The sequence below is a fragment of the Streptosporangium carneum genome, from assembly GCF_027922005.1.
In the GTDB taxonomy this organism is placed as follows: domain Bacteria; phylum Actinomycetota; class Actinomycetes; order Streptosporangiales; family Streptosporangiaceae; genus Streptosporangium; species Streptosporangium carneum.
Window position 1 is genome coordinate 514,348 of the sequence record NZ_BSEV01000002.1, and the last position, 115,343, is coordinate 629,690.

93 protein-coding genes and 1 other RNA gene (2 of these 94 only partly in view) are annotated in these 115,343 nt (G+C 71.3%); 44 read left to right on the plus strand and 50 right to left on the minus strand.

Annotation, left to right across the window (positions count from 1 at the left end):
- From PKF00_RS08190 to PKF00_RS08215, 6 genes are all read left to right on the plus strand, one after another.
- On the plus strand, window positions 1–456 hold the 3' portion of the coding sequence (locus PKF00_RS08190) for a Uma2 family endonuclease (RefSeq protein WP_271216771.1). 195 nt of this gene lie to the left of the window's left edge; the window shows 456 of its 651 coding nt (coding positions 196–651); its start codon lies off the left edge, out of view; its stop codon occupies window positions 454–456.
- A 322-nt stretch (window positions 457–778) separates the two neighbouring features.
- The gene (locus PKF00_RS08195; protein ID WP_271216772.1) at window positions 779–1,414 is read left to right on the plus strand and encodes a DUF3386 family protein; all 636 of its coding nucleotides are present in this window, start codon (window positions 779–781) and stop codon (window positions 1,412–1,414) included.
- Window positions 1,411–2,391 (plus strand): heme/hemin ABC transporter substrate-binding protein, encoded by a 981-nt coding sequence (locus PKF00_RS08200; RefSeq protein ID WP_271216773.1) that lies wholly within the window; start codon window positions 1,411–1,413, stop codon window positions 2,389–2,391. Before PKF00_RS08195 ends, PKF00_RS08200 begins: the two co-directional genes overlap by 4 nt.
- A gap of 2 nt (window positions 2,392–2,393) precedes the next feature.
- Window positions 2,394–3,494, plus strand: a complete 1,101-nt coding sequence (locus PKF00_RS08205) for a FecCD family ABC transporter permease (RefSeq protein ID WP_271216774.1) — start codon at window positions 2,394–2,396, stop codon at window positions 3,492–3,494.
- Entirely contained in the window at window positions 3,491–4,246 is a 756-nt protein-coding gene (locus PKF00_RS08210; RefSeq protein WP_271216775.1) for a heme ABC transporter ATP-binding protein, read from the plus strand. Before PKF00_RS08205 ends, PKF00_RS08210 begins: the two co-directional genes overlap by 4 nt.
- Before the next feature lie 160 nt (window positions 4,247–4,406).
- Window positions 4,407–5,600 carry an SEL1-like repeat protein gene (locus tag PKF00_RS08215; protein ID WP_271216776.1) on the plus strand — a complete coding sequence of 398 codons (1,194 nt, stop codon included), beginning with the start codon at window positions 4,407–4,409 and terminating at the stop codon, window positions 5,598–5,600.
- A gap of 68 nt (window positions 5,601–5,668) precedes the next feature.
- Here the strand turns inward: PKF00_RS08215 and ald are convergent, their stop codons facing one another.
- Window positions 5,669–6,784 carry an alanine dehydrogenase gene (ald, locus tag PKF00_RS08220; protein WP_271216777.1) on the minus strand — a complete coding sequence of 372 codons (1,116 nt, stop codon included), beginning with the start codon at window positions 6,782–6,784 and terminating at the stop codon, window positions 5,669–5,671.
- A 115-nt stretch (window positions 6,785–6,899) separates the two neighbouring features.
- The gene (locus PKF00_RS08225; RefSeq protein ID WP_271216778.1) at window positions 6,900–8,294 is read right to left on the minus strand and encodes an aspartate aminotransferase family protein; all 1,395 of its coding nucleotides are present in this window, start codon (window positions 8,292–8,294) and stop codon (window positions 6,900–6,902) included.
- A gap of 300 nt (window positions 8,295–8,594) precedes the next feature.
- On the opposite strand from PKF00_RS08225, the gene PKF00_RS08230 reads away from it, so the two are divergent.
- From PKF00_RS08230 to PKF00_RS08260, 7 genes are all read left to right on the plus strand, one after another.
- A complete protein-coding gene (locus PKF00_RS08230; protein ID WP_271216779.1) occupies window positions 8,595–9,941 on the plus strand; it encodes a M20/M25/M40 family metallo-hydrolase in 1,347 nt (448 codons plus the stop codon).
- 159 nt (window positions 9,942–10,100) lie between these two features.
- Entirely contained in the window at window positions 10,101–10,817 is a 717-nt protein-coding gene (locus PKF00_RS08235; RefSeq protein ID WP_271216780.1) for an ATP-binding cassette domain-containing protein, read from the plus strand.
- Window positions 10,814–12,949, plus strand: a complete 2,136-nt coding sequence (locus PKF00_RS08240; RefSeq protein ID WP_271216781.1) for a YhgE/Pip domain-containing protein — start codon at window positions 10,814–10,816, stop codon at window positions 12,947–12,949. The genes PKF00_RS08235 and PKF00_RS08240 overlap by 4 nt, the downstream gene beginning before the upstream one ends.
- A 14-nt stretch (window positions 12,950–12,963) precedes the next feature.
- Window positions 12,964–13,599, plus strand: coding sequence for a TetR/AcrR family transcriptional regulator (locus tag PKF00_RS08245; protein WP_271216782.1), 636 nt, complete (start codon window positions 12,964–12,966; stop codon window positions 13,597–13,599).
- 277 nt (window positions 13,600–13,876) lie between these two features.
- Window positions 13,877–15,709 carry a substrate-binding and VWA domain-containing protein gene (locus PKF00_RS08250; RefSeq protein WP_271216783.1) on the plus strand — a complete coding sequence of 611 codons (1,833 nt, stop codon included), beginning with the start codon at window positions 13,877–13,879 and terminating at the stop codon, window positions 15,707–15,709.
- Window positions 15,709–16,461: a hypothetical protein gene (locus PKF00_RS08255; RefSeq protein WP_271216784.1), complete on the plus strand. Its 753-nt coding sequence runs from the start codon at window positions 15,709–15,711 to the stop codon at window positions 16,459–16,461. The genes PKF00_RS08250 and PKF00_RS08255 overlap by 1 nt, the downstream gene beginning before the upstream one ends.
- A gap of 9 nt (window positions 16,462–16,470) precedes the next feature.
- Window positions 16,471–17,217: a PspA/IM30 family protein gene (locus PKF00_RS08260; RefSeq protein WP_271216785.1), complete on the plus strand. Its 747-nt coding sequence runs from the start codon at window positions 16,471–16,473 to the stop codon at window positions 17,215–17,217.
- Between the two features lie 25 nt (window positions 17,218–17,242).
- On the opposite strand, the gene PKF00_RS08265 is transcribed toward PKF00_RS08260, so the two are convergent.
- The gene (locus tag PKF00_RS08265; RefSeq protein WP_271216786.1) at window positions 17,243–17,767 is read right to left on the minus strand and encodes a cysteine dioxygenase family protein; all 525 of its coding nucleotides are present in this window, start codon (window positions 17,765–17,767) and stop codon (window positions 17,243–17,245) included.
- Window positions 17,768–17,842: 75 nt separating this feature from the next.
- Here PKF00_RS08265 and PKF00_RS08270 point away from each other — a divergent pair, with 75 nt between their 5' ends.
- Together PKF00_RS08270 and PKF00_RS08275 are read left to right on the plus strand one after the other, a co-directional pair.
- Window positions 17,843–18,802 (plus strand): LysR family transcriptional regulator, encoded by a 960-nt coding sequence (locus PKF00_RS08270; RefSeq protein WP_271216787.1) that lies wholly within the window; start codon window positions 17,843–17,845, stop codon window positions 18,800–18,802.
- Window positions 18,803–18,837: 35 nt separating this feature from the next.
- A complete protein-coding gene (locus PKF00_RS08275; protein WP_271216788.1) occupies window positions 18,838–19,482 on the plus strand; it encodes a LysE family translocator in 645 nt (214 codons plus the stop codon).
- A gap of 50 nt (window positions 19,483–19,532) precedes the next feature.
- Here the strand turns inward: PKF00_RS08275 and PKF00_RS08280 are convergent, their stop codons facing one another.
- The 4 genes from PKF00_RS08280 to PKF00_RS08295 form a co-directional block, all read right to left on the minus strand.
- Window positions 19,533–19,784, minus strand: coding sequence for a hypothetical protein (locus tag PKF00_RS08280; protein ID WP_271216789.1), 252 nt, complete (start codon window positions 19,782–19,784; stop codon window positions 19,533–19,535).
- A complete protein-coding gene (locus PKF00_RS08285; RefSeq protein WP_271216790.1) occupies window positions 19,777–20,193 on the minus strand; it encodes a DUF1622 domain-containing protein in 417 nt (138 codons plus the stop codon). The genes PKF00_RS08280 and PKF00_RS08285 overlap by 8 nt, the downstream gene beginning before the upstream one ends.
- A 253-nt stretch (window positions 20,194–20,446) precedes the next feature.
- Window positions 20,447–21,997 (minus strand): acyl-CoA synthetase, encoded by a 1,551-nt coding sequence (locus PKF00_RS08290; RefSeq protein WP_271216791.1) that lies wholly within the window; start codon window positions 21,995–21,997, stop codon window positions 20,447–20,449.
- A gap of 257 nt (window positions 21,998–22,254) precedes the next feature.
- Window positions 22,255–23,805 carry an FAD-dependent monooxygenase gene (locus tag PKF00_RS08295; RefSeq protein WP_271216792.1) on the minus strand — a complete coding sequence of 517 codons (1,551 nt, stop codon included), beginning with the start codon at window positions 23,803–23,805 and terminating at the stop codon, window positions 22,255–22,257.
- A gap of 91 nt (window positions 23,806–23,896) precedes the next feature.
- Between PKF00_RS08295 and PKF00_RS08300 the strand changes: the two genes are divergently transcribed.
- Both PKF00_RS08300 and PKF00_RS08305 read left to right on the plus strand, forming a co-directional pair.
- On the plus strand, window positions 23,897–24,541 hold the full coding sequence (locus tag PKF00_RS08300) for a TetR/AcrR family transcriptional regulator C-terminal domain-containing protein (protein ID WP_271216793.1): 645 nt from the start codon (window positions 23,897–23,899) through the stop codon (window positions 24,539–24,541).
- A 526-nt stretch (window positions 24,542–25,067) separates the two neighbouring features.
- The gene (locus tag PKF00_RS08305; RefSeq protein ID WP_271216794.1) at window positions 25,068–26,213 is read left to right on the plus strand and encodes an acyltransferase family protein; all 1,146 of its coding nucleotides are present in this window, start codon (window positions 25,068–25,070) and stop codon (window positions 26,211–26,213) included.
- A 90-nt stretch (window positions 26,214–26,303) separates the two neighbouring features.
- On the opposite strand, the gene PKF00_RS08310 is transcribed toward PKF00_RS08305, so the two are convergent.
- The 6 genes from PKF00_RS08310 to PKF00_RS08335 form a co-directional block, all read right to left on the minus strand.
- The gene (locus tag PKF00_RS08310; RefSeq protein WP_271216795.1) at window positions 26,304–26,654 is read right to left on the minus strand and encodes a YciI family protein; all 351 of its coding nucleotides are present in this window, start codon (window positions 26,652–26,654) and stop codon (window positions 26,304–26,306) included.
- Between the two features lie 189 nt (window positions 26,655–26,843).
- Entirely contained in the window at window positions 26,844–28,442 is a 1,599-nt protein-coding gene (locus PKF00_RS08315) for an MFS transporter (protein ID WP_271216796.1), read from the minus strand.
- A gap of 34 nt (window positions 28,443–28,476) precedes the next feature.
- On the minus strand, window positions 28,477–28,962 hold the full coding sequence (locus tag PKF00_RS08320; protein WP_271216797.1) for an SRPBCC family protein: 486 nt from the start codon (window positions 28,960–28,962) through the stop codon (window positions 28,477–28,479).
- A complete protein-coding gene (locus PKF00_RS08325; RefSeq protein WP_271216798.1) occupies window positions 28,955–29,293 on the minus strand; it encodes an ArsR/SmtB family transcription factor in 339 nt (112 codons plus the stop codon). Before PKF00_RS08325 ends, PKF00_RS08320 begins: the two co-directional genes overlap by 8 nt.
- 62 nt (window positions 29,294–29,355) lie before the next feature.
- On the minus strand, window positions 29,356–29,931 hold the full coding sequence (locus tag PKF00_RS08330) for a dihydrofolate reductase family protein (RefSeq protein WP_271216799.1): 576 nt from the start codon (window positions 29,929–29,931) through the stop codon (window positions 29,356–29,358).
- 175 nt (window positions 29,932–30,106) lie between these two features.
- Window positions 30,107–30,439, minus strand: a complete 333-nt coding sequence (locus tag PKF00_RS08335) for a YciI family protein (protein WP_271216800.1) — start codon at window positions 30,437–30,439, stop codon at window positions 30,107–30,109.
- 401 nt (window positions 30,440–30,840) lie between these two features.
- Between PKF00_RS08335 and PKF00_RS08340 the strand changes: the two genes are divergently transcribed.
- The 3 genes from PKF00_RS08340 (at window position 30,841) to PKF00_RS08350 (ending at window position 35,173) form a co-directional block, all read left to right on the plus strand.
- A complete protein-coding gene (locus PKF00_RS08340; protein ID WP_271216801.1) occupies window positions 30,841–32,400 on the plus strand; it encodes a methyltransferase domain-containing protein in 1,560 nt (519 codons plus the stop codon).
- A 356-nt stretch (window positions 32,401–32,756) separates the two neighbouring features.
- Window positions 32,757–34,073: an aminotransferase family protein gene (locus PKF00_RS08345; RefSeq protein ID WP_271216802.1), complete on the plus strand. Its 1,317-nt coding sequence runs from the start codon at window positions 32,757–32,759 to the stop codon at window positions 34,071–34,073.
- A gap of 287 nt (window positions 34,074–34,360) precedes the next feature.
- On the plus strand, window positions 34,361–35,173 hold the full coding sequence (locus tag PKF00_RS08350; RefSeq protein WP_271216803.1) for a methyltransferase domain-containing protein: 813 nt from the start codon (window positions 34,361–34,363) through the stop codon (window positions 35,171–35,173).
- Window positions 35,174–35,451: 278 nt separating this feature from the next.
- Here PKF00_RS08350 and dprE2 read toward each other — a convergent pair whose 3' ends face one another.
- From dprE2 to PKF00_RS08375, 5 genes are all read right to left on the minus strand, one after another.
- Window positions 35,452–36,195, minus strand: a complete 744-nt coding sequence (dprE2, locus tag PKF00_RS08355) for a decaprenylphospho-beta-D-erythro-pentofuranosid-2-ulose 2-reductase (RefSeq protein WP_271217035.1) — start codon at window positions 36,193–36,195, stop codon at window positions 35,452–35,454.
- Window positions 36,196–36,313: 118 nt separating this feature from the next.
- Window positions 36,314–37,639, minus strand: coding sequence for a decaprenylphosphoryl-beta-D-ribose oxidase (gene dprE1 / locus PKF00_RS08360; RefSeq protein WP_271216804.1), 1,326 nt, complete (start codon window positions 37,637–37,639; stop codon window positions 36,314–36,316).
- On the minus strand, window positions 37,636–38,556 hold the full coding sequence (locus PKF00_RS08365) for a decaprenyl-phosphate phosphoribosyltransferase (protein ID WP_425582270.1): 921 nt from the start codon (window positions 38,554–38,556) through the stop codon (window positions 37,636–37,638). Before PKF00_RS08365 ends, dprE1 begins: the two co-directional genes overlap by 4 nt.
- Window positions 38,557–38,809: 253 nt before the next feature.
- Window positions 38,810–41,047, minus strand: coding sequence for an acyl-CoA dehydrogenase family protein (locus PKF00_RS08370; protein ID WP_271216806.1), 2,238 nt, complete (start codon window positions 41,045–41,047; stop codon window positions 38,810–38,812).
- Window positions 41,048–41,101: 54 nt separating this feature from the next.
- Entirely contained in the window at window positions 41,102–42,400 is a 1,299-nt protein-coding gene (locus PKF00_RS08375) for a hypothetical protein (protein ID WP_271216807.1), read from the minus strand.
- Window positions 42,401–43,034: 634 nt separating this feature from the next.
- On the opposite strand from PKF00_RS08375, the gene PKF00_RS08380 reads away from it, so the two are divergent.
- Window positions 43,035–44,153 carry a S1C family serine protease gene (locus PKF00_RS08380; protein WP_271216808.1) on the plus strand — a complete coding sequence of 373 codons (1,119 nt, stop codon included), beginning with the start codon at window positions 43,035–43,037 and terminating at the stop codon, window positions 44,151–44,153.
- Window positions 44,154–44,398: 245 nt separating this feature from the next.
- On the opposite strand, the gene PKF00_RS08385 is transcribed toward PKF00_RS08380, so the two are convergent.
- From PKF00_RS08385 to ftsE, 6 genes are all read right to left on the minus strand, one after another.
- Window positions 44,399–45,229, minus strand: a complete 831-nt coding sequence (locus tag PKF00_RS08385; RefSeq protein ID WP_271216809.1) for an isocitrate lyase/PEP mutase family protein — start codon at window positions 45,227–45,229, stop codon at window positions 44,399–44,401.
- A 293-nt stretch (window positions 45,230–45,522) separates the two neighbouring features.
- Window positions 45,523–45,907, minus strand: a transfer-messenger RNA (tmRNA) gene (ssrA, locus tag PKF00_RS08390).
- 522 nt (window positions 45,908–46,429) lie between these two features.
- A complete protein-coding gene (locus tag PKF00_RS08395) occupies window positions 46,430–48,313 on the minus strand; it encodes a penicillin-binding transpeptidase domain-containing protein (RefSeq protein ID WP_271216810.1) in 1,884 nt (627 codons plus the stop codon).
- Window positions 48,314–48,315: 2 nt separating this feature from the next.
- Window positions 48,316–48,783, minus strand: coding sequence for an SsrA-binding protein SmpB (gene smpB / locus PKF00_RS08400; protein WP_271216811.1), 468 nt, complete (start codon window positions 48,781–48,783; stop codon window positions 48,316–48,318).
- Window positions 48,784–48,863: 80 nt separating this feature from the next.
- Window positions 48,864–49,772 (minus strand): permease-like cell division protein FtsX, encoded by a 909-nt coding sequence (ftsX, locus tag PKF00_RS08405; protein ID WP_271216812.1) that lies wholly within the window; start codon window positions 49,770–49,772, stop codon window positions 48,864–48,866.
- A 36-nt stretch (window positions 49,773–49,808) separates the two neighbouring features.
- Entirely contained in the window at window positions 49,809–50,498 is a 690-nt protein-coding gene (gene ftsE, locus PKF00_RS08410; protein WP_184538795.1) for a cell division ATP-binding protein FtsE, read from the minus strand.
- 235 nt (window positions 50,499–50,733) lie between these two features.
- Here ftsE and PKF00_RS08415 point away from each other — a divergent pair, with 235 nt between their 5' ends.
- A complete protein-coding gene (locus tag PKF00_RS08415; protein WP_271216813.1) occupies window positions 50,734–50,925 on the plus strand; it encodes a hypothetical protein in 192 nt (63 codons plus the stop codon).
- Window positions 50,926–51,111: 186 nt separating this feature from the next.
- Here the strand turns inward: PKF00_RS08415 and prfB are convergent, their stop codons facing one another.
- Window positions 51,112–52,230: a peptide chain release factor 2 gene (gene prfB, locus PKF00_RS08420; RefSeq protein WP_271216814.1), complete on the minus strand. Its 1,119-nt coding sequence runs from the start codon at window positions 52,228–52,230 to the stop codon at window positions 51,112–51,114.
- Window positions 52,231–52,338: 108 nt separating this feature from the next.
- Here prfB and PKF00_RS08425 point away from each other — a divergent pair, with 108 nt between their 5' ends.
- A complete protein-coding gene (locus PKF00_RS08425; protein WP_271216815.1) occupies window positions 52,339–53,388 on the plus strand; it encodes a DUF8094 domain-containing protein in 1,050 nt (349 codons plus the stop codon).
- A 55-nt stretch (window positions 53,389–53,443) separates the two neighbouring features.
- Here PKF00_RS08425 and PKF00_RS08430 read toward each other — a convergent pair whose 3' ends face one another.
- Window positions 53,444–58,324, minus strand: coding sequence for an NAD-glutamate dehydrogenase (locus tag PKF00_RS08430; protein ID WP_271216816.1), 4,881 nt, complete (start codon window positions 58,322–58,324; stop codon window positions 53,444–53,446).
- A 991-nt stretch (window positions 58,325–59,315) separates the two neighbouring features.
- Between PKF00_RS08430 and PKF00_RS08435 the strand changes: the two genes are divergently transcribed.
- The 3 genes from PKF00_RS08435 (at window position 59,316) to PKF00_RS08445 (ending at window position 63,655) form a co-directional block, all read left to right on the plus strand.
- Complete coding sequence (locus tag PKF00_RS08435; protein WP_271216817.1) at window positions 59,316–60,734, plus strand: FAD-binding oxidoreductase; 1,419 nt, start codon at window positions 59,316–59,318, stop codon at window positions 60,732–60,734.
- Window positions 60,735–60,813: 79 nt separating this feature from the next.
- Window positions 60,814–63,042 carry a sensor histidine kinase gene (locus tag PKF00_RS08440; protein ID WP_271216818.1) on the plus strand — a complete coding sequence of 743 codons (2,229 nt, stop codon included), beginning with the start codon at window positions 60,814–60,816 and terminating at the stop codon, window positions 63,040–63,042.
- Entirely contained in the window at window positions 63,020–63,655 is a 636-nt protein-coding gene (locus tag PKF00_RS08445; protein WP_271216819.1) for a response regulator, read from the plus strand. The genes PKF00_RS08440 and PKF00_RS08445 overlap by 23 nt, the downstream gene beginning before the upstream one ends.
- On the opposite strand, the gene PKF00_RS08450 is transcribed toward PKF00_RS08445, so the two are convergent.
- Window positions 63,627–64,298 (minus strand): hypothetical protein, encoded by a 672-nt coding sequence (locus tag PKF00_RS08450; protein WP_271216820.1) that lies wholly within the window; start codon window positions 64,296–64,298, stop codon window positions 63,627–63,629. The genes PKF00_RS08445 and PKF00_RS08450 overlap by 29 nt on opposite strands.
- Window positions 64,299–64,775: 477 nt before the next feature.
- On the opposite strand from PKF00_RS08450, the gene PKF00_RS08455 reads away from it, so the two are divergent.
- Window positions 64,776–65,417: a GNAT family N-acetyltransferase gene (locus PKF00_RS08455; RefSeq protein WP_271216821.1), complete on the plus strand. Its 642-nt coding sequence runs from the start codon at window positions 64,776–64,778 to the stop codon at window positions 65,415–65,417.
- A 92-nt stretch (window positions 65,418–65,509) separates the two neighbouring features.
- Here the strand turns inward: PKF00_RS08455 and PKF00_RS08460 are convergent, their stop codons facing one another.
- The 3 genes from PKF00_RS08460 to PKF00_RS08470 all read right to left on the minus strand — a co-directional run bounded on the left by PKF00_RS08460 (window position 65,510) and on the right by PKF00_RS08470 (window position 69,651).
- Window positions 65,510–67,621, minus strand: a complete 2,112-nt coding sequence (locus PKF00_RS08460; RefSeq protein WP_271216822.1) for an acetoacetate--CoA ligase — start codon at window positions 67,619–67,621, stop codon at window positions 65,510–65,512.
- Window positions 67,622–67,751: 130 nt separating this feature from the next.
- A complete protein-coding gene (locus PKF00_RS08465) occupies window positions 67,752–68,603 on the minus strand; it encodes a serine hydrolase (protein WP_271216823.1) in 852 nt (283 codons plus the stop codon).
- 127 nt (window positions 68,604–68,730) lie between these two features.
- Window positions 68,731–69,651, minus strand: a complete 921-nt coding sequence (locus PKF00_RS08470; RefSeq protein ID WP_271216824.1) for a LysR family transcriptional regulator — start codon at window positions 69,649–69,651, stop codon at window positions 68,731–68,733.
- Window positions 69,652–69,761: 110 nt separating this feature from the next.
- On the opposite strand from PKF00_RS08470, the gene PKF00_RS08475 reads away from it, so the two are divergent.
- Window positions 69,762–71,291: a penicillin-binding transpeptidase domain-containing protein gene (locus PKF00_RS08475; protein WP_271216825.1), complete on the plus strand. Its 1,530-nt coding sequence runs from the start codon at window positions 69,762–69,764 to the stop codon at window positions 71,289–71,291.
- 117 nt (window positions 71,292–71,408) lie between these two features.
- Here the strand turns inward: PKF00_RS08475 and PKF00_RS08480 are convergent, their stop codons facing one another.
- The 4 genes from PKF00_RS08480 to PKF00_RS08495 all read right to left on the minus strand — a co-directional run bounded on the left by PKF00_RS08480 (window position 71,409) and on the right by PKF00_RS08495 (window position 74,609).
- A complete protein-coding gene (locus PKF00_RS08480) occupies window positions 71,409–72,146 on the minus strand; it encodes an HAD family hydrolase (RefSeq protein WP_271217036.1) in 738 nt (245 codons plus the stop codon).
- Window positions 72,147–72,261: 115 nt separating this feature from the next.
- The gene (locus PKF00_RS08485; RefSeq protein WP_271216826.1) at window positions 72,262–72,894 is read right to left on the minus strand and encodes an HAD family hydrolase; all 633 of its coding nucleotides are present in this window, start codon (window positions 72,892–72,894) and stop codon (window positions 72,262–72,264) included.
- 255 nt (window positions 72,895–73,149) lie between these two features.
- Window positions 73,150–73,656: a DUF6912 family protein gene (locus PKF00_RS08490; RefSeq protein WP_271216827.1), complete on the minus strand. Its 507-nt coding sequence runs from the start codon at window positions 73,654–73,656 to the stop codon at window positions 73,150–73,152.
- A 308-nt stretch (window positions 73,657–73,964) separates the two neighbouring features.
- Window positions 73,965–74,609, minus strand: coding sequence for an HAD family hydrolase (locus PKF00_RS08495; RefSeq protein WP_271216828.1), 645 nt, complete (start codon window positions 74,607–74,609; stop codon window positions 73,965–73,967).
- 82 nt (window positions 74,610–74,691) lie between these two features.
- Here PKF00_RS08495 and PKF00_RS08500 point away from each other — a divergent pair, with 82 nt between their 5' ends.
- The 4 genes from PKF00_RS08500 (at window position 74,692) to PKF00_RS08515 (ending at window position 81,902) form a co-directional block, all read left to right on the plus strand.
- The gene (locus PKF00_RS08500) at window positions 74,692–75,894 is read left to right on the plus strand and encodes an acyl-CoA dehydrogenase family protein (RefSeq protein WP_271216829.1); all 1,203 of its coding nucleotides are present in this window, start codon (window positions 74,692–74,694) and stop codon (window positions 75,892–75,894) included.
- A gap of 366 nt (window positions 75,895–76,260) precedes the next feature.
- Window positions 76,261–77,154: a hypothetical protein gene (locus tag PKF00_RS08505; protein WP_271216830.1), complete on the plus strand. Its 894-nt coding sequence runs from the start codon at window positions 76,261–76,263 to the stop codon at window positions 77,152–77,154.
- 66 nt (window positions 77,155–77,220) lie between these two features.
- Complete coding sequence (locus PKF00_RS08510) at window positions 77,221–81,696, plus strand: cation-translocating P-type ATPase (protein ID WP_271216831.1); 4,476 nt, start codon at window positions 77,221–77,223, stop codon at window positions 81,694–81,696.
- 80 nt (window positions 81,697–81,776) lie between these two features.
- A complete protein-coding gene (locus PKF00_RS08515; protein WP_271216832.1) occupies window positions 81,777–81,902 on the plus strand; it encodes a hypothetical protein in 126 nt (41 codons plus the stop codon).
- A 144-nt stretch (window positions 81,903–82,046) separates the two neighbouring features.
- On the opposite strand, the gene nagZ is transcribed toward PKF00_RS08515, so the two are convergent.
- The 7 genes from nagZ to PKF00_RS08550 form a co-directional block, all read right to left on the minus strand.
- On the minus strand, window positions 82,047–83,402 hold the full coding sequence (gene nagZ / locus PKF00_RS08520) for a beta-N-acetylhexosaminidase (RefSeq protein ID WP_271216833.1): 1,356 nt from the start codon (window positions 83,400–83,402) through the stop codon (window positions 82,047–82,049).
- A 120-nt stretch (window positions 83,403–83,522) separates the two neighbouring features.
- Window positions 83,523–85,205, minus strand: coding sequence for a phosphoenolpyruvate--protein phosphotransferase (gene ptsP / locus PKF00_RS08525; RefSeq protein WP_271216834.1), 1,683 nt, complete (start codon window positions 85,203–85,205; stop codon window positions 83,523–83,525).
- The gene (locus PKF00_RS08530; protein WP_271216835.1) at window positions 85,202–85,459 is read right to left on the minus strand and encodes an HPr family phosphocarrier protein; all 258 of its coding nucleotides are present in this window, start codon (window positions 85,457–85,459) and stop codon (window positions 85,202–85,204) included. Before PKF00_RS08530 ends, ptsP begins: the two co-directional genes overlap by 4 nt.
- A 45-nt stretch (window positions 85,460–85,504) precedes the next feature.
- A complete protein-coding gene (locus tag PKF00_RS08535; protein WP_271216836.1) occupies window positions 85,505–86,143 on the minus strand; it encodes an HAD family hydrolase in 639 nt (212 codons plus the stop codon).
- 79 nt (window positions 86,144–86,222) lie between these two features.
- Entirely contained in the window at window positions 86,223–86,669 is a 447-nt protein-coding gene (locus tag PKF00_RS08540) for a PTS sugar transporter subunit IIA (protein ID WP_271216837.1), read from the minus strand.
- Between the two features lie 57 nt (window positions 86,670–86,726).
- Window positions 86,727–86,963, minus strand: a complete 237-nt coding sequence (locus PKF00_RS08545; RefSeq protein ID WP_184713024.1) for a PTS sugar transporter subunit IIB — start codon at window positions 86,961–86,963, stop codon at window positions 86,727–86,729.
- 52 nt (window positions 86,964–87,015) lie between these two features.
- Window positions 87,016–88,050, minus strand: coding sequence for an SIS domain-containing protein (locus tag PKF00_RS08550; protein WP_271216838.1), 1,035 nt, complete (start codon window positions 88,048–88,050; stop codon window positions 87,016–87,018).
- Window positions 88,051–88,209: 159 nt separating this feature from the next.
- On the opposite strand from PKF00_RS08550, the gene PKF00_RS08555 reads away from it, so the two are divergent.
- From PKF00_RS08555 to PKF00_RS08570, 4 genes are all read left to right on the plus strand, one after another.
- Window positions 88,210–88,950 (plus strand): GntR family transcriptional regulator, encoded by a 741-nt coding sequence (locus tag PKF00_RS08555; protein WP_271216839.1) that lies wholly within the window; start codon window positions 88,210–88,212, stop codon window positions 88,948–88,950.
- A 36-nt stretch (window positions 88,951–88,986) separates the two neighbouring features.
- Window positions 88,987–90,492, plus strand: coding sequence for a PTS transporter subunit EIIC (locus PKF00_RS08560; protein WP_271216840.1), 1,506 nt, complete (start codon window positions 88,987–88,989; stop codon window positions 90,490–90,492).
- Between the two features lie 110 nt (window positions 90,493–90,602).
- A complete protein-coding gene (locus tag PKF00_RS08565; protein ID WP_271216841.1) occupies window positions 90,603–91,919 on the plus strand; it encodes a PTS transporter subunit EIIC in 1,317 nt (438 codons plus the stop codon).
- Window positions 91,920–92,212: 293 nt separating this feature from the next.
- Window positions 92,213–92,716 (plus strand): Rv3235 family protein, encoded by a 504-nt coding sequence (locus PKF00_RS08570; protein ID WP_271216842.1) that lies wholly within the window; start codon window positions 92,213–92,215, stop codon window positions 92,714–92,716.
- A 168-nt stretch (window positions 92,717–92,884) separates the two neighbouring features.
- Here the strand turns inward: PKF00_RS08570 and secA are convergent, their stop codons facing one another.
- A complete protein-coding gene (gene secA / locus PKF00_RS08575) occupies window positions 92,885–95,683 on the minus strand; it encodes a preprotein translocase subunit SecA (protein ID WP_271216843.1) in 2,799 nt (932 codons plus the stop codon).
- Window positions 95,684–95,935: 252 nt separating this feature from the next.
- On the opposite strand from secA, the gene PKF00_RS08580 reads away from it, so the two are divergent.
- Both PKF00_RS08580 and PKF00_RS08585 read left to right on the plus strand, forming a co-directional pair.
- Entirely contained in the window at window positions 95,936–96,391 is a 456-nt protein-coding gene (locus tag PKF00_RS08580) for an HGxxPAAW family protein (protein WP_271216844.1), read from the plus strand.
- A 186-nt stretch (window positions 96,392–96,577) separates the two neighbouring features.
- The gene (locus PKF00_RS08585; protein WP_271216845.1) at window positions 96,578–97,759 is read left to right on the plus strand and encodes a winged helix-turn-helix domain-containing protein; all 1,182 of its coding nucleotides are present in this window, start codon (window positions 96,578–96,580) and stop codon (window positions 97,757–97,759) included.
- Window positions 97,760–97,981: 222 nt separating this feature from the next.
- On the opposite strand, the gene PKF00_RS08590 is transcribed toward PKF00_RS08585, so the two are convergent.
- The 6 genes from PKF00_RS08590 to mtrA all read right to left on the minus strand — a co-directional run bounded on the left by PKF00_RS08590 (window position 97,982) and on the right by mtrA (window position 104,958).
- Window positions 97,982–98,686 carry a response regulator gene (locus tag PKF00_RS08590; protein WP_271216846.1) on the minus strand — a complete coding sequence of 235 codons (705 nt, stop codon included), beginning with the start codon at window positions 98,684–98,686 and terminating at the stop codon, window positions 97,982–97,984.
- A gap of 94 nt (window positions 98,687–98,780) precedes the next feature.
- Window positions 98,781–99,452, minus strand: coding sequence for a ribosome hibernation-promoting factor, HPF/YfiA family (gene hpf, locus PKF00_RS08595; RefSeq protein ID WP_271216847.1), 672 nt, complete (start codon window positions 99,450–99,452; stop codon window positions 98,781–98,783).
- A 520-nt stretch (window positions 99,453–99,972) separates the two neighbouring features.
- On the minus strand, window positions 99,973–100,677 hold the full coding sequence (locus PKF00_RS08600) for a ComF family protein (protein ID WP_271216848.1): 705 nt from the start codon (window positions 100,675–100,677) through the stop codon (window positions 99,973–99,975).
- A gap of 100 nt (window positions 100,678–100,777) precedes the next feature.
- The gene (locus PKF00_RS08605) at window positions 100,778–102,532 is read right to left on the minus strand and encodes an LpqB family beta-propeller domain-containing protein (protein ID WP_271216849.1); all 1,755 of its coding nucleotides are present in this window, start codon (window positions 102,530–102,532) and stop codon (window positions 100,778–100,780) included.
- Window positions 102,522–104,213 (minus strand): MtrAB system histidine kinase MtrB, encoded by a 1,692-nt coding sequence (gene mtrB, locus PKF00_RS08610; RefSeq protein ID WP_271217037.1) that lies wholly within the window; start codon window positions 104,211–104,213, stop codon window positions 102,522–102,524. The genes PKF00_RS08605 and mtrB overlap by 11 nt, the downstream gene beginning before the upstream one ends.
- 67 nt (window positions 104,214–104,280) lie before the next feature.
- Window positions 104,281–104,958 (minus strand): MtrAB system response regulator MtrA, encoded by a 678-nt coding sequence (gene mtrA, locus PKF00_RS08615; protein WP_030907316.1) that lies wholly within the window; start codon window positions 104,956–104,958, stop codon window positions 104,281–104,283.
- A 342-nt stretch (window positions 104,959–105,300) separates the two neighbouring features.
- Between mtrA and PKF00_RS08620 the strand changes: the two genes are divergently transcribed.
- The 5 genes from PKF00_RS08620 (at window position 105,301) to PKF00_RS08640 (ending at window position 111,279) form a co-directional block, all read left to right on the plus strand.
- Window positions 105,301–106,653, plus strand: coding sequence for a glycerophosphoryl diester phosphodiesterase membrane domain-containing protein (locus PKF00_RS08620; RefSeq protein ID WP_271216850.1), 1,353 nt, complete (start codon window positions 105,301–105,303; stop codon window positions 106,651–106,653).
- Entirely contained in the window at window positions 106,638–107,300 is a 663-nt protein-coding gene (locus tag PKF00_RS08625; protein WP_271216851.1) for a DUF4129 domain-containing protein, read from the plus strand. The genes PKF00_RS08620 and PKF00_RS08625 overlap by 16 nt, the downstream gene beginning before the upstream one ends.
- A gap of 124 nt (window positions 107,301–107,424) precedes the next feature.
- Complete coding sequence (locus tag PKF00_RS08630; protein ID WP_271216852.1) at window positions 107,425–108,618, plus strand: DUF4350 domain-containing protein; 1,194 nt, start codon at window positions 107,425–107,427, stop codon at window positions 108,616–108,618.
- A gap of 236 nt (window positions 108,619–108,854) precedes the next feature.
- Complete coding sequence (locus PKF00_RS08635; protein ID WP_271217038.1) at window positions 108,855–109,814, plus strand: AAA family ATPase; 960 nt, start codon at window positions 108,855–108,857, stop codon at window positions 109,812–109,814.
- Window positions 109,815–109,911: 97 nt separating this feature from the next.
- Complete coding sequence (locus PKF00_RS08640) at window positions 109,912–111,279, plus strand: DUF58 domain-containing protein (protein WP_271216853.1); 1,368 nt, start codon at window positions 109,912–109,914, stop codon at window positions 111,277–111,279.
- Window positions 111,280–111,535: 256 nt separating this feature from the next.
- Here PKF00_RS08640 and PKF00_RS08645 read toward each other — a convergent pair whose 3' ends face one another.
- Window positions 111,536–112,531, minus strand: a complete 996-nt coding sequence (locus PKF00_RS08645) for a stage II sporulation protein M (RefSeq protein ID WP_271216854.1) — start codon at window positions 112,529–112,531, stop codon at window positions 111,536–111,538.
- Window positions 112,532–112,940: 409 nt separating this feature from the next.
- On the opposite strand from PKF00_RS08645, the gene PKF00_RS08650 reads away from it, so the two are divergent.
- Complete coding sequence (locus tag PKF00_RS08650; RefSeq protein WP_271216855.1) at window positions 112,941–113,483, plus strand: MOSC domain-containing protein; 543 nt, start codon at window positions 112,941–112,943, stop codon at window positions 113,481–113,483.
- A gap of 5 nt (window positions 113,484–113,488) precedes the next feature.
- Here PKF00_RS08650 and PKF00_RS08655 read toward each other — a convergent pair whose 3' ends face one another.
- A protein-coding gene (locus PKF00_RS08655) for a (2,3-dihydroxybenzoyl)adenylate synthase (RefSeq protein WP_271216856.1) crosses the window boundary here: on the minus strand, window positions 113,489–115,343 show its 3' portion. It continues 92 nt past the right edge of the window; 1,855 of the gene's 1,947 nt are visible here — the last part of the coding sequence; the start codon falls outside the window, past its right edge; it ends in the stop codon at window positions 113,489–113,491.

Consider the following 115,343-nt stretch of genomic DNA (forward strand, 5'->3'; position numbering starts at 1 on the left):
GGCGCGCTCCTTCCCCTCATCGAGGAGAGGGACTTGGACGGATTCAGCGGCAACGTCGACGTCTGTGTCGACGGCCCCCGCGAACCCGTCGAGCCCGACTTCGTACTGGCCCCGGCCGACTGCCCCCGCCGGGGGGAGCGCGAGTTGCTCTCCTCCGGCCTGCTGATGGTGGCCGAGATCGTCTCGCCCGGCAGCGTCGGCGACGACCGCGACAGGAAACCCGGCCTGTACGCCCTCGGACAGGTCCCGGTGGTCGTCATCATCGACCCGGTGGCCACACCCGCCATCGTGACGGTGCTCAGCGACCCGAAGGACGACGTCTACCTGACCTCGACCCGCGTCGCGATCGGCGCGACCGTGCACCTTCCCGACCCGGTCGGCTTCACGCTCGACACCTCGATCTTCGCCGAGGCCCTGGACCGCCCTGACGGTCCGCCCCTGACGGTCCGCCCCTGACGCTCCGCCTCTGCGGACGACGTCCCGGATCCGGCACCGCGCGCCGCCGGGACGCACGAGACAGGCGCCGGAGCACCACGACCAGCCGAGGGCGGGGCCGTCCGCCTCGAACCACCCTCGGCGTCCCACACTCCAGGTGACGCGTTCGCAGCCCACCGCAGAACCGCTCACAGCCCCCCGAACGCTCTAAATTCCCGCCGTTTCCGGCATTTAGCCCTTTCCAGGCAAAACCTCACACTCCCCAAGACTTGACGCACCCAACACGCCGTGTTTAGGTATGCCTTGCCTAATAAAACTTAGGCTTACCTAATTCTGGAGTGCGATGTCCCCGGGAAGCACGTCGCTGGAACGTGCCAAAGCGCTGCTCTACCGTTGGCCCGCCGACTTCACCGGCTTCTCCGCGGACCTGCTGCTGACGGACGCCGCACTCACGTTCCGGGGCACGGTGAGGATCGAGGCCGGTCGGCCCGCCGAGCCGGAGATCACGCTTGAGGGCGCGAGCGACGAGCAGGTCGGCTGGGTGGCACGGCAGCTCACCTCCCTGGTCACGCACCGCAGTGCCCGTCACGAGGACGACGAGGCCGGGCTGACCGTCACCGAGGACTCCACGGACCATCCGCTCGGGGTCCTGGTCACGACGGACGACAGGTTCGGGTCGACCTACCGGATCCGGGGCGACTGGATCACCGAGATCACCCGGCACACGCCGTCGACGACCGTCAGGGTCTACGTGGTCAACCGCGTGACGACCTCTGACGGCAGGTTCCTCCCCTGCCACCTCGCCGCCACGCTCAGCGACCCGGAGACCGGTGCCATCACCGGGCTCGAACTGCTGGACGAGCGGTACGTCGAGGTGGACGGGGTGATGCTTCCGGCCAGGCGGTCGGTTGTCAGCCAGAGCTCGCGCGGGGTCGTCACCCGGGTCGTCGAGCTCGGCGCACATGGAAAGGCAGAATGATGAAGCACGGTTTGACCGTCCTGCTGGCCGCGGGAGCACTCGCCATGGCGGGCTGCGCGGGCACGGCGGAGCCCCCGGCGAAGGCGGCGGAGCAGGCGGCCCCCTCGCCGGCGCAGGCCCAGAGCGCGCCGCAGGCCCAGGGACTCCCGGTCACCGTGCAGTCGGCGGACGGCAAGCAGGTCGAGGTGAAGGACGCCTCGAAGATCATCCCGTTGACGGGAGACGTCGCCGAGATCGTGTTCGCGCTCGGCCTGGCCGACAAGGTCGTGGGCGTCGACCTGTCGGCGACGGGCCTGCCGGAGGCCCGGCAGAAGCCGCAGATCGGCTACCAGCGGGCGCTGGCCGCCGAGGGCATCCTCTCGCTCAGGCCGACCGTGCTCGTCGGCACCGAGGAGGCGGGTCCCCCGCAGGTGATCGACCAGCTCAGGGGCGCGGGCATCCCGGTCGTGACGGTGTCCTCGGGAGCGGGAGGCGTGGACGAGGTCCCCGGCAAGATCGAACTCATCGGCAAGGCCCTCGGCGTAGCGGACAAGGGCGCGGAGCTGGCGGCGAAGACGAAGGCGGAGATCGACGCCGCCAGGGCGAAGGCCACCGGCACGGAGAAGGCGCGGGTCGCCTTCCTCTATCTCCGCGGCCAGTCCAAGACCTACCAGCTCGGCGGCGCGGGCACCAGGGCGGACGCGATGATCGCCGCCGCCGGCGCGGAGGACGCGGGCACCGCCGCCGGGGTCAAGGGCTACAAGCCGATCACGGCGGAGGCCATGGTGAAGGCCGCCCCCGACCACATCCTCGTGATGTCCATGGGCCTGGAGTCGGTCGGCGGCGTCGAAGAACTGCTCAAGCTGCCCGGCGTGGCCGAGACCCCGGCGGGCAAGAACCGGCGGGTCGTCTCGCTGGACGACCTGGAGCTGCTCGGTATGGGCCCGCGCACCGGCCAGGCGATCGACAAGCTCGTCACGGCCTTCCAGCAGCGGTGAGCATGCCGAAGACCGCGGCGCGGGCGTCCCACAGCGCCCCCGCCGCCACCGACGTCCGGACCGGGGAGGCGGCGCACGCGGCCGCGCCCCGGTCCGGGCGCGCGGTGTTCAGGAACGCGCTGATCCCCGCCCTCGCGGTGTTGCTCGCCACGCTTTGCGTCGCGTCCGCGGGGATCGGCGCGGTCGCGGTGCCGTTCGAAGAGGTGGCTGGTTCCCTCTTCGGCGGCACCGGCCCGCACGACGCCGTGCTGTGGCAGATCCGCTTCCCGCGCGTGGCGCTCTCCGTGCTGATCGGCGCGTCGCTCGGCGTCGCGGGAGCCGCCATGCAGGGCGTGTTCGGCAACCCCCTCGCCGAGCCCGGCGTCATCGGCGTCTCCTCAGGGGCGGCCGTCGGCGCGGTCGGCACGATCGTGCTGGGCTTCAGCGCCTTCGGCGAGTGGTCGGTGACCGTGGCCGCCTTCCTGGGCGGGCTGATCGCCACCTTCGTCGTCTACCTGCTGTCCCGCTCGAACGGCAGGACCGAGGTCGTCACCCTGGTGCTCACCGGCATCGCGGTGAACGCCGTCGCGGGAGCGGTCGTCGGCCTGCTGACGTTCCTGGCCGACGACGCCCAGCTGCGTTCCATCTCCTTCTGGAGCCTGGGCAGCCTCGGCGGCGCGACCTGGCCGGTGGTGGCCGGGGTGCTTCCGTTCGCCGTCGCGGGGCTGGTGCTGGTCCCGCTCTTCGCGAGAGCGCTGGACGTGCTCGCGCTGGGCGAGCGGAGCGCCCGGCACCTGGGGGTGGACACCGAGCGGATCCGCCTCGGCGTGATCCTGCTGGCCGCGCTGCTGACCGGCGCGGCCGTCGCGGCGGCCGGGATCATCGGTTTCGTCGGACTGGTCGTGCCGCACCTGGTCCGCCTGGTCGCGGGGCCGGGACACCGGGTGCTGCTGCCCGCCTCCGCCCTGGCGGGAGCCATCGTGCTGCTGGCGGCCGACCTGGTCGCGCGGACCGTCGCGGTCCCCGCGGAGTTGCCGATCGGTGTGCTCACCGCCCTGCTCGGCGGACCGTTCTTCCTGTGGCTGCTTCGCCGTACCCGGGCCGGGCAGGGAGGTTGGGCATGATCGACGCCGACTCCGTCTCGCTCTCCGTCGGCTCGACGCCGCTGTTGTCCGAGGTGTCGATGCGGGTGGCCGCCGGCGAGCTGGTCGCGGTCGTCGGGCCGAACGGCGCGGGCAAGTCCTCGCTGCTGTCCGTGCTGGCCGGAGACGTCGCCCCGTCGTCGGGTTCGGTCACCCTGGACGGCCTCCCGCTGCGGTCGCTGCGCCCCGCCAGGCTGGCGCGCATGCGCGCGGTGCTTCCGCAGCGGGTCACGGTCGCCTTCCCGTTCACGGTCGCCGAGGTGGTCGCGATGGGCCTGTACGGCTCCCGCCTCACCGCCCCGGAAGAGGAGGAGGTCGTCAGCGGGGCCATGGCCGCCACGGACGTCGCCCACCTGGCGGGACGCGCCTATCCGACCCTGTCCGGAGGAGAGCAGGCCCGCGTCTCCCTGGCCAGGGTCCTGGCGCAGCGGGCTCCCGTGCTTCTGCTGGACGAGCCGACGGCGGCGCTGGACATCAGGCACCAGGAGCAGGTCATGGGCGTCGCCCGGGACCGTTCCCTGGCCGAGGACGCCGTCGCGGTCGTCCTGCACGACCTGAACCTCGCCGCGGCGTACGCCGACCGCGTGGTCGTCATGCGTTCGGGCGTCGTCGTCGCCGACGGCGCTCCCGCCGAGGTCCTCGCCTCCGACATGCTGAGCGAGGTGTACGGCTGCGCCGTCGACGTCCACCACGGCGACGGCGGCCTCATGGTCGCCCCTCGCCGCGCCCGCTGACCCGACGCCCGCCGTGCGGCGGGTGCGCCCCGCCCTGACGTTCCCGGAAACACCTCACACGGTGACCTTCCGAAGTCGTAAGGTTACGTACCGCTCCATCCGCTGGTCGGCGCGGCGCCGGTGGGGGGCGGGCGGCGGCCGGAGGCGACCCGGAGGCGGTATGGACAGCGCGTACGACCTCGGTCTCTGGCACGAGGGGCACGGCAGCCTGGAGGACGCCGTCAGGTGGTACGCCCTGGCCGCGGACACCGGTGACGTCGAGGCCGCGCTGAGCCTGGCGACGCTGCTGGAGCGGGAGGGCGACGTTCCCGCCGCCCGCGGGTGGTTCGAGACCGCGGCCCGCGCCGGGTCGCGCGCCGCAGCCCGGCGGCTCGCGCTGATCTGCGAGGCCGCCGGCGAGGCGAAGGCCGCCCGTGAGTGGCATCGCAGAGCCGCGCTGGACGGAGACCTGGACTCCGCCCACGACCTGGGTTTCCTCGCCTACCGGTGCGGCGAGGAGGACGAGACGCTGCGCTGGTGGGGGACGGCGGCCCGAGGAGGCCACGCGGGCGCGGCCTACGACCTCGGCCTGTTCCTCCAGGCCAACCAGGACCCCGAGGGCGCGCAGGCGTTCTACCGGCTGGCCGTGAGAGACGACCACCCGGGGGCCGCGTCGCGGCTCGGCGGGATCGCGCTGTCACACGGCGACCTGCGCGCCGCCCGCGCCTGGTTCGAGCGGGCCGCCCACACGGGCCGCGTCCACGACCAGCGGAGCGCCGGGTTCGTGTGCGTGGAGATGGGCGACTCACCGGCGGCGAGCCACTGGTTCGGCAGGGCCGCGGCGGGGGGAGACCCGGACGCGGCCTTCACCTTCGGCCTCCTGCTCATCGCCGAGCACGACGACCTGCGGGGCGGCCAGCACTGGTTCAGGCAGGCGGCGCAGGCCGGACACCGTCAGGCCGCGGCCGAGCTGGCGTCGCTGCTGTCCGCGACCGGTTTCTCCCACGAGGCCGAGCAGTGGCTGTCGGAGCGGCCGTCTCCCCTCTGGGACCGGGTCGCCGAACCCGAGCTCGTCGCCCGCGCCGAGCTGTGCGCGGCCGACGTCGCCCGGAGGGGTGGCGTCCCCCTGGCGGCGACCGACCTGATCGAGGTCCTCGGCACGTGGGACCTGGTCACCCGGCCGTTGCGCGACCACGCCGACGCCGCGGCGTGGCTGGCCGGACAGAGCGGGCTGCCCCCGGACGCGATCGAGCACCTGGGGTCGGTGCGTGCCGTGCTGCTGCGCCCCTGCGGTTCCCCATGGCCGACCCCCGCCGAGGTCGAGCGCGCTCTCGCCACCGCCCGCGAGCTGCGCGCCCGCCTGGGACCACGATGACCGAACCGCGTCCAGCGGGTCGGCGCCTCGGGCGGCGCTCGACCCGCTGGACGTTCCCGGCTGCGACGCTAGTCGGCGATGACCTCGGAGACCGGCGTGAACGGCAGGTCGAGGGCGAGGGCGACCTGGTCGTTGGTGAGCCGGCCCGCGTGGGTGTTGAGGCCGAGGGCGAGGCCCGCGTCCTGCTGGAGGGCCGACTTCCAGCCCAGCCCGGCGAGCTTGACCGCGTAGGGCAGCGTCGCGTTGGTCAGCGCGTAGGTGGAGGTGTTGGCGACCGAACCCGGCATGTTGGCCACGCAGTAGAAGATCGAGTTGTGGACCTGGTAGGTCGGCTCGGCGTGCGTGGTCGGGCGGGAGTCCTCGAAGCAGCCGCCCTGGTCGATGGCGATGTCGACGAGCACCGAGCCCGGCTTCATGCGGGAGACCAGTTCGTTGGAGACGAGGGTGGGCGCCTTCGCACCGGGGATCAGCACCGCGCCGATGACCAGGTCGGCCTCGAGGACCTCCTTCTCGATCGCGTAGGAGGTCGAGACGAGGGTCTTCAGACGCCCCTGGTAGATGGCGTCGATGAAGCGCAGGCGGTCGACGTTGAGGTCGAGCACCGTGACGTCCGCTCCCATGCCGACCGCGATCTGCGCGGCGTTGAGCCCGGAGACGCCGGCGCCGATGACGACGACCTTGGCCGGGGCCACTCCGGGCACGCCGCCGGGCAGCACGCCGCGGCCGCCGTTGAAGCGCATCAGATTGTAGGCGCCGACCTGCGGGGCCAGGCGGCCGGCGACCTCGGACATCGGGGCGAGCAGCGGCAGGGTGCCGCCGACCTGGACGGTCTCGTACGCGATGCCGGTGACCTGCTGCCCGAGTAAGGCCTCCGTGCACTCACGGCCCGCGGCGAGGTGCAGGTAGGTGAACAGCACCTGCCCCGCGCGCATGCGGTGGTACTCCTCGGCGATCGGCTCCTTGACCTTGAGGATCATGTCCGCCTCGCCCCACACCTCGTCCGCGGTGTCGAGGATCTTGGCTCCGGCGAACAGGTACTCCTCGTCGGGCAGGTGCGAGCCAAGGCCCGCGCCGCGCTGCACGTAGACGTCGTGGCCGTGTCGCACCAGCTCGTGGACGCCCGCCGGAGTAGCGGCGACGCGGTACTCGTGGTTCTTGACCTCGGCAGGCACGCCGATCTTCATAACGGGTCCTTTCGGATTCCAAAGGAGGTCACAGCACGGCTCACCAAACGTGGTGACGTTTCAGCGAATGCCATGACGATTGGGTGAGAACTATTGTGCTGGTGCGACAGGTGCGTCAGAGCCGGTTCCACGCCTCCGTCAAGACGGAGCGAAGAATCGACTCGATCTCGTCGAACTCCCTGGGCCCGCAGATGAGCGGCGGAGCGAGCTGGATGACCGGGTCGCCGCGGTCGTCGGCGCGGCAGTAGAGACCGGCCTCATAGAGGGCCGAGGAGAGGAATCCGCGGATGAGACGCTCGGACTCCTCCAGGCTGAAGGTCTCCTTGGTCGCCCTGTCCTTGACGAGCTCGATGCCCCAGAAGTAGCCGGAGCCGCGCACGTCGCCGACGATCGGCAGGTCGAGCAGGCGCTCGAGGGTAGCGCGGAAGACCGGCTCGTTGCGGGTCACGTGGCCCAGCAGGTCCTCGCGTTCGAACAGGTCGAGGTTGGCCAGGGCCACGGCGGAGGAGACGGGGTGGCCGCCGAAGGTGTAGCCGTGGGCGAACATCTCGGTGCCGTTCTTGAACGGCTCGAAGAGGCGCTCGGAGGCGATCATCGCGCCGATCGGCGAGTAACCGCTGGTCATGCCCTTGGCGCAGGTGATGATGTCGGGGACGTAGTCGAACTTCTGCCCGCCGAACATGGTGCCGAGACGGCCGAAGGCGCAGATGACCTCGTCGGAGACGAGCAGGACGTCGTACTGGTCGCAGATCTCACGCAGGCGCCTGAAGTATCCGGGCGGCGGCGGGAAGCAGCCTCCCGCGTTCTGCACCGGCTCGACGAAGACGGCGGCCACGGTGTCCGGGCCCTCCATCTCGATGGCCCTGGCGACGCGCTCGGCGGCCCAGTAGCCGTACTGCTCCGGAGTCATGCCGGGCACGCCGGTGATCTCGTCGGCGCGGTAGTGGTTGGTGTTCGGCACGCGCACGGAGCCCGGGACCAGCGGCTCGAACATCTGCTTGAAGGCCGGGATGCCGGTGATCGACAGAGCGCCCTGCGGGGTGCCGTGGTAGGCGATCTGGCGGCTGATGACCTTGTGCTTGAGCGGCCTGCCAGTGATCTTGAAGTACTGCTTGGCGAGCTTCCAGGCGGTCTCGACGGCCTCTCCGCCGCCGGTGGTGAAGAAGACCCGGTTGAGGTCGCCCGGGGTCTGCTCGGCCAGGCGACGGGCCAGTTCCGCGGCCTTGGGGTGGGCGTACGACCAGAGCGGGAAGAACGCCAGCTCCTGGGCCTGCTTGGCGGCCGCCTCCGCCAACTCGCTGCGGCCGTGCCCGGCCTGGACCACGAACAGCCCCGCCAGGCCGTCGAGGTAGCGCTTGCCGTGAACGTCGTAGATGTAGGCGCCCTCGCCTCGCACGATCATCGGCACTTCCGCCCCCTCGTGGGCGCTGTGCCGGGTGAAGTGCAGCCACAGGTTGTCCTGTGCCGCCTTCATGACCGAGGCGACGTCAGTGTTTTCAGGGTGGTTCATTGCGATCTTCCCTCGGTGAGCTGAGCTCCCCTCAGTGTGCATGCCCGGAGAACACCTTGCCAAGTGAAAACGTGGCAACAGACTGCAAGAAGTTCGGAATCCGCAAAAGCTCCATGTAACAACAACGAAATCCGCGAACAGAATCCGGGAGTGTCCCGACCTTCCGCCCGCGGGTCCCGCCCCGCGGAATCGCACGGGAGGCACCGTGTGCTGGAATCGGACGCGAACAGCCAAGAGTGGCCGTCCACCAGTTGTGATCCAATAGGACGGAGCAGATATTGAGATGCGAGGGAACACGTCGTGACTCCTGACGAGATCGAAGGCGCCGTCACCGCGGGCCTGCCCCAGGCGGTCCAAGACCTCAAGCGGCTCGTCTCCATACCCTCCGTGGCCTTCCCCGGCCACCCGGAGGAGCCGGTGCTCGCGGCCGCCGCGGTAACCGAGGAGCTGCTGCGCAGCACGGGGCTGCCGCACGTCCAGCAGATCCCGGTCGAGGGGAGCTTCCCCGCCGTCTACGCCGAGGCCCCCGCCCCGCCCGGAGCGCCGACCGTGCTGCTCTACGCGCACTACGACGTGCAGCCCGCGGGCGACCCCGCGCTGTGGCGCACCCCGGCCTTCGAGCCGACCGAGATCAACGGCGCGATCCACGGCCGTGGCGCCGCCGACGACAAGTCCGGCGTCATCTCGCACGTCGCCGCGCTCCGCGCCTTCAGGGGCCGCTTCCCCGTGGGCATCAAGGTGATCATCGAGGGCCAGGAGGAGTACGCCGGGGAGCGCCTCGAGGCCTTCATCGAGCGCAACCCCGAGCTGGTCCGCGCCGACGCGATCATCGTCGCCGACACCGGCAACCCCCGCGTGGGCGACCCCGCGGTCACCACCTCGCTGCGCGGCATGGGCGCCTTCACCGTGGAGGTGCGCTCCCTGAAGGAGTCGCTGCACAGCGGCTTGTTCGGCGGCGCCGCGCCCGACGCCCTCGCGGCGCTGATCAGGATGCTGGCCGCCCTGCACGACGACCACGGCGACATCCGCGTCCCCGGCCTGCCTCGCGGCACCTTCCTCGGCGCGGGCCCGTCGGAGGAGGAGTTCCGGGCCACCGCGGGCGTGCTCGACGGCGTCTCCCTGGTCGGCTCGGGCACGTTGGCCGACCGGCTGTGGTCCTCCTACGCCATCACGGTCACCGGTCTCGACGTGCCGACGGTCTCCGGCGCCATCAACGCGGTCCAGCCGGTCGCGCGGGCCAGGGTGACCGTGCGCGTGCCTCCGGCGGGCGACCCGAAGACGACCGTCGACGCCGTGACCGACTTCCTCAACCAGGCGGCCCCCTGGGGCGTCCGGGTGAGCTACACCGACTACGTGCTGGGCTCGGGTTTCCTCGCCGACACCGGGGGCACGGCGCGCGCCGCGCTGAACCGGGCCATGGAGCGCGCCTTCGGCAGGCCGCCGCGCGACGTCGGGGCGGGCGGCTCGATCCCGCTGGTCTCCACGCTCGTCAAGCAGTTCCCCGCCGCCTCGATCCTGCTCTTCGGCGCGGAGGACGACGACGCCGCGATCCACGCTCCCAACGAGCGCGTCGTCATCGAGGAGCTGCGCCGTACGGCGACGGCGGAGGCGCTCTTCCTTCAGGAGTACGGCTCCGCGGCCGTCTGACCAGGGGCTCCGCGGCCACCTCGGCGATGGGCCGACGGCCGCCCGGGCGAAAGCTCCCCTCAAAACAGACAGAGCTCCAGAAAAGCCCCACCCGGTATCGGGTGGGGCTTTTCTTGGTGATACTTTTTGAACTGACCAGTCAGTTCAAAATCTGGAGGCGTGGTGTTCCACGGGGTCGCGGTGCACGCGAGCGGCCTGTCCCTCAAGGGCGGGCACGGGTGGGTCTACCGCGACGTCACCCTGGAGGCGGGGCCGGGCAGCCTCACCGCCGTCGCCGGGCAGGCGGGCAGCGGACGGACGAGCCTTCTGCTGACCCTGGCGGGACGGATGAAGCCCACGGGCGGCACGCTCGCCGTCGGCGGACACCACGGACCGGGAAGGATCCGGCGGGTGGCCGCGCTCGGCCTGGTCGACGGGGTCAACGACCTGGACGGAGCGCTGTCGGTCAGGGAGCACCTGCGCGAACGGGTCAGGAGCCCGCTGTGGAACAGGCGGCAGGCGGCACGGGCCACGGCCGCGCTGACCGCGGCCGGCCTGGAACGCTCCCCCGGCGACAGGACCCTGATCCGCGCCCTGGACCGGGAGGAGCGCGTACGGCTCGGCGTCGCGCTCGCGCTGCTCGACGAACCCGGGCTGCTGGCCCTCGACGACGTGGACGCGGGCCTCGGCGGCGACAGGCTCGACGGGCTCTGGGCGACGCTGGCGGACCTGGCCGGACAGGGACTGACCGTCGTCGCCTCGTGCACGGAGAGCGGGGCGGCGGCGACGCTGCGTCTGCCGCCGAGGGAGCCGGGAGCCTCCGAGAGCGCCGAGGGGCCGAAGGGCCGGGACGGGGAGTCGGGGCCGTGGGCCGTGCAGGGTGGGGAGGATCGATGAGGTCGCTTCGGCTGGGCGGTCTGGAGCTGCGGCGGTTCACCAGGTCGCGGCTGACCAGGGCGGCGCTCGCGGGGGTGGTGACGCTGCCGCTGCTGTACGCCGGGCTGTACCTGTGGTCGTTCTGGGATCCGCAGGGCAATCTCGGGAACATCCCGGTGGCGCTGGTCGTGGAGGACCGGCCCGCGACCGCCGGCGGCAGGACGGTCGACGCGGGCCGGGAGCTGGCGAGGGAGCTGCGGGAACGCCACGTCTTCGACTGGCACACGGTCGACGCGCGGCAGGCGGAGGACGGCGTGAACGACGGCGGCTTCTACCTGTCGCTGACCGTTCCCGCCGATTTCAGCGCCCGCCTCGTCTCCCCCTCGGGAGACGGCGCGCCGAGGCCCGCCGAGCTCGGGGTACGGGTCGACACGGGACGCAGCTACGTCATGCGCACGATCTCCGACGCGGTGTTCGCCGAGGTCAGGGGCGCGGCGGGCCGTACCGCGCTCAAGGACTACTGGGACGAGGTGTTCGTCTCCTTCGGGGAGCTGCACGACGCCACGGCCAAGGCGGCGGACGGCGCGGACGAGCTCCACGACGGCACGGAGAAGGCGGGCGAGGGCGCGTCCACCCTGAGCAGCGGGCTCGGCCAGGCCAAGAGCGGAACCCACCGGCTCGCCGTGGGCCTGGGCAGCGCGAACACCGCGACCGGCAGGCTGTCCTCGGGGGCGGACAGCCTGGCGGACGGTCTGGGCGAGGCCGGACGCGGGTCGCGCGAGCTGGCCCGCGGGCTGGTCAGGCTCGCGGACGGCGCCAAGCGGGTCGCCGAAGGAAACGCGCGCGTCCACAAGCAGGTCCACGCCCAGGTCTCGACGATCGACGAGGTGGCCGACCAGGTCGTTCCCGTGCTGCGGGACGACGGCGCGCGGCTGCGGTCGCTCGCGCGGGCGATCGAGGAGGGGGCGGACCGGCTCACCGAGTCGACCGGGCGGCTGGGCGAGCCCGCGGCCCCGGTGGGTGAAACGGACGCCCTGGCCCGGCTGCGGCAGAGCGCCAGGCAGATCTCGGAGATCGCGGCCCGCAGCGCGGAGATCGCGCCGACCGCGGGACAGCGTCTCCAGCAGGTGAGAAAGAAGATCGACCAGCTGGACGCGGGACTCGGCGAACTCGCCGACGGCTCGGCCAAGGTCCGGGACGGACTCGGTGACGCGAGTACGGCGGGCGGCAGGCTCACCTCCGGGCTCTCCCGGCTCGGCGACGGCGCCGCCGAGCTCAGCCGGGGACTGACCGAGCTCGACGGCGGGATCGTCAGGCTGAGCGACGGCGCCGCCAAGGTGGACACCGGCGTCGGCAGGCTGCGCGAAGGCGCGGGCGAGCTCAGCACCGGCATCGGCAGACTGGCCGACGGCTCCAGGGAGCTGAGCGACAAGCTCGGACAGGGGGCGACGCGGATCCCCGACTACGGCCGGCAGGAGCGCGCGGAGCGAAGCGACATGATGAGCGAGCCGGTCAGGCTGGCCACCCAGGTCCTCAACCCGGTTCCGAACTACGGCACCGGCTTCGCGCCGTTCTTCGTCCCGCTGGCGCTGTGGGTCGGCGCGATGGTGAGTTACATGGTGCTGCGCCCGCTCAACCCGCGTCTCCTCGCCGGCACGGCTCCCGCGTGGCGGATCGCACTGGCGGGCTGGCTGCCCGGCCTCGTCCTGGGGACGGCGCAGGTGGGCGTGCTGCTGGCGGTGACCAGGTTCGGGCTCGGCATGGAGGCCGAGCACTGGGCGGGGGTGGTCGGCCTCCTGTCGCTCACCGCCGCCGCCTTCCTGGCGATCGTGCAGGCGGTCAACGCCCTGCTCGGCCCGCCGGGGCGGGTCGCGGTGCTGGCGCTGCTGATGCTGCAGCTCACCTCCGCCGCGGGGACCTATCCCATCGAGACGTCGCCGGGCTTCTTCCGGACGATCTCGCCGTGGCTGCCGATGAGCTGGGTGGTCAGCGCACTGCGCAGGCTGATCAGCGGCGGCGACCTCACCGTGGTCTGGCAGGCCTGCGGGGTGCTGGCCCTGTTCACCGCGCTGGGCCTGGCCCTGAGCGTGTACGCGGTGTGCAGGGGCCGCACCTGGTCGATGCGCCGCCTCCATCCCGAGCTGGCGCTGTGACTACGGTTGGCCGCATGACGGAGCGGCGGACCGGGACACGACTCAGGCTGTTCACCGCGGCGGTCGAGGTGATCGCCGAGCAGGGATACACCGCGGCCACGGTCGACGCGATCGCCGAGCGCGCCGGAGTGGCCAAGGGCACGGTGTTCTACAACTTCGGCAGCAAGGAGGCGCTGTTCTCCGCCCTGCTCGAACACGGGATCCGGCGGCTCGCCGACGCGATGGCCAGGGCGGACGGCACGACGGGTGAGACCGGCGTGGCGGATGAGAGGGACGCGGGCGCGGGGGGAGGCGCGCTGGAGGCGCTGGACGCGGTGGTCATGGCGCAGTTGCGGTTCTTCGAGGAGTACGGCGCGTTCGCCCGGGTGCTGCTGACCGAGATGTGGCGTACGGCCTGGCAGGACGCGGTCGCCATGCTGCGCGAGGAGGCGCTGGGCGTCTACGCGGGCGTGCTGCGCAGGGCGGTCTCCGAGGGCGCGGTCCGCGCGGACCTGGACGTGGAGACCGCGGCGACCGCGGTGTTCGGCATGGTGCTGACGACCTCGATCGAACGCCGGGCGCTGCACCCCGACCGCCCGATCGAGCAGCTCCACGCCACCCTCGTCGACCTCCTCCACGGACGGGTGTCCGGCGGACCCTTCACCGGGTGAGGACGAGAAACGGATCACCCCTTGTCCGGCCAAAACAGTTCTTCCTACGATCGTGCCGTGGTCAACTCCCGAGGAGGACCGCGTAGGCGGGTTCTCCCCTGCATCATGGTCGCGGGCATCCGCCGGCGCTTCGGCCGCGACCGGGAAGCCGCCCACGGCTCCTGCCTCGCGGACGCCATCGCCCGGTCCGCACCGGCGTGATCTTCAGCTTCTGAGCACGGTGAACTCTGACAGGGACTCGTTCGTCGGATAGGTACGACACCACCGGGAGGCCTGGTTGTACCAACAGCCGCAACGACGGCGCAGGAACTTCGCCCCGTTCGTCATCGCGATCATTCTCGCCGGAGCCCTGATCGTAGGCCTGCGGCTGTACATCATGAGCAAGGACGCCGATGACGCGAACGGCGCGGGCGACCAGCGGACCACCGGCCAGGCCAAGGCCTGTGACGGGACCGGGGTCACGCTGACCGTGACCGCGTCCCTGGAGAAGTCCGAGCTGTTGCGCGGCATCGCGGCCGACTACAGCGGCAGGAAGGTCGGCGGGCGCTGCGCGACCGTCGCCGTGACCAAGACGAGCGGCAGCGCGCTGCAGGCGCTGGCGAGGGGCTGGGACGAGCGGCGGGACGGTCCGCGCCCCGACGTCTGGTCCCCGGCGAGCAGCGGCTGGCTCACCCTTCTCCGGCAGCGCTCCTCCGGCGCGGACACCGGTTCCCTGGTCTCGGCGGACAACCCGTCGATCGCCAAGACGCCGCTGGTCATCGCGATGCCCAAGCCCATGGCCGAGGCCCTCGGCTGGCCCGGCAAGAAGCTCGGCTGGTCCGACCTGCTCGACCTGTCGAACGGCTCGTGGGCCAAGTACGGCCACCCCGAGTGGGGAAAGTTCCGCCTGGGCAAGACCAACCCCAACTATTCCACGAGCGGCCTGAACGCCACCGTCGGCGCCTACTTCGCGGCCACCGGCCTGTCCGGCGACCTGTCGGAGAAGAACGTGGCCGACCCAAGGGCCAGGGACTTCGTGCGGGGAGTGGAGCGCTCGATCGTGCACTACGGCGACACGACGCTGACGTTCCTGTCGAACCTGCAGCGGGCCGACGACGCGGGAGCCGGCCTGAGCTACATCTCCGCCGTCGCCGTCGAGGAGAAGTCGGTCTGGGACTACAACCAGGGCAACCCGACCGGCGACCCCAAGACGTTGGGCAAGCACGGCAAGCCCAGGGTGCCGCTGGTGGCGATCTACCCCAAGGAGGGCACCCTCTACTCGGACAACCCCTTCGCGGTGCTGACCGCGCCGTGGGTCGACGACGCCAAGCGCGCCGTCGCGGCCGACTTCCTGGCGTACCTGCAGGCCGCTCCGCAGCAGGCGCGCTTCGCCGAGTTCGCCTTCAGGTCGTACGACGGCAAGCCGGGAAAGCTGATCACCGAGGCGAACGGGCTGCTGCCCGCCGAGCCGAAGACGACGCTCAGCCCGCCCGCCCCCAACGTGCTCGACAAGGTGCTGTCCAGCTGGGCCGACCTGCGCAAGCCCGCGAACGTGCTGATGGTGATCGACGTCTCGGGCTCGATGGGCGCCCAGGTGCCGGACACCGGCAGGAGCAAGCTGGACCTGGCCAAGCAGGCGGCGGTCAACGCGCTGCCCCAGTTCGGCCCGCACGACCAGGTCGGCCTGTGGATGTTCTCGACCGCGCGGGACGGTGACAAGGACTATCTGGAGCTGGCGCCGATGGCCGCCGTCGACGAAGCCCAGCGCAAGCAGCTGCGGGCCAGGCTCGAAGGGCTGACCCCCGACGGCGGGACCGGCCTCTACGACACCGCGCTCGCCGCCTACCAGCACGTGCGCGGGCGGCACAGCGGTGACGCGATCAACGCGGTGGTCTTCCTCACCGACGGCAGGAACGAGGACCCCGACAGCCTCTCGCTGGAGAACCTGCTGCCCGACCTGCGCGCCGAGTCCGCCCAGCAGTCGGTGCGGATGTTCACGATCGCCTACGGCCAGGACGCCGACCTCGAGGTGCTCAAGCAGATCTCGGGGGCGACGAACGCCGCCGCCTACGACTCTCGCGAACCGGGGAGCATCGACCAGGTGTTCACCGCGGTGGTGTCCAATTTCTGATGTCCCGCTTCGTTGAGGAACTGCGAGACCCCTGGGGTCTGCTGCTCGGCGCGACCGCCGCGGGCGCCGCGTGGGCCGTCGACGTGCACCCGGCCTCCGCCGCCTTCGTCGGGGTCGCCGTCTGGCTGACCAAGGCGGGCGCCGCCGTCTTCCAGAGGCGAGGCGAGGGCCGTACGGCGCCGGTCGTCGCCTCGGGCAGCCAGGAGGACCGATGGCTGCGGCGGGCGGGCTCCGCGGCGGCGGGCTTCGGCGAGCTGAGCGCCTCGATGGGGCACGGCCCGCTGGCCGAGCGGATCGCGCTGATGGGCCCCCAGGTGGACGACGCGATGGCGACGCTTGAGCGCCTCGCCGCACAGGCGTCGCTGACCGGCGCCGCCCTGGCCAGGCTCGACCTCGACCATCTCAGGCAGGAGCGTCTGCGTCTCACCGGCGCGCGCGAGCAGGCCAGGAAGGAGCTCGTCGACGACATCGACCGCGCCCTCGCCTCGCTCGCCTCCCAGCTGGCCGTGATCGACCGGCTCGCCGAGACCAGGGACCGGGTGCTCGCCCGGATGGAGTCGGGAACGATCAGCATCGAGGAGCTCCTCGCCCGCGTGGTCGAGCTGTCGGCGACCTCGATGACCGGGGTGCTGGAGCCGTCCCGGGTCCTCGACGAGCTGGCGGACAACCTCGAAGGAGTCCGGCGGGGGCTGCACGAGACCGAACAGATCACTCGCGACGCGCTGGACCGGCAGGACGCGCAGGACCGTTAAGGAGCCCCCATGTTCAAGGTCGTCCGCCGAGCCTGGCGCTACCTGGTCTTCGCCCTGTCCGGCAGGCTGGACGAGCTGTCCGATCCCCGGGTCCAGATCGAGCAGGCCGTCCAGGAGGCGAAGGAGCGACACCGGCGCCTGACCCAGCAGGCCGCCTCGGTCCTCGGCAACGAGCACGAGCTGGAGTTGAAGCTGACCCGTTCGCTGGAGGAGGCCGAGAGACTCCAGGCGAACGCCCGCCAGGCCGTCCTGCTGGCCGAGCAGGCCAGGGCCGCGGGCGACGAGCGCAAGGCCCGGTCCTACGAGGACTCCGCCCGCGCCTTCGCCTCCCGTCTCGTCTCGGCGGAGGCCGCGTCGCGTGACACCCGGCTCATGCACGAGCGGGCGAGACAGGCCTCCGAACAGGCACGCGCGGCGGTGGAGACCAACGCCGCGGCCCTGCAGAAGAAGCTCGCCGAGCGGATGCGCCTGCTGTCCCAGCTCGACCAGGCCACGATGCAGGAGCAGCTCAACAAGGCCATGGGCGACCTGTCGGGTCTCGCTCCCGCAGGGGAGACCCCGACCATGGACGAGGTCCGCGAGAAGATCGAGAAGCGCTACGCCCGTGCCCTCGGCGAGGCCGAGCTGACCTCCGGCTCCGTCGAGGCCAGGATGATCGAGGTCGAGCGCGCCGCCCTCGACGTCGAGGGCGCGGCCCGGCTCGAGGCCATCAGAAAAAGCCTGGGGCTCGAAGGGAAGCCCGGGACCGGGAGCTGAGCGGTCCCGCGCGGCCGGGCGGGGCTCAGCGGACGGGCAGGTCGTAGACCCGGCGGACGCTGCTGGGGGCGGCGCCGAGGTCGGCTCCGTAGACGTGCAGGGAGATCGCGGTGGTCTCGCCCGTGTTGCGGACCCGGTGGATGTCTCCGGGCGGGGCGAAGCCGCTGACCTCGCCCGTCTGGTTGGCCGTACGGCCGATCTCGGTCAGGTGGTCGCCCTCGTCGCGGTAGAGCGTTTCGTACTCCACCCCTTGCAGGACGCCGAACACGCACCACGCGATGTGGTCGTGGATCACGGTCTCCTGGCCGGGCCGCCAGACCACGGCGACGACCGAGAAGGCGGACTCGACGTGGAGGGTGTGGACGACGTAGTGGTCGGGGTCTCCGAGGCGTTCCTCGTCGGTGAGGATCTCCGGGGAGGGCAACCGCGCGCGCAGGGCGTCGGCCACGGCGAAGGCCGTCGCGCGGGGGTCGGCGATCCGGCGGGTCAGTTCTCGTGTCTCCGCGACCAGCCCCGCCAGGCCGGGACGGACGAGTGTCATGGTTCCCATACGTCAAGGGTGCGCCGCACCAATACATAACGTCTAATGTCTATCTTTCTGCTCATTCATCGATAATTTTGATACATGCTCGACGTCGTACGGCTCCGCGTGCTGGCCGCTGTCGCGAGACACGGCTCCGTCACCGCCGCCGCCAGGGAACTCCACTACTCCCAGCCCTCGGTCAGCCACCACCTCGCCAAGCTCGAGGCCGAGACCGGCGCGAAACTGATCCAGCGGGTCGGGCGGGGCATCAGGCTCACCGAGGCGGGCCGCCTGCTGGCGGAGCGGGCCACCGAGATCGTCGGCCGCATCGACTCCGCCTCGGCCGAGCTCTCCGCGCACGTCGGCCTGCGCGCGGGGCGGGTCAGACTGGCCGCCTTCCCCTCCGCGCTGGGCACGTTCGTGCCCGAGGCCGCCTCACTGCTCGCCCAGGGCCACCCCGGCCTCGGACTGCGCCTGACCGAGACCGAGCCGCCCGAGGCCCTGCGCATGCTGCGCGCGGGCTACGTGGACGTCGCGGTCATCTTCCGCTACGACGACACCGCCCCCGAGGACCAGGGCGTCCATCTGCTCCGCCTGATGGACGACCCGAGCTACCTGGTCACCGCGGACCGGACCGACGGGCTGCCCGCGCACCGCGCCTCCCCGTGGATCGGCGGCTGCGACCGATGTCGCAGCCACCTGCTGGAGCTGTGCGCGAAGGCGGGCTTCGAACCGGAGATCGCCTTCACCACCGACGACATCGTCGCCGTCCAGGCGCTCGTGGCCGCGGGGATCGGGGTGACGGTCCTACCCGGACTGGCCCTGCGCGCGCATCGCCACCCCCGGGTGCACACGACCGAGTTGCCCGGCTCGACCCGGCACGTCTACGCCGCCACCTACGGCGAGCCCCCTCCGCCTCCGGCGACCGCCGCGCTCCTGTCCGCCCTGGCCTCCGCCATGGCCGGCAAGGACCCCCGCCCCTCCACGCCGCGCCCGGGAAGGGCCTCGCCCCGATCCGGTGACCGCACGCCTCCGCGGGACCGGCGGGGCGGAAAAATCTGAGGCGATCGAGAAGCGGACGTGCCTACGATCCGGTTATGCCAGATCTGACAACGCTTGTCCTCTTCGCTGCCGCGACCCTCGCCCTGCTGCTCGTGCCGGGTCCCGCGGTGCTCTACATCGTGACCCGCAGCGTCGCTCAGGGACGCGGCGCCGGGCTGGTCTCCGTCCTGGGGATCCACCTCGGCTCCGTGGTGCACGTCGTCGCCGCCGCCCTCGGCATCAGCGCCCTGCTGGCCGCCTCGGCGACCGCGTTCACCGTGGTCAAGTATCTGGGCGCGGCCTACCTGGTCTGGCTGGGCGTCCGCAAGCTGATGGCCCGCCCCGACGACGAGGACGCCGTCGAACCGCGACCCGCGTCCAGGACGCGGTTGTTCTGGGAGGGCTTCGTGGTCAACGTGCTCAACCCGAAGACCGCGATCTTCTTCCTGGCCTTCCTCCCGCAGTTCACCGACCCCGCGCGCGGCCCGGTGGCCCCGCAGGTCGTGGTGCTCGGCCTGGTCTGGATCGCGCTCGGGATGGCCAGCGACGGCGCCTTCGCCCTGCTCGCCTCCGCCCTGGCGGGCCGCCTGCGCCGTTCCGCCCGTAGCCGCCGCCGTCTCGACGTCACCAGCGGAGTGGTCTACCTCGGTCTGGGCGCGGCGACCGTGCTCACCGGCGAGAGCGCCGCCGCCAAGGCCTGAGGCCCCCTCCTCGGCGACGTCCCGGCCCACACCCGGAGCGGCCCTCCCTCTCAGCGGTTCGATCGCGTCCCGCGGAGAAAGCCCGCGACGACGACCTTGCGGATCACCATCGTGAGCGCCGCCACGGCGATCGCCGCCCAGGTCTGGGCCTGGGACAGGCGCAAAAGGCCCGCGGCGAGGAGGAAGTCGAGCAGCACCGTCATCGCGCTCCTCGGACCGCGGCCGGAGGACAGGACGGCGAGCCCCGCGGTCAGCCCCATGGCGACGACCAGGACGACGGCCGCCCCGACGATCTCAGCCACCTCCGGCGCCTGCCGTGGAGCGGCGGCCTGACGCCCCCGCCGCGCCTCCCTCCCGCTCGATCTCCCTGCTCAGGAAGAAGTTCAGCGCGGTCCTGATCGCCGCGATCGCCGCCAGCTGCCCGATCTGTGTGAAGCTGGGGGAGATGGCCGTACGGAGAACGTCCCCGGCCAGCTGGAACTCCAGGCCCAGGGCGAGGAACCGTCCGAGGAACAGGCGGACGGCGACGAACCCCTCGGCGTCGCGCCTGAGCACGGCGACCACGAGGAAGCGGGCGAAGGCCGCCGCCGCGCCGACGAAGATGACGATCGCACCGGCCGCCTCGACCAGGCGGACGAACAGGTCGACGACCTGCCCGAGAGCCTCCTGGGGCAGAAGATCGACCATGTGCTGCTGGTACCCGCTGGCCACCGCCCTAAGCCGACCTGCGCCGACGCCGCCCGGGGCCGCCACGTCCACCCCGCCGACGGGAGCCGGCGGGGCGACCCTCGTCTCCCCTTCTCCCGGGTCACCTCTTCACCCGGGTCACCCCTTCCTCCTCGCTTCTTCCTCTTCCTCCTCGCATCTTCCTCGCCCATGCGCCCCCTTCGCCCGGGTCATCCCTTCGGCAGGGAGCGGCTCCCCGGCCAGGACGACGTGACCGGTCGCGGGGCGGATTCCCGGCTCAGATGGCGCGCTCCCGGCCCGCCCAGTACGGGTCGCGCAGCCTGCGCTTGAGAAGCTTGCCGTTGGGCTCGCGCGGCATCTCCTCGACGAAGTCGACGGACCTGGGCCACTTCGACCTCGACAGCCTGCCGTCGAGCGAGGCGAGGATCTCGGCGGCGAGCTCGGGGGAGGCGGTGACCCCGGGTGCGGGCTCGACCACCGCCTTGATCTGCTCACCCCAGTCCTCGTCGGGGATGCCGAACACCGCGACGTCGGCCACCTTGGGATGGAGTGTCAGCTCGTTCTCGATCTCGGCGGGGTAGATGTTGACCCCACCAGAGATGATCATGTCGGCCTTGCGGTCGCAGAGGAACAGGAAGCCCTCGTCGTCGAGATAGCCGACGTCGCCGACGGTGAAATGGTCCTTGAGACGGTTGGCCTCGGTCTTCGCCTGGTCGCCCTTGTACTCGAAGCCGACACCCGCCGTCTTCATGTAGACCGTCCCGGGGGTGCCCGTGGGGACCGGCTTCAGGTCGTCGTCCACGATGAGCAGCTCGCTGATCGGCCACGCCGCGCCGACCGTGCCGGGATGTCTCTTCCAGTCCTCCGGGGTGGCGATGGTCCCGCCGCCCTCGGTCGCGGCGTAGTACTCGTAGACGCAGTCGCCCCACCAGTCGAGCATCGCCCACTTGACCGGCACCGGGCAGGGCGCGGCGGCGTGGATCATCCACCTGAGCGAGGAGAGGTCGTAGCGGTTCCGCACCTCCTCGGGGAGCGCGAGCAGGCGATTGAAGTGGGTGGGCACCATGTGCGAGCTGGTGACACGGTGCCTCTCGCAGAGCCTGAGCATCTCCTCGGCGTCCCACTTGTCCATGTAGACGATCTTGTGGCCCATGTGCAGCGTCGCGCCGCCGAACTGGGTGACGGCGGCGTGGTAGCTCGGCGAGGTGACCAGGTGGACGTTCTCCCCGCCGGGGGTGATGCCGAACAGGGCGGGCAGGAACGTCAGCCGCTCCGCCGTGTCGTCCGGGTCGAGGCCGGTGAGCGGCCTGCGCACTCCCCTGGGCCTGCCGGTCGTGCCGGAGGTGTAGTGCATGATCGCGCCCGCCGTGCGGTCGGACGGGGCGGTCTCGGGCCGTCCCTCGGTCAGTTCCGAGACGGGTCGCACCCCCTCGATCCGGCCGAAGGAGAAGACCCGGCGGCGGTCGAGGCCGGAGGCCGCGACACCGCGCAGCCCCTCCTCCGCGTAGCGCTCGTCGACGAAGAAGGCCCGGGCCTCGCAGTCCGCCACGATGTGGCCGATCTCGGGGCCGGTGAGGTGCCAGTTGATCGGCGTGTGATACCACCCGGCCTGCAATGCCGCGAGGTGGAGCACCAACCCGTCGGCGCCGTTCGGCGCCAGGCCGCAGATGCCGTCTCCCCGCCTGAGTCCCAGCTCCCGCAGGCCGTGCACGAGGCGGTTCGCGCGGGCGAGCAGGTCACCCGCCCGGTGTTCCGTGCCGTCCGGGTCGACGACCGCGATCCGTTCGGGGTCCGACTGCGCCAGTCTCCAGAAGCCGAGCGTGCCCATCGGAAATCCTCCCTGATCGAAAGCGCCCGGCCGCGGGGGAGTCGCGTTCTCGACGCTGCGACGGCCTCCGCGGCGCGGGAGAGGCGGGCGAAGAGGTGCCCCCCACGTGCAGGGGAAGACTAACCCCGGCACAGCAAACCAAGCAATCGCTTGATTTAATTTCGTGTCCCCGTGACACCCCTGCCCCTTCCCGACCTCCTGGAACCGCTCGAACGGCGACCGCCGGGGCCGTCACACGTGGCGGTGGGCGGAGCCGCTCAGCGGGCGGGGCCGAACCAGGCGGTGAGGGCGGAGCGGAGGGCGGGGAGGTCGGGGGCGGCGCCCCTGGGGGCCGCCCAGGCGACATGGCTGTCGGGCCGGACGAGCAGCGCGGCGGGAGCCGGAACCTCTCCGGCGTCCGGAAGGGCCCAGCCGTCCGCCGGGCACTCCGCCTCGACGAGGTCGACGCGATCGGCCCAGCCCTCGGCCGCCTCGGACAGCCCCTCGCCGCCGGGATCACCGGTCTCCGCGCCGATCCCGGCGGCGAGGGGAGCACGGCCGGGATCCGCGCCGAGGTCGAGCAGGACGGGCCGGGCGGCGCGCAGCAGCTCGAACAGGCGGACGTCACCGGCGGAGGTCCTGAGGTCGAGGTCGGGAACCCTGCGGCCGAGCAGCGGATGCCCGTCCCCCATCGGATACCGGACGTCGAGCGCGGTGACCATGCTCCCCAGGGACCGGTTCACGTCGTCGAACTCGATGAGCCCGCCCAGCACCTCGCGCAACGCGGTCATGTGCTCGCCAGGACGCCCCAGCACCGTCTGCGCCCGCGTGTTGTGCAGCACCCGCTCGGCGACCGGATGCCGCTCGGCGTGGTAGCTGTCCAGCAGCCCGCACGGCGTGCGACCGTGGACCACCGAGGCGATCTTCCAGCCGAGGTTCACCGCGTCCTGCAGCCCCAGGTTCAGCCCCTGCCCGCCCGCGGGGAAGTGGATGTGCGCCGCGTCCCCCGCGAGCAGCACCCGGCCCCTGCGGTACTCGGCGGCCTGTCGCGCGGCGTCGCCGAACCGGGAGACCCAGCGGGGGCTGTGCATGCCGTAGTCGGTTCCGGCGATCCTGGCGAACGCCTCCCGCAGCCCCTCGAAGGTCACCGGGGCGTCGCGGTCGGCCACATGGTCGAACTCGTTGGTCAGCACCCGGTACCAGTCCTCCCCGAACTTCAGCACGGAGAAGGAGCCGTGCTCCCTTCGCTCCTGGAAGATCCGTTCGGCCGGCGGGTCCGTGAGCATCACGTCGCCGAGCATCGCGGTCATCGTCGCCGGGGTGCCGGGGAAGTCGATGCCGGCGAGCCTGCGGACCGCGCTGCGCCCGCCGTCGCAGCCGACCAGGTAGCCCGCGCGCAGCCTCTCCGCTCCCCCGGGCCCGAGCACCTCCACCTCGACGCCGCTATCGTCCTGCCGGACCCCCGTCACCTCGGACGACCAGCGCACCCGCGCGCCGAGCTCCGCGGCGCGCTCCTCGAGCAGCCGCTCGACGACGCTCTGCAGGATCATGAGCATGAAGGGATACCTGGTCTCGAGGCGGCCGAGGTCCAGCCACAGCGCGGAGAAGTGACCCGCGGGCACCCTCTGCCCGGCGTCGAGGAAACGGTCGACAAGACCCCGCTGGTCGAGCACCTCCATGCTGCGGGCGTGGATGCCGCCCGCCCGGGACTCCCCGCTGCGCCCGGCGAGCCGGTCCAGCACGGCCACCTCGACCCCGGCCAGCCGCAGTTCGCAGGCGAGCATCAGCCCCGTCGGGCCGCCACCCGCGATCACCACGTCCGCGTCCATCGCACCCTCTCCTTAACGCCGTTAAATTTAACTGCGTTAAGGATTAACTGAACGATGTTAAGGTGTCAAGCGTTCCAGCGAGGAGGGCAAGATGAAGATCACTCCCGAGGCGATCGCGCGGACCGCGCTGCGGCTGCTCGACGACGTCGGCCTCGACGGGCTCACCATGCGCCTTGTGGCCGGGGAGCTCGGCGTCCAGGCCCCCGCCCTCTACTGGCACGTCAAGAACAAACAGGAGCTGCTCGACGCCATGGCGGGCCTCATGCTCGTCGAGGCCGTCGAAGGGATGGAAATGCCGGGACGCGGCGTCTCGTGGAGCGAGTGGCTCGGCGACGCGGCCAGGCGGCTGCGCCGCATGATGCTGCGCCACCGGGACGGGGCCAGAGTCGTGGCGGGCACCCACGTCACCGAGCCGACCATCTTCCGGGTGACCGAGCTGGCCCTGCGGACGATGCGGGACGCGGGATTCCCCCTCCGCGACGCCGCCCGCGCCTTCCCCGCCCTCCTGCACTACACCGTCGGATTCACCATCGAGGAGCAGGCGCGCACCGGCGCGGCGTACGGCGAGGACAACCCCTACGGGACCGAACGGTTCGCGGCCTCCCTCGACGCCGAGCGCTTCCCCCTCACCGCACAGGCGCTGGACGACCTGTTCGACGCCGACAGCGACGCGGGCTTCGAGTACGGCCTGCGGATCCTCCTCGCCGGCATGCGCGCCGCCCTCGCGGGAGAGTGACCGCCGCTCCCGTCTTCCCGGGCGGCGGGGAATTTACAGATTAGCGCAAGAAAAGATTACCGAATTATGTTGAAAAGCGTTACCGGAGAGCACCGTACGACTTTTTCTGAATGACCATAACGCGTAACCGGGAAAACTCCGAAAAGGAGCCTCCCTCGACACGGGGAACAGCCGTGCGCGCGAGGCGGAGGACGACTCCTCGACAGGCCGGAAAAGGCGAGGCATGGCCGACGACGACCCCGGCGACCGCTTCCGGAAAATGGCCGACGAGCTGCGAGGACATCACCGAGAACGTCGCCTGCCCGCTCTCCCGGCAGCGACGGGGACGCCTCCAAGGCGGCCGTCGCCAATCACCCGGAAGGGCAGTTTCGAATTGATAACAGCGACATTTCGGGCATGCGAATTACATCACATAAATGCTACGCTCATGCCTCAGATCGGGGGATCACGGCATCGGGCAGCGATGGGGCGCGCCGGGCCGTCTTTTCATCGGCCGTAAGCCATTGTCAGCACGGAGGTGCATCGAATGGCGGCGCTTTCACAAAAGGTCGAGGCCGGAACGGCCTCCCGGAGAACCCGGCTTCCCTCCCTCACAGGTCTGCGGTTCATCGCCGCGGCGATGGTCTTCTGCCTCCTGGTGATACACGAGCACGTGTTCGCCTCACCGGCGGCGGAAACCGTCTACTTCAAGATCTTCTGGCTCGCGGGCGCGGCCGGGGTCAGCTGTTTCTTCATCCTCAGCGGCTTCGTCCTCACCTGGTCGGCGCGTCAGACGGACACCAAGGCGACGTTCTGGCGGCGTCGTGCCTGCAAGATCTACCCCAACCATCTCGTCACCTTCGTCGTGGCCCTCGCGGGACTGATCTGGGTGCAGAAGGCGACCGTCGACGGCGGCGTCACGGTCCTCAACCTGTTCCTGGTGCAGTCGTACTCCCCGGACCTGGAGGTCAGGGCGAGCGTCAACTCGGTGGCGTGGTCGCTCTCCTGCGAGGCCCTGTTCTACTTCGCGTTCCCGTTCCTGATCTCCCTCGTCAAACGGATCCGGCCAGAGCGGCTCTGGGCCTGGACGGCGGGCGTAGTGGCACTGATCTTCCTCGTCCCGGTCCTGGCGGGCCTGCTGCCCGACCAGGAGCCGTTCCCCGTGGTGGGGATCACCGAGTGGGACACGTACTTCATCTACCAGCTCCCGCCGGTGCGGATGCTGGACTTCGTGTTCGGCATCCTTCTGGCCCGGATCGTCATGACCGGCCAGAGGCTCCCCTTGAGTCTGCGAGGCGCGGCGCTGCTCGCCGTCGTCGCGTTCGCCGTGGAACCGCTGGTCCCGCCACGTTTCAGCATCGTGGCCTTCATGACCGTTCCCCTCGGTCTGCTCATCGCCGCCGGCGCCGTCGCCGACACGGAGAACCGCCCGACCTGGCTGTCCGGCCGCGTCATGGTCTGGCTGGGCGAGGTGTCCTTCGCCTTCTACATGTGGGTGCAGCTGGTCCTGACCTACGGCCACCAACTGCTCGGCGGCGGCAGCTGGGACGCTCCGGCCGCCTTCGGCGTGGCCGCGTCGCTGTTCGCGGCCACGCTGCTGCTGGCCTGGCTGCTGTTCAGCCTGGTCGAGCGCCCGGTCATGCGCCGGTTCGCCACGCCGCGACGGCGTCTCAGCACCGTCCAGCCGGAATGACCGCCCGGACGACGGGAGACGGACGCGAGAGCGAGCGCGCCCGGCAGGCGGGACACGGCCGTGAAGGGCGGGCCGCACGTCGGCCGGAGCTCAGTCCAGGTCGATGAGCGGCCGTACCTCGACCGCGTTGATCCGGGCGTCCGGGATGAGGGCGGCCAGCTCGATCGCGCGTTCCTTGCTCTCGCAGTCGACCAGGTAGTAGGCGGCGAGGAACTCCTTGCCCTCCAGATGCGGTCCGTCCGTCACCTCCCTGACGCCGTCGCGCACCCGGACGGTCGCGGTCTCCGCGGGGTAGGTGATCGCCTCCCTGCTGACCAGCTCACCGGACTCGGTGACCGTCTTGTAGAAGTCGTCGTGACCCTGCATCACCTCGTTGCGCTCCCCGTCGGACAGGGCGTCCCAGACCGTGGGGTTCATGTAGATCAGCAGCAGGTGCTTCACGTCTTCACTCCTCCTCGTCGCGGTGCCCTGGGTGGACACCCTCGGTGGTTCGTGCTGTGCCGCGGGCGCTTCGGCTCGGTCGCCTTCACGCCCCCGGCCCAGGTGGCCTGTGCCGGAATCGCCGGACCCCTCGGCGATTCCGGCGGCCACACCCACGCTGGCGCGTGGGCGGCTTCGGGGGTCGTCGGACTACCGCTGGGGCAGGTCCTCGACCGTCTGCGGTTCCAGGCTCTCCTCATCTGTGGCCTGGCCGTCCTCCTCCGCGCCCTGGTCGGCCTCGTTCATGGGAGGCAGGTGGCGCAGCAGGGTCATGATGAGAACGATGGCGATGCTCACAAGGGCGACGCCGACGACGGCGACGACGTTCAGCCCCGTGGTGAAGGCCTCGCGGGCCGCGGTGAGCAGGGTCGAGGCGGTCTGGGCCGGCAGTTCTCCGGCCACCGCGCCCGCGCCCGCGATGCTCTCGCCGGCGGTCTTGGCCGCCTCCGCGGGAATGCCCTCGGGGATGGAGTCGGCGATCTGGGTGCGGTACACGAAGGTGCCGATGGTGCCCACGGTCGCGACGCCGAGAGCCGCGCCGAACTCGTTGCTGATCTGCGCCATCGAGGAGGCGGAACCCGCCTTCTCCGGCGGGGCGGACCCGACGACCAGGTTGGTGCCCAGGGTCAGCAGCGGCCCGTCGCACAGGCCGATGACGGCGAACCCGATCACCAGGCTCGTCGGCCCCGAGTCCGGGTCGATCTGGGTGAACCAGACCATGCTCGCCACGACTCCGACCAGGCCGCCCGAGATGAGGTAGGCGGGACGGATCCAGCGGGCCAGGATCGGCGAGACCATGGTGCTCACGACGGCGATGGCCATTCCCGGCAGCAGGCCCAGGGCGGCCTGCAGCGGCGACAGTCCCGAGACCGACTCGAAGTACTGAGTGATGAACAGCAGCGTGGTGGCCGCGATCATGCCGTAGGCCAGCAGGCTCAGCAGCATGGTGCTGAAGTCGCGGTTGCCGAACAGGCTCAGGTCGAGCAGCGGGTCGGCCAGCGCGCGCTGCCGCCGTACGAACAGCACGCCGAAGACCAGGCCGACCACGAGGCCGGCGATCGGCACCGGTGCCCAGCCCTCCCTCGCCAGCTCCTTGACGCCGTAGATGAACGGCAGGATCGCCGCCAGCGACATCGCGACGCTGGTCAGGTCGAGACGGCCCGGCTCCGGCGCGCGGTACTCGGGCAGCAGCACCGGACCGAGCACGAGCAGCAGCACCATCACCGGCACGCCCAGCAGGAACACCGAGCCCCACCAGAAGTGCTCCAGCATCACCCCGCCGACGATCGGGCCGAGGATGGCGCCCAGCGAGAAGCAGCCCGCCCAGATGCCGATCGCCACCCCCATCTGCTTGGGATCGCGGAACATGTTGCTGATCAGCGACAGCGTGGACGGCGCCAGCGTCGCCCCGGCGATCCCGAGGAGCGCCCTGGCCGCGATCAGCATCTCCGGGCTGGTGGAGTAGGCCGAGATCACGGAGGCCACGCCGAACGCGGTGGCGCCGAACATCAGCAGCTTCCTGCGGCCGATCCGGTCACCGAGGTTGCCCATCGTGATCAGGAATCCGCCGACCATGAATCCGTAGATGTCCAGGATCCACAACTGCTCGGTGCTGTTGACCTTCAGATCCGCGCTCAGGTACGGCAGCGCGAGCAGCAAGACGAAAAGGTCGAAAGTGATAAGCAAGGTGGGCAACGCCAGCACCGCCAGCCCGGCCCACTCCCGTCGTGTCGCGCGGACTGCGGTCATCGTGTTCTCGCTCATCATCATCGGCCCCGTTTTCTCAGACTTGCGCCAGGTAGTCGGCCAGCCGACCGAAGAAAATCGTGTTTCCTTCCTTGACCTGGGCGTATTCCTCCTCGGAGAGGTGTCCGGACTGCTGGAACACCATCTCGGTCTTGTCGCCGAGGTCGGTGAGGACGACGGTCATCACCTCGACGTTCGGGTTGGTCGGGTCGCCGGGGTGGGCGAGGGTGAGCACGAGCCGCTCGGGCTCGACCACCTCGAGGTACTTGCCGGCGAACGGCAGCTCCGTGCGCTCGGGGCCGTCGAACATGAGCGCGCTCCAGGTCCCGCCCGGCCTGACGTCCATCGAGATCGTCGCGACGGGCAGGGTCGAGCCGGGCAGGCCGAACCAGTGGGTGAAGTGCTCGGGCTCGGTCCAGGCCTTGAACACCAGCTCGCGGGGCGCGTCCAGGATGCGGGTGATCGTGAAGCCGCGGGACGCGTCTCCGGCGTCCGCGCCCTGTGTGGATGAGGTCTCAGTCATGTGCGTTGTCCTTCTGGATCTCTCGGAGGTGATCGGAGAGGCGGTCGAAACTGCCCTCCCAGAACTGCCGGTAGCGCTCGAGCCAGTTGGCGGCGTCTTCGAGCGGCCTTCCCCGCAGCCGCGCCGGCCGCTGCTGCGCCGCTCGACCACGCGTGATCAGTCCGGCGCGCTCCAACACCTTCAGATGCTTCGAGACGGCCTGAACGCTCATGGAGAACGGCGCGGCCAGCTCGCCGACCGTGGCCTCACCGTGGGCCAGCCGCGCGAGGATCGCGCGACGGGTCGGATCGGCCAGTGCCGCGAAGGTGTTGCTGAGCTGATCAACCGCCATGAGTATTCACCCGCTTGGTTGTTTAACCAGTGGGTTGAATTTACCCCGTGACTCCGGGGTGTTCAAGCCGACCTGTCGGTTTCGTAGTAGAGACCGACGACTCCGGAGGCGAACGTCTGCGCCTCGATGAGTCTCAGGTCGGCCCTGGCCTCGGGATCGCCGAACAGCGGCTTGCCCGCGCCGATGAGGGACGGGTTGACCAGGAGGCGGTACTCGTCGATCAGGCCCAGCCGCATGAAGGCCCGCGCGATGCCGATACCGCCGAAAAGAATCATGTTCCCGCCGGGCTGACCCTTCAGCTCGGCGATCTCCTCGGCGAGGTCGCCCTTCGCCAGCCTGGTGTTCTTCCACCCGACCCGGTCCAGGCTCCTGGAGAAGACGACCTTGGGCGTCTCCTCGATCCAGCGGGCGTACTCGACCTCCTCCTTCGGGCTCGACGGGTCCTTGGCCACCTCGGGCCACGAGCTCTCGAAGACCTCGTAGGTCACCCGCCCGAGGAGGGCGGTGTCCGCCGGGTCGAGAAGGTCGTTGATGAACCTCCAGGTCTCCTCGTCGACCTTGAGCCAGTCCATCTCTCCTTCCGGCCCCTCGGTGAAACCGTCGACCGTCAGCTGCATGTACAGAATCACTTTTCGCACGCCGCTCTCCTTTCTTCAGCGCGTTCTCCGCCCGAAGCCCCGGTCACGGGCGCCGCGCCGTCGCGGCGGGCGCAGGGGCCCCTCCACGACGGCGCGCGCCCGTGTCACGCGGCCTGGCGGCCCGGCCTGGGCGGGGCGCGCCGGGCACGCCCCGGTCATCCGGGAAGAGCCCAGCTCACTCGGACAGAAGAGGGCGCACCTCGACGCCGCCGCTCACGATGGGGACCAGCTTGCCGATGGCCAGCGCGTGGTCGAGGTCGCGCGCCTCGACCACGAAGAAGCCGGACAGGGCCTCCTCGCTCTGGACGAACGCGCCGCTGGTGACGGCGTCGCCCCGGATCGTCGCCGCGGTCGAGGTCGGCTGCGTCGCCTGAGCGTTGAGGATCTTGCCCCCCAGCTCCTCGACCTTCTCCGGCACGCGCATGTGCGCCTCGAGCACCTCGGGCGGAAGGTCCGCCACACCGTTGGGGGTCTCGCGCTCGTAGATCAGGATCGCGTACTGAGCCATCTGGCTCTCCTTCCTCGTGTTCCGTCCTTGTGTTCGGTCCTTCACAGAAACGACGAACGGATCACCGTGGAATCGACAGCCGTCCCGGAGATTCCCCCGGGCGTCCGCGCCGTCGCCGTGTGACCGCGAGCCCGCACGCCGCATCCCGGCACGGAGCCCCCGCACGGGCCGTCACGCGGAACCCCACGCCGAACCCCTCGCGTGAAGCGCCCCCACCTCGGAGCCGGCCGGCGCGCGTGCCGGAAACAGGCGGGTGCGCATGCTGGGAGAAGACCCGGCGGGGCGCCGGTGGCACGATCTCTGAAGGCGGGTACCGCCGGACGAGGCGCCGGAGCGAGCCGGGCCCCGGTGCCTGGACGCGGCCGACGTGCCCCTCTCACCTTTCGTGAAAGGACGCGCACATGAAGAGCTCCACCACGCATCCGACCGTCGCCGAACTGCTGGACTCCTTCACGGACGCGGCGCCCGAGCGGCGGGACGCGCGGTACGGCCGGCTGGTCGGCGCGTTGTGGAACGACGGCGCCCTGACCGGCCTCGCGCTGCCCGCCGTACCCGCCCTGGTGGCGAGGCTGGAGGAGGTCGACGACGGCCTCAGGGGATATCTGGCCGTCCTGCTCGGCCTGCTGGCGGAGGCGGAGTTCCCCGCGACCGACGGCGAGGTCTCCGCCGCGGTACGGCGAGGCCTCGACCTGTACCTCGACCTGCTCGGCAGGGGCGCGAACGGGCAGCCGTCGACGCTGGCCCTGCTCTACCTGCTCGCGCACTTCCCCGGCGACCGGGAGCGCGTCCTCGCCGTGGCGGAGAAACTCTCGCTCGACCAGGAGGACCTGACCAGGACCGACCGCATCCTCAGGCGTCCTGACCGGGACAACCCGGATCTGGGCCGGGTGTGGCCGTCCCCCTCGGTCTGGGCACTGGACGACGGCGAACGCGATTTCGACCAGGCGTGGATCAGGGAGCTGAGCGACGCGCAGTTCCTCAGGAACTGGCAGAACGACACCAGGACGCTCATGGGGCACTCGGGCGCGAAGGCGTACTGGGCGGTGCTCAACGGCCCCCCGAAGGTCGTCGCCACCCCCTCGGTCCCGGCGGGCGAGACGCTGAGAGCCGCCTCCACGGGCAGCGGAGCCGAGCTCTTCGCCAGGCACGCCGACGCGTTCCGCTGCCCGAACTGCCACGGCCCGCTGTCCTTCGGCGGGGACGGGGACGGCGGTGTCCGGTGCGCCGGCTGCGACACGGCGTTCCCGATCGCGAACGGCATCCTCGACCTGTTCCCCGGAACGCGCGGCTCCGAGGTCGCCGACGACGTGACCGCGGACCTGCTGCAGAAGCTGGCCGCCATGCCGACCATGGGCCTGTACTACGAGGCCGTGCTCCGTCCGGCGTTCCTGCGGGCGATCGGCTCCAACTGGGGCGGCGCGGTGACGCTCGCCGACGAGGACGCCCACATCGCCGAGCACGTCAGCCCGGTCGACGGCCCCGTCCTCGACCTCGGGGCGGGCGCGGGCCGCTGGACGGCGGTGCTGGCGGAGGCCGTCGGCGCCGAGCGGGTGATCGCACTGGACGTCGGCGTGCCCATGCTGACCGCGCTGCGGGCCAGGCTGCCGCGAGTGCCCGCGATCCTGGGCAGCGGCGGCACTCTGCCGTTCGGCGACGCGACCCTGGGCGCGGCGATGTGCTGGAACGCCCTGCAGGCCTTCCCCGACGAGGCGGCGGCGGCGATCGCCGAGGTGGGCCGGTGCCTGCGTCCCGGAGGCACCTTCACGCTGATGACCTTCAGGTGGAGCCCCGACCCGGTCTACCGGCACTTCCAGCGCGGCCACCACTTCCCGAACCACGAGGACGGCCTGCGGCTGCTCGAGCTCGACGACGTCAGGACGTGGCTGGCCGAGGCCGGAATGACCGTGCGCGCCGAGTCGGGTCCGGGAACGTTCGTCTTCGTCACGGCCGAGCGGACGTGACGGCCGGCCCCCGCGCCCGGGGCGGCCTCCGGGGTTCGGACGGGTCCGAGGACCGGAGCGCAGGGGGCCGAAAAGGCGTGCGGGCAGGGCGAGGACTCCGCAATTTGGAAGATGCGACCGCCGGGAAACGGGTGCGACGGTTCGGTAGCGAGCGCAGGCGACCCCCACCGTCCCTGGTCGGCGGCGACCGGAAGGAGAGCCGGTAGGCCCTGGCGGGGAGGTGTGCCGGCTCTCCTGCCACCGCCTGTCCGCCGTGTCGCGGCGGACCGCGGTGAGCGTGCCTTGGTTCTCGGGGAGGGCGCGCGGACACGGCTTCAGTCTTTCGTTCGATTCTTCCGCAGGAGGAGCAGGAGCCCATGCTTGACCAACGCCGAACCGATTCCACCTGGCCGGCCGACATCTCGTCGTTCTGCTTCGAGGTCCCCTACTCGGAGAACTCCATCCTCTTCGAGTCGGGCAAGGGGGTCCGCCTGTTCGACGCGGCCGGACGCGGCTATCTCGACGCGATGTCCGGGGTGTTCGTCACCTGTTTCGGATACGACTGCCAGCCGATCATCAAGGCGATGACGGAGCAGTTGCAGAAGATGGCCTTCAACCCGCCGTTGCACGGGACGAACCGGGTCGCGCTGGCCCTGGCCGACGCGCTGGTGGATCTGGCGCCGCCGGGGATCAGGGCGGCGAAGCTGGTCAGCGGCGGTTCGGAGAGCATCGAGACCGCGGCGAAGCTCGCGCGCTTCTACCACCGCCTCCAGGGCGCGGCGGGCAAGGTGAAGATCCTCAGCTACTACCACGGCTACCACGGTTCGACGTTCGGCGCGCTGTCCCTGACGGGTGTCCCCGGTGTCAGCAGCATGTTCGGCCCCCCGCTGCCCAACGTGGTGCACGTGTGGCCGCCGGACTGCTTCGAGTCCTTCTGGGACGTGCCCGCCAAGGAGTCCGGCGCGCTGGCCGCGTCGATGCTGGAGCGGACGATCGAGGCCGAGGGCCCGGACTCGGTGGCGGCGCTGATCATCGAGCCCGTCATCCAGCAGCGCGCGATGGCGATCCCGACGCCGGAGTACCTTGCGCGGATCCGGGAGATCTGCGACCGGCACGACATCCTGCTGATCTTCGACGAGATCGTGACCGGCTTCGGCCGTACCGGACAGCCCTTCGCGGCGCAGACCTTCGGTGTGACGCCCGACCTGTTGTGCACGGGCAAGGGGATCTCCGGCGGCTACTCCCCGCTGGCCGCGGTGCTGATCCACGAACGCGTCGCGCAGGCGCTCGGCGTCGCCAGCGGCTCGCTGACCTTCGGCCCGACCCACACCTACTCGGCCAACCCGCTCTCCTCCGCGGCGGGTCTCGCCTCGGTCACCCACTTCAGGCAGGGAGGCTTCACCGACGTCGTCCAGAGGCTGGCCGCCCTGCTGCACCCTCGCCTGGAACAGGCGGTCGGCGAGCGCGGCACGGTCCGCTCCGTGGGCCTCCTGTTCGGGATCAAGCTGTCCGATCCGGAGGGGCGCGACGTCGGCGCCCTGGTCTCCCAGGCGTGCCTGCGGCGCGGCCTGATCCTTCGCGGCCAGGACGACTGGATCGTGCTGGCTCCGGCGTTCGTGACCTCGGAGACCGACGTCGAGGAGATCTGCCTCACCCTCACCGACGCGCTCGAAGAGGTCTACGGCACGGGCTGACCCTCACCGGCGCGCCCGGCCCCATGAGAACGGCAGCCGCCGGACGACCGTCCTGCGGCTGCCCGGGGAGTGCGAGAACGCCTTCTCCGACCGCCTCACGCATCCGAACCGAAAAACCAGATCCGGGGAATTGTTTATCTTGCCGGGAATACAGGGCGGCGATATATTCTGCCGGGATCCGCCCCCCTCCGTTTCGCGGAGAATCGGTTTGGATCGTTCACCGGAACGTGTCGTGTGGCTCGCGTGATTCGGACACCAATCCCCGCTTCCGACCACTGGAGATGGATATGACCACTGACAACACCATGCCGAGTTCCGCGGACATCTCCGACTTCTATGACGTCGCCACCCATGTCCTGACCACCATCTGGGGCGACAGCTTCCACGTCGGCTACTGGTTGTCCGACGACGACGACAGCTCCGACCGGCAGGCGGTCGAGCGCACCGAGGAGCTGCTGACCGGCAAACTCGGGGCGTCGTCCGGCGACCGCGTGCTGGACCTGGGCTGCGGGATCGGCGCGCCGGCCTTCCGGCTCGCCCAGGTCACGGGCGCCGAGGTCCTCGGCGTCTCGATCGACCGGGGCCAGATCGACGAGGCCAACCGCCGGGCCCGGGCCCTGGGGGTCGAGAAGCGGGTGTCGTTCGAGCTCGCCGACGCCCTGGAGCTGCCGTACGCCGACGACTCCTTCGACGCGGCCTGGGCGATCGAGTCGCTGATCCACATGGACCGGCCGCCCGCGTTGCGCGAGCTCGGTCGCGTGGTGCGGCCCGGCGGCCGGATCGTCATCTCCGACCTGCTCGAACGCGAGCCGCTCAGCGACGGGCAGCGCGACCTGCTGGAGAGCATGGCGTTGAGCCCGGTGCTCACGCTGGACGCCTACCGCAAGCTGGTCGAGGAGTCCGGCCTGGAGGTGGTCGAGCTGACCGACGTCTCCGAGCACACGCACCGGACGCACGCGCGGATGGCCGACTCGGCCCGCCGCCACTACGACGAGCTGGTACGGCTTCACGGCGCCGAGGCGGCCGAGGTGCTGGGGGTGATGCTGTCCCCGGTCGAGCTGGGCATCGTCGTCGCCGTCCTGCGAAGCCCCGGCGCGTAGGACCGGCTCCGGCGGCCCGCGAAGGGGCGGGCGCGAGCTCCGGCGACCCTCGGAAGAACCGGGGAGAGAGCACCGGAAACACCCAGGAAGAAGTCACGGGAAAAGGGCCAGAGAAACCATCCGGAGAATGCCGTCCGGCGGGGGAAGGGAATTGGATGCGTTCCACTCCCCCGCCGGGACGGCAATCGAACGGCTTTTCCCGAAAGGCGTCCTGATTTCTCCGCCCTATGCCCTGACCTTTTTCCGCGGCAGGGCGGAGAAAGGCCGGCGGAAATGTCTCAGCGGGGCATCCTTCGCCAGACCGCGCGGGGCAGGACACGCATCACCGCGAAGAGGACGCGCAACGCACCGGGCACCCACACCACCTCGGCGTCCGAGCGCAGGCCCGCGACCACCGCGTCGGCGACCTGGCCCGGCGTGGAGGACAGCGGCGCCGGGGACATCCCCTTGGTCATCCTGCCGACGACGAAGCCGGGCCGCACGATCATCACCCGGGCCCCCGAGCCGTGCAGCGCGTCGCCGAGTCCCTGGGCGAAACCGTCCAGGCCCGCCTTGGCCGAGCCGTAGACGAAGTTGGCCCGGCGCACCCTGATGCCGGCGACCGACGACAGGACGACCAGCGTGCCGTGGCCCTGCTCGCGCAGGCGCCGGGCGGCGGAGAGCCCCGCGGAGACGTGTCCGCCGTAGTTGACGGCGACCGCCCGCGCGGCGGCCACCGGGTCGGCGTCGTAGACCTCCTGGCTGCCCAGGACGCCGAAGGCGGGGATCACCACGTCGAGGTCGCCGACCAGCTTCACCGCGGCCTCGATCACCTCGCCGTGCGTCTCGGGACGGGAGGCGTCGAACTCCAGCAGGTGCACCTGCGCGGCCCCGATCACCGGGGGCGTGTCGCCGGGGTCGCGGGCCGCGAGCACGACCTTGCGCGCCCCGTCGCGGACCAGGCGCTCGACGATCGCCAGACCGATCTCACTGCGCCCGCCCAGCAGCAGCACGGTGTCGACCGAGCCCAGGGAGTTCTTCACTGAGCAGGCCTCCTCGACGACCGCACGGAACAGGACCTCACGGGAACGCACCTCCTCACCGGGCCTGACGGCACCGGTCTCTCGGGCAGCGGCCTCACCTCACGGAGCGGGCCCCGCCTCACAACGCCAGCCTTCTGGCCAGGTCCGAGCGGAAGACCCCGGCGGGATCCGCCTCGTCGCGGACCTTGCGCCACTCCTGGAGCCTGGGATACATCACGGCCGCGTCCCGCGCCGACATCCGGGAGTCCTTGGCCAGGTAGATCCGGCCGCCGGCCTCGGCGACCCAGCCGTCGAACTCCCTCAGCAGCCCGGCCAGCCCCCTGCGGCCCGCGGGGATGTCCAGGGCGAGGGTCCAGCCGGGGATCGGGAACGACAGCATCCCCGGCGTCGCCTGGCCGAACCGCTTGAGCACGGTCAGGAAGGAGACCACGCCCTCGGCGGAGAGGCGGGAGACGATCCGCCGCAGCGTCGTCTCCTCGCCGAAGGGCACGACGAACTGGTACTGGACGAAGCCGTTCGAGCCGTAGACCCGGTTCCAGCCCTCCACGAAGTCCAGCGGGTGGAAGAACGGCGCGATCCCCTGGACCAGGCCGGTCGCGGGCCGCGCCCTGCGGTACCACGCCTCGTTGAAGGCCCGCACGGTCAGCGGGTTGAGCAGGCCGTTCGGCGCCCACGGCGGGGCCTTCAGCGTCGACCCCGGGGCGAACGCCAGCGGGTCCGCGCCCCTGGGCAACTCGTCGCGGCCCGCGTGGTCGCCCCGGGTGAGCACGCTGCGGCCCATCCGGCCGCCGGAGGCGAGCAGGTCGATCCAGGCGACCGTGTAGCGGTAGCGGTCGTCGGTGGCGGTCATGGTCTCGAGGGTGTGGTCCAGGTCGCGGGTGCGCTCGACGTCGACCCGCATGCGCGAGGTCTCGATCGGCACGCACCGGAAGACCGCCTCGGTGATCACCCCGGTGAGGCCCATGCCGCCCACCGTGGCCCAGAACAGGTCGTCGGCGGGGGTGAGCGTACGGCTGTCGCCCTCGGCCGTGACCAGCGTGAGGGAGGTCAGGTGCGCGCCGAAGGAGGAGTCCGCGTGGTGGTTCTTGCCGTGGACGTCGGTCGCCACGGCTCCGCCGACCGTCACGTGCCTGGTGCCGGGCGTGACGGGGACGAACCAGCCCCTCGGCACCAGGGCCTTCATCAGGTCGTGCAGGCTCAGCCCCGCGGCGGCGGTGACCAGGCCCGTGGTCTCGTCCAGGGACCACGAGGTCAGCGCGGTGCAGTCGAGGACGAGTCCGCCCGCGTTCTGCGCGGCGTCGCCGTAGGAGCGGCCGAGTCCTCTGGCCGCCACACCGCGGTCGGAGGCCCGCCGTACGAGCTCGGCGACCTCCTCGCGGGAGCGGGGCCGGGCCAGGTGCGCGGCGGTGGGCGCGGTACGGCCCCAGCCGGTCAGCAAGGTCATGTCAGGTAGATCCCGATCAGGAGCGGAAGGAGAAGAAGGGCGACGAACAACTGCAGGGGCCGGTCACGCAGGGCGAGTTCCTCGGGCTCCTCTCCGACGCCCCGGTCGACCAGCAGGTTGTGTCGCAGGACGATGAGCACGAAGGGGACGATGCTGATCGGATAGAAGGGGCCCGGGTGCTCGTTCAGCGCCCACAGGCAGTAGGTCACGATCATGGCCCCGGAGGCCATCGCCCTGACGTTGGCCAGGTAGCCGGGCGTGTAGGCCGCCAGGATGGCCCGGGTGGCGTTGCCCGTGGAGTTGCCGAGGGAGGCGCGCAGCTCGGTCTCGCGCTTGCCCGCGACGAGCTGGAGCGAGCCGAGCGAGATCACCACGAGGAACCAGCTCGTCACCGGCACCTGGACCGCGATCGCTCCGGCGAAGGCCCGGATCACGTGGCAGCCCGCGACCGCGACGAGGTCGACCACCTCCTGGTGCTTGAGGTAGTAGGTGTAGGAGAAGGTCAGCGACAGGTAGCCCGCGACGACGAGCGGCAGACGCCAGCCGCCGGAGAGCGCGGCGATCGCGGGGGCCAGCACCACCAGCCCGACCCCGACGGCCCTGGCGAGCCGTACCGAGACCAGTCCCGCGGCGATCGGGCGGTTGCGCTTGCGGGGGTGGCGGCGGTCGGCCTCGACGTCGGCGGCGTCGTTGAGCATGTAGGCCCCGCTCGCCGCGGCGCAGAAGGCGGCGAAGGCGATCAGCGCGTCCAGCATCCCCTGGACGGTGAACAGCACTCCGGCGGCCGCGGGCGCCGCGAAGACCAGGCCGTTCTTCAGCCACTGGCGCGGGCGGCAGGCCCGCAGGAGGGCCATGGGCGAGAATCTCGGGGTGACGCCGACGGCCGTGGGCGAGTCCGCCTGCGGCTGTCCGAGCATCGTCTCCTCGTTCACCGGTTCACGATCGTCGAGCGCCGCCGTCGCCGCGGGCCCCGAGGGACCCGCGGGTCAGGAGGACACGACCCGGGAGGAGTGATAAGGGGGGAATAGTCGCTTTGGGCATAGTGATCTGATTCTTGTTCCTCCTGGCTTCGGCCACAAGGTCATCGAGCGCCCGAAAGGCCGTCATGGCCGGGACCGCAAAGGCGCGGGGCGACACAGGGCGGCGTGCGCCGCCCGGCTACCTGCCCGGCTACCTGCCCGGCTCGGGATCCCGGGGCAGGCCGAGCATCCGCTCGCCGATGATGTTCAGCTGGACCTCGGTGGTACCGCCGTAGATCGTCATGGCGCGGGTGGCGAGCGCGGCGCGGTTCCAGTGCCCCGCGTCCCCGAGCTTCGCGTCGGCGGCGACCACGGCGGCGGCCCCCAGCAGCGTGACCGCGCACTCCGCGACGTGCTGGGCGTGCGAGGTGGACAGCAGTTTGCGGACCGAGCCGTCCGCGCCGGGGTCGGCGCCGGTCAGCTGCCTCAGCGTCACCCGCAGGCCGAGCGCGTTGATCGAGTGTCCCTCGCAGACCACCCGGGCCAGATCCTGGCGCTCGGCGGCGGTGAGCTCGCGGCCGAGTCTGTCGGCCAGGCCGAGCAGGTCGGGGACCGAGGAGCCGGTGCCGCCCGACCCCGAGGAGAGCGAGACGCGCTCGTTCGACAGGGTGTTGCGGGCGATCTGCCACCCCTGGCCGACCTCGCCGACCACCAGCTCGTCGGGGACGAACACGTCGTCGAGGAAGACCTCGTTGAACAGGCTCTCCCCGGTCATCTCGGTCAGCGGCCTGACCGTGACGCCCTCGCCCTTCATGTCCACCAGGAAGTAGGTGATGCCCTCGTGCTTGGAGCCCGTCGAGGAGGTGCGGGCGACGCAGATGCCCCACTCGGCGACGTGCGCCAGCGAGGTCCAGACCTTCTGGCCGTTGAGCCGCCAGCCGCCCTCCACCCTCTCCGCCCTCATCTGGAGCGAGGCGAGGTCGGAGCCCGCGCCGGGCTCGGAGAACAGCTGGCACCACAGCAGCTCGCCGCTCAGCGTGGGGGGCAGGAAGCGCTCCTGCTGCTCGGGCGTGCCGTACGCGACGATCGACGGCACCACCCAGGCGCCGATGATCATCTGAGGCGGTCTGACCCTCGCCGCCCTCAACTCCTGGAGGATCAGCACCTGCTCGAGCGGCCTGGCGTCGCGGCCCCACGGGCTGGGCAGGTGCGGCATGACGTAACCGGCGGCGGCCAGCGCCCGCTTCTGCTCCCTGCCCTCCAGCTTGGCGAGCTCGGCGACCTCGGCCCTGATCCGCTCGCGGAGCTCGGCGGCGCTCTCGGGGAGGTCGAGCTCCATCTCCCGGCTCACGCCGTTCAACGCCAGCGAGACGACCGAGTCGGCCCACTCGGCCGAGGGGCCGAGCAGCGCGCGCAGGCTCAGGGCCCGGCGGTAGTAGAGGTGGGCGTCATGGTCGTAGGTGTAGCCGACACCGCCGAAGATCTGGATCGCGTCCTTGGCGCACCGCACCGCGGCGTCAGGGGCCACCACACCCGCGATCGCGGCGGCGTAGGCGGACTCGTCCCCCGCCTCACCGGTCGCGTCCGCCGCCCGCGCCCGCCACGCCGCGGCCCTGGTGGCGTCCCACACGGTGGCGCGGGCCTGTTCCAGTGCGACGAGCATCAGGGCCGCCTTGTGTTTGACGCCCTGGAACTGCCCGATCGGGCGGCCGAACTGCACCCGCACCCTGGCGTACTCCGACGCGGCGCTCACGCACCACGACGCGATCCCCGCCGCCTCCGCGCCGAGCAGGATCGCGGCCAGGTGGCGGACGTCCGCCTCGCCGAGGCCGCCGAGGACCCGCCCGGCCGGCACGGCCACCGCGTCCAGCTCGACCCTAGCCACGCCCCGGGTGAGGTCCAGCGGCCTGAGCGGGGTCACGGTCACGGCGGAGGCGTCCACCGCGACCCACTCCCGCCCCTCGTCCGTGCTCACCGGCAGCACCAGGACGTCGGCGAGCGCGCCGCCCAGGACCGGTTCGGCGACGCCGCCGATCGTCAGCTCGCCGTCCTGGCCCCGGGCGCCGGTGACGGCGGCGGTCAGCGCGACCGCGCCGGTCAGCGTGCCGTCGGCGAGGCCGGGGAGCAGCTCGGCGTGCGCCTTGCCGTCGGAGGCCAGGATCGCGGCGCTCGCCAGGACGGTCGGGAGATAGGGGCCGGGGGCGACCCGCTCGCCGAGGGCCTCGACGGCCACTGCGGCCTCCAGCAGGCCGTACCCGCTGCCGCCGTGCTCCTCGGGAAGGTGGAGGCCGAGAAGTCCCTGGTCGGCGAGGCTCGCCCAGAAGGCCGGGCGCTTGCCGCCCTCCGCCGCGACGGCGTCCCGCACGGTCTCCGGGGAGATGTTCCGCTGCGCCCAACCGGTCACCGACTCGCGGAGCGCCTCGTGTTCCTCACTCAACCCGATCGCCATGACAGCCTCCAGAGACGGCTCAGTGGTAGAACCATATTCTAGAATGTATTTCCATCACAACGCTCGTGCGCTGGCCGTCAGAGGGGCGATGTCAGCCCAGAGTTGCTTGCGTGTGTCCGGCACGGTGATGAGGAGCATGGCCGGCTTGCGACGGCCGATGTCCAGCAGCGTGAGGGCCGCCTGCGCGGTGTGCCTCTTGCCCTTCAGCACGTAGGTCACCCGGTATCCGAGCGTCCACCCCTTGCCGGTGGCCGGCTTCTGCGACGCGGTCCAGGCCACCTTGCTGCCCGCGGGGTAGTGGTTGCGGATCGCCCACTTCACCGCGCCCGCCGCGGCCTTGCGGAACTCGGCGTCGGTCTTCAGGTCGGCCTCGGGGGTGGTCCCGGGGAGCAGGCCTGAGGCGATCATCGTGTTCGGCTGCTGCGCCGCGCCCACCTGCTGGCCCGCGGAGAAGGACGGAATGTCCACGACCGCCCACGGCTTGCCCAGCTTGGCGTAGGTGATCGCCGCCCTGCTGTCGGTCACCGCGCCCAGCACCGGGCTCGGCGTGCCGGGCAGCGCCCGCATGGCCGTCTGGGCGGGCAGGGCGGGCAGCGTGATCGGGGGTGCCGACGGCGAGGGCGACACGGCGGCGCCGGTGCCCGACCCGCCGGTCCCGGAGGAGTCGGAGGGCTCGTCGCCGGAGAACAGCACGAAGATCAGAAAAACCGCGAGGGCGGTGAGGAGCGCCGCGCCGATGCTGTAGATCACCCGGATCGGGATGTCCCCGATCCGCATCAGCAGGCCGTCCTTCTTCCGCGGGCCGGAGCCCCCGGGGCGGGAGGTCACGCGGGGCGAGAAGGGCGCGGGAGGCGGTCCGGGCACCAGGGACGGAGCGGACCGCGTCCCGGAAGGCGGCCCGTCCTGGCCCGGCCCTCCGGCCTGGCCCGGCCCTCCGGCTTGGCCCGGTCCTCCGGCCTGGCCGGGACGGGCGGCGCGGAAGCGGATGGGATCGGTGGGAACGGGATCGAACCGGGCGGGCTCGGGCTGGGAGGCTCCGGGCACGGGGAAGGACCAGCCGGGCTCGGAGCGTACGGCCCCGCGCCCCGAGGATCCGCCGGCGGCCCGCGGCCCGCTCCCGGCCTCCGCCTCGGAGCCGTCGGCACCGGACTCCGTCTCGGTCGACTCCAGGCCGGGGAAACCCGCCATCGGGAAGAGCCAGACGGACTCCGTCTCCTCGGGCGCGGCCTCGACGGGGCCCGGCTCGGCGGGCTCGGTCTCAGGGGACGGCCCCGTGGAGTCCGGCCTGGGAACGAGCACGGTCTCCTCGCCGTCCCCGATGGGGAACCGCCGCGGCACACGAGGATTGATCATCGTGCCGTCCTCGGCACGAATGGCGGGTATGGGAGCCGTGGGCGCGTCATAGGACGGGATGTATCTGTCGTGAGAGCGCCCGGAGGAGTCACCGCCAACATCCGCCATGGGCGCCAGGCTATGTCACCTCGGCTGATAGATGGAACGCATACCATCACACTTCGGCCACGAGGCGCCCTCCATCCCCCACGTGTCCAGGCTTTTCCCCACGACTCGCCACCGCTCATCCGGACTCCTCCCGACCGCCTCCGCATGCCCCGGGAGCCGTCCCCCCATGGCCCGGCCGCCGCACCCCATGGCTGGGACGCCGCCTCCCCATGACCCGGACGCCGTTCCCCCATGACCGGGACGCCGTTCCCTCATGACCTCCTGGACGCCGCCTCCCCATGGCCGGGACGCCGCTCTCTCATGACCCGGACGTCGTTCCCCGCGGCCGGCGCACCGTTTCCCCCGGCAGTGCCCACTTCCCTCGGCAGAGCTCCGCACCCCGCACCCGGTGCCGCGAACGGCCGTCGCGCCCCCGGAAGACCCGTCACATCCCCGGAAGGCGAGGTCGGCCCGGTTAATCCCTCGCGGGCGTATCTTCCGCGATGAGCTGGGAAGATACTCCCGCATGCAGGCATGGACCTCACGTGTGGCGCTACTGACCGTCGCCGCCATGGCGCTCGCGGGCTGCGGTCAGAGCGCGAAACCGCCGACACCGGACGTGGAGCCGTCGGTCACGGTCACGACGACCAGCCCGCCACCGGGCGCGGGCGGCGCGCCCCCCGGCGGGATCGCGAGCACGTCACCGGGACCGACCGGCGGCGAGTCCACCTCGCCCGACGCCCTGGAGTCCAAGTACGAGCAGGTCATCACCACGGTGCTGCCCTCCATCGTGCAGATCACCACCCAGAACGGCCTCGGCTCGGGCGTCATCTACGACAGCGCGGGCCACATCATCACCAACGCCCACGTCGTCGGGCGGTCCAGGAACTTCGAGGTGTCGCTCGCCAGCGGCGGCAAGCCCCGCAGTGCGAAACTCGTCAGCGCCTACGAGCTCGGCGACCTGGCCGTGATCAAGGTGGACGACCCCTCGGGGCTCAAACCCGCCAGGTTCGGCGACTCCAGCAAACTGAGGGTCGGCCAGCTCGTCCTCGCCATGGGCAACCCCCTGGGCCTGTCCGGCAGCGTCACCAACGGCATCGTCTCCGCGCTCGGCCGTACGGTCAGCGAACCTCAGGAGCAGGGCGCGCCCGGCGCGACGATCACCGGCGCCATCCAGACCTCGGCCGCGATCAATCCCGGCAACAGCGGCGGAGCCCTGGTCAACCTCGCCAACGAGGTCATCGGCATCCCGACCCTGACCGCCGTCAATCCCGAGCTCGGCGGTGGCGCGGCCCCCGGCATCGGCTTCGCGATCCCATCCAACGCCGCGACCGACATCGCCAACCAGATCATCAAGAACGGCAGGGTCGTCAACACCCACAGAGCCGCCCTCGGAGTGACCGTGCAGACGGTGGCCGGTTCCGACGGCAGAGCCGCGGGCGTCGGCGTCGTGCGGGTTGCTCCCGGCGGAAGCGCCAGCAAGGTGGGCATCAGGCGCGGCGACGTGATCGTCGCGATCAACGACACCCCGGTCCCGAACACGCAGACCCTGTCGGAGGTCCTCGCCGCCCTGCGCCCCGGAGACCGCGCCAAGATCGAGATCCTGCACCCGGACGGCTCGACGGCGACGGTGACCGTGCCCCTGGGCGAGCTTCCCGTCGGCTGACCGGTCCGCCGCCCCCTCCGACGCGGACCCGAAACCCGGCCCCGAGACGGCGGCCGGGCACCGCCGCCCCGCGCCGGGGGATTCCAGGTTTCCAGGCGCATCCAGGGGTTCCGGATGCTCCAGGGGACCAGGCGCTCCGGACACTCCGGATGCCCTAGACGCTCCCAGCCCCCCGACACTCCGGGTGTTCCAGACACTCCGGTTGCTCCGGATGTTCCCGGCGATCCGGCGTCACCGCGGCGGTCTCACCCTTCCAGGAGGGCGTTGAGCTCGCCGTGCCCCAGGCCTTCCTCCAGCGCGGTGTAGGTGCCCGAGTCGAGCAACTCCCGCGTGGCGCGGCGGACCACGGCGTAGGCGGCCGACGCGATCGCGGAGCCCACGCTGACCCTGGCGACGCCGAGCCCGGCCAGCTCGGCGACGGCGGGGTCTCCCGGCCCCACCAGGATGTTCAGGGGCGCGGCGACGCCCTTCACGAGGGCGGAGACGGTCACGGGGTCGACGACCCCGGGGACGAAGACACCGCTGGCTCCGGCCTCGAGGTAGGCGGCGGCCCGCTCGAGGGCCGCCCCGAGGCGGTCCTCCCGTTCACCCGCGGCCCGCAGGTAGACGTCGACACGCGCGTTGACGTAGAGCGGGATCCCCGCCGCGTCCGCCGCCTGCCTGGCCGCGGCGATCCGCTCGCACTGCTCCTCGACCGGCCGCAACGGCGAGACCCCGCCGCGGAAGGTGTCCTCGATGTTGACGCCGACGGCACCCGCCTCGATCACGCCCCTGACCGTCTCCGCAACCCCTTCGGGCTTGCTCGCGAAGCCGCTTTCGATGTCGGCGGTGACCGGGACGTCCACGGCGGCGGCGACCCGGGCGACGAGGTCGAGCGCGCGGTCCCGGTTGAGTCGGTCACCGTCCGGCGCGCCGAGGCTCCAGGCGACACCGGCGCTGGTGGTGGCCACCGCCCTGGCCCCCGCCTCCCGGACCAGCAGCGCGCCGGCGACGTCCCAGGCGTTCGCCAGCACCAGCGGCTCGCCGCCCCTGTGCAGCGACTGGAACAACTCTGCCTTACCAGCAAGGTTCATCATGCGAAGGAGTAAACCAGTTCGGATCAGCACCGCCCCAGCCGTTTTCAGACATGGGCCCGCCTTCGGCCCGCGTCACCGGGCCGCTCGCGCTCACCCGTCACGCAGGGCCGTGGCGAACGCCGCGACGAAGCCTTCGGGGGTGTCACGCCACATGATGTGCCCGGGCCTCGGGAACGAGGCGGGATGAGGCGGAGGAACGCGGCCGGACGACGCGAAAGGGCGGCCGGGCGGACGTTGTCGTCCGGCCGACCGCCCTTCGGCGATCTGTTCCGTGTGTTTCCGGCACGGAACGGGGGTGGAGGTGGCGGGAATCGAACCCGCGTCCTTCAACTCCAAGACAGGGCTTCTCCGGGCACAGCCTGCTTCGCTTTTCTCAGCCCCGGCGATCACGCAGGCAAGACGCCGACGGGCTCAGCCACTGTTAGATTTCCCGATCTTCCCCGTGGCCGGGTCGATCGGTTGAGCCTCCTAGCGATGCCGGATCCGGGCCGGAGGCGCTCCCGGGCCGGCAGAAGTCACTCGCTGCTTAGGCGGCGAGTGCCAGGCGAGCCTGGCTGACTTCGGAGTGCGTCTTATTGGCACTTATTGGTCGCGGTCACAGTGTTAACGAGGTTATGTCCGCAGTCCTCGACCCGCTTCCCCTGGCTTGCAAAGTCAAAGTCGAAACCAGTCACCCCCCTGTTGAGTTGTCAACCCGGTCCCGAGGAACCGAGCCATCCGAAGATACCCGTTACAACACCGGTAACGCCAACTCGATTCCCCATGACGGGGGCAAGGCCGCCCGGTGCCGGGTGCGCCGGCGACGACAGACGGACGGCGACGCCGTTCCCCTGGATCACGGTGTCGGAGAACCCCCTGGATCAGAGCGTCGGAGAACACCCCGCCGGTGATCTGGGGGAAGGTGTCACGTCCGCTCCTGCCCCCCACACCGCCATGACTGCCGTCACGGCCCCTGGAAGCGATCGCGCAAGCCCGTCGACCGGAACGGCGAAACCCCGGGAACGCGGCGTGATCGCGCACGTCCCCGGGGTCGACCGGCAGGGTCGAGCCGGTCCGGACGGCCAGGGCTTCCCCCGAGACGAAGCCCCGATCCCGTCGCGGCGACCGGGTCCGCAACCCCCCAAGCGGTGCCCGGTCACTTAGAAGGACGCAGACCGGGCACCCAATGGTTGCTCAGGGTGACGAGAATATTTCAGGTCGTCACATTCCGGCGTGCAGGCTCTGGAAGAACCGGCCCGCGATGTTCGCCCCCGCCGTGGAGTCGGTGCTCTCCGTCAGCACCGCCACCGCTATGTCCCCCTGCCATCCGACGAACCACGCCAGCGACTTGCGGCCCTGCGTGGCGACGGCGGTGATGCCGTGGACCGGGTCGCCCGGGGTCGCGGCGGAACGGGCCGAGCCCGTGGTCACCCCGGCGCGCATGAGGGTGCGGAGCGTGGCGACGGTCCTTTCGTCGATCTTGATCGGATCGGGCGCCTTCGGAGGCCCTGCCTCCGCCGAGGGGTCCGGGCTCTGCGGGTCGGTGACCAGGACGGGCGGGCGCCAGGTTCCCGAGGAGATCGCTCCCGCGACCAGCGCCATGGACAGCGGGCTGACCGAGACGTTCTGCCCGGCGATCGCCCTGGCCGTGGCCGCGTCGGTCTTCGGGAGCTTCAGCGAGCCGCTGAAGGACTTCAGCGGCAGGGTCCACCGCGAGTCGATGCCGAACTTGGCGGCGCTCGCCGCCAGCTCCGCGCCGTCGATCCTGCGGGCCAGCGCGGCCAGCGCGGTCACACAGCCGTTGGCGAAGTCGCCCTGGAGGGTGGGCGCGGTCCCACCCGGCGGATTCGCCTGGTGGAACCTCGCGCCTCCGACGCTGCGGTCGACGGGGCAGGCGAGCTTCTGCTTGGTGCTGACCTGGGCCTTGAGCAGCGCCTCGACGGACATGATCGAGAAGGTGGTGCCCGCCGGGAACCTTCCGGCGAGGGCGTCCTTCTCCTGGTTGTACTCCTTGGTGCTGCCGACGGCGCGCACCTCGCCGGTCGAGGCCTGGACCGCGACCAGCATGCCGGGCGTGCCGGCGAACAGCGCGCTGTCGGCGGCCTTCTGGGTCGGGCCGTCGATCGTGGTGCGCACCGGCGAGGTCGGCCGGCTGGGCCGCCACTTGCGGAGCTCGGCCACCTGCTCCTTCGTCTTGAGGTCCACGGTGATCACGCGGGTCTCGGTGGACCCGGTCAGGTGCTCCTGGTAGGCCTTCTGCAGCCCGCTCCTGCCCACCGTGTCGCCGGCCCGCTGCGGGCCGCCGAGCTGCTGCTCGCTCTCCGGGGTCACGGCGGTGACCGTGCCGACGATCTGGGCGGGAGAGTCGGGCGCGACCGGCTGCTTCTGCGGCGAGATGGTGATGCCCTGGATGGCCGTCAGCTGGTCGCGGAGCTGGGCGTACTTGGCGCGTCCGAAGGTGACCAGCGGCACCTGGACGTTGGGCCTGGCGGACCTGATCCGGCTCAGCAGGCGGTCCTGCGGGAAGCCGGTGATCTTCGACAGCTGCTCGCAGACCGCGACGTCGTCCTTCAGCGTGGCCGGGACGACGTTCGCCACGTACAGCGTGGCCTCCTGCTGGAGCGGATCGCCGTTGCGGTCGAGGATCGGCTTGCGCCCCTCGGGAATGACGTCCACGGCGAAGCGCTGGCCCTCGCGCAGCTCGGGATGGAGCACGCTGGGCGACCAGTGCACCTTCCAGTGACCGTCCACCAGCTGGAGGGGGAGCTTGCCGGTGTACTCCCACAGGGGGTTGTTCTCCCCCAGGTCGACCTCGGCCGCGAAATCGGCCTCCGACTGGTCTCCCGTACGCCTGATCCCCTTGACCTGGAAGCGGAACGAGGCCGCGTCGAGCTGGATCTTGGCGTCCTCCAGGGCCTTGCTCACCGCCTTCTCGTCCCCGTCGGTACGGCGGGCTGCGGCGGCGTAGTCGCCCGTCTGCCAGCCGACCAGGAAGTCACGCACCGCCTCGTGGGCCGAAGGCTCCTCGAGGCAGGCGGACAACATGGGGGCCGTCGCCGCCAGCGCGAGCGCCGCGGCGACGGTTCGCCGAGCCTTCCCCGTCACGGTTACCTGTTCCTGTGCCGCAGAGCGCGAGCCATCTCACGCTTGGCCTGGTTCTCGGCGAGGGTCTGCCGCTTGTCCCAGTCCTTCTTGCCCTTGGCGAGGCCGATCTCGATCTTGGCCTTGCCGTCCTTGAAGTAGATCGCGAGCGGCACCAGTGTGAGGCCGCCCTCCTTCGTCTTGGAGACCAGCTTGTCGATCTCCTTGCGGTGGAGCAGAAGCTTGCGGGTGCGACGCGCCGCGTGGTTGGTCCACGTCCCCATGGTGTACTCGGGGATGTGGACGTTGATCAGCCAGGCCTCGCCGTCCTTGATGACGGCGTAGCCGTCGACGAGGGAGGCCCTGCCGAGGCGTAGCGACTTGACCTCCGTGCCCTGCAACACGAGACCAGCTTCGTAGGTGTCCTCGATGTGGTAGTCGTGCCAGGCACGCTTGTTCTGGGCGATGACCTTCCGCCCGGTCTCACGTGGCATGCCCCCGAGCCTACCGGGGACCGGAGCGGCGAGCCGCTTCCGAGAGCGGGAGCACGCCCGGCGAACCCGCCGCGCGCCGCTCAGACACGCAGGTAGCGGCGGAGCGTGACGAACGAGGCGAGCACACAGATGAGCACACCGAAGATCATGGTGAGGCTGATCACCGAGGCGACGGTCTCCCAGGTGAGCGGACTGTTGTTGGCGAGGTACAGCTGCACGCCGTCGAAGAGGAAGACCTTGCTGACGATCAGCAGCACGGCGGCGACCACGCCGCCGATCAGGCCCGCGATGACGCCCTCCATCACGAAGGGAAGCTGGATGTAGAGGTTCGAGGCGCCGACGAGCCGCATGATGCCGGTCTCCCGCCTGCGGTTGTAGGCGGACAGGCGCACCGTGTTGCCGATCAGCAGCGTGGCCGCGAAGACCAGGATGATGGCCACGACCAGGGCCGCCCAGCGGAGCTTCTCCAGCAGCCCGAAGAACTTCTCCAGGATCTCCTTCTGGTTGACCACGTTGGAGACGCCGGGAGCGCCCTTGAGGGCCTCGATGACCGCCGCGTAGCTGTCGGGGTCCTTGAGCTTCACCCGGAAGGACTCGGGCATGTCACCGGGCTGCACCACCGACAGCATCACGGTGTCGTTCTTGAACTGCTCGCGGTAGTTGGCGTACGCCGTCGCCGCGTCCTCGAAGTCCACCTTCTGGACCTGGGGCATGGCCTCGATCTGCGCCCTGAGGGCGGCCCGCTCCGGCTCGTTGACTCCGCCGCTGCCCTTGCACTGCGGGAAGGGGTCGTTCTTCTTGCACAGGAAGACGGAGATCTCGACCTTGTCCGACCAGAAGTCCTTCATGGTGGAGATCTGAGAGTTGATCATCAGGCCGACGCCCAGCAACGCCATGCCGATCGCCACGGTCACGATGACCGCGATGGTCATCGTGAGGTTACGGCGGAGGCCGATCCAGACCTCGGAGAAGATGAAGTTTGCCCGCATGCTCTTCCTGTCGCTTCGCTTCTTCTGGTCCTGGGGTCAGTACGCCTGGCCGTACACGCCACGCGACTGGTCTCGGACGATCTTGCCGTCCTCCAGTTCCACTACGCGCTTGCGCATGGAGTCGACGATGGCCGCGTCGTGCGTGGCCATGACGACGGTGGTGCCGGTCCGGTTGATCCGGTCGAGCACCTTCATGATGCCGATGCTTGTGGCGGGGTCGATGTTTCCCGTCGGCTCGTCGGCCAGCAGGATCATCGGGCGGTTGACGAAGGCGCGGGCCATGGCGACCCGCTGCTGCTCACCGCCGGACAGCTCGTCGGGCATCCGGTGGGCCTTGCCCTCGAGACCGACCAGCTCGACGACCTCGGGCACGACCTTGCGGATGAACCGGCGCGGCTTGCCGATGACCTCCAGGGCGAACGCGACGTTCTCGTAGACGTTCTTGTTCGGCAGCAGCCGGAAGTCCTGGAAGACGCAGCCGATCCGGCGGCGCAGGTGCGGGATCTTGAAGTTGGACAGTCGGGCGAGATCCTTGCCGGCCACGTGGATCGCCCCGGAGTCGGGACGCTCCTCCTTCAGGACCAGGCGGAGGAAGGTCGACTTCCCGGACCCCGAAGGGCCGACGAGGAACACGAACTCGCCCTTGTCGACATCGACGCTGACGTGGTCCAACGCGGGCCGGTTCTGGTTCGCGTAGACCTTGGTGACATTATCAAAATGGATCACGGGCGCATCACGGCATGCCAGTCTAGGGGTTAGGACGGTCGCGGTGGTGGCAGAGGTTCACTTCCGCCTCTCGCCGGCCGGGGGGCGCCGGTCTTTACTCTTGATCGACGTTCCGGTTGGCCGGAGCCCAGTCTAGGGGGAAGACTGGCATGGAACGTCCATAACGGAAACAAAACGATTCGGCGCCCGGTAACGACCGCATAAAGTAGTTCTGACCTAGGAGACGGAGGCTCTCATGAGCTGTGAAGACCTCGTCTGCGCCCGGTGCGCCCACCCTGTCGCGGAGGGCCGCTGCCCCCAGTGCAGGGCCTATCGTGATCGGATGCACCAGCACGGGCTGGGCGGGTTGACGCCCGCGATGCTCTCGCTGCTGCTGATCGCGCTGTTCTTCCTCACCCTCGCCCTGAGGCACCTCACGGGCGTCTGAGGATCGGCGAAGGCCCCGAGACGGCCCCGGGGCGGCCCTGAGAAGCCGGGCAGGCGGCGAAGGGCCGAACGCGCGAGGGCGAGCGGCCAGGACCGGTCGCCGTCGCGAGAGGCGGGCGTGACCGGACCGCCGGGCCCCGGGAGCACCCCGGGACACCCGCGAGCGCCCAGGGGCGTCCCCGGACGCCTACGCCTCGCCGTCCGCCTCCTGGCGGCGGGTCCAGCGGATCTCCGACTCGATGAACTCGTCGAGGTCGCCGTCGAGCACCGCGCCGGGGTTGCCCGCCTCCGTGCCCGTCCGCAGGTCCTTGACGATCTGGTAGGGGTGCAGCACGTAGTTGCGGATCTGCGTGCCCCACGAGGTGGTGGCCTCGCCCCTGATCTCGTTGAGCGCCGCGGCCTCCTCCTGCCGCTTGCGCTCCAGCAGCTTGGACTGCAGGACCGCCATCGCGGTCGCCTTGTTCTGCAGCTGCGAGCGCTCGTTCTGGCAGGAGACCACGATGCCGGTCGGCAGGTGGGTCAGCCGGACCGCGGAGTCGGTGGTGTTGACGCCCTGGCCGCCGGGGCCGGAGGAGCGGTAGACGTCGACCCGCAGGTCGTCCTCGTTGATGTCGATGTGGTCGGTCGTCTCGACGACCGGCACCACGTCGACCCCGGCGAAGGAGGTCTGGCGGCGGCCCTGGTTGTCGAAGGGGCTGATCCGCACCAGGCGGTGCGTGCCGTGCTCACCGCGCAGGGTGCCGTAGGCGTAGGGCGCCTTGACCGTGAAGGTGGCCGACTTGATGCCCGCCTCCTCCGCGTAGGAGGTCTCGTAGACCTCCGTCGGGTAGCCCTTGCGCTCGGCCCACCGGATGTACATCCGCAGGAGCATCTGCGCCCAGTCGGCCGCGTCCACGCCGCCGGCCTGGGAGTTGATCGTGACGACCGCCTCACGGGAGTCGTACTCGCCCGACAGGAGGGTGCGGACCTCCAGAGCGCCGATGTCGCTCCTGAGGGAGGCGAGCTCGCGGTCGGCCTCCTCGCGGGTGTCCTCGTCGTCCTCGGCCGCGGCGAGCTCGTACAGGACTCCCAGGTCCTCCAGACGCTGCCCGAGCGCCTCGACCTTGTTGACCTCACCCTGCAGGTAGGAGAGCTTGCTGGTGACCTTCTGGGCCCGCTCCTGGTCGTTCCACAGGTCGGGCGCGGCCGCCTGCTCACCGAGCTCCTCGATCTGCTTGCGCATCGCGTCGAGGTCGAGCACGTCCTGAATGCTGTTCAGCGTGCCGACGAGCTCGTTGATCTCTTCTGCCGGATCGATGAGTGCCACGTCTGTAAAGGGTACGCGACCGGCGCACCCCGTTGTGTCCGGCGTTGTGCACGGCCCGCGCCGTGCCATGGCTAGCATGGGCGCCGAGGGGACCATGAGGAGGCGGACGTGCGGGGTCGTGGGCGACGGGGTCTGCTCGTGTTCGCCCTTGCCCTGTTGGCCGGGACCGCGGCGTGCTCCGGCTCGGGCGCGGGGAACAGCGTGCCGAAGCGCGAGGCGCGGGCGACGGGCGCGACCTCGTCCCCTGCCCCCGCCGCGCTGCGGACGCCCGCCGTCACGCTGGCCGAGGCGGGCAGGGCGCTGTCCGGGATCCTGGGCGCGGGGGCGGTGCTGGAGGGCGCGACCCCGCATCTGGAGGCCGACCGCAGAAACATCCTGGAGCAGACCCGTGACGCCCAGGAGGCGCTCACCATGGCCGCCTTCAACAGCTCGGCGGGGGCGCTGCCCCACTACACATGGGGCAGGCCGGAGCTGCTGGTGCCGAGGGAGCAGCAGGCCCCCCTCTGGTTCGCCGCGATCGTCGACCGCGAGGACAGCGCGGGCGACGTGCGCTCCGCCGTGCTCACCCTGACCAAGTACGGCGAGCACGCGTGGTACCTCAGCTCGACCTCGCTGCTCGAGCGGGACGCGCCCGTGCCGGAGATCGCCAAGGACGCGGAGGGGTACGCCGTCGCGCTGGCCGAGGACGACCCGACCACGGCGATCAGCCCGCGGCTCATGGCCCCGCTGCACGCCACCTCCGCCGAGGAGGGAAGCGCGGGGTTCGCCGCCGGGCTGATCGAGAAGGGGCCGCACACCACCGGCTACGCCGAGGAGATCGCGGGCAAGCGGCCGAAGTACAAGAGCGACTGCCTCGGCTACGACTCGATCTTCGGCGCGAGCAACTACCCGGTGCGCGCGCTGCGCACCGCCGACGGCGGGGCCATGGTCATGTACTCGCTGATCAGGACCACCAGTGTGACGGCCAAGATCGAGCCGTGCGCCGACATCAGGGTTCCGAGGGACGCCGAGAGGCTGGCCTCGGCCCCCGGAGCGCGCAAGGAACTGCGCACCGTGGAGACGCAGCAGTACGTCAGCACGGTCCCCGCGAAGAACAGCCGCACCCTGGCCAGGGTCATCGGCTACCTGGGCGGCGTCACCAAGGTGATGGCCAACTGACCGAGGCCCGGCGCGGCCGGGCCCGTGGTGGTCGCACGGGCCCGGCTCAGGCGGCTCAGGCCTCGGTGTGCGGGAGACTGGTCGCGGCCACCAGCGTGCGGATGGCCCGCAGCGCCACCGACAGCGTCGCGAGGTCGAAGTTGTCGCTCTCCCAGATCTCCGACAGGGTCTGCCGGGACCTGGCGACCGCCGCCGAGTTCGCCTCGGTCCAGCGTGCGAGGCGCTCCTCCGGCGTCAGGCCCGGTGTGCTGTGGACCAGGACGTCACGGGTGAGCGAGGCGTGCGCGGCGTAGAGGTCGTCACGGAGCGCGGCCCGCGCCATGGAGTTCCACCGGCTGTCACGGGGCAGCGCGACCACGCGCTCGCGCAGCCTGGACAGCTGGAGCCGGTCGGCCAGGTCGAAGTAGACCTCGGCCACCTCGTTCACCGGACGCCCCGTCTGCGAGGCCACCTCGACGAGGTCGAAGGTGGAGTAGGCCGGGACCATCGCGGCGACCCGCTCGGCCAGCTCCGCGGGCACCCCGCGGGCGACGAAGGAGTCGCGACGCTCCTCGAAGCCCGCCAGGTCGGAACCGGTGAGCAGCTTGGGCAGGTGCGGCAGCAGGCCGTTCATCCCCTTGGCGAAGAAGCTCACCGTCGAGGCCAGGTCGAGCGGCGCGCGCCGGTTGCCGAGCAGCCAGCGGGTGCCGCGCTCGCCGAGCTTGCGCGCCTCCAGCTCCATGGCGATCTGAGTGGAGGTGTCCACCTTGTTGTCCAGCTCCTCGACCTGCCGCCAGAAGCTCGGCAGGTCGAAGACCTCGCGCGTGACCAGGTAGGCGCGGACGATGTCCGGGGTGGACGCGCCGCTCTCCTCGCCAAGGCGGAACATGAAGGTGGTGCCGCTGGAGTTGACCAGGTCGTTCACCACACCGGTCGTGATGATCTCCCTGCGGAGCGGGTGGGCGTCCATGTAGGAGCGCAGGCGCTCGCGCAGCGCGGACGGGAAGTAGGACACCAGCCACGAGGCGAGGTACGGGTCGTCGGGCAGGTCCGAGGCGAGGATCTCGGCGTCCGTGACCAGCTTGGTGTAGGCCAGCAGCACGGAGAACTCCGGCGCGGTCAGCCCGAGCCCGGCCTGACGCCGTTCGGCGAGGGCCTTGTCCGACGGCAGGAACTCCAGCTCCCGGTTGACCAGCCCGGCCCGCTCCAGCTTGCGCAGCTGACGCGCGTGGATGTGCAGCATGTCGGGTGCCTGCGCGCGGGCGGCGGCCAGCACCACGTTCTGGTCGTAGTTGTCCCGCAGGACCAGCTTGGCGACCTCGTCGGTCATGTCGAGGAAGATCTGGTTGCGCTGCTTGTCGGTCAGCTCGCCGTCGCGGACCGCCCGGTCCAGCAGGATCTTGATGTTCACCTCGTGGTCGGAGGTGTCGACCCCGGCGGAGTTGTCGATGAAGTCGGTGTTGACGAGCCCGCCCTCGCGGGCGAACTCGATGCGGGCGAGCTGGGTGAAGCCCAGGTTCCCGCCCTCGCCGATCACCTTGCAGCGCAGTTCTGAGGCGTTGACCCGGAGGCCGTCGTTGGCCTTGTCCCCGACGTCGACGTGCGACTCGCTCGACGCCTTGACGTAGGTGCCGATGCCGCCGTTCCACAGCAGGTCGACAGGAGCCCGCAGGATGGCGCTGATCAGGTCGTTGGGGGCCAGGGACGTCACGCCGTCCGCGATGCCGAGCGCGCTCCGCATCTGCGGGGTGACCGGGATCGACTTGGCGGTGCGCGGCCAGACGCCGCCGCCCTGCGAGATGAGCGAGGCGTCGTAGTCGGCCCACGAGCTGCGCGGCAGCGCGAAGAGCCGGGCCCGCTCCGCGTAGCCGCGCGCGGCGTCCGGGTCGGGGTCGACGAAGACGTGCCGGTGGTCGAAGGCCGCGACCAGCCTGATGTGCTGCGACAGCAGCATGCCGTTGCCGAACACGTCGCCGGACATGTCGCCGATCCCGGCCACGGTGAAGTCGGTGGTCTGGATGTCGACGCCGGTCGTGCGGAAGTGGTACTTGACCGACTCCCACGCGCCCCGGGCGGTGATGCCCATGGCCTTGTGGTCGTAGCCGATCGAGCCGCCGGAGGCGAAGGCGTCGCCGAGCCAGAAGCCGTACTGCTTGGAGACCTCGTTGGCGATGTCGGAGAAGGTCGCGGTGCCCTTGTCCGCGGCGACCACGAGGTAGGTGTCGTCCTCGTCGTTCCTGACCACGTCGGCGGGCGGGACCACCTTGCCGTCGACGAGGTTGTCCGTGATGTCCAGCAGGCCGGAGATGAACACCCGGTAGCAGGCGATGCCCTCGGCCAGCACGTCCTCGCGCGCACCCGACTTCGGCGGATTTTTCACCACGAAGCCGCCCTTGGAACCGGTGGGGACGATGACGGTGTTCTTCACCATCTGCGCCTTCACCAGCCCGAGCACCTCGGTGCGGAAGTCCTCCATCCGGTCCGACCAGCGCAGGCCGCCTCGCGCGACCTTGCCGAAGCGCAGGTGCACGCCCTCGACCCGCGGGGAGTAGACGAAGACCTCGAACCTGGGCCTCGGCAGCGGCAGCACGCTGATCGACGGCGAGTCGAACTTCAGGCTGATGTACGGCTTGCGTTCGCCGTCGACCGTCTGGAAGTAGTTCGTCCGCAGCGTGGCGTCGATCATCTCCAGGTAGGCCCGCAGGATGCGGTCCTCGTCCAGGGAGGCGACGTCGTCCAGCGCGCCGAGGATCTCCTCGTTCAGCGCCTCCGCCAGGTCGGAGCGGACCTCCTGGTCGCGCCTGGGGTCGAGCCTGGCCTCGAACAGCCGCACCAGCAGCCGCGCGAGCCGTACGTTGCCCAGCAGCACCCGCTCGATGTAGTCCTGGCTGAACGTGCTCCCCGCCTGACGCAGGTACTTGGCGTAGACCCGCAGGATCTCGGCCTGCTCCCAGGTCAGCCCCGCGGCCAGCACCAGGGCGTTGAACCCGTCGCTTTCGACCCTGCCCCGCCACAGCGCGTCGAAGGCGTCCTGGAAGAGGCGCTTGAACTCGTCCCTGTCCACCTCGGGCGACAGGGTGTAGCGCAGCCCGAAGTCGTAGATCCAGGCGTCGTTGGTCGCCGGGTCGTTGTCGCGGTCGATCTCGTAGGGACGCTCGTCGACCACCTCGACGCCGAGGCGCTGCAGCAGCGGCAGCACGTGCGACAGGGAGATGGGCGCGCCGATCCGGTAGAGCTTGAAGCGGCGCTCGCCCTCCGAGGCGTCGTACGGCTCGTAGAGGTTCATCCCGATCTCATCGGGCGAACCGCCCGCCAGCGCCTCGAGACGGCGCAGGTCGGCCACGGCCAGGCGGGGCGGGAAGTCGGCCTTGTAGCCCTCGGGGAACGCCGCGGCGTACCGGCGCGTGAGCCGGGGGCCCTCCTCCTCCGAGCTCAGCTCGGCGATGGCGGTGGCCAGGTCGTCGTCCCACGAGCGGGTCGCGGCGGCCAGCCTGCCCTCCAGCTCCTCCACGTTCAGCGCGTCGGCGCTCAGCGGCCTGCCCCGCTCTCCGCGTACGACCACGTGCAGCCGGGCGAGCGCCGACTCCCCGATCATCGCGCTGTAGTCGAAGGAGGTGCCGCCGACCGCCTTGAGCAGGATCTCCTGCATCCTGACGCGGATCTTGGTGGTGTAGCGGTCACGCGGCAGGTAGATCAGGAAGGAGATGTAGCGGCCGTAGTCGTCGGGCCGCAGGAAGACCTTGACCTGCTTGCGCTCGCGCAGCCTGAGCACGCCGAGCGCGATCGGCAGCAGCTGCTCGACCGAGGTCTGGAAGAGCTCGTCCCTGGGGAAGGTCTCCAGGATCTCGATGAGGTCCTTGCCGTCGTGGCTGTCCGGTTCGAGCTCGGCCAGGTCGATCACCTCGGCCAGCTTGCGCCGCAGCACCGGGATCCGGGAGATCGACTCGTTGTACGCCACGTGGGTGAACAGGCCGAGGAAACGCCGCTCGCCGACGACCTCGCCCGTCTCGTCGAAGAGCTTGACGCCCACGTAGTCGAGGTAGGCGGGGCGGTGCACGGTCGCGCGGGTGTTGGCCTTCGTGATGATCAGCATCTGCTGCCGGTCCCTGGCCTTGGCGCGCAGCTCGGGCGGGAGCGCGGCGAAGCTCCCCGAGCCCGCCTTGTCATGGCGCAGGATGCCGAGGCCGGTGCCCGGCACCGGGCGCAGCGTGTCGCCCTGCTCGCCCTCCTCAAGGCGGTACTCCCGGTAGCCGAGGAAGGTGAAGTGCCCGTCGGCCAGCCAGCGCATCAGCTCCAGGCTGTCCTCGACCCCGGCGAGGTCCAGCGGCGGCGGGTTGACCGAGACGTCCTCCGCGGTCCGCACGGCCAGGGCCCGCATCTTGGCGAAGTCCTCGACGGCGTAGCGCACGTCCTCCAGGACCCGCTGCAGGTCCGACTCCAGCTGCTTGAGCACCGCGGAGTCGGCCTGCCTGTCGATCTCGAAGTGCATCCAGGACTCGGTGATCGTCTGACCGCCGTCGTCCTGGCCGCCCCTGCCCAGCAACTTGCCGGTGACGTCCCGGTGCACCCGCACCTGCGGGTGCACCACCAGGTGGGTGGTGATCTCATGACGGCCGAGCTCCATCGTCACGGAGTCGACCAGGAAGGGCATGTCGTCGGTGACCACCTCGACGACCGAACGGCCGGGATCCCAGCCGTGCTCCTCCAGACTCGGAGTGTAGGCCCGCACCAGGGCCCGCCCCTGGGGGCGCTTCTCCGCGAGCTGTCGCTGGGCCATCGCGGGGCCGTACACGTCGACCGGGTTGCGGCCCAGCAGATCCTCCGGCGCGACATGCCGATAGTAGAGCCTGAGAAAGGCGAGTGCCTCCTCATCACTCACGTGGTCGCTGCCAGGCGTGTGCGCGCAGGTCTCCGCGGCACTCCTCAGCAGCTCGTCCTTCGCCTCGTCGAGCGGCATGTCGCTCTCACTCCTTTGTGAGGGGTTTTTCGTATTAGATAGGGATCTACGATTAAAATCGTCGTTCCCTCGGCGGGGGAAGTAATGCGGGCGCGCGCCGCACCGGGCGGTGGGGCCCCCGTCGTCTCGCCCCTGCCCGGCCTCATGTGAATCCGTCACCCGGCCGCCACGCGAGGGGCCTGCCGTAAGGCGACGGTCCCGTGACGGTGATCCGGTCCTCGGACACGGGCGACGAGATGGACTCGTCCACCGCTCACCTCACCGAAACCCCACCCGTCGGGCACGGCCCGTGGCACAACACCTCCAGCGGCCACCTGTCCCGATCCCCGTTGACCGAGGCATGCCGCCGCTCCTGATACCACCCGAAAAGCTGTGAAACGTCAATGTGGCTTCCGGCTAACAACGGGAGAACTGGAGCGCTCCAGCCCGATAGGGCACCACGATCCGGACGCTCCCCAATCTCCGGGAGCATGACCGAAACCCCGAGCGCGTGGCACGGGCCCAGCCCGCCACCCGGGCTCAGGCGCGCCGCGGAACCGGGATCCGATCCCGCGCGCCGACCTCCTCGGCCCTGCCCCGCGGGGTCCGGGTTCTCCGCCGCCCGCCGGGCACACGAGCCCGGACAGGCCGCACCCGATGACTCCGCAGTGTCCCACGGACGGCCCGCGTCGCGCCCGCCGTCTCGGAATTACCTCTCATGACTGCCACGATCCAGCGGTCCCGGCACGGCGAATCTCGGCGCGCCCCTCCCCCCCGGCGCGATCAGCCCGGCGCGGCGGGCTCGGCGCCGAACTCCCGACGCCGACCCCCGACAGGAGAACGCCCGTTCGATCCGATGCTCCAGCAAGCACCCCGTACATCCACGAAGTGATGCGAATGTGACCAACCACGCGGGCTTTCCCGCCGTCTCACCGGGCAGGTGACACGCAAGCATCGGAGAAAGATCATGCAACCCGCTCAGGACCGGCGGACATTCCTCAGACTCGGCGGCATGGCCGCCCTGACCCTGGGAGCCGGATTGCCCACATCCACCACAGCGGCCCCCGCGGAGTGGAACGCTCTGGGCCGGGGCCTGGACGGCAAGCTCATCCGGCCCGGCGACGCCTCCTACGACGCGGCCCGCCGCCTGTTCAACCCGGCCTTCGACGCGACGCGGCCCGCGGGCGTCGCCTACTGCGCCTCCCCCTCCGACGTGGTCGAATGCGTGAACTTCGCCCGCAAGATGAAGGTGCCGCTGGCCGTGCGGTCGGGAGGGCACTCCTACGGAGGCTGGTCGACGGGCAGCGGCCTGGTCGTCGACGTCTCCCGGATGAACACGGTCAGGCAGGCGTCGGGGCGGGCGACCGTGGGGGCGGGGGCCAAACTGGTCGACGTCTACGACAAGCTCGCCGCCCGCGGGGTCAGCATCCCGGCCGGAACCTGCCCCACGGTCGGGGTGAGCGGGCTGACGCTCGGCGGCGGGATCGGCGTGGTGTCCAGGAAGTACGGCCTGACGTGCGACGTGATGGAGTCGGTCCAGATGGTCACGGCCGACGGGCGGCTGCTGACCTGCGACGCCGACCACAACCCCGACCTCTACTGGGCCTCGCGCGGCGGGGGCGGCGGCAACCTGGGCGTCGCGGTCTCCTTCGGCTTCAGGACCCACCCCACGCGCGACGTCACGGTGTTCTTCCTGCACTGGCCGTGGGCGAAGGCCGCCAAGGCGGTCAGGGCGTGGCAGGCATGGGCCCCGGCCGCGCCGGACGAGATGTGGTCCACGCTGCACCTGAGCAGCGAGGGCGGGATGGACGTGCAGATCGGCGGCCTCTACCTGGGCGGCAGGGCGGGCTGCGAACGGCTGCTCGACCGGCTGACGAGCGGGATCGGCCCGGTCTCGAGGACGTTCGTCAAGCAGACGTCCTACAGCCACGCGATGATGATCATGGGAGGCTGCTCGACGCTGTCGGTCTCCCAGTGCCACCAACCCGGCTCCCTGCCGGGGCAGACCCGCGACGGCAGGCTGTCGCGGGACAACTTCAAGGGCAAGTCGCACATGGCCTACCGCCCGCTCTCCGAGGCGGGCGCCAGGGCACTGGTCGCCCAGATCGCCAGGCCCGGCAGCCACACCGTGCTCCTGGACGCCCTCGGCGGAGCCGTGGGACGGGTGCGTCCCGAGGCGACGGCCTTCCCGCACCGGGCCGCCCTCTACAGCGTCCAGTACTACGCCCACCACGTCGGCGCCGCCGCCTGGACCAGGAACGCGCACGCCGCGATGCGCCCCCACTTCGGCGACCACGCCTACGTCAACTACGTCGATCCCGAGCTCAGCGGCTGGCGCACGGCCTACTACGGGGCGAACGCCGACAGGCTCGCCCGGATCAAGGCCGCCTACGACCCCGGCCGCCTCTTCCGCCTGCCCCAGGGTTTCTGACATTCGCGTCCTGGGACACTGCCTCTCCTTTTCCGGGCGAAAGCACCTATACGGTGTGTCAATCGGTCAGGGAGGGACAGTGGCGGCAGCGACGCGCATCGCGTGGTCGTGCTGCGCGCTGACGCTGTCCATGGTGGCGATCGCCGTCACCCTGGCGTCGCTCAACGGAGTCAGCCCGCTCGGCCTCGGCCACCTGCTCTTCGTGATCGCCTGCGCGCTGGCGGGCGGTCTGATCGGCTCACGGCGGCCCGAACACCGGGTCGGACTGTCGCTCGCGATCAGCGGGTTCTGCTTCGCGCTCATGGAGGCCTGCGGCCAGTACGCCGTCTACGGCCTGGTCACCCGCCCCGGCCTGCCGCTCGCCCAGGCCATGGCATGGCCGCAGACCTGGCTCTGGGTACCGGCGAACCTGTCCATCGCGGTGATACCGATGATCTTCCCGGGCGGCAGGGTGTCCTCGCCCTGGCTGCGCCCCCTCATCCGTCTCGCGCTCGTCGCGGCCGCGTCGACCATGGCGGTGAGCGCGCTGCGGCCCGGCGAGAACGAGCAGGTCGGATCGCACACCGGGGTGGTCAACCCGCTCGGGGTCGCCTGGGCGGCCCACCTGGCGCCGCCGGTCGAGACCGCGATGACGGTCCTCACGGCGGTGGTCTTCCTCGCGGGCGGGGCCGACCTGTCCTTCCGGGCGCTGCGCAGCTCGGGCGAGGAGCGCCGCCAGACCAAGTGGCTGGCCTACGCCGTCGGGATCGAGATGCTGGTCGTCGCCGCCCGCCTCGCGGCAGGACTGACCGACGACCTCCCCGGCCGCGTCTGGCCGACGACCACCTCCGTCTGGGAGCTCGGCTCGGCGACGACCGCTCTGCTGCCGGTCGCCGTCTGCGTCGCCGTCCTGCGCCACCGGCTCTTCGACATCGACCTCGTGATCAACAGGACGCTGGTCTACACGCTGCTCTCCGGCTGTGTGACCGCGGGATACGTGGCCGTCGTCGCCTACCTCGGCGCGATCTTCCCCAGCGGGGACCTGCCGGTCCCGGTGCTGGCCGCCGGGCTCGTCGCACTGGTCTTCGAGCCGTTGCGGCAGCGGCTGCAGGGCTGGGTGAACCTGCTGACGTACGGCGAGCGGGACGACCCCTACGCGGCGCTCACCCGCCTGGGCAGGCGCCTTGAGAACACCGGGGAGCCGGACGCCGTGCTGCCGGGGGTCGCGCGCTCCGTGGCGGAGGCGTTGCGGCTGCCGTACGCGGCGGTCGAGACCGCCTCCGGCTCGCGGCACGCCTTCGGCGCCCCGACCGGCGACCCGGTGCGGCTGCCGCTGACGCACAACGGCGCCCGGGTCGGCGACCTGATCCTGTCGCCCAGGGCGGGCGAGACCGGATTCGGCCGCCGTGACCTGCGCGTGCTGACGGACCTGGCCAGGCAGGTCGCGGTGGCCGTGCACGCCACCCGCCTCTCCGCGGACCTGCGGCGCTCACGGGAAAGGCTCGTGATGGCCCGCGAGGAGGAGCGCCGCCGCCTCAGACGCGACCTCCACGACGGGCTCGGCCCCACCCTGGCCGCGCTGACCATGCGGGCCGAGGCCGCCCACGACCTGGTCGAGGAGGAGCACGCGCGACGACTGCTCACCGACATCATCGGCGACGCCGAGGCGGCGGTCGCCGACGTGCGGACCCTGGTCGAGGGGCTGCGGCCCCCCGCGCTCGACACCCTCGGCCTGCTCGGCTCCCTGCGCGCCCACGCCGTCCGGCAGCCGCCCGGTCTGCGCGTGGCCGTACACGCCCCGGACGGCCTCCCCCCGCTGCCCGCCGCGACGGAGGTCGCCGCCTACCGCATCGCGGCCGAGGCGCTGGCCAACGTGCGCAGACACGCCGGAGCGACCCGTGCGGAGCTGCGGGTCGAGGTGGGCGACGGCATGCTCAGGCTTGAGGTGTCCGACGACGGCGACGGGCCGCGGCGGTCCGGGGACGGCGACCGGACGGAGCCTGACGGAAACGGCGACCGGGCGGGGGCGGACGGGAACGGCGACCGGGCGGGGGCGGACGGAGACGGAGACGCGCGGCCGGAAAGGGACCACGGCGGGACACCGCCGGACGGGAACGACGGGGCGCGGACGACGCCCCTGGACGGCCCGGGCCCTGCCGGAGTGGGAGTGACGTCGATGCGCGAGCGGGCCCTGGAACTGGGGGGATCGTTCACGCTCGAGAGGCGTCCCGGAGGCGGGACCAGGGTCAGGGTCACGCTTCCCGCACACGAGACAGAGCTCCCCACACGTGGAGGAGAGGAGTCCGATGATCCGGATCCTGCTGGTTGACGACCACCCCGGATTCCGCGCCGGGCTGCGGACCCTGCTGTCGGCGGCCGAGGAGGTCGACGTCGTCGAGGACGTGGCGAGCGGGGAGCAGGCGCTGGCCGTGGTCGGGCGCGTGCAGCCCGACGTGGTCCTGATGGATCTGGCGATGCCCGGCATGGGCGGGATCGCGGCGACCGAGCGGCTCGTCCGCGACCATCCCCACATCCGGGTGATCGTGCTCAGCATGTCGGACGACGACGACTCGGTGTTCGCCGCCATCCGGGCCGGGGCCAGAGGCTACGTCCTCAAGGGCGCGCGCAGAGCGGAGATCGTACGGTCGGTGCAGGCGGCGGCCGAGGGGGAGGCCATCTTCGGCCCGGCCATCGCCGCCAGGCTGGTCGGCTACTTCACCGAGAGGGAGCGCGGCGAGCCCGCGCCCGCGCTGCCCGAGCTGACGCGGCGGGAGAAGGAGATCCTCGGGCTGGTCGCGGAGCACCTGACGAACCCGCAGATCGCGGCCAGGCTCGGGCTGAGCCAGAAGACCGTGCGCAACCACGTCTCGGCCGTCTTCGCCAAGCTCCAGGTGACCGACCGCGCTCAGGCGATCATGCGGGCGAGGGAGGCGGGGCTGTGACGCCCGTCCGCCACTCGGCGTCCGAGGTCCGCAGCACGCGCAGCGCGATCCAGCCGTAGGCGGCCAGGTGGAGCAGGGAGCCCACCGACTGCACGGCCGTGGACTGCTCCATGGTCACGAACGGCACGACCGTGCCGGCGAGCGCGACGACCGGCACCCACCAGGGAGCCACCCCGGCCACGACGAGTCCGATGAGCAGGGTGAACAACCCGACGTGGGCGAGAAAGCCGGGAAGCAGCATGCCGTACAGGAAGCCCCACAGCTCCCCCACCCGAGCCGTGACCGCCTCGGCCTGCGCGTCGGGGAGGATCTGGGCCAGGGCCAGGTCGTAGAAGTCGGTGGTGAAGAGCGTCAGCGCGTGCCCCGCGCCGAGCAGGCCGAGCGCGGCGCCGATGTTGCCGACCAGCGGGGCGCGCCGGCGGAGCAGGTGGGCCAGGCCTAGGATCACCGGGATGAGGCTGAGCGCCGTCCAGAGAAAGAGCAGCCCGCTGACCTGGACGAGACCGGGATGCTCACGGAAGACGGCGGGGTCGTGCTCGGAGGACGGGGGCGAGGTCAGGAAGGCCAGGAACTCCAGCACCGGCCAGGCGAGCAGGGCGACGCCGGTGACGATCCGGCGAAACGCGTCAGGGTTTTTCAGCACCCGCCCACCGAAACCTACGGGTGTCCCACCGCGCATGGCCGTTTGTCCGCACCCCTCCGGGAAAATGTCCCGATCCGCCCCCTTAACCCCCTACCCCTTGCCCCCTTTCCCCTCCGCGTCCCTGTCTCCCTCTCCCTCTCCCCCTCCGCCTCCCCGACCCCTTGTCCCCTCTATCCCTCTATCTCCTGCCTCCTGCCTCCTGCCTTCGGCTGATCCGCCTGACGCCCCACCGGCACGGCGCCCGCAGCTCCGCCGTTCCACCGTGTCCGTAGCCCTCCACCGCGCCGGTACGGCGAGCGGCGACGCGAACCCGACCGGCGCTCATGAGCGGTGCGCGTCTCGATGGGCGTCCTCGGCTGCGACACCGGCGAGGGGAACACGCCGACATTGGTCATGGGGAACCGGCATTGGTCGTGGGGAACACGTCGGCATTAATAGAGTGGACCTTTACGAAGTCAGGTCGGCAGGATCGAGGGCATGCGTAACTGGCCTCTCTTCCGACTCCGGCTGACCACCCCGCGCCTCGAACTCCGTCTCCCGTCCCTCGACGACCTCGACGACCTGGGCGACCGGGCCGCCGAGGGCGTCCACGACCCGGACGTCATGCCCTTCGTCTTCCCCTGGACACACGGCGAACCGGCGGACCGGGCGCGCACCACCGTTCAGTACCACTTCCGGGCATGGGGCGAGTGGTCCCCGGAGAGCTGGAAGTGCCCCTTCGTCGTGGTCTTCGAGGGACAGGTCGTCGGCACCCAGGAGCTGGCCGGCACCGACTTCGGCGTCACACGCGAGGTCTTCAGCGGATCCTGGCTGGGCCGCCGCTTCCACGGCATGGGCATCGGCACCGAGATGCGGGCCGCCGTGCTTCACCTGGCCTTTCACGGGCTGGGAGCGCGTTACGCCACCTCGGGCGCGTTCACCGACAACCCCGCCTCTCTGGCGATCTCCCGCAAGCTCGGCTACGCCGCCGACGGCGTGCAGGTCCACAACCGGCTCGGCGAACCCGCCGAGACGCTCCGCCTGCGCCTGTCCCGCGACGACTGGACGACTCCGGCGGGATTCCTGATCCATGACCTGGAGCCCTGCCTTCCACTGTTCGGCGTCAGCCGTACGGCATAGGGGCCTCCCCCGGCGCGGGGCCTTCGAGGACGGAGCGGTGGCGGCCCCCGCCGGGACGGTGTCCCGGCGGGGGAGCGCGCCCGGGGCTCAGGTCACCGCTGGGTGTCCGTCACCGGGGTGAAGTGGGACAGCACCTCGGGGTTGGCCATGGCGTCGAGGTTGGCGGCCTTCTCCGGAGGGGCGCCGAGGAGGATCTTGCGTACGGGGACCTCAAGCTTCTTGCCGCTGAGGGTGCGGGGGATGCCGGGCACCTCGATGATCTCGTTGGGCACGTGCCGGGGGGACAGCTCCTCCTTGAGCGCCTTGCGCAGCCGCATGATCAGCCTGTCGGAGAGGGGAACCCCCTCCGCCATGGTGACGTAGAGCAGCAGACGGCCCTCCTGGCCGAGCTGGCCGGTGTCGATCACCAGGCTGTCGGCGATCTCCTCGAAACGCTCGACCACCCGGTAGAACTCGCTGGTCCCCATCCTGACGCCGCCCCGGTTCAGGGTGGAGTCCGAACGACCGTAGATCACACAACCGCCGTCCGGAAGGATCTTGATCCAGTCGCCGTGCCGCCAGACGCCGGGGTAGTCGGCGAAGTAGCTCTCCTGGTACCTCACCCCGTCGGGGTCGTTCCAGAACATGACGGGCATCGACGGCATCGGCACGGTCAGCACCAACTCCCCCACCTCGCCGACCACCGGCACGCCCGACGGATCGAAGGACTCGACCCTCGCCCCCAGGCAGCGGCACGGGATGACGCCCGCGCGGACCGGAAGCAGCGGGACCGCGCCGACGAAGCCGGTGCAGACGTCGGTGCCGCCGGAGAACGAGCCGAGCTGGACCTCCGGCAGCGCGTCGTGCACCCAGCCGAACCCCTCGGGCGGCAGCGGCGAGCCCGTCGATCCCAGGCCGCGCAGCGCGGTGAGCCCGGAAGGACGCAGGACCGCCTTCATCGACGCGATGATGTACGGCGCGCCGGTCCCGAAGTAGGTGACCCCCTCCTCCTCGGCGAGGCGCCACAGCGCGTCCGTCCCCGGGTGGGTGGCCGACCCGTCGTACAGCACCACCGTGGAACCGGTCAGCAGGCCGCCGACGAGGTAGTTCCACATCATCCAGCCGGTGGTGGTGTACCAGAAGAAGACGTCGTCCTCCCCCAGGTCCTGGTGGAAGGAGAGCGCCTTGAGGTGCTCCAGCACCACACCGCCGTGGCCGTGCACGATCGGCTTGGGCAGCCCGGTGGTGCCGGAGGAGTAGACGATCCAGAGCGGGTGGGCGAAGGGCACCGGCTCGAAGTCGAGCGGTCCCTCGGTCGCCCGCAGATCCGCCCAGTCCAACGTACGGCCGCCGCCTCCTGCCCGTGCCACGTCCGAGACCTCAGCCGCGTCCGCGCCGTCCTCCGCCCGCGCCACGCCCGAGACGCCGGCCGCGTCCGCGTCACCGGAACCGCTCTCCGCCCGTGCCGCACCCGAGTCGCCGGCCGCGTCCGCGGCGGCGGAACCACCCCGAGCCTCACCCGCGTCCACGACGTCCGAGGCGTCCAAGGCGGGCATCCGCACCCGCGCAGCCAGGGTCGGCAGCCTGGCGGCGATGTCCTCGGCGACCCGGGCACGGTCGAACCACCTGCCGTTGTAGGCGTAGCCGTCGACGGTGAGGAGCACCTTCGGCTCGATCTGGGTGAAGCGGTCGATCACGCTGGAGGCGCCGAAGTCCGGTGAGCAGGAGGACCAGACGGCGCCCAGGGAGGCGGTGGCGAGGAAGGCGACGAGCGTCTCGGGCACGTTCGGCGCGTAGGCCGCGACCCGGTCCCCCCGTCCCACGCCCAGCCCCGCCAGTCCCGCGCGGACCCGCGCGACCTCCTCGGCCAGTTCGCCCAGCGTGAGCGTCCGCCGCCCGCCCGTCTCGTCGCGGGAGATCACCGCGAGCCTGCCGGGCTCGGCGGCGGCCCTGCGCAGCGCGTTGGCGGCGTAGTTCAGCGTCGAGCCGGTGAACCACTCGACGCCGGGCATCGTCCCGGACAGGACGGGCCCCTCACCCCGCTCACCCACGACGCCGAAGTAGTCCCAGATCGACGTCCAGAACTCGGCCGGCGAGTCGACCGACCACCGCCACAGCTCCTGGTAGTCGCCGGACCTGCCGAGCCACTCCATGTAACGAGTGACCTTGGCGGCTCCCACGATCTCCTGAGTGGGTTCCCAGAGCAGCGCACCTTCCTCAACCATGGCCCCATCCTCTCCGGGGCCCACCGGAATGTCATCCCCCGTGAACACACACTCCCCAGCCACACGATGTGGCCCGCCCACGTGCTCCTTCCCCGTCCGTCACCCCTGCTCCCCGGAGTTGTCGGACCTCTCAGTCGCGCAGGCGCTCCACGGCCGCCCTGGCCGCGGTGCCGATCACCGCGTCGGCGCGGGGCTGGTTCTGGGCCGTGCCGTACGAGCGGGTGAAGACGGCGACGGCGTAGCGTCCGCCGTCGGGATACTCGACCACGCCGACCTCGTTGCGGACCGTGGGCAACGTGCCGGTCTTGCCGCTGACCGCCACGTCGTCGTAGGGGAACCCCGCGGCCAGCCGGTGCGGCCAGACCTGCAGGCCGAGCAGCCTGCGCATCGCGGCGCACGAGGCGGGGGACGCCGCCTCGTCACGCCAGATCATGCCGAGCAGCCGGGTCATCTCGCGCGGGGTGCTCCGGTTGGTGCGCGCCGGGTCGAGCACCCGGAGCCTGGCGATCAGCGCGGGGTCCGTGGGCATCTCCTCCTGTCCCACGTCCTCGACGATGCTGGAGAACATGTCGCGGCAGTCGTGCTCGACCCACGTCCCGGCCAGGCCGAAGGAGGCGAGCATGGCGTTGATCTCCGGAAGGCCGACCCTGCCGATCAGGGTGTCGGCGGCGGTGTTGTCGCTCACCGCCATCATCAGATAGGCCAGGTCACGCAGGGAGATCGTCACGTCGTCGGCCATCACCGACACCCCCGTCGGTCCCGCGGTGTGGCGGTCCGCCATGACGGTGACGCGCTCGGTGGCGTCCAGCCGTCCCCTGTCGATCTGCCGGAAGAACTCGACCAGCAGGGCCACCTTGAACACCGAGGCCGTGACCACGGGGTCGTCTGCGCGGTGCGCGATCTCCGCCCCGGTGTCCACGTCGACCGCGTGCAGGAACCCGGTCACCCCCGCCGTCCGGAACAGGGCCTCCAGATCGGTCATGCCGGGAACCTCTCACCGATCACCGCGGGCCCTCTTCTCGACCTGCCGGGCGAGCAGCCCTTCCAGACCCGTTCGCGTTCCCGCCGGGACTCCCGGCCCGGCACGCCCGCAATCCCGAACCCGCCGGTCATGCCAGGAATCCCGACGCGGGCCTGGTCCGCACCCGTCGTTCGGGGGCCGCCCCGTCGTCCGTCATCCCGGCGTTCTCCTTCAGCACTCGCACGGCCACCGCCCCGAAGGCTACGGCAGCCTCCCCCGCCTGTCCTCGCCAGGCGGTGGAGATCCTCCAGGCCAGCGGGCTTCCCAGCAGCGGCCGCCAGCGCAGCCCCGGCAGCGCGACCTGGGGCCCGAAGGCGACGGCCGTACCGGCGAGAACCAGCCCGAGGGTCTGCGCCTCGTGCACCTCCTCGGGGACGAACCCCTGACGGCGGCACTCGGCGAGCGTCTCCTCGTGCAGGCCCGGCTCCCTGGGGAACAGGACGAGCCTGCGTCCCGCCAGGTCGGCCAGGTGCACCGACGACAGCCCGGCGAGCGGGTCGTCCTCGGCCAGCACCACTCCGGGCCGCTGGACGAGCACCGGACCGAAGCTGAGCCCGGGGGCGGTCACCGGGTGACGGACGACGCCGACGTCCAGGGTCCCGTCGAGGAGCGCGAGAACCTGGTCGGCGCTCCACATCTCGGCGGGCGCGGGCCGTACCTCCGGACTGCGCTCGCGGAACCCGGCGATCAGCGCCGCGATCACCGACGATCCCAGGTCGGGCGGGACGCCGACGCGCAGCACCTCGCTCTCGCCGCGTCCCGCCAGGTCGCGCAGCCGGTCGACCCTGGCGATGATCTCGCGGGCCTCGTCGAGCAGCAGCCGTCCCGGCTCGGTCAGCCGGACCTGACGGCTGGAACGGTCGAACAGCCGGACCCCGAGTTCCTCCTCGAGACGCCGGATGCGCTGGCTGAGCGGCGGCTGCGCCATGCCCAGCCGGATCGCCGCGTTGCCGAAGTGCAGTTCTTCGGCGACCACCGTGAAGTAGCGCAGGTGTCGCACGAGGTCCATGACCAGCAACTATATCCATTCCCTTATCAATCGGAGCTACATATCAATATTGGACATAAGGGACACGCTTCTGGTCTCCTCTCCTCCGCAAGGACGAAGGGGGACAACTCATGAAACGCAAGGGCTTGGTGGCGGTCGCGGTCCTGGTGCCGGTCGTCGCGGCCGGCGGGACCGCGTGGGCGCTGCGCACCCAGGGGTCGCCACGGGAGACCGCACAGGAGTTCCTGGCCGCCTGGAGCAGGCAGGACTACCCGGCGATGCGGGCGCTCACCGTCGACGCGCCGGACGACTTCGACCAGCGGTACCGCCGTTTCAGGACCGATCTGAAGCTGTCGGGGGCCGGCTTCGAGGTCACCGGGACCTCCGAGTCCCGGGTCGCCTTCCACGCCAGCCTGCGGGGGCCGGTGAACTGGGCGTACGACGGGGCGCTCCAGCTCGTCGAGCACGACCGGTCATGGCGGGTCAAATGGACCCCCGCGGCCCTTCACCCGCGCCTGACGACCGGGACACGGCTGCGGACCGTGCAGGTCAAGGCCGAGCAGGCACCCGTCCTCGCCGCCGACGGCACCCGCATCGACACCGCCTCCGCGCCCGGCTCGGTGCAGCAACTCGTCGAAGGGCTCAGGAAACGGTACGACTCCCGCCTCACCGGCGCCTCGTCCGCGCGGGTCGAGCTGCTTCGGGGCTCGGAACGGATCGCCACGCTCGCCACGGCGGACGCGAAGGCGGGCACGGAGCTGCGGACCACGATCGACCTGCGCGTCCACCGCGCCGCCGCCAAGGCCCTCGAATCCGTGGACAAGCCCGCCTCACTGGTCGCGCTGCGGCCCTCGACCGGCGAGATCCTGGCGGTGGCCAACAAACCGGGCGGGTTCAACCGGGCGCTGCTCGGCCACTACCCGCCGGGCTCGACCTTCAAGGTGGTCACCGCCTCTGCCCTCGTCGCCGACGGCATGACGGCCGGCGAACGCGTCGCCTGCCCCGCCGAGCAGAACATCGGCGGCTTCCCCTTCCACAACGCCGGGTTCAAGGACTACGGGACGATCCCGCTGCGCGAGGCGTTCGCGCACTCGTGCAACACCACGTTCGGGCGGCTGAGCGTGGACAGGCTCGGCGGGAGGCGGTTGGCCGACGTGGCGCGGAGCTTCGGGTTCGACGGGCCCGTGGACCCCGGGGTGCCCGCCGTACGGGCCCGGTTCCCCGACACCAGGGACGACACCGACCTCGCCTCCGCCTCGATCGGCCAGGGCCGCGTCCTGACCAGCCCGCTGAACATGGCCACCGTCGCCGCCGCGATCGCCGACGGCTCCTGGCGTCCGCCCCGCCTGGTGGAGACCGGCCTGCTGCCCCAGGCCGCCCAGCCGAGAAAGCTGGAACCCGCCGTGGTCAGGGCGCTGCGCACGCTGATGCCCGCCGTGGTGGTCGAGGGCACGGCCAGCGCCGTCTCCTTCCCCGCGGGCACGGCGGGCAAGACGGGCACCGCCGAGTACGGCACCGGCAAGGAGCCCCCGTCGCACGCCTGGTTCATCGGCTACCGGGGCGACCTGGCCTTCTCGGTCATCGTCGAGGGCGGCGGCGCCGGCTCCAAGGTCGCCGCCCCCATAGCCGGCCGCTTCCTCCAAGCCCTGTCCCGGCGATGACCGGCCACGGCCTCCCGGGTCACCCGCCAGAATGAAACGTCGCGTTGTCCGAGAGAACAAACAAGTTTCTGGACTTCTCGGCCCCGCGCGCCCCCTGCCCTTCTGGAGTCGCCGGTCTCATTCCCGCGAGAATCCGGCTGGGGCTGCTTTACGGGTCGGGGTGGTGAGGCTCGCCACGGCGGCGACGACCTCTGAGGGGTTGGAGAGGTCGGGGAGGACGACGTCGGCGCCCGCCTCGTGGAGGTCGGCCGCCAGGGAGCGGCCAGAGGCCACGGCGATCATGGAGGCTCCGGCGATCTTGGCGGCCTGGACGTCCCTGGCCGAGTCGCCGATCAGCACGGTGTTCGTGCCGTCGAAGGTCGCGCCGTGCTTCTGCCTGGCCCGGCCCTGGGCGACCTGGAGCAGGGTGGCCTTGGGGTAGACCTCCTCGCCGTACCCGCCGACCTCGAAGTCGACGTAGCGGTCCAGCTTGAAGGCCTCCAGCTTGTGCACGGCGTTGCTCCTGATCGTGCCGGTGAGCACCGACTGGACCGTGCCGCCGAGCCTGCCCACGGCCTTGAGCGCCTCCGCCGCGCCGGGCATCATCCGGCCGTCCTTGGCCAGGCGCTTGCGGCGGGCCGCGAAGGCCTCGGCCAGGGCGTCGAGGAACCGGGGAAGGTGGGCGTCCTCGGCGACGATGCCGTTGATGGCGAGCGTCTCGAAGACGATCTCGGAGTCGGGGCGGCCGTTGTGCTGGGTCAGCTTGACCAGGGGCCGTCCGGTGACCTGCCGGAAGGCGTCGGCGTACGCCTCCCGGGTGACGATGGACACGTCGACCAGCGTGAGGTCGACGTTCCAGAGAACGAGACGGCTAATCGTGGCCTCCGGCGTGGGGGGGTGGATGCCCAGATTACGGCCATCACCGACCGCTGATGGTCACCAATGGTGAAACCATCCCTAACCGCGCGGTGGTCGGCGTCGGAAGAGCGGGTCAGGCGTAGTCGATGGCGTCGGCGAGGGTGTCGACGACCGGGACGCCCAGGGCCTGCAGGTCGGCTCGGCTGGTCATGCCGCCGGTGTAGAGGACGGCCCGCGCCCCGACGTGCTGGGCGGCGTGCGCGTCGTCCAGGCTGTCGCCGATCACGAGCACGTCGGCGGGATCCACGCCGAGGGCCGCGATGTGGGCGACCATCGAGTCGGCCTTGGGCCCTCCGGCCGCGCTGCGCAGGCCGTCGACCCGGACGAAGTGGTGGTCGATGCCGAACTCGACGACCGTGGGCACCAGGCGGTCGTGCGTCCACATCGACAGCAGCGACTGCCTGCCGCCCGTCACGCCCCAGGCCTCCAGGGTGGTCAGCGCGTCGGCCGCGAGACCGCACTCCAGCATCAGCCGGTGGTAGTGGTCGTGATAGGCGATGTCCAGCCGCTCCCACTCGCCGTCGTCGAGGGCGCGGCCGAGCATCCGCTCGTAGGCCGTCCAGATCGGGCGCGTGTAGACCGCCCGGAAACCGTCCGCGTCGTAGGCGGCGAGCCCGTAGGGCTCGAAGACGAGGTTCGTGGCGCCGACCACGGCGTCGATGTCGTGGAAGAGGGTGCCGTTCCAGTCCCAAACGATGTGTCTCATATCGCCCTCAAGCGTAGCCATCCCTCTCGCGACGCGAGCACCCCGACAGACGCAGGCCCTCAGGCTTCCTCGACTGTTCAACCCGCCGAACCGACTGTTCAACCCACCGAACCGGCTGTTCAGCCCACAGGGTCGGAAACCTCCCCGCGGAGCGGCCTCTTCTGATCACCCGCCCGGGAACCACCCGGCGCCGCGAGGCCCAGGCACGGTCACCGGGTGGGGTCAGGCCGCCGAAGGCGGGTGGGACGGTCGCGGTCACCCGACCAGGTCGGGGATCTCCTGGGTGGCGTACCACAGCAGTTCGTTGGCCTCTGCGCCGTCCAGGACGAACTTGGCGTCGTCGTCGCCGAGGTCGGCGGCGGGCAGCGCGGCGAGGGCCGCCTCGACGTCGCCCGTCGCGGACTCGTCGTCCACGTGGACCGCGGCGATCCTGTCCAGCGGGACCGCGACGGCCAGCCGTACCCTGGCGCGTTCCTCCAGGTCGACTCCGGCGCTCACGTCGCCGTCCGGCACGTCGGCGGCGATCACCACCCGGCGGGCGGGCGCCTCGACTCCGTCGGTCCTGTCGGCGGCCAGCATCCGCAGGGACGCCCTGGCCGCCTCGGTCAGGGCGACGTACTCCAACTCCTCGGTGTCACCCGAGACGTACCACTCGATCAACGCGGGGGTCACCGCGTAGCCGGTCAGCGGGGCCGGGCCGAGCTCCCCCACGGTGGCCACGCGAGCCAGCGCCGGAAGCGTGCACGGCAGGTAGACGCGCATCGATGCCTCGATCTATCTCTCCGACATCGGCGCCGGTTCGGCGCCGATCACCCAACGAGTGTGCCAGCCCGGACGACCCGGTCGCGAGGTACGGCGCGATCCGGGCGTGACGCACGGCGTGTCCCGGTCGTGCGGGACACGGGAGGACGTCGTGCGGGAGGCGGGGAGCCGTGGTCCTGCGGGACGAGGGGACGTCATGCGGGACATGGGGACGGAGGGGAGGACGCGGGGACGTCGTGCGGGACGCGGGAAGACGGCGGGGAGGGCGCGGGGACGAGGAGGCGGGCGGGGGTGGAGGCGGGCGCTCGTCAGCGCAGGGGCACGCCGAAGAGCCTCTCCAGTTCGGTGATGGTCTCCTCCGGATCCCGGTGGTGGACGCCGACGATGCCGAGGGCGCGGGCGGCGGCGACGTTGGCCTCGATGTCGTCGACGAACACGCACTCGGCCCCCGCCAGGCCCACCCTGCCGAGCGCGTGCTCGAAGATCCTCGACTCCGGCTTGCGCATGCCGACCTCCCCCGAGATCACGATCGCGTCGAAGAACTCCGCCCAGTCCTCGCGGGGATACTCGTTGGCCCAGGAGTTGGACAGCAGGCAGGTCCTCAGTCCGGCCGCGCGGGCCTCACGGAGCATGCCGTACATCGACTCGGCCCGGCGGAACCCGGCGAACATCCTGTTCAGCAGCCCCTCGGCGACCGGCGGCACGCCGTCCGCGGTGATCAGCCTGGCCGCCAGGTGCCGCTCGAACTCCAGCCCGGAGATCTCGCCCCGCTCCAGCGCGTGGATGACGTTCTCCCCGTCCACCCCACCCTCGTAGGCGTGCTCGATGAGCCCGCGCATGACCCCGCGGTAGTGGACGGCGTCGATCCGGTCGGCGGCGATCCACTCCGCGACCGCCTCGGTCATGCCCGTGGTGAGCACCCCAGCCCAGTCGATCAGCACACCCTTGAGCATCCGGCCTCCTTCGTGAAACCCGTTCCAGATTAGGCGTGCCCTGCGAGGGGGCCCGGAAAGGGGTGGTGCGAAACTGGCGGCCATGGACTTCGCGCTCAGCACCAAGGCGGAGGAATACTTCGCCAACCTGACCGATTTCATGGCATCGCATGTGTATCCAGCCGAGTCGGTCTACCACGGATGGCGGCTCGCCAGAGGCCACGACGACCACACCCTGCCCCCGGTCGTCGAGGAGCTCAAGGCCGAGGCCCGCTCACGTGGTCTGTGGAACCTGTTCCTGCCTGACGTCTCGGGCATGTCGGTGCTCGACTACGCCAGCCTCGCCGAAGTCACGGGCCGCTCCCCCGACCTCGCCCCCGAGGCGCTGAACTGCGCCGCCCCGGACACCGGGAACATGGAGGTGCTGCACATGTTCGGCTCGCCCGAGCAGCGGGCCCGCTGGCTCGACCCGCTGCTCGCCGGGGAGATCCGCTCGGCGTTCGCGATGACCGAGCCCGGGGTCGCCTCCAGCGACGCGACGAACATCACGACCTCCATCACCCGCGACGGCGACGAGTACGTGGTCAACGGCCGCAAGTGGTTCATCACCGGCGCGGCGGACCCGCGCTGCGAGATCATGATCGTGATGGGCAAGACCGACCCTGAAGCGCCCGCGCACCGCCGGCAGTCGATGATCCTGGTCCCGGTGGACACCCCCGGCGTCGAGGTGGTCCGCCACCTGCCGGTGTTCGGCTACCAGGAACAGCACGGCCACTCCGAGATCGTCTTCACCGACGCCCGGGTGCCCGCCGCCAATCTGATCGCCGAGGAGGGCGACGGCTTCCGCATCGCCCAGGCCCGTCTGGGTCCCGGCCGCATCCACCACTGCATGCGCGCCGTCGGCATGGCAGAGCGCGCCCTGGAGCTGATGTGCGCCCGCGCCGCCAACCGTGTGGCCTTCGGCCAGACCCTCGCCCAGCAGGGCGTGGTGCAGCAGCAGATCGCCGAGTCGCGCCTGGCCATCGAGCAGGCCCGGCTGCTCACCCTCAAGGCCGCCTGGCTGATCGACACCGTCGGCGCCAGGGCCGCCGCCGCCGAGATCTCCGCCATCAAGGTCGTCGCCCCCAGGATGGCCTGCGAGGTGATAGACCGCGCCATCCAGGTTCACGGCGGCATGGGCGTCTCCGACGACGTCCCGCTCGCCGCGATGTACGCCCAGGCCCGCGCGATGCGCATCTTCGACGGTCCCGACGAGGTGCACATCCGGACCGTCGCCCGCCGGGAGCTCAAGCCCTACCTCTCCTGATCCCTCCCGAATGCGTCCCTCCCGAATGCGTCCCTCCCGACTCCTGATCCCTCCCGACGCCTGATCCCTCCCGACGCCGCCGAACCCCGATCTCTCCCACGCCTCGGTCCCGATCTCCTTCCTGCCGCTCCCTGCCACTCCGGACCCTCTCGACGCCCCCGCGCTCCTGCCGCGCCGAACGAACGCCGCCACCCTGAATATTCATGACCAGATGTCCGTTTTGTAATTAAAGGGGCGTTTCGGGAACGTGGGTCGAGGAAGGTTATGAGGATGGCCCCAAAGCCAGAGAACCGCGGGTGAGAGGCGTTCTCGCCTCTCGCGCGCACCACCTTCGAACCGATCCCTCGACTCCTGTGAGGAGGGGCCATGACCGTAAGCCAGACAGGCGGCGGAGCGCGCGGCCGTAGCACGGCGTCGAAATCCACCACGCCCGCCGAGCGGAAACCCGCGGCGGGGAAAGGCGCGGCGCGGACCTCGGCGGAGACATCCGCGGGCACGGGAGCCGGCGCGAAGGCCGCCACGACGACCACGCCGGGCACCGCCACGGACACCACCGGGGCCAGCGGCCTGCACCCCGGCAGGACAGACGAGCAGACCGCCGCAGAGGTCACCGAGCCCGCCATCACGGGGACGACCTCGACGGAGGATCCCACCGCGCAGGCGAGCGTGGCGCGCAGGAGCAGGGCGCGGACCGCGGCGGAGAAGGCCATGGCGGAGACGAATGTGGCGGAGAAGGCCACAGCCCGCAAGAGCGCCACGACGCGGACCGCCGCCCAGCGGACCGCCACGACGCAACGCGCCACCGCCACCCGGCGGACCGCCACGACGCAACGCGCCACGACCGCGCAACGGAGGAACACCGCGCAGAAGCTCGCGGAACAGCCGCCGACGGAGCAGGAGCCCCTCTCGCGCCCGGTCGCCGCGCACACGGCGCCGGAGCAGCCGCCCTCGGCACTCGGGCACGACGGCGGCGAGAAGACGCTGAACCTGCCCATGATGACCGTGCGGTTCCACCGCCCCAGCCTCCCCAACCTCCACCTGCCGCGCGTCAGCAGGCAGGAGGCGGGCCACGCCGTCGACGCGGCCAGGTCGTTCCTGCCTCCGCCCGAACGCATCGTCTACTACGGAGGACTCGGCGCGCTCGCCGTGGCGGGGGTGCTCGAGTGGCCGGTCGCCGCCGCCATCGGGGTGGGCACGGTGATCGCCCAGCGCGCCCGCAGGAGGGACCAGCGCACGGGGCCCGGCCCGGTGCACCGATGACCTGATGACCCGTTGAAGGACGCTACGGCCGGTCGGCCCGAGCATTCCCGTCCGGTGGAGGGCCGAATGTCGCTGTCGCGTGTGCTCACGCTTTCCGCGGAAACGGTGTGGGGGGTCCTGCCCGCCCCCCTCAGGAACGCGCTGCCGCGCGCTCGCGCGGTACGGGCGACCTCCGGCGGGTTCCACGTCGACCTGCGCGCGATCGGCGGTCCGGGCACCGAGCGGCTGGCCCGGCGGCTGGAGGCGCTGCTGCTCGTGCTCGACGGAGTCGAGCGGGCGGAGGTCAACGGCGCCCTCGGCGCCGTCTTCGTCGGAGGCGACAGTGAGGCGGTCGACCTGGAGAGGCTGCTGTCGATCGTCGAGGAGCTCGACGGCGGGGAGGAAGGGGAGGACGAGGAGCCGGACGAGCTCGGGGAACCCGGCGAGGAAGCGGAGGAACAGGGGCCGGGGCCGTCGATGTCCCGGGTGGTCGAGCAGCACACCCGTGCGGGCATCCGGCTGGGCGCGAGCCTCCTCGGCGCCGGTCTGGCGCTCGCCGGGCGCGCCGCCCGCGTCCCGCCGCTCTCGCCCGTCGTTCCCACCCTGCTGCACCTGGCCGAGTCCACCCCGGCGATCCGCGCGGAAATGGAACGCCGTTTCGGCCACCACACCGCCTCCGCCCTGTTCACGACCGCGAACGTCGTCACCAACACGCTCGCGTTGCGCCCGCTGGGGCTGCTGGTGCACTCGGTCTCCGCGGCGAGCCGGTACGCGGAGGCGCGCGACGCGCGGAGGGCCTGGGAACTGCACGCCCAGGAGCTGTCCTCCAGGGAGGGGACCTACCGGCACACCCGCACGACCAGGAGACCGCGCCCGGTCCCCCCTGCCGCCAGTCCCGTGGAGCGGTTCGAGCGCCTGGTGAGCCCGGCGGCTCTGGGCGCCTCCGCGCTGACGCGCGTGGTCAGCGACAGCCGCAGGCGGGGGCTCGCCATGATGATCGCGACGACGCCGAAGGCGGCGAGGGCGGGCCGCGAGACCTTCGCCTGCGCGGTCGGGCGCGCCCTGGCGCGGCGCGGCGCGGTCGTCGTCGACAGCGCCGCGCTGCGGCGCATGGACGGCGTCGACACGGTGATCCTCGACGCGGCCCTGCTCGGCACGGGCTCGTGGACGGTCGAGCGGGTCGTGCCGCTGGCGGAGGGCGTGACCGCCGACGAGGTGCGCGCGCTGCTCCCCGGCCTGATCGACGTCACCGCCCCCGTGGCACGCGGGGAGCGCGACCTGTGGGCGGCGGAGCCGCTGGCCAGGTCCGCCGACCTGGCCGCTCTCATTCCCGCGGACGCCCCTGAGTGGAGGTCCCTCGGCCTGCGTCCGGTGCGCGTGACAAGACAGGGCGTCCCGGTCGCCGTGGCCGGTCTGGCGCCGGAGCTTCATCCTCTGGCCGAGGCGCTCGTCGCGACGGCCGCGAAGACGTGCGCCGTGACGGTCGCGGGCGGCGACCGGGAGATCGGCAGACGGCTGGCCGCCGACAGGGTCGTGTCCGACGGGCGCAGGCTGGCCGCCCGGGTCCGCGCGCTTCAGGCGGGCGGTCACGGGGTCGCGGTGGTCTCCGGACGTCACGCGGCCGCGCTGGCCCAGGCCGACCTGGGCGTCGGCGTGCTGGACGGCCCGGAGCGCGTGCCGTGGGACGCGGATGTGATCGGCGACCTCGACGCCGCCCGCCTGCTGCTGAGCTGCCTGGAACCCGCGAGGAGGACGAGCGAGCGGTGCGTGAGGCTCAGCGTGGCGGGAGCGGTGGCCGGGGCCGTGCTGACGGCCACGGCCCCCAGGAGGGCGTCCGTGCACAGCGCCCAGATGGTGAGCGACGGCACGGCGCTGGCCGCGATCGCCGTCGGCGAGTGGGCCGGCCGTGACGCGGGACGCCTGACGCCCGTGATCCGCGTCGATCCCACCCCCTGGCACGCCATGCCGGTCGAGGACGTCCTGTCCAGACTGGGTTCCTCACCGGACGGGATCACCGTGGCCGAAGCCGCAGGCCGCAGGCCCCCGCCGCCTCCCGGGACGCCCGACGAGGCCGATTCGCTGCTCCGCGCGTCCGTGGAGGAGCTGTCCAACCCGCTGACCCCGGTGCTGGCGGCCGGGGCGGGCGTGTCGGCCGTGCTCGGATCGCTCTCCGACGGGGTGCTGATAGCCGCCGTCATGGTGGTCGACGCGCTCATCGGCGGAGGCCAGCGGTTCGCCGCGAACCGGGCGGTGCACCGCCTGACCGAGACCGTGACGGAGCGCGTACGGCTCCGCCGCCCCGGCCGGACCGCCTCCTCTCCGCCCCGTCGTGACGCGCCCGACGCCGGGGCCGTCGGCTCCCCCACCGCCGAGGCGACCACCGCGGGCGAACTCGTGCCCGGCGACGTCATCGAGCTGCGGGCGGGCGACGCCGTGCCCGCCGACTGCCGCGTGCTCACGGCCGTGGGCCTGGAGGTCGACGAGGCGGGGCTGACGGGCGAGTCGCTGCTGGTCACGAAGGCGCCCGAGCCGGTCGACGCCTCCGCGGTCGCCGACCGGAGCTCGATGGTCTACCAGGGCACGACGGTGGCGGCCGGTCACGGGCTCGCCGTGGTCGTGGCGGCGGGTGAGGAGACGGAGGCCGCGCGTACCGCCAGGCTGTCGGCACAGGAGCCGCCGCCTGGCGGGGTGCAGCTCAGGCTCAGGGCGCTGAGCCGCAGGATCCTCCCCGTGGTGATCGGCTCAGGCCTGGTGCTGCTGGTCGCCGACCTGCTCCGGGGACGATCGTTCTCGCAGGCGATCGCCCCCGCCGTGAGTCTCGCCGTCGCCTCGGTGCCCGAGGGGCTGCCCTTCGTCGCCTCCGCCGCCGAACTCGCCGCCGCCAGGCGGCTGTCGACCCGCGAGACCCTGGTGCCCAACCCCTCCACGATCGAGGCCCTCGGCCGGGTGAACGTGCTCTGCTTCGACAAGACGGGCACGCTGACCGAGGGACGCATCAGCCTGCGGCGCGTCTCCGACGGGCGCACGGAACGCCCCGTCGAGACGTTGACCCCCGAGCTGAGGCGGATCGTGGCCGCCGGGCTGCGCGCGAGTCCCCGGCACGACGCCGGAAGGCCCATCCCCCACCCCACGGACCGGGCCGTGGTCGACGGGGCCCGCCTGCTGGGGGTGACGCAGGAGGCGGGACCGGACGGCTGGAAACGGATCGACGAGCTCCCCTTCGAGCCCGGGCGCGGCTACCACGCCGTCCTCGGCCTGGACGCCTCCGGACACGTGCTGAGCGTCAAGGGCGCGCCGGAGGCGGTGCTCACCGGCTGCGCGAACCTCCTGCGCGACGGCGAGACCGTCCCCCTCACCGATTCCGCCAGAAGGCGGCTCGAGGAGGAGGTCGACAGGCTCGCCCTGCAGGGCTACCGGGTGCTCGCGGTGGCCGAGCGTCCCGCCTCCGACCGCCGTGACCTCGACGAGTCCCGTGTCGAGGGCCTGACCTTCCTGGGCTTCCTCTGCCTCGCCGATCCCGTACGGCCGACGGCGGCGGAGAGCGTCCGGCGGCTGGCGCTGGCGGGCGTCAGGATCGTCATGATCACCGGCGACCATCCGAGCACCGCGGAGGCGATCGCCGCGGAGCTCGACGTGCTGGACGGCGGACGGGTCATGACCGGCCCCGAACTGGACGAGCTGGACGACGAGGCTCTGACGCGGGCGCTGCCCGGCGTGGCGGTCTTCGCCAGGACGACCCCCGCCCACAAGGTCAGGATCGTCGGCTGCCTGCGCCGTTCGGGAATGGTCGTGGCGGTGACCGGCGACGGCGCGAACGACGCCCCCGCCATCCGCGCGGCGGACGTGGGGATCGCCCTGGGGTCCCGTGCCACGCCCGCGGCCAGGGCGGCGGCCGACGTCGTGGTGACCGACGACCGCATCGAGACGATCGTCGACGCCATCACCGAGGGCAGGGCCATGTGGAGCTCGGTCCGCGACGCCCTGAGCATCCTGCTCGGCGGGAACATCGGCGAGGTCGTCTTCGCGGTCGGGTCGAGCCTGCTCACCGGCGGGAACGCGCTGAACGCCCGCCAGCTGCTGCTGGTCAACCTGTTGACCGACATGCTGCCCGCGATGGCGGTGGCCGTCAGGCCTCCGGCGGCGGCCAGTCCGGAGAGGCTGCTCGCCGAGGGACCGGAGGCCTCGCTCGGCGCGTCCCTGACCCGCGACATCTACCTGCGCGCCACGACGACCGCGGCGGCGGCGTGCGCCGCCTGGGTGATAGGGCGGATGACCGGCACGCGGGGGCGGGCCAACACGATCGGGCTGGTCGCCCTGGTGTCCACGCAGCTGTTCCAGACCCTGGCCGCGGGGGGCAGGGACCGGCTGGTCGCGCTGGCCGTGCTCGTCTCACTCGCCGTCCTGGGGGCGAGCGTCTCCCTTCCCGGACTGTGCGGGTTCTTCGGCTGCCGCCCTCTCGGACCTGTGGGGTGGGGCGTCGCCCTCGGCAGCGCCGCGGCCGCCACCCTCGTCGGGACGGCGATCGAGCGACGCCCCCGCGCCGCTTCACCGACTGTTCGCTGAACGGCAACCGCAGAGTATTGCCTTACGAAGATTTGTCAGCAATTATCACCACAAGTCCGTTTTATTGATTTGAGGTATCCATGTCCGGATTCCTGGTGTCGGTTCTCGCCAAGGCCGTAGCCCTCCTGCTCGAGGCGCTCGTCATGCGCATCGTCCAGTCCCTGACCCTCGCGATGATCCGGCGCGGCGGTCTCCTGCCCGCCTGACACCCCGGCGCGCCCGTACGGCGGCCCCGGGGCCCAGGTCGTGGCGGAGGTCCCGGCGGCCGGGCGCCCGCGCCTCCCCCCTCACCGGCCGGACGGTTCCCGACCCGCTCCGGACAGGATCTCCCCGCCCAGCCGCGCCCGCGGTCAGCGGGCCCGGCTGTTGATGAGCTGGGCGACCTTGCGGTGCTCCGCGGAGCGCAGCACCCGTTCCGCCTCGTCAGGGTCGGCGACCGGCGCCTTCACCAGCACCCCCCTGGCGGCCTTCAGCTTCAGCAGCCGCCGCACCGACTGGTCGAGCCGCTCCTGGGAGATCTTCCCCGACCTCACGGCGGCCAGCACCGAGTCGTAGGCCTTGGAGTAGTTCGGCGGCATCAGCAGCAGGTCGGCCCCCGCCTGGATGGCCCGCACGGCCACCTGGCCGTCGCCGTACTTCTTGCGCACCCCGGCCATGTCCAGCGCGTCGGTCGAGACGACCCCGTCGAAGCCGAGCTTCTTGCGCAGCAGCCCGGTCAGGATCGGCTTGGACAGGGTGGCCGGGTCGCCGGACGGGTCGAGCTTGGGCATGACCACGTGGGCGCTCATGATCGCGTCGATGTTCTTGCCGATGGCGGCGGCGAACGGCGGAGCGTCCAGCCTCTCCCACTGGGACAGGGAGTGCTGGATCACCGGCAGCCCGGTGTGGCTGTCGACGTTGGTGTCGCCGTGGCCGGGGAAGTGCTTGGCCGTCGAGGCGATCCCCGCGTCGTGGAAGCCCTGGACCGCGGCGGCGACCATCGGCGCGACCTTCCTGGGGTCGGAGCCGTAGGCGCGGGGACCGATCACCGGGTTGCGCGGGTTGATGTTCACGTCGGCGACCGGGGAGAAGTCGAGGTTGACGCCCAGGGCCTTCAACTCGGTTCCCGTCACCTTCGCGGCCTTGCGCGCCAGCGAGGGATCGCCGGTCGAACCGATCACCGAGGCCCCCGGCATGTCGGTGACCAGCGGCGCGAGCCGGGAGACCCTGCCGTTCTCCTGGTCGGCGCCGATCAGGAGCGGAACCTTCGGGGACGCCTTCTGCAGCCCGTTGGTGAGCGCGACGACCTGCCGGACGCTCTTGACGTTGTTCGCCCAGGGGAACAGGATCACCCCGCCGGGCTGGTACTTCGCGATCGCCTTGGCGGGGGTGTCGACGCCGAAACGAGCCCGGTTCTCCCCGGAGACCGTGTCCGCCGCGGGGCCGTAGACCACCGGCATGAAGAGCTGGCCGACCTTCTCCTCCACGCTCATCTTGGCGAGGACGGCCTCCACCTCGGACGAGGCGGGGGTCGAGGACGCCGCGGGCGTGCCGGGGGCCTCGGGCGTGCCCGACGCCTCGGGCGTGCCGGACGCCGCCGACGCCGGAGACGCGCTCTCCGCCGCCTGACCCGCGGGCCGGGCGGGCGCGGACGCCCCCGTGGCGGCACACCCGGCCACCATCGTCGCGATCACTGCGAGACCAGTCGTACGAATACACCGAACCATGGGTTCCACGCTATCCGCGCGGGCGAGCGGACACGCCGTACCCCCTTCCGCCTCGCCGTGCCTTCCCCCCGCAAGCCCCCCTCCGACCTCCATGCCCCCTTCGGAGCCGCGATCCCCAGCTCAGAGGGCCAGTCCGGCCAGTCCCGGCAGGTGGGCGCGGGCCGCGCCACGAGCCTCCTGCGGGGTGGTCGTGGCCAGCGCCGCCTGCGCGGCCAGCAGGCACTGCTCACGGCTGTGCAGCGACAGCGCGGCCCGTACGGCGGGCAGCGCGGGAGGGGCCATCGACAGTGAGGTGACGCCGATGCCGACGAGCACGCAGGCCAGCACCGGGTCCCCCGCCGCCTCCCCGCAGACCCCGCACGGCTTGCCCTGCTCCAGGGCGCCGCTCACCGCCATCAGGACGAGGTCGAGCAGCGCGGGCTGCCACGGGTCGTGCAGCGCGGTGAGCGTGCCGACCTCCCGGTCGGCGGCGAAGGTGTACTGGGCCAGGTCGTTGGTCCCGATCGAGATGAAGTCCACCTCGGCCGCCAGGTCGGAGGCCCTGAGGGCGGCCGACGGGATCTCGATCATCACTCCGGCGGAGGGCAGTCCCGCGTCCCTGCAGGCCGCCACGTAGCGGGCGGCCTCCTCCTGGGTGGCCACCATCGGGGCCATCACCTGGAGCTTGGCCGTCGACTGGAGCGAGGCCCTGGCCAGCGCCCGGAGCTGGGCGTTCATGATCTCCGGATGTTTTTCGTAGAGTCGCAGCCCGCGCTGCCCGAGCGCCGGGTTGGGCTCCCTGCCCCACGGCGGCAGGAAGGCCAGTGGCTTGTCCGCCCCCGCGTCGAGTGTCCGCACGGTCACCCTCCCACCGGGAAAGGCGTTGAGCACCTCCAGGTAGGCCGCCGTCTGCTCCTCCTCCGCGGGCGCCGACGCCCGGTCGAGGAAGAGGAACTCGGTGCGGTAGAGCCCGATGCCCTCGGCGCCGTACCGCAACGCGCCGTCCACGTCGCGCGGCCCGCCGATGTTGGCCAGCAGCGGCACGGCGTGCCCGTCCGAGGTCGCCCCCGGCCCCGTGACCGCCGCGAGCACCGACTGCCTGGCGGCCGAGGCCTTGGTCGCCGTGACCACCTCGTCGTCGGACGGCGCGAGCCGTACCAGGCCGGAGAAGCCGTCGACCAGCACCGGCGTGCCCGCGGCGATCGAGGCGGCTCCCCCGCAGGCGACGACGGCGGGGACGCCCATCGCGCGGGCCAGGATCGCGGTGTGGCTGGTCGGCCCGCCGTGCTCGGTGACGAAGGCGGCCACCACGTCCCTGGACAGCGCCGCGGTGTCCGCGGGCGCCAGGTCGCGGGCGACGAGAACGTACGGCTGCGCCGCCCTGGCGGGCAGGCCGGGCGCGGGCAGCCCCTCCAGCACCGCGACGACCCGGTCGCGCACGTCGTCCAGGTCGGCGGCGCGCTCCCCGAGATATCCTCCGGCGCCGACGATGATCTCGCGGTACTTGCCGAATCCCTCGTAGACCGCCCTGGCCGCCGTGACGCCGGCGTCGACCAGCCCGGCCACCCCGACCGCCAGACCGGGGTCGCGCGCCATCAGCGCCTGGGCCTTGAGGATCTCCTGGGCCTGGCCTCCCGCCCTCGCTCCCCGCTCCTCCAGGTCCGCGGCGACCTGCTCCAGCGCCCTCGTGGCCCTGGCGCGCTCGGCCGCGGCGTCCCCGTCGTGCCGGGCGTCAGGGTCGGGCACGGGGATGTCACGTGAGAAGACGTACGCGGGTCCGAACCCGACGCCTGGACTCACGCCCATCCCCGTCAGCGCGTTCATGGAGCCGATGCGATGAGTGCAAGCTCGTCCAACAGCTCGTCGGCCCCTTCGCCCTCCGCTTTGATCACTACGGTGTCCCCCTGCCGGACGTCCAGGGACAGGACCGCGAGGATGCTCTTGGCGTTCACCGGCTCGCCGTTCCCCTTCGCGACGGTGACGCCCAGGGCGGCCTTGGCCGCGGTCTGCACGAACGTCGCGGCGGGGCGGGCGTGCAGACCGACCTCGGACTCGACGGTGACTTTGCGCTCGGGCACGTGCTCCTCCTGCAAGGGTCGACCGGGCGGTCTAGACCGCCCGGCTCATCGGATGGTGGATGGAGGCCAGTCGACCCTGGTCAGGTCGGTGACCACGAGGTCCGCCTCGGCCAGCTCCGTGCCCGCGTGGGTCGTCGCTATGCCCACGCATGTCATACCCGCCGCCTTGGCCGCCGCAATCCCGGCGATCGAATCCTCGAAGGCGACGCAACGCGCCGGGTCGACGGCCAGCAGGCGCGCGGCCAGCAGGAACCCCTCGGGATCCGGCTTGCCCACGGCGACGTCCTGGGCGGAGACGATCGTCCGCACGAGATCGCTCACCCCGACCTCGGCGAGCCTTTTCTCCGCCGTCCCCCGGGAGGCGGAGGTGACGACGGCGACCGGCGAGCCGTACTCGGCGATCCTGCGCACCAGGTCGGCGGCGCCGGGCACCGGCATGACGCCGGGAAGGTCGGGATGGTCCTGGAAGGAGAGGACCTCGCCGATGAGGTCGTCGATCCGTTTGCCAGGAAAAAGGTGAGCCCGTTCCGCCAGGACGTCTCGGCCCCGCCGCCCGATGAACCCGCGGAGCACGCCCTCGTCGTGACTCACCCCGTGCCGGTCGAGCAGCATGGCCCACATCGCCTGGCTCCGGCGTTCGGTGTTGATGAGGGTGCCGTCCAGGTCGAACAGCGCAGCGTTCATGATCGCCCCCGCCTTGAGATCGTCTTCACCTCCACCGGCCACGTGCCGCGTGGAGAACCCTCGCGCCCGCCTGAGGGGCTCATGTCCACCGGAAGAGCTCGTCTCCCGCGTTCACCGGACCCTCGGCGATCCTGGTGACGGCCTCCTTGACCGCGTCCAGTGCCACGACCGGGCAGACGGGACAGCGCCCGCCCGCCTCGACCTCGACCGGGTTCCAGGCGACCACGGGCTGACCCGCGCCCACCCGGTCCCCCTCGGACGCGAGCAACTCGAAACCCTCGCCCTTGAGCTGGACGGTGTCGATGCCCAGATGGACCAGGACGCCCCGGCCGTCGTCGCCGACGACGACGAAGGCGTGCGGGTGCAGCTTGACGATCTTACCGGCGATGGGCGCGACGGCCCTGCCCGGCTCCCTCAAGGGCTCGATCGCCAGTCCTGGCCCGACGAGGCCCTCGGAGAACACCGGGTCGGGAACGGCCCACAGACCTACGGCCGCCCCGGCGACCGGGGCAAGAACTGTGGTCATCACACCCCCTCGGCATACCCCGCCCCTTCAGGGGGCGGGGACGGCCCGGCCGGCCTCTCAGCCGATGATGTCCTCGATGTCGCTGGCGATCGTGTCCGCCTCGGGGCCCACGACCACCTGGACGATGTTGCCCGCGGCCATCACGCCGTGCGCTCCGGCCGCCCGCAGGGCGGCCTGGTCGACCTTGGCGGCGTCACGCACCTCGGTGCGAAGCCGTGTGATGCACGGTTCGATCTCGATGATGTTCTCCGCGCCACCGAGTCCCGCGATGATCGCGTCGGCGTCAGCCGCCATGGCGTCCTCCAGTCCTCATCCGTCTTCGACCAGGCTAAACGACGCGAGAGGATCAGTCGGTCTGGGTCACCTTGTTCAGCCCGCGGGGCGCGTCGGGGTCGATGCCGAGCCTGCGCGCGAGGGCCTCGGTCAGCAGCTGCCCGGGGACGATGAGGGCCAGCGGGGCGACCCACTCGGGCAGGTCGGGGCCGTTGAGGGCGGCGGTCGAGGCGGCGGACAGCGCGGTCCCGCCGCCGACGGTGAAGGCGGAGGCCCCCGCGCCGGTGACCCGCTCGGCGAGCGCCACGGTGCCGGCCAGGGTCGGGCCCTCGCCCGCCGCGACCAGGATGGCGGGGGTGTCCTCGTCGACCACGGCGATCGGGCCGTGCAGCAGGTCCGCGTACGACAGGCCCATGGCGTGCAGGTAGCACGCCTCCTTGAGCTTGAGCGCCAGCTCGAGCGCGGTGGAGAAGGCCAGTCCCCGGCCGGAGACCACGACGCCGGGCTTGTCCGCCAGGCCCTCGACGATCGCCTCCAGGTCACCCGGGTCGGAGATCAGCTTCTCCACCGCGTCCGGCACCCGCTGGAGGTCGGCCGGGTCGACGTCGGCGCCCAGGCCGAGGCCGAGGACGGCGAGCGCGGCGAGCTGGGTGGTGTAGGTCTTGGTCGCGGGGACGGCCTTCTCCTCGCCCGCGAGGGTGCACAGGGCCAGGTCGGCCGCCTGGGCGAGAGGGCTCTGCTCGCCGCCGTTGGTGATGGCCACGGTCTTGGCGCCGCAGTCCTTGGCCCAGGCGAGGGTCTCGACGATCTCCTCGGTCCTGCCGGACTGGGAGAGCGCCACCGCCAGCACCCCGTCGAGGTCCAGCTTGCGCTTGTAGGTGGTGGCGATCGAGGGCGCGGCGAGGGTGGACAGACGGCCCGTGTGTGCCTCGGCGAGGTAACGGCCGTAGACTGCGGCATTGTCGGAGGTACCGCGGGCGATGAACAGCAACTGGCGAGTCTGCCCCGCGAGCTGCTCCACCTCCCCGACCCTGGGGAGGAGGGCGTCCAGCGTGGCTCGCAACGCAGCGGGCTGCTCGGCGATCTCGCTGCGCATCTTGGTCGTCATCTCGCGCTCATCCTTCGTTCGGACTGACGAGATCGGGCCGTTATCGATCCGTCGCCGGTCCGTACATTGACACCCTTTTCCGGCCTGTGGTCTAGTCCGGACTAGACCAGTACGAACCATAACTCATCAGTACATCTCAGATCGAGAGGGGAGGATCCCGTGGCCCAGATCGATCCGGACAGTCCCGTACCCAAGTACTTCCAGCTTCGGGAGATCCTGCTCGACCTCATCGAGAGCAACGAACTGGCGATCGGCGCGGCGATCCCGTCCGAGCGCGAGCTCTGCCAGCGCTTCGAACTGTCCCGCATGACGGTGCGGCAGGCCGTCGACCACCTGGTCTCCGAGGGCAGGTTGCAGCGCGTCGCGGGCAAGGGCACCTTCGTGGCCCGCCCCAAGATAGAGATGGCCCTGCGCCTGACCTCCTTCAGCGACGAGATGCGCGCCCGCGGCATGGAGCCGGGCTCACGCGACCTGGACCGCAGGATCGTCAGGGCCAGCGCGCACCTCGCCAGGGAGCTGGGCATCCAGCCGGGAGACGAGGTCCACTTCATCGAACGGCTGCGCACCGCCGCCGACGAGCCCATGTGCATCGAGCGGGCCCACATCCCGGTGTCCCTCGCGCCCGACCTCGCCACCCACGACCTGACGGGCCGATCCCTGTACGCCCTGCTCGAAAGCCGGTACGGTCTCATCCTCGACGCCGGTGAGCTCACCATCGACGGCGGGATCGCCGACCCCGGCGACGCCGACCTGTTGAAGCTGCCGCGCGGCGGCGCCGTCCTGCTGCTCCAGCGGCGTTCGTTCGCCGGAGGCGTCTGCGCCGAACTTGGAGTCTCCACCTACCGGGCCGACCGCTACCAGCTCCGCACCATCCTGGAGATACCGGCCCGCCGCACCTGACCTCCTCCCGTCCCCCACCCCCAGGAGGAAAGTCCGATGAGCTCCCCCTCAGCGGACGCGGGACTTCCCGCCGCGTCCCGGGCCGGATCCGCCGTGATGGGCGTGCTCCAGCGCCTGGGCCGTTCCCTCATGTTGCCGATCGCCATCCTGCCGGCCGCGGGTCTGCTGCAGCGGCTCGGACACGACGACCTCATCGGCCGCACGGACAACGCCCTGCTCGACGACATCGCCCATGTCGTGGGCATCGCGGGCGGAACCCTCTTCGACAACCTGCCGCTGCTGTTCGCGGTCGGCGTCGCGATCGGGTTCGCCCGCAAGGCCGACGGCTCGACCGCGCTCGCCGCGCTCGTCGGCTACCTCGTCTTCCACGCGGTCAGCATGACGATGTTCTTCACCCTGTTCGGCCCCGAGCTGAAGAAGACGATCTCCAAGGAGCTCTTCAACGGGGCCCACCCCACCGTCCCCGACGTGGTGCTCGACCTGGGGTCGCAGAACCCCACCCGGGTGCTCGGCGGCATCGTCATGGGTCTGGCCTCCGCGTTGCTCTGGCAGCGCTTCTACCGGACCAAGCTGCCGACCTGGCTGGCCTTCTTCAGCGGCCGCCGCCTGGTGCCCATCATCACCGCCTTCGCGGGTCTGGTCATCGGTGTGTTCTTCGGCTTCGTCTGGCCGGTCCTCGGCGACCTGATAGGCGCGTTCGGCAGCTGGCTCGGCGCCCACAGCGTGGTGGGCGCCGGGGTCTACGGCATGCTCAACCGCGCGCTGCTGCCGCTGGGGCTTCACCACATCGTCAACAACGTGGTCTGGACGCAGGTCCCGACCTGTGTGGTGGACGGCAAGCAGCTCGCCGGGGACCTGGTCTGCTTCAGCAACGGCGCGCAGGGCTACGGCGGCTTCGAGGCCGGGCTCTACCCCATCCTCATGTTCGGCCTGCCCGCCGCGGCGATCGCCATCTGGCGGGCCGCGCCGCCGCACCGCCGCACCGCGGTCGGCTCGATCATGATCTCCGCGGCGCTCACCGCCTTCCTGACCGGGATCACCGAGCCGATCGAGTTCGCCTTCGTCTTCGTGGCCCCGATCCTGTTCGTGGTGCACATCGTCCTGACCGGCGTCTCCCTCGCGGTCGCCTCCGCCCTGGGCGCCAAGGTCGGCTTCAGCTTCTCCTCCGGGCTGATCGACCTCGGTCTGTACGGCACCGCCCCGAACGCCAGGGGGCTCCCGATCGTCATCGTGATGGGCCTGATCTACGCGGTGGTCTACTACACCGTCTTCAGCTTCCTGATCAGGAAGCTGAACATCATGACGCCCGGCCGCGAGCCCGAACCCGACGTCGAGTCAGGCGGCTCCGGCGAGCCCGCGGGGGCCACGGGGACAGCCGGGGACGCGGAACCCGCGGCCCGCGCCGTACCGGTGGAGTCCACGGAGGCCGCGGAAGCCGCGGAGGCCGCAGAGCCCGTGAAACCCGCAGAGGCCGTGGAGCCCGCAGAGCCCGTGAAACCCGCAGAGGCCGTGGAGCCCGCCAGGCCGGACAAGCCCGCCTGATCGTCCACCCGGCCGCCGGACAGACGCCGAGCGGCCGCTCGTTGTGTATCCGCGACGTCCGGTGGTAGATACCAAGCATCCCCCTGCAGCGACACGCGGGGGGTTCGACGATGAGCACGGCAGCCGTGGAGCACGGCCCTTCGAAGTGGTCGGCGGGCCTGGGGATCCTCCAGCGCGTCGGGCGCTCGCTCATGATGCCCATCGCGGTGCTGCCCGCCGCCGGACTGCTGTTCAGGTTCGGCCAGGAGGACCTGCTCGGCCGGACCGACAACCGCTTCCTCGACCAGGTGGCCGGCGTCTTCGCCGCCGCGGGCGGAGCGCTGTTCGACAACCTGCCGCTGCTGTTCGCGATCGGCGTCGCGATCGGGTTCGCCCGCAAGGCCGACGGCTCGACCGCGCTCGCCGCGCTCGTCGGCTACCTCGTCTTCGACCGGGTCAGCAAGACGCTGTTCTTCAGCGCCGCACCGGAGTCCCAGGTCTACAAGAAGATCGCGCTGAGCGTCGTCGGCCCCGACGGGCGACCGGCGCCCGCGCTCAACCTCGGCGTCCAGAACCCCACCGGAGTGCTGGGGGGCATCGTGATCGGCATCACCGCCGCCCTGCTCTGGGAACGGTACTACCGGATCAAGCTGCCCGCCTGGCTGGCCTTCTTCGGCGGCCGCAGGTTCGTCCCGATCGTCACCGCCGTCGCCGCGATGCTGCTCGGCGTGGTCTTCGGCCTGCTCTGGCGTCCGGTCGGAGACTGGCTCGCGAGCGTCGGCGACTGGCTGGCCGCCCACGGCACCGCGGGCGCGGGCGTGTACGGCGTGGCCAACCGGCTGCTCATCCCGATCGGCCTGCACCACTTCCTGAACACGATCGTCTGGTTCACCCTCCCTGAATGCCGCGCCGGGGTCGACGGCGCGACCAAGAACGCCTCGGGCGACCTGAACTGCTACTTCGCCGGCGAACAGGGGGCCGGGATCTTCATGACCGGCTTCTTCCCCGTCATGATGTTCGGCCTGCTCGGCGCGGCCATCGCGATGTGGCTCGCGGCGCCGAAGGAGAAGCGGGCCACCGTCGGCGGCATCATGCTCTCGGCGGGCCTCACGTCGTTCGTGACCGGCATCACCGAACCGCTGGAGTTCGCCTTCATCTTCGTGGCCCCGATCCTGTTCGGGGTGCACGCGCTGCTCACCGGCCTGTCGATGGCGCTGATGGCCGAGTTCGGAGCCAGGCTCGGGTTCACCTTCTCCGGGGGCGCCATCGACATGCTCCTCAACGCGGGCAAGTCCAACACCCACAGACTCGGCCTGATCATCGTCTTCGGCCTGGTCTACTTCGTCGTCTACTACCTGCTGTTCACCGTCCTGATCAGGAAACTGAACCTGGCGACCCCGGGACGCGAACCCGAGGACGCCGACGCCCCCGGCCCGGCCGCCCCCTGAGAGACCGTACGGCGCGGCGGGGGCGTGCTGCCGGGAGCCCGGGTTTCGGTCTGACCGCCGGTGAGTGAGGACGACGCCGGAACCCTCCCCGTCCGGTCGGGGACCACTCCAACTTTGAGTGATCTTCTCCGCCCACCCGGGCGAAACGCCGTGGATCACGGAAGAAGTTGGCGGCTCGCGTATCCCCTTGGACGACCGGAAACTCCTAGTGCTGTCATCCCCGACCAGTGCTGTCGTCCCCGACGCCCCCCGTCGGTCCCCGAGTCAGTCCCCCGAGGAGAACCGGAGTCATCGTGTCGCGCCCCTCACGCCCTGTGCCGCTCCCCCGCATCGCCCCCTCCCCCACCGCCGAGCCTCCCTACGACGACGAGCGCGGCCCCTCGGACGTGCCCGCCGCGCCGCCGTACGTCCAGGGGACCCTCGCCCTCGCCCTCGACCCCGGCGAGCCCGAGGCGCGGCGGCCGCTGGTCTGGGGGCCGCCGGGCGCGGCTCCCGACGAGCGGCGGCTGCGGGCCCTCTGCCAGGCCGTCGCCGAGATCCTCGCGGGCAGGAGGCCGCCCTCGAGCGTCTTCCCCCACATGACCCGTCGTGCCCACGCCGAGCTGATCAGGAGCGGGAAGGTCATGAACTGCGCGCGTCCCCCGCTGGTCGGCACGCCCCACGTGTCCCAGCCGGACGACGGGGTGGTGGAGATGTGCGTCCTGGTGCACTGCGGCGACCGGTCGCGGGTGCTGGCGCTGAGGCTGGAGCGCAGGGGCGTGCAGTGGCTGTGCACGGACTTCGAGACGACCCCCTGATCCGCACACGCCGTCCCCGGGGAGGGGGCGCCCTGGGGCGTGCGGCGGAAGGGCCCCGGAACACGCCTGAGGGCCCGCACGGCTGTGCGGGCCCTCAGGTGAGGCGCTTGCCTGCCGGGAGGTCCCTTCGGCCGCTCCGGCCTCCGGTGGGGCTCCTCGGCCCGGCTGTCAGACCTCGGCGTTCTTGGGGTCGCCGTGGCAGCGCTTGTACTTCTTGCCCGAGCCGCAGGGGCACGGGGCGTTGCGCTCGACGTTGCCGTAGGCGTCGCGCTCAGCCTTGGTGGTGACCCTGGTGTGCTCGATCCCGCCGCTCTCTCCGGGCGCGGTGTACTCCAGCTCGGAGGGGCGCTGCGGACCGCGCAGGCCCCTGGCGATGATGGAGCGGGTCTCGGAGATCGCCTCGTCCTCGGCGGCCTCCTGCTCCTCGACGATCGGGTTGGTCTGCACCTCGACCTCGAGGTTGAACAGGTAGCCGACCGACTCCTCCTTGATGCCGTCGAGCATCTGGGAGAACATCTCGAAACCCTCGCGCTGGTACTCGATCAGCGGGTCGCGCTGCGCCATCGCGCGCAGGCCGATGCCCTCCTGGAGGTAGTCCATCTCGTAGAGGTGCTCGCGCCACTTGCGGTCCAGGACCGACAGGATGACCCTGCGCTCCAGCTCCCGCATGGTCTCGGCGCCCAGCTCCTCCTCGCGACGGTCGTAGGCGGCCATCGCGTCGGCCTTGACCTTCTCGCTGAGGAACTCGGCGCTGAGCTCCTCGCGGCCGCCCGCCTCCTCGACGACCTCGTCCAGGACGAGGGTGATCGGGTAGAGCTGGCCGAGCGCCTTCCACAGCTTGTCGAGGTCCCACTCCTCGGCGAAGCCCTCCGCGGTGGCTCCCGCGATGTACTCGTCGATCACGTCGTTGATGAAGGTGCGGATCTGCTCGTGCAGGTCGGCGCCCTCAAGCACCCGGTGACGCTCGGCGTAGATCACCTTGCGCTGCCGGTTCATGACCTCGTCGTACTTCAGAACGTTCTTGCGGATCTCGAAGTTCTGCTGCTCGACCTGGTGCTGAGCGGAGGCGATGGCCTTGGAGACGATGCCCGACTCGATGGGGACGTCGTCCGGGATGTTCAGCCGCGTCATGATCACCTCGACCCTGGCCGAGTTGAACAGGCGCATGAGGTCGTCCTCGAGCGAGAGGTAGAAGCGCGACTCGCCCGGGTCGCCCTGACGGCCTGAACGGCCGCGGAGCTGGTTGTCGATGCGCCGCGACTCGTGCCGCTCGGTTCCCAGCACGTAGAGGCCGCCGAGCTCGGTGACCTCGTCGTGCTCGGCCTTCACGGCCTCCTTGGCCTTCTCCAGCGCCTCGCCCCAGGCCTTGTCGTACTCCTCCGGGGTCTCGACCGGGTCCAGACCGCGGCCGCGCAGCTCCAGGTCGGCGCGGAAGTCGGGGTTGCCGCCGAGCATGATGTCGGTGCCACGACCGGCCATGTTGGTGGCGACGGTGACGGCGTGCTTGCGGCCCGCCTCCGCGATGATCGCCGCCTCACGGGCGTGGTTCTTCGCGTTGAGGACCTCGTGCTTGACGCCCTTGCGCTTGAGCTCCTTGGCGAGGCGCTCGGACTTGGCCACGCTGGTGGTGCCGACGAGGACCGGCTGGCCCCTCTCGTAGCGCTCCTTGATGTCCTCGACACAGGCCAGGAACTTGGCGTCCTCGGTCTTGTAGACCACGTCGGCCTGGTCCTTGCGGACCATCGGCCGGTTCGTCGGGATCGGGACGACGCCGAGCTTGTAGGTCTGGTGGAACTCGTTGGCCTCGGTCGCCGCCGTGCCGGTCATGCCGGACAGCGTGCTGTAGAGACGGAAGTAGTTCTGCAGCGTGATCGTGGCGAGAGTCTGGTTCTCGTCCTTGATCTTCACGCCTTCCTTCGCCTCGATGGCCTGGTGCATGCCCTCGTTGTAGCGGCGGCCGTGCAGGACTCGACCGGTGAACTCGTCGACGATCAGGACCTCGCCCTCGACGACGATGTAGTCCTTGTCCTTCTTGTAGAGCTCCTTGGCCTTCAACGCGTTGTTGAGGAAGCCGACCAGGTGGGTGTGCTCGGGCTTGTAGAGGTTGTCGATCCCGAGCCAGTCCTCGACCTTCTCCACGCCCGTCTCGAAGATGCCCACGGTGCGCTTCTTCTCGTCGACGGAGTAGTCGCCGGTGTTCTCCTCGCCGTCCTTGCCCTCGGTGCCCCTGCGGAGCCGGGGGACGATCTTGGCGAACTCGGCGTACCACTTGCCGGACTGCTCGCCGGGACCGGAGATGATCAGCGGCGTCCTGGCCTCGTCGATGAGGATCGAGTCGACCTCGTCGACGATGCCGAAGTTGTGGCCCCGCTGGACGCACTCGTCGAGCGACCAGGCCATGTTGTCGCGCAGGTAGTCGAAGCCGAACTCGTTGTTCGTGCCGTAGGTGATGTCGGCGTTGTACTGCTTGCGGCGCTCGTCCGGCTGCATGTTCGCCAGGATCACGCCGACCTCGAGGCCGAGGAAGCGGTGGATGCGGCCCATCTCGTCGGCGTCGCGCTTGGCCAGGTAGTCGTTGACCGTGATGACGTGGACGCCCTTGCCGGAGATGGCGTTGAGGTAGGCGGGGAGCGTGCAGGTGAGGGTCTTGCCCTCACCGGTGCGCATCTCGGAGATGTTGCCCATGTGCAGGTTGGCCCCGCCCATGATCTGCACGTCGAAGTGACGCTTGCCCAGCACGCGCCTCGAGGCCTCGCGAACGGTGGCGAAGGCCTCGGGGAGCAGGTCGTCGAGGGACTCGCCGTCGGCGTGACGCTGCTTGTACTCGGCGGTGAGCGCGCGCAGCTCGGCGTCGGTCAGGCTCGTGAAGTCGTCCTCGATGGAGTTGACCTGGTCGGCGATCCGCTTGAGCTTACGCAGAAGCTTGCCTTCGCCTGCGCGAAGAATCTTGTCGAGAAAGGCTGGCACTTTAGGTAAGGCTCCTCGCAGGTCTTCCGGTGCCGGGCGGCTCCGGATGAGGACGAGACATGGTTCTCCGCTGCCATCGTAGGCGGTTCTACCACCCGACACAGCCACCCTGAAAGACGCTCTTCGTGTCTGCGGAGTTCCCAGCGCCCTTTTCATAGAGACTAATGCTCACCTTAAAGGGTATGTCGCTTTGCAGGCGCGTATGACGACGAGTAAGCCTCCGGCGCGTCGCGACCTGGGAGGAGAGCCGCCGTGGCGGATGACGGGTCTCGGACGGACAGCGACGTCCTGGCGGCCTCCGGCTCGCCGGCGGACCGTGGTCTCGCCTCTTCCGACGACGACGGACACGACTTCGGGGACCGGCGAATTCGCGGGGACCGGCGGGTCCACGAGGAGCACAGGGGTCGCGAGGGACGCGAAGACCTCGGAGACCTCGAAGACCTCGAAGGCCCCGGGAACCACCAGGACCACGAGAACCACGGCGGCCACGGCAGCGCCTCGTCGTGGCTGGCCGTGACCGTGGTCGTGCTGGGGTTCGCCATCGGGGGCGTGGGCCTGTGCGCCGGTCCCGACTGGTTCCTGTTCTGCATGGGGGCGGCCGTCTGCGTCATGGGCGGGATCCTCCTGCTCGTCTTCCGGGTCTTCCGGGACGTCGTCCTCGACCATCCGCGTTCGCCGTTCGACCCCGACGACCCCGACGGGACCTGACAGGACCGGGAGCGGACAGGCAGGTCCGGGGCCCGGGGACCTGGCGGGACGCACGGGGCGTCGGGCGGCCCCATGGCGCCCTGACACCGGCATAGTGTTTTTGTCGGTGTGGAGCGCTAGCCTCTGCGGCATGCTGACGTGTTCCCTGTCCCCGACTTTCCCGGCCGCCCTTCCCCTGGTCCGGTCATGACGCTCACGCTCTCCCCCGACGAGGCCCGCCGGATCATCCTGCGCGCCCAGGGCTTCCTCGGCTCCGACGGCCGCAGGGGCGGCGCCGCGGCCGCCCTGCGTCGCCTCGGGGCGGTCCAGCTCGACACGATCTCCGTCCTGGCCCGCTCCCACGAGCTCGTCGCCTACGCCCGCCTCGGCGCCGTCGACAGGCGTGAGGTGGAGCGTGCCTACTGGGACGATCCGGCCCGCGCCTTCGAATACTGGTGTCACGCCGCCTGCATCCTGCCGATCGACGACTGGCCCCTCTACGCCTTCCGCAGGAGGCGTCTGCGCGCCTGGAAGCACCGCGGCGCCGACATCCCCGCCACCATGGACAAGGTGCTCGCGCAGGTCCGCGAGACGGGGCCCGTGACCAGCGCGGACATCGGGGGCAGCAAGAAGGGCGGCGCCTGGTGGGACCGGTCCGACGCGAAGGTCGCCATCGAGTGGCTGCTGAACGTCGGCGACGTCGTGTGCACCCGCCGTACCGGCTGGCGCCGCGTCTACGAGCTGACGGAGCGGGCGGTCCCGGCCCACCTGCTGGCCGAGGACCTCTCGGACGCCGAGTGCGTCACCCGGCTGGCCGGGATCGCGGGCCGCGCCCTCGGCGTCGCCACGCGCGCCGACCTGATCGACTTCCTGCGCCTGAGGGCGCCGGAGGCCGCTCTCATGGACAGGTCGCTGCTCGACGGCTCCTGCGGTCTCGTGCCCGTCCACGTCTCCGGCTGGCCCGAGCGCGCGGCGAACGCCTGGGCCGACCCCGCCGCCCTCGAGTCCGAGCCCAGGGGACGGCACCGCACGACGCCGCTGTCGCCCTTCGACTCCCTCGTCTGGGACCGCGCCCGCACCGCCCGCGTGTTCGGCTTCAACCACCGCCTGGAGGCCTACGTGCCCAAGGCCCAGCGTGTCCACGGCTACTTCACCATGCCGGTTCTCGCGGGAGGGCACCTGGTGGGGCGGATCGACCCCGCACGCGAGGGATCCACCCTGGTCGCCCGCCAGGTCGGCGTGGAGGCGGGCGTCAGCCTGCACAAGGCGGCGCAGGGGGTGGCCGACGCGCTCTGGGAGGCCGCGAGCTGGGTGGGCTGCGACGACGTCCGCGTCGAGCGCCTGGAGCCTCACCTGGCCGGGCCCCTGCGCGACGCGCTGGCCCGCTGAGGCCCCTGAGCCCGGCGGTGCGAACCTGCCCGGGTGTACGAGCGCGTTGGACGCCGCTCCCGGCGCGCGAAGCTCGTCGTGGACGCGTGAAGCTCGTCGGACACGCGGGACTCGCGCCTGAGCTGACAGGCGGGACTCATGCCTCAGGACACGCGAGACACGTGTCCTGAGGTGAGAGGTCCGGGTGGGTGAGCCGGGGTGCCGGTCACCCACCCTGGCCTGTCAGGTGATCTCGAGCATCCGCTCGCGGACCGCGTAGACCACCGCTTCCATCCTGGAGTGGAGCTGCAGCTTGTCCAGGATGTTGCGGACGTGGTTCTTCACGGTGTTCTCCGAGATGAACAACTGTTTGGCGATCTCACGGTTGTTCATGCCCTTCGCGACCAGGCGGAGCACCTCCATCTCTCTGTCCGTCAAGCGGGGGACGGGGAGCTGGGGAGGTCGCTCGGCCTCCTTGCGGCTCATGTTGGCGAACTCGGTGATCAACTTGGCGGCCATCGCCGGGTTGATCAGCGACTGCCCTTCGTGGACACCGCGCACTGCCTCGGGAACCTCGTCCAGCTGCACGTTCTTCAGCAGATAGCCGGTGGCGCCCGCCTTGATCGCCTCGAAGAGGTCCTCCTCCTCGTCGCTCACCGTGAGCATGATGATCCGTGTGCTCGGCACCGAGGCCTTGATCTCACGAGCGGCCTCGATGCCACTCCTGCGTGGCATCCGGACGTCCATGAGCATGACGTCCGGCGTGAGGCGGTCGGCGAGCTCGACCGCCTCCTGGCCGTCGCTCGCCTCACCGACCACCTCGATGTCCGCCTCCGCGGCCAACGCCATCTCCAGGCTTCGACGGATCAGCGCGTGGTCGTCGACGATCAGCACGCGGATCGGGTCGCCTCGCCTGGCAGGGCGGGTCGCCTCGTCGGATTCAGTCACGCCTCCTCCTCGGGGGGCCAGAGCCGTTGGACCGCCATGATTTCATGGGTTTCGGGTCCGAGGGTTGGTCGGAGAGGATCTTCGAGCGGGCTCGTCAGGATTCGACGAGCCGCAACACACCGTAGTTGTAGCCCTGCCGGAGATACACGACGCTGGGCTGGCCGCTCTCCTTGTCGCGGAACAGGTAGAAGTCGTGCCCGACCAGTTCCATCTCCAGGAGTGCCTGGTCGATGGTCATCGGGTCGGCCTCGTGATACTTCTCACGGACCACCAGCGGGCCGTCACCGTCCATCTTGATGGGGACGATGCTCTTGTCCTCGGAGTGATCTACGTCGGCGGCCCCTGCCGCGGTCTCGTGGACGGGTTCGAGGCGGACCTGCATGGCGTCGGCCTCGAACGTGTCGGCGAGCGCGGTCGCGGTGGCGGTGAGCTCTGCGACGGAAGGGGGACAGTGGTTGCCGTGGTGGATCTTGCGCCGGTCGGCGAGGCGCCGGAGTCTTCCCTCGAGCTTCCCTAGCGCTATGTCGAGTGCGGCGAAACGGTCGTCCGCGGCGGCCTCCGCACGCACGGCGGGACCTCGCGAGTGGATGGTGAGCTCGACCCGCTCACGCGGTCCGTTGATGCGCCCGTTGGTCTCCCTGGTCACCTCCACATCGACGCTGATGAGTTTGTGGTCCAGACGCTCGATCCTGGCCAGCTTGGTAGTCACGTGGTCTCGGAATCGGTCACTCACTCCGGTGTGCCGACCCTTGACGATGATTTCCATGCACAGCCCCCCTTCGAACCTCGACGGTGGTACAGCGGCACCCGCTCGGCCGACCTGGTCTTCGTCCCCACATCCGCCTGCTGAGGGTTTCGCAGCTCTTTGCCACTACATGCCCTTCTCTTCTGGCAAGGAACATCTGGCTCCTTGGGAAGGCAGGACTTACCTCTAAGCCGCACCGTGATCGATCGACGAAAAGTCGTCTTACGTGGACCGTTTAGCCTGCGGCTGGCATCGGCTAGCCAGGCCGGCCCCCCTGCGGGGGTCGGTCCGGCGCAACCACGGACCCGAGCGGGTGCCATGGCTCAGACGCTATCCGCATCCCGGCCGAATGTCAGCCTGGAGACGGGTCGAAGGATCACTTTGCGTGATCCTCACAAGATGTGTCAGGAGACGGGGAGCGCCTCTACGGCGGGACGATATCCCTATATATGAACGCTTCTCATATCCGTCGAGCAGCCGTAAAACCTCAATCAGGACAGGGAGGTGTGACCCCGCGGTGACGGTTCTCCGCACCGCCCCCTCACCCTGGGTGACCGTGGAGAATCCTGTCCCTTCGGCGTGTCGCGGCGATCGTGGCGGCGAGCGGGACCGTCACGCCCGCCGCCCTGAGCGCCCTGGCGGCCTCGGCCAGCGTCGCCCCCGTGGTGACGATGTCGTCGACCAGCACAACCACCCCTGGGTCGTCCCAGGATCCCGGCACAGCGCCGTTCCGGTCGGCCGCAACCCTGAATGCCCCGGCGAGATTCTCGCCTCTCTGGAGCGAGCTCAGCCCCGCCTGATCGGCGACACGGCGGCGGTGGAGGAGCATCCTGTCCACCGTCGCGGGCCATCCGGCGGCCCGGAGATAGGCGGCCGCCAGCTCCGCGAGGCGGTTCACCGGGTCGTGCCCGCGGTGCCTGCGCGCCGGGCGCGCGCTCGGCACGGGGACGAGGGTGACCGCCGTGCTCCCCGCGGCGGCCGCGACGGTGAGCGCCAGCGCCCCGGCCAGCGGATGGGCCAGGGCCGTACGGCCCCGCTCCTTGTAGGCGACGATCGCCCGGCGCGCGACGCTCGCGTAGGCGGTCGCCGACCAGCACTCGGGCAGGTCCGGCGGGGACGGATCGGGCATCCTGCGCTCGGGCTCCCCGTGGAGCTCCGCCGCGCACCGGGAGCAGACGAGGGCGCCCGGCGCGTCGCATCCGGCGCAGCGGGACGGCAGGACCAGGTCGAGCAGAGCTGTCGGCACAGGTCCACGGTGCCAGCAGCCACCGACAAACAGCCCTGCGGACAACCCGGCGGGCAACCCGGCGACCCGGCCGGCGCCCCCGCCGGGGTCCGGCCGGGGCTCAGCCCAGCGGGTAGGCCGGCATGGAGGGGCCGTCGTCGGCGAAGTCCGTGGACCCGTTCTCGTTCTTGACGAAGGGCTCCCACTTGGCGGAGGTCCAGTGAAGGATCTGCTGCTTGCCCTCGTCGTCCGTGGCCCCCGCCAGCAGCGAGCCGTTCAGGGCGGTGATGTTCTGGATGCGGGAGTCGGAGGCCAGCGACTTGGCCTCGTCGGTGAGCGAGGCCTCGAGCAGGTCGGACTTGCCGGTCAGGACGTAGAGGGTCTTGCCGTCCTTCCAGGCGATGTCCCTGATCGTCTGCTTGTCCTCCGTGGGCACGACCACCTGGAGGTTGGCGATGCGGGTCTCGTTCCCCTGGCCGATCACCGTGCCGATCTTGACCTGCTCGCCGAGCCCGTCCCTGACGACGACCGCGACGTGCACCCCGTCCCGTGCGACCTTGAGCGAGCTGACGTAGACCGTGTCCAGGTCGGGGGCGGAGACCGGGTGGCGCTGCCCGTTGCGGAGCCGCATGACCTTCGAGGTGTGGTCGTTGAGCCGGTCGACCGTCCACAGCGTCTGGTAGCGGTCCCAGCACGGCGGCGCGAGGGACTCCCCGGTGACCCACTGCTGCCAGTCGCCGCCCGTGGTGAGCGACGCGACGGAGACGCCCTTGCCGTTCTTCGACAGCGCCGCCACCTGCGCGTGGGCGCTGATCGCCGGGTGGGTCCTGACGGCGTCCTTCTTGCCCGCCGCGCCGAGCACGGGCTGGCCGGTGTTCTCCTTGCCCAGCAGCCACAGCGCGTCGTCCGCCACGTAGTACGGAGGGATCTCCCCGGGGGCGATCCAGGGGTCGAACGCCGCCTGCTCCTGGGCGTCGACCGTGAGCGGGCTGTCGGTGTAGTACGGCTCGCCCCCCACCCTGACCTCGAAGTCCCAGCCGCCCTTGGTGAGCCCGGCGAGCGTCGCGGCGAGCTGGGCCGACATCGGCTCGACGAGCTCGGGGGCGACCCGCCTGGTCAGGTCGACGACGACGCGGTTGTCCTCGGTGGTGACGTCGATGAGCTCGGTGCCGTCGAAGGCGGAGCTCACCGCGCCCTTGAGCGAGCTGCTCGGCCCCTGGAGCAGCCGCCCGACCGTCGTCTTCGCGAAGTTGGAGGTGGGGTCGATCGGCACCCTGACCTGGTCGGCCACCAGGCCCTTGCGTTCCGCGTCGAGGAAGTACAGGTCGGCCTTGAGGTAGGCGCGTTCCGCGTCGGCCTCGGACAGCAGCAGGCCGGGCGGCGCGCTGTCGATCCGCCAGCCGTTCGGCTGCTTGACGAGGACGAAGGGCTCGTTCAGCGGGCCGCCGCTGGGCCGGTAGCGGCCGTCCTTGTCGATGAGCGCCGTGACGGTGCCCTTCAGCGTCACCCGGGTGTCCTTCTCCCCCGCCTGCAGGGCGGGGAGCTCGGTCTGCCGGTAGACCGTCACCCCGCTCCGCGGGTCCCACGTCCTGGCGAAGGCGTCGGTGAGGTACTGGCGCGCCACCTCGCGCCTGGGGTCGTCGACGCTCGCCATGGCGGCCCTGAACCCGCTGACGACCTGCTGGGCCGACCAGTCGGGGTTGGGCGGCACGGCGATCACCCGGGCGTACGGGTCGCCGAGCGGGTTGCCCTTGCTCGTGTTCTCTCCGACGATGGACCTGCCGCCGATGGGTATGACGGAGCACGCCGCCGACCCGCAGGCCAGCGCGACCATCAGGGCCGCGGCGCTCGCGCGCCTTCCCGCCCTAGTCCGCATCGCGTCCTCCGTCGGCCGCCGCCGGTGACAGCACGGGCGTCATGTGTCCCCGCCACGTGCGGCGCATCTCCACCTCCGGCGGGACGAGCGGCAGCGGCGAGCCCCGCAGCGGCGCCCCCGCGGCCCTGGGCAGCGAGAGCCTGAACTGCGAGCCCTCCCCGTGCGCGCCCCACGCCTGGAGCCAACCGCCGTGCAGCATCGCGTCCTCTCGGGAGATCGCCAGCCCAAGTCCCGTGCCGCCGATCGTCCGCGCGCGGGAGGGGTCGGCCCGCCAGAACCGGTCGAAGACCATGTTCTCCTCCCCCGGTTTCAGGCCGACGCCGTGGTCCCGCACGGCCACCGCGACCGCGTCGCGGTCCGCGCCGACGGAGACGACGATGTCGCGGCCCTCGCCGTGCTCGATCGCGTTGAACAGCAGGTTCCGCAGGATGCGCTCGACCCTGCGGCTGTCCATCTCCGCCATGCACGGCTCGCCGGGAAGGCGCAGGTCGAAGCGGGTCGAGTGGCGCTCGGCCAGCGCCTCCGAGTCGGCGACCGCGCGCAGCACGACGTCCCTGACGTCGACCGGCTCGACGTCCAGCTCCGCCGCGCCCGCGTCGTAGCGGCTGATCTCCAGCAGGTCGGCGAGCATCGACTCGAACCGGTTGAGCTGGTTCTGCATCAGCTCGGCCGAGCGCGCCGCCATGGGGTCGAAGTCCTCGCGGGCGTCGTAGAGCAGGTCGGCGGCCATCCGCACGGTGGTCAGCGGGGTGCGAAGCTCGTGTGAGACGTCGGAGACGAACTGCCTCTGCACGTGGGAGAGCTCCTCCAGCTGGTGGATCTTCAGGGCCAGGGTCGTGGCCATCTCGTTGAACGAGGCGGCCAGGCGGGCCAGGTCGTCCTCCCCCCTGACCTTCAGCCGCTCGTCCAGGTGCCCCGAGGCGAGCCGCTCCGCGGCCTGGCGGGCCAGCCGCACCGGGGTGACGACCTGACGGGTGACCAGCGAGGAGATGGCCGCCAGCAGCAGCACGAGCGCGGCGCCGACGAGGATGAGCATCTGCCTGACCGAGGTGAGGTTCTTCTCCTCCTCCTCGAGCGGGATCAGGTGGTAGATCTCGTATCCGTCGTCCAGCCCGGTCCCGTACGTGTCGAGGCGGGTGCCGATCACCAGTCCCGGCACCGTCTGCGGCCTGTCCTTGTAACGCAGGTTCCAGTACTGGGTGCTGTCCTCGTCCGCCGGCTTCCTCAGCACGTCCTCGCGCAGCTTCTGCGGGATGCTCGTCTCGTCGATGTTCGTGGTGGCGTAGAACTCCCCGGGCAGGTTCTCGTTACGGATGACCACCGAGTATCTGACCGCGGGCCCCGCCCGTCCCGCGAGCGAAGCGAGCGCCGCGAGCGGGTTGTCCTCGCCCCGCCCGGCTCCCTGCCCCGGGTCGGCGGACTGCTTGGAGGCGTCGCCGTCATGCTGGTTCAGGGAGACGAGCACCGCCTTGCGGTCGGCCTGCGCCTCACTCCTGGCCGCGCGGTCCCTGGCCCCGAGGATGGTCGTACTGATCGACTGCATGAGGAAGACGCCGAGCACGGCGACCACGACGATGGAGATGACCATCGTGCTGGTGACCACGCGCAGCTGCAGGGAACGCCGCCAGACCCTGCGCACGCCGCCGACGGCGCGCCGGGCCCGCCGCCGGATCCCCCGCATCACCTGCGAGAGGGTACGACGGCGCTTCTTCGGTGTAGGCATGTCGAGGTCCCGGGGGCCCGCAGGCTCAGGCCGGGCCGGCCTTGTAGCCGACTCCGCGAACGGTCACCACGATCTCGGGGTGTTCGGGATCCTTTTCGATCTTGGCGCGGAGACGCTGGACGTGCACGTTGACCAGGCGGGTGTCGGCCGCGTGGCGGTACCCCCAGACCTGCTCGAGCAGCACCTCCCGGGTGAAGACCTGGCGCGGCTTGCGGGCGAGGGCGACCAGCAGGTCGAACTCCAGCGGGGTGAGGTTGATGGTCTCCTCCTCCCGCTTGACCGAGTGGCCCGCCACGTCGATGGTGATGTCGCCGATCTGCAGGATCTCCGGGGTCGGCTCGTCCGTGCGGCGCAGCCGCGCGCGGACGCGGGCCACGAGCTCCTTGGGCTTGAAGGGCTTGACGATGTAGTCGTCGGCTCCGGACTCGAGGCCGAGCACCACGTCGATGGTGTCGCTCTTGGCCGTCAGCATGACGATCGGCACGCCGGACTCGGCGCGGATGCGGCGGCACACGTCGATGCCGTCGGCGCCGGGCAGCATCAGGTCGAGCAGCACCAGGTCCGGGCGGGTGTCACGGAACGCGTCAAGTGCCTTGTCCCCATCGGAGACGAAGGAAGGCTCGAAGCCCTCCCCGCGTAGCACGATGCCGAGCATCTCGGCGAGAGCGGCGTCGTCGTCGACGACCAGCACGCGTCCTTTCATGGCCCCTCATTCGTTTTACGCAGTTTGGGAGTTTTTGGGGTAAACGGCACGGCTGTCGAAGATTACCCTCGTCGAGCCACCGGATGACACAGCCCGACCACCGGACATCCGAATGCCGAATTTTAGGCGCACACGACGTAAAGCGAGTAGTAGCACCCCCGCGCGTCCACATCCGGCCCCGGCGACTGCGGACGCCAAGCGGAGGTGGTCGCGTTCCCAGTCTGAGGTAAACGACGGCGTCTCGGCCATCCCTCGGGCATCTCCGTCGGTCTCGCCGCGACGAAACCTCGACGTGATCTCCCGATCAGCGCAACCGGTGTGTCCACATGTCAGGATTGGGATATGTCAGACGGTCACGGCTCCACTCCCGACACGCCACCCGGCTGGGCGTCCAACCAACCGCCGCCGTACGGCGACGTCCAGGGGTCGCCGTGGGCCGCGCCCGGCCCCGGCCCCGACGCGCCGTCACCGTCCCAGCCTCCTCCGCCGTACGGCTCGCAGGGCGCGCCGCCGTACCAGGGGCCCCCGCACGCCCCCCACGGCCAGCCCCAGTACGGCGGCCAGCCCCAGCACGGGCCGCAGTACGGGCCCCAGTACGGGCCCCAGTACGGCCAGCCGCCCTACGGCCACCGCCCGCCGCCCACCGCGCTGCGGCCCGGGATCATCCCGCTGCGCCCGCTCGGACTCGGCGACATCATCGACGGCTCGATCAAACTGATCCGCTCGAACCCCAAGGCCGTCCTGGGCCTGTCGGCGATCGCCGCCGCGCTGAGCGCCATCCCGGTGGCGATCGGCCAGGCGTTGGTGCTGGGCAGGCTCGGCCAGAGCCTGGAGAGCGGGGAGGACCCGATCGCCGGCTCCGCCCAGACCGACTACGTCGGCCAGTACGCGGGCCCCTTCACCTCCTACGCCGTGCAGTTCGTCGTGGTGACCCTGCTCAGCGGCGTGCTGACCCGGATCCTCGGCCGCGCCGTCTTCGGCGGCAAGATAACGGCGGGCGAGGCCTGGCGGCTGACCAGGGGCCGGGTGCCCACGCTGTTCGGGGTGGTGGCCCTCGAGGCGCTGATCGTGGTGATCCCGATCGGCATCGTGTTCGGGCTGATCTACCTGGTGGCGCTGGCGTCGAGCGACGGCGCGACGGTCGGCGTGCTGGCCCTGCTGGCGACACTGGCCGTCATCGCCTACGCCGCGTTCCTCACCACGCGCCTGGTGCTCGCCGCGCCCGCCGCGGTGCTGGAGCGCACCGGCGTCCTCGCCTCCCTGAGCAGGTCGTGGCAGCTGACGCGCGGCAGCTTCTGGCGGGCGTTCGGCATCCTGCTGCTCACCGGGATCATCGCGAGCCTGGTGGCCATGGTGATCTCCCTCCCCTTCACCTTCGCGGGGGCCTTCGCGGGCATCTTCGGCCAGGGAGGCACGCGCGCGCAGATCATCGCCGCGGTCCTGATCGCGATCGGCGGCACCATCGGGTCGATGATCACCTTCCCGTTCCAGGCGGGGGTCTCCGGTCTGCTCTACGCCGACCGCAGGATGCGCGCGGAGGCCTTCGACCTGGTGCTGCAGACCGCGGCGATCGAGCAGCAGCGCCAGGGGTGGGTGCACGCGTCCGCCGACGACCTGTGGACCCCCTCCGCCACCCCGGGCGGCTCAGGGCAGCCGGGCCAGCCGGGGCAGGGAGCTCCGTGGTCCGGTCACTGACGGCCCAGGCGGCCCCGCTCCTCACGGTCCCGATCGACATCGACCGCGGCACGGCGAGCAGTGAGGCGGCCCAGGAGCTGCTCAAGCCGGAGTACGCCGGGGAGACCCTGATCGACCGCGTCATGCGGGGCGTGAACCAGTTCGTCGGCGACCTGCTCGACCAGGAGTCCGTAGGCGTCGTCGGCAGCGTGGCCGCGCGGATCGTCCTCGTCGCGATCGTCGTCGCCGCCGCCGTCGCGCTGACCATGGTCGCGCGCAGGACCACCCGGAGCGGCGCCGCCCGACGGGAGGGCGTCTTCGGGGACGGCCGCCGCACCGCGGCCGAGCACCGCGACGCCGCCGAGCGGCTCGCCGCGCGGGAACAGTGGGCCGAGGCCATCCGCGAACGGCTCAGGGCCGTCGCCAGGGACCTGGAGGACCGCGTCATCGTCGACTCGACGCCCGGCCGTACCGCGGGGGAGCTCGCCGCGGAGGCCGGGCGCGCGCTGCCCGGCTTCGCGGCGGACCTGGCCACGGCGGCCAGGGTGTTCGACGACGTGACCTACGGCGAGGCGCCGGGCACCGCCGCCTCGTACGGGATCCTGCGCGACCTGGACGAACGCCTGCGCACCGCCCGCCCCGCCCTCGCCTCGCGGGCGGCCTCGTGAAGCCCGCGACCTGCCACGCGAAGCCCGCGGACCGTTGTGAGGACGGCTCCCCGGTGACACCTCGTTCGCGTCCGCGGCGCGGTCGCGCCGTGCGCCTCGCCCAGACCTCGGGGACGGCCCCGTCATGAGCCTCGGAACCGTCAGGGGAGCGGGTCTGGCGCCCGCGGCCGAGGCCCGGACCGGGCCGACCTCGACGTCGCCGACCGCGAGGAGCCTGTGGCGCGGCGGCAGGGGCGCCCTCCTCGTCGCGCTCGTCGTGGTCCTCGTGGCCGTCGGCGGCGTGCTGCTCACCGGAGGCTCGGGCGGGGGCAGACCGCTCGACCCCGCGGACACCTCGCTGTCGGGCGGCAGGGCTCTGGCGCAGCTGCTGCGGGCCCACGGCGTGCGGGTCACGCGGGTCACGTCGGCCGCGGAGGCGCTGGCCGCCGACTCCGGCGACAGCATGCTGCTGCTGAGCGACACGTCCTTCCTCGACGACGAGGAGGCGGGCAGCCTCGCCGCCATGCCCGCCGACCGGCTCGTGGTCGGCGCGCAGCCGCACCTGGACGTGCTCGCCCCAGGCGTGACGTCCAAGGGGACGACTCGGGCCCGCTCGCGCGAACCCCGGTGCGCGCTGCCCGCCGCGACCAGGGCGGGCAGCGCCCACATGGGCGGCATGGTCTTCGGCGCCCCCTCGGGCGCGGTCGTCTGCTACCCCTCGGGTGAGGGACCGACCCTGGTCAGCTACGTGAACGAGGGCAGGACCATCACGGTCGTCGGCGACGGCCAGTTCATGAGCAACCTGAGGCTCGCCGAGGACGGCGACGCCGCGCTGGCGATGAACCTGGCCGGAGCCAGGTCCACGGTGATCTGGCTGGTGGCCCCCGACGTCCTCCCCCAGGACACGGAGGCGAGAAGCTTCTACGACCTCGTTCCCTCCGGGGTCAAATGGGCCGTGGCGCAGCTGGCCCTCGTGGTCGTGCTGCTGGCGCTCTGGCAGGGCCGCAGGCTCGGTCCCGTGGTGACCGAACGGCTGCCCGTCGTGGTCAGGGCGGCCGAGACCGTGGAGGGCCGGGCCAGGCTCTACCGGGCCAGGCGGGCCAGGGACCGGGCCGCCGCCGCCCTCCGCGCCGGTTTCATCGACCGGATCACCCCCAGGCTGGGCCTGCCCTCGGCGGCCGGGCCCGACGCCAAGATCGGCGCGATCGCCGAGCGGACCGGGCAGGCGGGCGCCCACGTGGGCTCCGCGCTGTACGGCCCGCCACCGGCCGACGAGGCTGGGCTGATAGCCCTGGCCGCATACCTTGACATGTTGGAAAGGCAGGTCAGAGAGTCGTGAGCGAGCGTAGCGAGCCGACCGTCGGGCGCCCGGGTCCGGAGACCGGCGGGAGTCCCGCGGGCACGCCCCCGGAACACGGCGGCCAGGGTGGATTCACCGGCGGTCAGGGCGGAGCACCCCTCACGGGCGGTCAGGGCGGAGCGCCTTCGCCGAGCGGTCAGGGCGGCCCGTCCTTCGCGAGCGCCCAGAGTGGAGCGGCGCCTTCGGCGAGCGCTCAGGGCGGCGTCCCTCACGTCGTGGCGCCGTCGGGCGCGAACGGCGCGCGGGAGGCGCTGGGGGCGCTGCGCGCCGAGGTCGCCAAGGCCGTCGTCGGCCAGGACTCGGTGGTGACCGGCCTGGTGATCGCCCTGCTCTGCCGGGGCCACGTGCTCCTCGAAGGCGTGCCCGGCGTCGCCAAGACGCTCCTGGTCAAGACGCTGGCCGCCGCGCTGTCGCTGGATTTCAAGCGGGTGCAGTTCACCCCGGACCTGATGCCGGGCGACGTCACCGGCTCCCTGGTCTATGACGCCAAGACGTCGGAGTTCGAGTTCAGGCAGGGGCCGGTCTTCACCAACCTGCTGCTCGCCGACGAGATCAACCGCACACCGCCGAAGACGCAGGCGGCGCTGCTGGAGGCGATGGAGGAACGGCAGGTCAGCGTGGAGGGCAAGGCCCGCGGCCTGCCCGATCCCTTCATCGTCGCCGCGACCCAGAACCCGGTCGAGTACGAGGGCACCTACCAGCTTCCCGAGGCGCAGCTCGACCGCTTCCTGCTCAAGCTGACCGTGCCGCTGCCCGCGCGCGACCAGGAGATCGCGGTGCTGGAACGGCACGCGCTGGGGTTCGACCCGCGCGACCTGTCCCACGTCAAGGCCGTCGCCACCGTCGAGGACCTGGACGCGGGACGCGCGGCGGTCAGCCAGGTGCACGTGGGCTCCGAGGTGCTCGGCTACATCGTGGACATCGCCAGAGCCACCCGCCAGTCTCCCTCGCTCCAGCTCGGCGTCTCCCCACGTGGCGCGACCGCGCTGCTGGCCGGAGCCCGCGCCTGGGCATGGCTGTCAGGCCGCTCCTACGTGACCCCCGACGACGTCAAGGCCCTGGCCAGACCCTCGCTGCGGCACCGGATCCAGCTCCGCCCGGAGGCCGAGCTCGAGGGCGCGACCGCGGACGGCCTGATCGACGCCATCCTCGCCTCCGTCCCCGTCCCCCGCTGACGATGACACGGAGGACGACGCGGGGACGGCGGCGTGCGGACCGCCGCCGGGAGCCCGTACGGAGACGGCGTCAGGGCGGCGTTGGGACGGTGCCGACATGGCTCTGACAGGACGGGCCGCGCTGCTGGCCCTGCTGGGCGTGTTCGTCGTGCTGTTCGCGCCCAGGCCCGGCCTGGCGATGGCCGGGACGGCGCTGCTGCTCACCGCGCTGATCGCGGTGGACCTGCTGCTGGCCGCGGGCGTGCGCCCGCTGCGCTTCAGCCGCGCGGGCGACCGGCTGGTACGGCTCGGCGAGACCGCCACGGTCGAGCTGATCGTGGAGAACCCCGGATCCCGCCGGGCCAGAGGAGTGCTCAGGGACGCCTGGTCCCCCTCGGCGGGAGCCGCTCCGAGGCACCTGACGCTGGACGTGCCCCCCGGCGAACGCCGCCGTCTCGTCACGACGCTCACCCCCACCCGCAGGGGCGACCGTGAGGCGGTCACGGTCACCGTGCGGACGCTGGGCCCGCTGGGCGTCGCGGCCCGCCAGGGCTCCCACCGGGTGCCGTGGTCGGTCCGGGTGCTGCCGCCGTTCCTCAGCCGCAAACACCTGCCCGCCAAGCTGTCCAGGCTCAGGGAGCTGGAGGGCAGGCACCCGTCGATGATCAGAGGGCAGGGCACCGAGTTCGACTCCCTGCGCGAGTACGTGGTCGGCGACGACGTCCGATCGATCGACTGGCGGGCCACCGCCCGCCGCAACGACGTCGTGGTCCGCACCTGGCGGCCCGAGCGCGACCGCCGGGTGCTGATCGTCCTGGACACCGGGCGCACCTCGGCGGGACGCGTCGGCACCGCTCCGGTCCCGCTGGCGGGCGAGACCGCCAGGAAGCGTGACGTGTACGGCGCGACGGCGATCGCCCCCGGCTGGCCCCGGCTCGACTGGTCGATGGACGCGGCCCTGCTGCTGGCCGCGCTCGCCGCCCGCGCGGGCGACCGGGTCGACTTCCTGGCCCACGACCGGTCGGTACGGGCGTGGGTCTCCGGCGCCAGCCGTACCGACCTGCTGTCGACGCTGGTCAACACCATGGCCCCGATCGAGGCCGAGCTCATCGAGGCCGACTCGGCGGGCATGGTCGCGGCCGTGCTGGCCAGGGCGAAACGGCGCTGTCTCGTCGTCGTGCTGACCGACCTGAACTCGGCGTCGCTGGAGGAGGGCCTGCTGCCGGTGCTCCCCCAGCTGTCCTCCCGGCACCTGGTGCTCCTGGCCGCGGTCTCGGACCCCCAGGTGGCGGCGATGGAGGCGGGACGCGGCACCTCGGAGCTGGTCTACAACGCGGCGGCGGCCGAGCGCCAGAGCGCGGAGCGGCGCAGGATCACCGCCAGGCTGCGTCGCCACGGCGTGGAGGTCGTGGACGCCGCCCCCGAGCAGATCGCCCCCGCCCTGGCCGACGCCTACCTGGCCCTGAAGGCCGCGGGCCGCCTCTGACCGCCGTCCCTTCCGGCGCGCCCGGCGCAGCCGTCCGCCTCAGGGCCGACGGCCGCGCCGGGAACCACGCGGTCTCCCCCGCTCACGCACAGTGGGAACGCCAGGGGGGGCTGGGAACGCCAGGCAGGCACGGCAGGGCACGGTGAACGCCGCGGTCGCGCTCGGGCGGCGCGATCCCGGCGCCCACGGAGGTCACCCGGCGTGAGGTCCAGGGCTCACAGAGGTCACCCGGCGCGGGGTCCAGGGCCCACGGAGGTCACCCGGCGCTCGGCGCGAGGTCCGGGGCCCGCTCCAGGTCGCCGGTCTCCCTGGCGGCCAGGGCGCGGCGGCCGAAGAAGATCACGTAGGCCAGGAACACCGCCTCGGCGACCACCCCGATGCCGACACGAGCCCAGGTGGGCAGCCCGGATGGGGTGACCAGCCCCTCGATGAGTCCGGAGACGAACAGCACCACGACCAGGCCGAGTGCCACGCTCATGACCGCTCTGCCCTGCTCCGCCAGGGCCTCACCGCGCTTGCGGGGACCGGGGCTGACGACGGTCCAGCCCAGACGCATGCCCACGGCGGCGGCGAGGAAGACCGCGGTCAGCTCCAGCAGGCCGTGCGGGGTGATCAGGCCGAAGAAGATGTCCAGCTTGCCGCGCGAGGCCATCAGCCCTGCGGAGACGGCCACGTTGGCCGCGTTCTGCCACAGGATGTAGGGGATCGGCAGGCCGAGCAGAATGGCCATGATGATGACCTGCATCGATACCCAGGCGTTGTTGACCCAGACCTGCCCCGCGAACGAGGCCGCGGGATGCTCGGAGTAGTAGTCGGCGAAGTCGTGCTCGACGAGCTGCGTGATCTCCTCGGGCGTGCCGATCACGGCCTGGACCGCGGGATCGCGCGCCACCCAGACGGCCACGACGGCGGAGACCAGCAGGAACGCGGCGGTCGTGCCGAGCCACCACCAGCGGGCGCGGTAGGCGACCACGGGGAAGGACACCGTGAAGAAGCGGACGAACTCCCGCCATGCGGGGGTGTGCGCTCCGGTCACCGCGGAGCGAGCCCTGGCGACCAGCGCGGAGAGGCGTCCGACCAGGATCGGGTCCGCCTGCCCCGAGCGCACGATGGACAGGTGCGTCGCGACCCGCTGGTAGAGGTCGACGAGCTCGTCGATCTCGGCTCCGTCCAGCGACCTACGACGCCGGACCAGCTCCTCAAGGCGGTCCCAGGCCGGGCGATGCGCGCTGACAAAAGCGTCGATGTCCACCAGGAAAGCGTATCCACATCTCCCCACCCGGCCGGAGAACCCGCCTCACCCGTCTCATCCGGCCCACCGGCCCACCGGCCCACCGGCCCACCGGCCCACCGGCCCACTGGCCCACTGGCCCACCGGTTCACCGACCCGACGACCGGTCCGTCCAGCCCGCGTGCGTCGCCAGGCCGGCCCGTTCTCCGGCGGAACGGAACCGGTTTCGCCGTCGTGGACCCGCCGAAGCCGCAGAACGCCACAGAACGCCACAGAACATGGTCAAGTAGGCTCGGGGAGGGACGGCCCGGCAGCGTCGCCCACACCGGAACGGCCGCCCCCGGGCACGATCACCGGCGCTCCGGGAAAGCCGGGGGAAGACTCCGGGAAGCCAGGGGAAGATCGTCACCCTTTCGGAAGGGGAACCGGCATGCGCGGCACGGTCGAAGCCGTCAGTCTCAGCGCCGTCCACGGCTTCAGCAAACCGAACGCCCCCGGCATCCGCCTCCTCGCGGGACTCGGCGTCGAGGGCGACGCCCATCTCGGCGTCACCGTCAAGCACCGCTCACGCGTCGCCAGGGACCCGACCCAGCCCAACCTCCGCCAGGTCCACCTCATCCACGCCGAGCTCCACGACGAGCTCCGTACCTCGGGCTTCACCGTCGAAGCCGGTTCCCTCGGCGAGAACGTCACCACCCGCGGCCTCGACCTGCTCGCCCTTCCCCGGGGCACTCGCCTCCGCCTCGGCGCGGACGCCGTCGTGGAGGTGACCGGCCTGCGCAACCCCTGCGAGCAGATCAACGGGTTCGAGCAGGGGCTGCTGAAGGCGGTCCTGGGGCGCGACGAGGACGGCAACCTCGTCCGCAGAGCGGGAATCATGGCCGTCGTCCTCACCGGCGGGCAGGTCCGCCCCGGCGACGAGATCCAGGCGATCCTCCCCTCCGAGCCGCACCAGCCGCTCGCCCCGGTCTGAAGCGCTCACCTCGCCTCTCCGTCGGTCGCCGCTCCGGCCGACTCACGCTCGGCGGCCAGCCGGGCGGCGATGTCGGCGCGGAGGGCCTTCTTGTCAATCTTTCCGATCTTGGTGCTGAGCAGCGAGCCGACCGTGACGAGCCGCTCGGGCAGCTTGAAGCGGGCGGTCCCGGCGCGCTCCATAACCGCTCGCACGTCGTCGAGACTCACGGTCGCGCCGGGGAGCGGCACGACGTACAGGCAGATCCGCTCGCCGAGGTCCGGGTCCGGCATCGCCACCGCCGCCGCCTGCCTGACGCCCTCGGTCTGGTACGCGAAGTTCTCGACCTCCTCGGCGGAGATCTTCTCCCCGCCACGGTTGATCATGTCCTTGTCGCGGCCTTCCACGACCAGGTTGCCGTCGGGGCGGAGCCGTACGATGTCGCCGGTTCGGTACCAGCCGCTGTCGGTGAACGCCCGGGCGTTCTGCTCCTCGGCCCGGTAGTAACCGCGCGGCGTGTACGGGCCGCGGGTGAGCAGGACGCCCGCCTCGCCTCTCGGCACCGGCAGGCCCGCCTCGTCCACCACGAGGATCTCGTCGTCCGGGCACATCGGCCTGCCCTGCGTCTCGCAGATCACCTCGTCCGGATCGTCCAGGCGGGTGTAGTTGAGCAGTCCCTCGGCCATTCCGAAGACCTGCTGCAACGCGCATCCCAGCACCGGCCTGACCTGGCGGGCGACGTGGTCGGCCAGCCGGGCGCCGCCCACCTGGAGCACCCGCAACGAGCTCAGGTCCGCGCCCGGGTCGGTCCCGCGGTGGTCCAGCCAGCGCTGCGCGACGGCCGGAACCAGCGCGGTCACGGTCACCCGTTCGCGTTCGATCACGGCGAACGCCTTGGCGGGGTCGGGCGAGCCGAGCACGACCACCGTCCCGCCGACCAGCAGCGTGCCGAGGATCCCGGGGCAGGCCAGCGGGAAGTTGTGGCCGAGCGGGAGGGTCCCGAGGTAGACGGTGTCCGGTCCGAGGCCGCTGATCTCGCCGCTGCGCAGGGCGTTGTAGGCGTAGTCGTCATGGGTGCGGGCGATCAGCTTGGGCAGGCCGGTCGTGCCGCCCGACAGCAGGAAGACCGCCACGGCGCGGCTGTCCGGCGCGACACGGTCCAGCTCGGCGCGCGCCGCCGCCGGATCGGACGCCGGGCTCGCGCAGAGCGCGGTCAGGTCCGTGCTGCCGGGCAGGAGATCCGCAGCGCCGGGAGGCGCGCCCGCGCCGTCGGAAGTCGGATCGCCGTTCCCCGCGGTGTCCCCCTTCGGGGAGCCGCCCGCCGCGCCCGCGCCCGCCGAGCGGCCGTCCGCGCCGTCGACGCCGTTCCCCGCCACCAGGATGACGTCGACCCCGCCGTCGCGGTCGGCGATCTCCCTGGCCATGGCCTGGTGGTCGAAGCCCCTGAGCACGCCGGGCACCGCGATCGCCCTGGCCTCGGCGTGCTCGACCAGGTAGGACATCTCCACCCTGCGGTGGGCGGGCAGCGCCATCACCGGGATCACGCCGAGGCGCAGGCAGGCCAGAACGAGGACGACGAACTCCCAGCGGTTGGGAAGCTGCACCACGACGCGGTCGTCGGCGCGCAGTCCCAGATCGCGCAGCCGCAGCGCGGCGCCGTCCACGCGTTCGACCAGTTCCCTGTAGGTCAGCCGCAGCTCGCCGTCGACCAGCGCCACGGCGTCGGGGACGAGGTCGGCCCTGGCGAGCAGGAGGTCGCCCAGGGCGCGCCCCTTCCAGTGGCCGCGAGCGACGTATCGCTCGGCGACGTCGCGGGGCCAGCCGATCGTTCCTGCGCGGCTCGGCCGTACCCGCCTGCCCTGCGTGCCCGACGTGCCTGGC

What these genes read in the sequence shown, in the direction of transcription:
- PKF00_RS08455 (WP_271216821.1), top strand. Translation starts at nt 64,776, where the DNA reads ATGCGTAACTGGCCTCTCTTCCGACTCCGGCTGACCACCCCGCGCCTC.
- PKF00_RS08620 (WP_271216850.1), top strand. Translation starts at nt 105,301, where the DNA reads ATGTCAGACGGTCACGGCTCCACTCCCGACACGCCACCCGGCTGGGCG.
- PKF00_RS08640 (WP_271216853.1), top strand. Translation starts at nt 109,912, where the DNA reads ATGGCTCTGACAGGACGGGCCGCGCTGCTGGCCCTGCTGGGCGTGTTC.
- PKF00_RS08350 (WP_271216803.1), top strand. Translation starts at nt 34,361, where the DNA reads ATGACCACTGACAACACCATGCCGAGTTCCGCGGACATCTCCGACTTC.
- PKF00_RS08490 (WP_271216827.1), bottom strand. Translation starts at nt 73,656, where the DNA reads ATGCGCGTCTACCTGCCGTGCACGCTTCCGGCGCTGGCTCGCGTGGCC.
- PKF00_RS08535 (WP_271216836.1), bottom strand. Translation starts at nt 86,143, where the DNA reads ATGAACGCTGCGCTGTTCGACCTGGACGGCACCCTCATCAACACCGAA.
- PKF00_RS08315 (WP_271216796.1), bottom strand. Translation starts at nt 28,442, where the DNA reads ATGACCGCAGTCCGCGCGACACGACGGGAGTGGGCCGGGCTGGCGGTG.
- PKF00_RS08415 (WP_271216813.1), top strand. Translation starts at nt 50,734, where the DNA reads ATGAGCTGTGAAGACCTCGTCTGCGCCCGGTGCGCCCACCCTGTCGCG.
- smpB (WP_271216811.1), bottom strand. Translation starts at nt 48,783, where the DNA reads ATGCCACGTGAGACCGGGCGGAAGGTCATCGCCCAGAACAAGCGTGCC.
- PKF00_RS08430 (WP_271216816.1), bottom strand. Translation starts at nt 58,324, where the DNA reads ATGCCGCTCGACGAGGCGAAGGACGAGCTGCTGAGGAGTGCCGCGGAG.
- PKF00_RS08630 (WP_271216852.1), top strand. Translation starts at nt 107,425, where the DNA reads ATGAGCCTCGGAACCGTCAGGGGAGCGGGTCTGGCGCCCGCGGCCGAG.
- nagZ (WP_271216833.1), bottom strand. Translation starts at nt 83,402, where the DNA reads ATGGTTCGGTGTATTCGTACGACTGGTCTCGCAGTGATCGCGACGATG.
- PKF00_RS08335 (WP_271216800.1), bottom strand. Translation starts at nt 30,439, where the DNA reads ATGGCTCAGTACGCGATCCTGATCTACGAGCGCGAGACCCCCAACGGT.
- PKF00_RS08650 (WP_271216855.1), top strand. Translation starts at nt 112,941, where the DNA reads ATGCGCGGCACGGTCGAAGCCGTCAGTCTCAGCGCCGTCCACGGCTTC.
- PKF00_RS08370 (WP_271216806.1), bottom strand. Translation starts at nt 41,047, where the DNA reads ATGGCGATCGGGTTGAGTGAGGAACACGAGGCGCTCCGCGAGTCGGTG.
- PKF00_RS08485 (WP_271216826.1), bottom strand. Translation starts at nt 72,894, where the DNA reads ATGAGACACATCGTTTGGGACTGGAACGGCACCCTCTTCCACGACATC.
- ftsX (WP_271216812.1), bottom strand. Translation starts at nt 49,772, where the DNA reads ATGCGGGCAAACTTCATCTTCTCCGAGGTCTGGATCGGCCTCCGCCGT.
- dprE1 (WP_271216804.1), bottom strand. Translation starts at nt 37,639, where the DNA reads ATGACCTTGCTGACCGGCTGGGGCCGTACCGCGCCCACCGCCGCGCAC.
- PKF00_RS08240 (WP_271216781.1), top strand. Translation starts at nt 10,814, where the DNA reads ATGAGGTCGCTTCGGCTGGGCGGTCTGGAGCTGCGGCGGTTCACCAGG.
- PKF00_RS08345 (WP_271216802.1), top strand. Translation starts at nt 32,757, where the DNA reads ATGCTTGACCAACGCCGAACCGATTCCACCTGGCCGGCCGACATCTCG.
- PKF00_RS08205 (WP_271216774.1), top strand. Translation starts at nt 2,394, where the DNA reads ATGCCGAAGACCGCGGCGCGGGCGTCCCACAGCGCCCCCGCCGCCACC.
- PKF00_RS08255 (WP_271216784.1), top strand. Translation starts at nt 15,709, where the DNA reads ATGTCCCGCTTCGTTGAGGAACTGCGAGACCCCTGGGGTCTGCTGCTC.
- ptsP (WP_271216834.1), bottom strand. Translation starts at nt 85,205, where the DNA reads ATGAACGCGCTGACGGGGATGGGCGTGAGTCCAGGCGTCGGGTTCGGA.
- PKF00_RS08270 (WP_271216787.1), top strand. Translation starts at nt 17,843, where the DNA reads ATGCTCGACGTCGTACGGCTCCGCGTGCTGGCCGCTGTCGCGAGACAC.
- PKF00_RS08435 (WP_271216817.1), top strand. Translation starts at nt 59,316, where the DNA reads ATGGCCGCCCTGACCCTGGGAGCCGGATTGCCCACATCCACCACAGCG.
- PKF00_RS08295 (WP_271216792.1), bottom strand. Translation starts at nt 23,805, where the DNA reads ATGGACGCGGACGTGGTGATCGCGGGTGGCGGCCCGACGGGGCTGATG.
- PKF00_RS08500 (WP_271216829.1), top strand. Translation starts at nt 74,692, where the DNA reads ATGGACTTCGCGCTCAGCACCAAGGCGGAGGAATACTTCGCCAACCTG.
- mtrA (WP_030907316.1), bottom strand. Translation starts at nt 104,958, where the DNA reads ATGAAAGGACGCGTGCTGGTCGTCGACGACGACGCCGCTCTCGCCGAG.
- PKF00_RS08585 (WP_271216845.1), top strand. Translation starts at nt 96,578, where the DNA reads ATGACGCTCACGCTCTCCCCCGACGAGGCCCGCCGGATCATCCTGCGC.
- PKF00_RS08465 (WP_271216823.1), bottom strand. Translation starts at nt 68,603, where the DNA reads ATGACCGATCTGGAGGCCCTGTTCCGGACGGCGGGGGTGACCGGGTTC.
- PKF00_RS08460 (WP_271216822.1), bottom strand. Translation starts at nt 67,621, where the DNA reads ATGGTTGAGGAAGGTGCGCTGCTCTGGGAACCCACTCAGGAGATCGTG.
- hpf (WP_271216847.1), bottom strand. Translation starts at nt 99,452, where the DNA reads ATGGAAATCATCGTCAAGGGTCGGCACACCGGAGTGAGTGACCGATTC.
- mtrB (WP_271217037.1), bottom strand. Translation starts at nt 104,213, where the DNA reads ATGCGGGGGATCCGGCGGCGGGCCCGGCGCGCCGTCGGCGGCGTGCGC.
- PKF00_RS08275 (WP_271216788.1), top strand. Translation starts at nt 18,838, where the DNA reads ATGCCAGATCTGACAACGCTTGTCCTCTTCGCTGCCGCGACCCTCGCC.
- PKF00_RS08560 (WP_271216840.1), top strand. Translation starts at nt 88,987, where the DNA reads ATGAGCTCCCCCTCAGCGGACGCGGGACTTCCCGCCGCGTCCCGGGCC.
- PKF00_RS08375 (WP_271216807.1), bottom strand. Translation starts at nt 42,400, where the DNA reads ATGATCAATCCTCGTGTGCCGCGGCGGTTCCCCATCGGGGACGGCGAG.
- PKF00_RS08365 (WP_425582270.1), bottom strand. Translation starts at nt 38,556, where the DNA reads ATGCTCGGACAGCCGCAGGCGGACTCGCCCACGGCCGTCGGCGTCACC.
- PKF00_RS08470 (WP_271216824.1), bottom strand. Translation starts at nt 69,651, where the DNA reads ATGGACCTCGTGCGACACCTGCGCTACTTCACGGTGGTCGCCGAAGAA.
- PKF00_RS08495 (WP_271216828.1), bottom strand. Translation starts at nt 74,609, where the DNA reads ATGCTCAAGGGTGTGCTGATCGACTGGGCTGGGGTGCTCACCACGGGC.
- PKF00_RS08305 (WP_271216794.1), top strand. Translation starts at nt 25,068, where the DNA reads ATGGCGGCGCTTTCACAAAAGGTCGAGGCCGGAACGGCCTCCCGGAGA.
- PKF00_RS08260 (WP_271216785.1), top strand. Translation starts at nt 16,471, where the DNA reads ATGTTCAAGGTCGTCCGCCGAGCCTGGCGCTACCTGGTCTTCGCCCTG.
- PKF00_RS08445 (WP_271216819.1), top strand. Translation starts at nt 63,020, where the DNA reads ATGATCCGGATCCTGCTGGTTGACGACCACCCCGGATTCCGCGCCGGG.
- PKF00_RS08550 (WP_271216838.1), bottom strand. Translation starts at nt 88,050, where the DNA reads ATGACGACCAAGATGCGCAGCGAGATCGCCGAGCAGCCCGCTGCGTTG.
- PKF00_RS08300 (WP_271216793.1), top strand. Translation starts at nt 23,897, where the DNA reads ATGAAGATCACTCCCGAGGCGATCGCGCGGACCGCGCTGCGGCTGCTC.
- PKF00_RS08325 (WP_271216798.1), bottom strand. Translation starts at nt 29,293, where the DNA reads ATGGCGGTTGATCAGCTCAGCAACACCTTCGCGGCACTGGCCGATCCG.
- PKF00_RS08195 (WP_271216772.1), top strand. Translation starts at nt 779, where the DNA reads ATGTCCCCGGGAAGCACGTCGCTGGAACGTGCCAAAGCGCTGCTCTAC.
- PKF00_RS08510 (WP_271216831.1), top strand. Translation starts at nt 77,221, where the DNA reads ATGTCGCTGTCGCGTGTGCTCACGCTTTCCGCGGAAACGGTGTGGGGG.
- PKF00_RS08505 (WP_271216830.1), top strand. Translation starts at nt 76,261, where the DNA reads ATGACCGTAAGCCAGACAGGCGGCGGAGCGCGCGGCCGTAGCACGGCG.
- PKF00_RS08215 (WP_271216776.1), top strand. Translation starts at nt 4,407, where the DNA reads ATGGACAGCGCGTACGACCTCGGTCTCTGGCACGAGGGGCACGGCAGC.
- PKF00_RS08320 (WP_271216797.1), bottom strand. Translation starts at nt 28,962, where the DNA reads ATGACTGAGACCTCATCCACACAGGGCGCGGACGCCGGAGACGCGTCC.
- PKF00_RS08225 (WP_271216778.1), bottom strand. Translation starts at nt 8,294, where the DNA reads ATGAACCACCCTGAAAACACTGACGTCGCCTCGGTCATGAAGGCGGCA.
- PKF00_RS08265 (WP_271216786.1), bottom strand. Translation starts at nt 17,767, where the DNA reads ATGGGAACCATGACACTCGTCCGTCCCGGCCTGGCGGGGCTGGTCGCG.
- PKF00_RS08605 (WP_271216849.1), bottom strand. Translation starts at nt 102,532, where the DNA reads ATGCGGACTAGGGCGGGAAGGCGCGCGAGCGCCGCGGCCCTGATGGTC.
- PKF00_RS08385 (WP_271216809.1), bottom strand. Translation starts at nt 45,229, where the DNA reads ATGATGAACCTTGCTGGTAAGGCAGAGTTGTTCCAGTCGCTGCACAGG.
- PKF00_RS08245 (WP_271216782.1), top strand. Translation starts at nt 12,964, where the DNA reads ATGACGGAGCGGCGGACCGGGACACGACTCAGGCTGTTCACCGCGGCG.
- ald (WP_271216777.1), bottom strand. Translation starts at nt 6,784, where the DNA reads ATGAAGATCGGCGTGCCTGCCGAGGTCAAGAACCACGAGTACCGCGTC.
- PKF00_RS08565 (WP_271216841.1), top strand. Translation starts at nt 90,603, where the DNA reads ATGAGCACGGCAGCCGTGGAGCACGGCCCTTCGAAGTGGTCGGCGGGC.
- PKF00_RS08210 (WP_271216775.1), top strand. Translation starts at nt 3,491, where the DNA reads ATGATCGACGCCGACTCCGTCTCGCTCTCCGTCGGCTCGACGCCGCTG.
- PKF00_RS08200 (WP_271216773.1), top strand. Translation starts at nt 1,411, where the DNA reads ATGATGAAGCACGGTTTGACCGTCCTGCTGGCCGCGGGAGCACTCGCC.
- PKF00_RS08290 (WP_271216791.1), bottom strand. Translation starts at nt 21,997, where the DNA reads ATGGGCACGCTCGGCTTCTGGAGACTGGCGCAGTCGGACCCCGAACGG.
- PKF00_RS08540 (WP_271216837.1), bottom strand. Translation starts at nt 86,669, where the DNA reads ATGACCACAGTTCTTGCCCCGGTCGCCGGGGCGGCCGTAGGTCTGTGG.
- PKF00_RS08545 (WP_184713024.1), bottom strand. Translation starts at nt 86,963, where the DNA reads ATGGCGGCTGACGCCGACGCGATCATCGCGGGACTCGGTGGCGCGGAG.
- PKF00_RS08340 (WP_271216801.1), top strand. Translation starts at nt 30,841, where the DNA reads ATGAAGAGCTCCACCACGCATCCGACCGTCGCCGAACTGCTGGACTCC.
- PKF00_RS08515 (WP_271216832.1), top strand. Translation starts at nt 81,777, where the DNA reads ATGTCCGGATTCCTGGTGTCGGTTCTCGCCAAGGCCGTAGCCCTCCTG.
- PKF00_RS08475 (WP_271216825.1), top strand. Translation starts at nt 69,762, where the DNA reads ATGAAACGCAAGGGCTTGGTGGCGGTCGCGGTCCTGGTGCCGGTCGTC.